The sequence below is a fragment of the Streptomyces sp. NPDC059861 genome (genome assembly GCF_042731435.1).
Classification (GTDB): Bacteria; Actinomycetota; Actinomycetes; order Streptomycetales; family Streptomycetaceae; genus Streptomyces.
This window is the reverse complement of the sequence record NZ_JBHWJQ010000036.1, coordinates 1-84672: the sequence shown is the minus strand read 5'-3', so window position 1 is coordinate 84672 and position 84672 is coordinate 1. Positions and strand designations below refer to the sequence as shown.

Sequence of the window (84672 nt, the reverse complement as noted above, 5' to 3'; positions counted from 1 at the left end):
CTGGGAACGACGCGACGACATCCACGAGGCCTTCCTCGGCCTCGCCACCTGCCTCATCACCCACCGACACGTCCAACGCCTTTGTTAGGACCTCTAAGCCCGGTGCGACCCGATCACGTCATGCCCCTGAATTACGTGACACGGGAATTCGGGACTTGACGCATGGCCGCGGGCCGTTCCACAGCGCGGCCGGAGCCGACCGTCGGGATGCGATCAGGCGCCGGCCGCTGTGCCATGGGACAGAGGCGAGCCGCGCAGCGCCGGCCGCCGGCGCGCGCGACCGGGGGGGCCTCACCGGGGCCCTCGACCGGCGGCATTCCGCCCCGCCGCACCGCCTCCTGAAGGAGAGCCCCGTGCCCGTATGCCTCGGCGAGGACGTGGTGGCGCTGCTCCGCCGCCGCAGTACCTGCTACCTCGCGACGACGATGCCCGACGGCTCGCCGCAGCTCACCCAGACATGGGTCGACACCGACGGCGAGCACGTCTTGATCAACAGCGTCGCGTCGCACCAGAAGACGCGCAACATCGCGCGCGACCCGCGCGTGGCGGTCGCGGTCGCCGATCCCTCGCAACCGACCTCTTACGTCCAGATCCGCGGCCGTGTGGTGCACCTGACCACCGAAGGGGCGGTCGACCACATCGAGGCGCTCGCGCGGAAGTACCTCGGCGGGCCGTACCCCTGGTTCGGCGGCCGTGACCAGGTCCGGGTGATCCTCGTGATCGAACCCATGAGGATCAGCAGCCCTCGTGGCTGAGGGCCACCTCTGCGCCGCCCTCCTCCGCCTTGCAACTGCACGCGCCAGCCCCCCACTCGGGCCGGCCGAAAGGCGCAGTCGCTCCCGGCCGACCTGACGTGAACGACGTCCTAGGCGTTCTTCCGTCCGGAGCACCAGTCGGGGCCGGTGACGCGTTCGCAGACTTCGATGCCTTCGACTTCGTTCCTTTCGTGGACACGTGAACCGCACCCGCTCGCGGATCCGTTGGTGTCGCTGATCTCCTCGTACCCGGAGCTCAACCAGACTCTGACGTAGACGCCGTTGCCGTCCGCCTCGCGGTCGCACACCTCGGCCACCTCGGCGATGAACACGCCTCCGGAGTAGATGTGGTAGGCCTGCGCGAAGTCGTCTCCTTGGTAGACGCGCGGGATGATGCCCGCGTGTGCGGAACCGGAGGCCAGAGTGGAAAGCCCGGCGACGGCGGCAGCCAGTGCCAGCGCCCTTCCCATTCTCCTCGCGACGGTGGCGATCTTACGTCTGTCCGCGTCCATGTCTCTCCTGAGAGTTGGCGACAAGTGCTCTGCTGCGTCGGGAACCACCGACGGCTCGAGCGCTGTGCGTAAGGTACTTGACGATTCCTTGGTTCGCGCCGGTCCGTGTTTTGACGGACCGTCAGATATCTGTCTGTCCGACAACCGCATGCCGCCCGGCGAACCCATGCGGGTTCGCCGGGCGGCTGTCGGCGTGCCGGGATCACCTGGAGAGTCCGGCGGCGCGAACGATCGTCTGAGTGACGGTGTTGCCCCGGCTGTCACCTGCCTGCACGCGCAGGGTCAGGTAACGGGCCGAGGCGGGGGCGCGCAGCGTCACACTCACCCTGCCGTTGCCCTTTCCGCTGAGGCGCGCCGTCGTCCAGTGGGCGCCGTCGTCGTAGGACACCTCCACCTTGTTGGTGTGCACTGCCGCGCTCGGCCCGCCCTCCAGGTGCAGCGGAGTGATGAGCAGTGAGGAGTCGGCGGCCGCCCTGCCGTCGCCGGACGTCGGCAGGCGGTAGTCCAGCTGGAGCAGGGGGAGTCGAGCGGCACGCTCCGTGCTGCTGGGCGCGGAGGTGAATGTCCACTCGGTGCGTGTGGCGGTCGAGTACGGGAATGCCTCCGTCGCCGTACGGTCCGCCGTGTGCACCAGCCGGTAGGTGCCCTTTTTCGCCGGCACGGTTCCCCAGACCCCGCCACCTCCCTGGGCGATCACGGTGTCGCCCTGGTACAGCGTGGTCTCCTGCTGGGTGTCGGCGCTGCCGAAGGGCACGTAGTTGGCGTGATCGCCGCCGGAGTCCCCCCAGGAGGGCACGGCGATGTCGACCTGGTTCCCGGTACGCACCGGGGGCTGGACGCTGCTGTTGATACGGGGACGCACCACGGGTCCGAACCAGTCCACGTCCGTGGTCCTGCCCGCCCGGTACGTGACCGGTCCTGACGCGCTGTAGGCGAGGGACTGGAGTTCGGCCTCTTCGGTCCAGGAGAAGCTGTCGTCGGTGCTGACGTAGTCGGTGCGGTGCGTACCGGCGGTGCTCAGCCTGTTCGAGCCGACCCGGTACGTGGTCCAGGGGTGGACGTCGTAGCGGTTCTCGTACACCTCGCGGCCGGTGGGGTTGCGCAAGGAGGTCTCGACGCGAGCCAACTGGTTCGTCCTCGGGGCGTAGACGAGGTCCGCCGGTATACGGCCGGTCCAGGTGCGGACCAGGTCGTAGAGGTAGGACGTGTCCGGACGCGAGACGGCTCGCAGGGGCACGCCCCCCGTGGCGCCGGCCGTCACGCGTGTGATGAGCTTCTCGCCCTCCGTGCGGGAGAGCCCGGCCACCGCGATGGTCGATTTGATGACGGGCACGCGCAGCCTGCCGTCGAGGTCGTTGACGAACAGCAGAAGCCGCACCCCTGCGGCCTGCGCGGCCCTGATCTGGTCGTCCGAGAGGTCCTCGTCCTCGGAGTTCCAGCGCACCACGGCCGCCTTGCCCGCGGCGTCGACACCCTGGTAGTCCTCGCCGAGACCGGCGCCAGGATGGATGACGTCGAGGTCGTGGTCGCCCTGGGGCAGTTTCGTGGAGCCGGGCATGATCCAGAGATCGTCGAAGTCCTGCCCGCCCGAGGTCACGGACAGCAGTGGCTCCTGGTTGCGCCAGCGGGTGGTGAGGTACTGCTTGCCGTCACCGCCGGGTGCGGTGGGTGCCGTCCAGATGCTGTCGAAGCCGTCGCCGACGAGGGTGCTGTCGGTGACCGAGGAACCGTCCTGGAAGCTGCGGTGATAGTCCAGGCGCTGCGAGAAGGTCTCCGTCCGGCGCGGAGTGACCGGTGTGATCTGACGGAGTCGGGTGCCGTCCAGCACGAGGTCGGTGGGGCCGTTCACCTCGACCTGAGGGATGACCATGCGTGCGTACCCGGCCGATGCCGCCCCGTGCGTGCCCTGCACCCGGAAGTCGGCGTAGACGGTGTAGCGGCCCGGGGGCAGTATCTCGTCGGACTCGCCGCCACCGTAGAGGTAGGTGCCCGCGTACTCGTCGCCCTTGCGGTAGAAGGTCAGCGTTCCGTCCGTGGCCTCGCCGGACCGGCCGGTGATCTTCGTGCGGACGTGGAAGTGCCGCTGGCCCGTGCTGACGCCGAGCAGTGTGCGGGTCAGCGCTGTTCCGTCGTGGGAGGCCGTCAGGTGCCCGGTCCAACGCTGCCCCTTGCCGGCCTTGTCGAGGTCCGTGGTGACCGTGGCGGTGGCGGTGGAGCGAGCGGGGACCTCGACACGGCTCGGAGCGACGGTGAACACGCCGGCGGGAGCGCCGTTCGTGCCGACGGTGAGGTCCACCGTGACGGGCTTGTCACCGGTGTTGGTGAAGGTGGCCGTGGACTCCACCGTGCCCTTGTCGGCTCCCACGGAGTGGATGCCCGCGTCGAGCTTCCCGGTCGCGGTGAGTTCTGCCGTTGCCGCGGCGGCGCTGACCCGGCCGTTGCCGCCGTCGTCCGCGCTGATGGCCGGTGTCGGCTTGACGGTGCTGATCAGCGCGTCCTTGATGCGTGCGCCGGTCCAGCCGGGGTGAGCGGCGGCGACGAGTGCCGCGACACCGGCCACATGCGGGGTGGCCATGGATGTGCCGCTGGCGCTCATGTAGAAGCCCGTACCCGAGCTGCGGTACTGCGATCTCGCCGCCAGGACGGCGACGCCGGGCGCGGTGATCTCGGGCTTGAGGGCGTCGTCGCCGTAGCGAGGGCCGCGGCTGGAGAAATCGGCGATCGCGTCGGCGGAGTCCACCGCGCCGACGGTCAGGGCCGCGTCGGCCGTGCCGGGTGACCTGACGGTCCGGGCGCCGGGACCATCGTTGCCGGCCGCGATGGTGAACAGGGCGCCGGTCTCGGCGCTCAGTTCGTTCACCGCCCGGGCGAGCACCGTCTCGCCGTCGGCGTTCTCGCTGCTGCCCAGGCTCATGCTGATGACTCGGGCGTGTGCGTCCCTGGCGGCCCATTCCATCCCGGCCACTATCCAGGAGTCGTAGCCGAACCCCTGGTCGGACAGCACCTTGCCGACGTGCAGGTCCACGCCGGGTGCGACGCCCTTCTCCTTGCCGTCGGAAGCGGCGCCGCTGCCCGCGATCGTGGACGCGACGTGCGTGCCGTGGCCGTCACGGTCGACGACGTCCTCGCCGGGCACGAAGCTGACGGAGTCCTCGACGGTGTCCCGCAGGTCGGGGTGCCCGGGGTCGTAGCCCGTGTCGAGGACAGCCACGTCGGTTCCGGCACCTGTGTTCCCGCCGGCCCAGATCCCGGGTGCGCCGATCTGTGCGACCGTGTCGCTGAGGGTGGCTTCGGCGCGGCCGTCGAGCCACACCTTGGCGACGCCCCCGCGCAACGAGCCCTCGCCGCCGTCGGCCGTGGACGCCAGGCCCGTTCCGGCACCGGTCAGCGCATTCCACAGGCCATCGGTGTCGTCACGGTCGGCGGCAACGGCCACACCGTTGACGCTGGTGAGGGGACGGACGTCGGTGACGCCACCGGGGAGGGAGTGAGCGCGCCCACGCAGTGTCGAGGCGGACGCCTCCCCGCCCCCATAGGTGATGATCAGAGGCAGGCGTGCGAGTGAGGCGTCGTCATAGCCGTCGGCCATCAGACGTGTGACGTTGAACAGTTGGTCGTCGAGAGCCCCTGACGCCAGGTAGGTGCGCGCGGAGTCGGGATAGACATAGGTGTCACCTCCCACGGTCAGCACCCGTGCGCCGACGGGCTCGCCGTCAGGGCCTTGGACGCTGAGGGTGCCGGGTCCGCCCCCGGCGTCGGGGGTGACGGTGACCTCGTCACCGGTGACCAGGGTGATGGTGGCAACGTTGTCAGAAGGGAGGGTGAGGTCGGCCAGGTGTGTGGCCGGCGGATTGTCTGCGGAGGCGGTCACGAGCGGGGTCGCCGCTGTGGCCAGGAGAACGGCCGCCACGACGAGCAGGCGGCGCTCTCTTCCGGACGAGTGGTGTGCCAACGGAGTCCTTCGACTTGAATGGCTGTACAGGTCGACGGGAATCTATGCCTTGATGCGGGATCTCGGGAAGACCCGGGAGCGTAGGCAGCGTCTCGGTAATGACGGTGCAACACACGGAGTTGAGGCGATCGGGAGAACGGGGCCTGGTCGCGTGGATGGGAACCTGGCGGAGGCGGGTGCTGCATGCAATGGCCTCCGCCCACCTGCTGGGGCGTCGCGGCGTGCACGGACACCGGGGTGGTCGCCGAAGGGGTTCTGCCGGTCGCCGGTCACCCGGGTCGGCGGATCAGATCGCCTGGGCGCAGTGGAACAGCCGGGGCAGGACGGCGCTGCCGACGGCGGCGATCGCGTCGATCTCCTCATCGGAAGGGCGGGAGCGTTCCGGTAGCAGGTGGCCGAAGCCTTCGACGGCTGCCGCGTCCACCTCGATGTGGAACTGCAGGCCCCATGCCCGGGGTCCGAGCCGGAACGCCTGATGCGGGTACCGGTCGCTGGAGGCGAGGAGAAGGGCGCCCTCGGGGAGCGTGAAGGTGTCCTGGTGCCAGTGGAGCACCGGCATCTCTCGGCCGACGCCATGGAGCAGGGGGTCGTTCGCTGCGGCCGGGTCGAGTGTGACGCTTCCCGGGCCGATCTCCGGCTCGGACCCGCGTGTCACGTCCGCGCCGGCCGCCGAGGCCAGCAACTGGGCTCCGAGACACACGCCGAGCACCGGTACCCGCTCCCGCAGAGCCTGCCGCAGCAGGCGGCGTTCGGCGGCAAGGTGCGGGTGGCGGCGGTCGTCCAGAGCGCTCATCGGACCCCCGAGGACGACGAGTCCGCCGGTGTCACGAAGGCCGGGCACGGGATCGCCGTCCCACAGGTGATGCACACGCAACTCCGCACCGGCCTCGGCGGCGGCGCCGGAGAGGAGGCCGGGGCCCTCGAAAGGGACATGCTGCAGGACGTGCCACGGACGGTCGGACATGCGGGTCTCCTCCGGTGTGGGGCAGCGGGGCCCGATCGGGCCGGCGAGGCCGGGGCGCGACACCCGGACGGTTCGCCAAGGGCTCCCTCTCTGGTGCCGCGCGCGAGCAGATCGCGCTGGTCGCCGCCACCGAGAACTCCTGCGCGTACTGCTACGCCGCGCACCACGTGCTCGGTGAGCGGGCGGGCGTGAGCGCCAAGGACCTCGAGACCGCGAGCGGGGCCGAGGCGTCCGACCCGAAGACCGCATCACTGCGCCCTCGTGGACAACGCCTTCAGCGACGCGGAGCTGCGCCTGGACTGCCCCGACCATGCCGAGGTCGCTGGACCGGGGCAATGACGGCTGTCGAAGCTTCACGGACCTGCGCGCCCCTACGGCATCGGCCGTACACGGCGTACGGCATCCTCAAACGTACCTCTGAAGGTGGCCGCGAAGGCTTCGCGCACCCGCGACGACGGGCACACTCCGGGGCACATGGGGTTCGCCGGCACGGGGGTGGCGGGCGCCGGCCGAGGGGGTGTCACGCCATGACGGATACGGGGAGCGTGCGGGAGACGCCGCACGAGATCGCGCTGGTGTCCGGCGGCCCGCGAGCCGCGGTCACGGTGGCTGTTGTCGCCCTGCATCTGCGGGGCGAGGTGGAGGCGGGGGTACCGGGCACGATACGGGCGGCCGAAGGCGAGGCGGGGCGGGGCCTGCCCGCTCTTCCGCCGCCGGGCGTGTCGCTGGATGCGCCGGCGGACTCCGTCGGAGGTCAGGCGACGGCCGTGACGGGAGCGATGCGGGCGTCGTACCTGGAGAGTGCGGTCTACCACTGCCTGGACGAGCCCCGCGAGATGGGGGAGCTGGTCCGGCACGCGGACGTCCGGTGGGCGCTGGCGGAGGTGCGGGTCGGTCTCGCGGAGGCGGGGCTCTTGCGGTATCCGCTGCTCGGACCCACCAGGGCCGCCCGGCGGCGGCTGAAGCTGCTGCGGAGTGCGTACCCCTCACTCACCAGCCGGCGCGGTGTGCCGGACCAGGACAAGCTGATCGCCGTCGCCCTGCACGGTGAGCCGGCCCTGCGCTTACTGGTGCCGCGTTTCGCCTTCCGGGCCGGTCTGACCGACCGGGTCAAGATCACCGACAAGGACTTCTTCCGTGGCTCGCCGCGTGGTGGCACCTACGGCGGCAGCGGAGGTTACCTCTACTGCGGCAGCGGACGGGGCGGAGGCGGAGGCGGCGGGGACTGAGCACGCCTGCGCCGGCCCGGACGCGCCGTGGGAGGGGCGGCGAACCGCCGTCCCTCCCACGGCCACGCTCTGCGAGCGGTGCCGGTCAGGTGCCGGCCTTGGGGTAGAGCTGGTTGAGTACGGCGAAGTCGTTCGCCGACGGGTGCTGCGGGAACTCCGGTACGGACAGACAGCTGTTGGTGGATCCGTTGTGGTCGAGACCGAGGGCGTGACCCATCTCGTGGCAGGCCACGCTGCGCCGTGCCGCGTAGGTGTTCGGGGTGACCTGGTCGTTGAGCTTGACCGTGACGGTGCCGTCGACGAAGTAGCCGCCGGACGTGGACGCTTCGGTCACGCCGTACCAGGCGGTCCCGTAGTTGCCGCTGTACACGTGCACGCAGTGCCGCCCGCCGCCGGGGCAGCCGGCGGTGTGCCACCGGTAGTAGGCGTCGATGCCGGGGGCCTGGTACCAGTCGACCCGGGCGTCGGTCACGGGCCACGAGTCACCGCTGTGGTCGAGGAAGTAGACCTGCGGGTCGTTGAACGGGCCGTAGGCCCACTTGTGGCCGCACCAGGCGGAAGCGGTGCCGACGATGGGCGCGCAGCCGGCGATGCCCACGTCGTCGAAGCTGCTCGCGTCCTGCACGCCGCGGACACCCTGGCGACGCAGGGTGCTGCGCAGTTCCTCGGACGTGACGCCCGGAGCGGGTTCGTAGATCGCGGTGTACGTGGTGCCGTCGGAGCGTGGCTGAAGCACGTAGACGGCGTCGTCCGCCTCGGCGCGGGCGGGCGTCGACCCCGCCGAGGCGGTCGTGTCCGCCTGCACGGCCGGAGCCGAGAGCGCGACCACCAGAGCGGTCACCGCCACCCCGATCGCGGATCTCGTTCTTCGTAGCATGTGGTTCCCCCTGTCGCCCGGGGCCGCCTCCCACCGCTTCAGCGCGGCGGGATGCATGAGCGGCCGTGGACAGGGAGCAGACTGGCATGGCCTCGACAACTCAGGAACGGCGTGAATCCGCCAACCACTGGCGTGCCACAAACGCCGGGACGGCCTGCCTCCCCTGGTCCACCACCGAGCTGGGGGAGTCAGGTACCGCTGATCACGGCCGCCGTCGCACGGACGAGGCGCAGTGGTACGCGCTGTTACCCCTTGGTCCCGCTGGTGACGGCAGAGCGAAGGGCGTCGCCGCGTTGTCGCCGCGTTATCGTCGACTGGGTGAACGAAAGAGCGCTCGACAGGCTCCGGGCCTTCGGCGACGGCCACTGTCCCATGGCCGCGGTGGCGGCTCTCGGTCCGACCACCACCACTTCCGGCGCTCCGCTGCCCTGCAGCCGCCAGCGGTCTCCCACCCCGGCGGAACAAGTCCTGCCGACCGCATGTTCACCCCACTCACCAGGGACGGCACCACGCCGGTAGCCGCACCGCACAGGACCCCCACCGGAGCACCGAAGTGAGCACTGCCACCACCGCGACCTTCCCGGCCGCGCTGCTTCGCGCCGTCCAGCGGCTGATGCCGCACCCCCCGTGGCTGCTCGGGCCCCTGCTGCTGATCGTGGCCATTCCGGTGGCCGACGCCTTCCTGCCCCCCGACATCCATCTGGCACACCTGCTCACCGTCGCCACCGCGGTCACCGCCGTCGGTGCGGGGCCGCGCGCCACTGCGCTGGTGGGCGCAGCCGCGCTCCTGGCGCTGACCGCCGCCGGCCTGGAGCGGCACACCCTGATGAGCGAGAGCGTGGTGGTCGAGTGGTGCGCGCTGGTCGCGGTCTCCGTCGTCCTGGTCGCGTTCGCCCATCTGCGGGAGCGGCACGAGCGGGCGCTGCGACGGGCGCGCTCGGTATCCGACACGGCACAGCGCGTGGTACTGCGGCCGCTCCCGGAGCGGGCCGGACCGGTGCGGCTCGCCTCGGAGTACCGCAGCGCCGACGCCGACACCCATGTCGGCGGCGACCTGTACGCCTCGGCCCGCACCGTCGGCTCCACCCGACTGATCATCGGCGACGTCCGCGGCAAGGGACTCGCCTCGATCAGTGACACGGCGATCGTGCTGGGCGCCTTCCGTGCCGCCGCCCACCGTGAGATGCCGCTGGCGGAGCTGGTCTCCTACGTCGAGGACGCGGTCCGCTGGGGACTGGCCGAGTTCTCCCCGTCCGAGACGGAACTCGCCGAACGGTTCGTGACCGCCGTCCTCGTGGACATCCCCGACGACGAGCCGATCGTGCACCTGGTCAGCTGCGGGCATCCGCCGCCCCTGCTGGTGCGGTCGGGCGGCACCGTGACGACGCTGAACGTGGCGGATCCCGCGCCGCCGCTCGGTCTGGCCGTCGGCGCGGCGTCCGCGCTCTCGTACGTGCCTGCCAGCTTCCCCTTCCGCGACGGCGACCGCCTGGTTCTCTACACCGATGGGGTCACCGAGGCCCGCGACCCGGGCGGCCGGTTCTATCCGCTCGCCGAACGTGTCGCGATGCGGGCGAACCATCAACCGGGACCGCTCGTCGACGCCATCACCGCCGACCTGCGGGACCATGCCGGGGGCCGGCTGGTGGACGACATGGCTCTCGTCGTGGCGCAGAGGGGTCCCGGACCGGCCGGCGGCTGACCGGGGCGGTGACACCGGGCACCGGGCATCGTCCGGCAGAGCATGTCCTCGATGGTGTCCGGCATCTTCCGGAGGTGCCGACCGTCGTGAGGGGATCGGCGTCCGCGCGTCATCGCTCAGCCGTCGGCGGCGCGATCCGCGCGGCCGGAAGCGTCCGTCCTAGGCGAGCCAGCGGGGACAGAGCCATCACCACCGGGGACAGCACCATGCCTGCGGCCGTCGCCAGGAGGCTGGTGCGCAGCCCCCACTCCTCGGCGAGGAATCCGCCGAGCAGAGAGCCGAGCGGGGACATCCCCATGCCGACGAATGTGATCGTCGCGGCCGCGCGGCCTTGCATCCCGTCCGGTGTGACCGTCTGCCGGACGGCCATGACCGCCACGTTCACCAACTGGCCGCCGGCCCCGAATACGAAGTTGACCGCGACGAGCGCGGGAACGGTCACCGCGGAGGAGCCGTGCAGCGCGGGGACACACAAGAACACGCCGTCGCCGAGTGCCGCAGAGGCGAGGAGTACCGGGCCGTACCCGAACCGGTTCGGCAGGCGGGCGGCCAGCACGGATCCCAGGAGCGCGCCCGGTCCCGTCGCCGCGAGTGCCAGCCCGACGGCGGTGCCGGACAGGTGCAGTTCCCGCGGCAGGAAGAGCAGATAGACGGTCATCACGGCCGCGAAGGAGAACTGGAAGGCGGCCGAGGCGAGGCACACGGTCCGCAGCGCGGTGTCGCCGACGATGAAACGGAGACCCTCGTGGATCCGCCGCCAGACCCCACGGGGGCCTTCCAGGCGCTCCGCGGTCGATTCGACCCGGCGGATTCTGCGGATCGACAGGAACGACAGCGCGAAGAACAGAGCGCTCGAGGCGGCAGCGACCGGCGCCGACAGCAGGGACACCAAGGCACCGCCGAGGGCTGGACCGCCGATCTGAGCTGCGGACCGGCTGCCCTCAAGCGCACTGTTGCCCCGCACCAGCTGATCGCGTCGCACCAGCCGTACGAGAGAGGCCTGGTATGCCACGTCGAAGAACACGGAAAAGGATCCGATGGCGAAGGCGGTCATGAACAGCGCGGGCAGTCCGAGCCAGCCGAAGAGGCCGGCCACGGCGGCGGCACCCAGGGCAAGGGTCCGGCCGACGTCCGTCAGCACCATCACGGTGCGAGTGCGCCACCTGTCCACCCATGCGCCGACGAAGAGCGAGAGCAACAGGATCGGCGCCTGGCCCAGGGCCCGCAGGACGCCCAGCTGGGTGGCACTGGCATCGAGCGTCACCACGGCGAAGAGCGGAAGTACGACCAGACCTGTGTGTTCCCCGAGTTGGGAGGCGGTCTGCCCCAGCCAGAGTCTGCGGAAGTCGCGGTCCCGCCACAGGCCTGACGGAACGGGGTTACCGCAATCGGATACAGCGGAGGAAGTGGACGGCACAGGGATCCCTCGGGTTGCCGACAACGAGGCCCGCCACCGGGCACATGACAGGTGCGCCGACGGTTCAGGCAGGAGAAGGCTCGCTGTGCCGCAACACCAAGGGCAGCACGCGATGACAGGCCGATCGGCCTACGACGTCAACGCGCGCTCGGAAGACCGGGCATGTCCGCAACTCCTCGTGGGTCGACTCGATGCACCCGGACATTAGCGCTCGGCGGCTCGACGTGAAAGGGAAATAAGGGCTCGGCACGGGCGGTCATGTGACTCCATATGTCCCGGCGAGTACACCGACCGTTTCGGCTATGCCTTGGCGTAGTTCCGCCGGGGCCACGACCTCGACGTCGACACCGAGCCGCAGTAACTCGCCGCAGGCGTGCGCGGTGCTCTCCGTCGGGATGACCGCCTCGATCCATCCGTCGTCACCGACGGTCGTCGCGGTGGACTCGACCGCCCGCACCACCTCCGGGGGAAGGTTGTCGGGCAGGCGTCGACGGCCTCGTGGCGACAAGCGGACGGTGGCTGTGCCGATGTAGCGGCGCGGCTGGAATTCGTCGAGGTAGGAGGTCCAGTGCGCGCCCAGGTCGAAGTCCTGCGGTCGGTCGAACCGTTCGTCGCTCAGCGTCGCGTCGAGTACCTGGGTGACGCGGTAGGTCGCGATCCTGGGCTCCGCCGCGGCCACGAGGTACCAGACACCGGACTTGAGTACCAGGCCGTAGGGGCGAAGAGGGCGACGCACCTCTTGCGGCGCGCGCCAACGGCGGTGGCGCACGTCCACCGAGCGCCGGGTGAGCAGTGCATCGACGAACAGGGGGAGACAGGGTGCCGGTTCGGGCTCCCGGTACCGGGCCGGAGCATCCAGGTGGAGCACCGCCGCGGTCCTCTCCTGACCTCGCGCATCGGGAGGCCAGGGAGGTGGAAGAGGCCCTGCGGACGAGGGGCGCTCAGACGAGCCGCCACAGGTGGTCCGCGGTGCCGTTGTCCGCGAACTGGACCACCTGGGCGCTGTCGGCGGTGGACATCCGGTCCACTCCAAGGACCTTGCCGCTGTTCTGGTTGCGGAGTCTGAACCAGCCGTCGCCGTCCTCGACGCGGGTCCACAGGTGGTCGGCGGTGCCGTTGTCCTCGAACTGGACGACGATCGCACTGTCGGCGGTGGACATCTGGTCCACCCCCAGCACCTTGCCGCTGTGCCCGTTACGGACGAGGAACCAGCCGTCGCCCCGGTCCACGAACTGCCAGGCGTGGTCGGCGGTTCCGGTGTGGGAGAACTGCACCACCCGGGCGCTGTTGGCGAGCGACATGCCGTCCACGGCGAGCACCTTGCCGCTGTGCTTGTTCTGAATGCGGCGGAACGGCGGCTCCTGGGTCCACGGCCGACCCTGCGCAGTAGCCACGGGGAAGGCGGTGATCCGTAGCCGGGCGGCGCCCATCGGGATGAGGGTGACCCGTTCGACGGCGGCGGTCGAGCGGGCCGGGCCGTCCTGGAGCGGGGTGACGACGTTCTCGCTGTCGGCGATCCATTCCGGGATTCGGCGGGCGTCGGCGGTGATCCGCACGGGTACCGTCTCGTGGGTGAAGGGGTTGTCGGCGACGGGCCCGCCGGTGCGCGTGACGATCGCCCGGATGTCGGAGGCCAGACCGTAGTTCCACGGGGTGGTCGCGTGCACCTCGTACTCGGGGAAGGCCTCGGTGCCGGCGTACCGTACGTACCGCTCGCCGATCAGCAGCGAGTACGTCAGGGGTCCGTGGTCGACGCTGACCGCGCCGTGGTTGCCCGGCCAGGTCCGCAGCGTGGTGCGCTGGGGCAGCTGAAGGGTGACGGTGTCGCCGTCGCGCCAGGTCCGGTCGACCCGGGCGAAGGCCGGTCCGTCCGGGGCGGCGACTCGCTGTCCGTTCACCGTGAGCCGCGGCCCCCGGCACCAGCCGGGCACCCGCAGCCGCAACGGGAAGGCCACGGGTGTCGCGGTGGCGACGGTGATCGTGACGGTTTCGCCGAAGGGGTAGTCCGTCTCCATGGTGAGCGTGACGGTCGTACGGGACGCCCCGGCGCCGGCGCGCACCTGGCTGGGCGCGTACATGGCGGCGACCAGACCGTTGTCGGGGCTGCCCAGCCACAGTTCCTCGGTGAAATAGGGCCAGCCCATCCCGTAGTTGTGCGGGCAGCAGCGGTAGTTGTCGACACCGGGCTGGAACGCCTGCATGGCGAAGCCGTTCTGGAACTGCCCCTCGGTCTTGGCGCGGTTGTCGAGGTCGACGCTGTTGGCGCTGGTGACGTAGTGGATGGCCTTGCCCTGCGGGTCGAGCGCGGCCGGCAACGCGTTGAACGCGAGGTCCTCGCACCGGTCGGCCCATACGGGATCACCGGTGATGCGGGTCAGCAGCTCGTGACTGGCCATGAACTCGACGACGCCGCAGGTCTCGAAGCCCTGCCGGGGGTCACCGAAGTCCGGTCGGCAGTTCTCGTCGCCGGCGAAGCCGCCGCCCGGGAACTGCCCGTAGGTGCGCAGCACGTCCTCGTAGGCCCGGTAGGTGGCCCGGGTGAGGTCGGCGGAACCGTTGAACTGTGCGTACTGGGCCGGTTCACGAAAGCCTTGGGCGATGTTGACGTTGTGCGGACTGGGACTGGCCCCTGTCCAATTCGCGCCCCAGGTATGCATCTTGCCGGCGAGTTCCACCAGGAAGACCTCTCCGGTGCGGCCGTGCAGCCAGTGTGCGATGTCCAGCCCGTCGCCCCAGCGGTAGGAGACCCAGCTGGAGGCGAACGCCGACTTGCCCTGCGCGTTCATGAAGCGCAGGAAACGGGTGATGAAGGGCACGATCCGGCTGTCGCCCGAGTGCTCCTCCCAGGTGCGCAGTGCCATCAGCAGCGGCAGGAAGGGCCAGAAGTCGGGACCGTCGTTGAGTGAGGTGCGCAGGGCGCGCGGGCCGAAGAACCCGTCGCTCGCTTGCGTGGCCACAATGCCGTCGACCCAGCGGCGGGCGTTCGCCAGAGCGACGGGATCCTTGGTGGCCACCGCGAGAGGAACGTAGCCGCGTAACCAGTAGGTGACTTCCTCCCAGCCCTGCTTGTCAGGGTTCACCCAGCCGGTGCCGGCGAAGTCCAGGAAGTGCGAGCGCTGCTCGAATCGGCCGAACAGGCCCGTCAGCAGGAGCCGGAGCTGGCCGGCCAGCCAGCCGCGCGCGGTGACGCTGCCGGCGGGCAGCTTGCGGAAGGCGTCCTCGACGGCGAGCGGCGCGGCGGCCGAAGCAGGCTGGGGGACGCGGACGTTGAGCGTGACGGCACCCAGCGCCAGTGCGCTCGCAGTGAGGAAGGCGCGGCGGTCGACGGTCATGGGGAAGCTCCTGTCCGTGCGGGGAAAAGGGGAGCGTGCCACGGTCGTGTCCAGAGTCGTCCCGGAGGGGACGGGCGTGACCCCCGTGCGGACACGTGCGGTCACCTGGCTCCGTATATCGTTGTAAAGACTCGTTGGTGACATGACAACACCCGGAATGGGGGCGTGTCCAGACGCCGGATCGGCCCTCCGCCGAGCCTGCCGAGGTGGCCGGCGGACGGGCGCGGGCGAGCGGGGTGTCGAAGGGCTGATGATGCCGCGTCAGCGCAGTGCGGCCTCGCCCGCGCGGACGGCGTGCAGGGCGCGCTCGACGGTCTCCTGGTTCTCGCCGACCGGCGCCACGTAGTCGAGGACGCCGCGCGCGGCGTCCTCCCCGAGCGTGCGGGTGATCACCCACGTGGCGAGGTACTGCGAGGCCAGGCAGCCGCCCGCCGTGGCGATGTTGCCCTCGCTGTGGAACGGCGTGTCCAGCACGGTGACGCCACGTGCTTCGACGAAGGGCCGGGTCTTGATGTCCGTGCAGGCGGGCATGTCCTCCAGGAGCCCGAGCCGGGCGAGCACGAGCGCGCCGGAGCACTGGGCGCCGACCAGCTGGCGCGAGGGGTCGAGCCGCAGCCTGGAGATCAGCTGGTCGTCGGCGACGACGTCGCGAGCCTTGACACCGCTGCCGATCAGCACCACGTCGGCCTCGGGCAGGAACTCCATCGGGCGCTGACCCGTCACCTCGACGCCGTTCATCGACGTGACCACCGGTGTGGGGGTCGTGATGAAGGCTTCCAGGCCGTCCTTGCGGCACCGGTTGATCAAGGCGGAAGCGATGAAACTGTCGAGTTCGTTGAACCCGTCGAAGGTGACCACGGCTACCTGCATCACAACTCCTTCGCGTACGACATCAGAGGTGGATCGCACCCGTCGCGCCGTGCCGTCCAGGTGACGGCTACTTGCTTTTTGCAAGTGCTCTGGCCCAGCTTGACTGCGCCGCTTGCAGAAAGCAAGCGGCGCTTGTGCAGCCGGCAAGCGCCGTTCGCCACCCGCGGCGGGCATGGCACCCTCGCCGTGGTCGCTGATCATGGTTGAAGCGATCACCCCGTGAGCACCTCACCCGACAGGCGAGCCCCCTGCCTGGCCGAACGGTCAGGTGCTCAGGTGGGCCGCAGGGTCGGCGTCGACCTCGCGCACCGGTCGGAACTCCACGGCCACCACACCGTCGACGTTGCGGCACAGTTCCTCCAGCGCGGGGATCGTGAGCCGGGAGGAGAGCCGTCCGCTCAGGACGACGTGTCCGTGCGTCACGTCGACCTGGACCTCCGAGGGGGCCTGGCCCAATGCCCTGACCAGGACCTCCTCCACGATCTCCGTACGGATCGCCTGATCCTTGCGGAGGAAGACCCGGAGCAGATCGCTTCGGCTCACCACGCCGATCAGCCGCCGTTCGTCGTCGACCACCAGGAGCCGTTTGATGCCGTGCCGGGCCATCACCCGGGCGGCCTCGACGACGCTCCAGTCCTCACGTGCGCAGACGGCGGGTGACGTCATCAGCCCCGCCGCGTCGGTGGCAAGAGCCTTGTCGGGCCGCCGGCGGACGCTTGGTTCCGCCGCGTCGTCATCCTGCCCACCCCATATCTTGTGCAGGAGGTCCGCCTCCGAGACCACTCCCACCGGACGGTCCTCGTCGTCCACCACCGGCACCGCGGTGATGTCGTACTCCTGCAGCAGATGAGCGATCTCCTTGAACGGCGTACCGCCCTGTACGCGCACGACGGCGCCGCTCATCAGGTCGCGGACCTTCAGGTGGTTCATCCGGACCCGTCCCTTTTCTGATCTCCGAAGGCAGAGTCCAGTGGCGCCTGGGTGACGCGTCCGACTCGCATACCTCCACTGTGCCGGACGCGGGGTCGGCAGGCGATCAGTAATTGTGCCGCCGGGAGGTGCGACGCGAGGAAGGAGCCCACGCGACACCCTGAGGCGGGGATCCCGAGCTGTCGCGCTTCGTGTGTATATGATCACACTGAGTAGTCGAGCCGGGCGTCATGCCTGGATAGGAAAGGGTCACATCATGTTCAAGTTCAAGCGTGCCGCAGTGGTGGCCGTGGCGGTCGCGGGGCTCTCCACCCTCGGTGCCGGGGTCAGCTTCGCCGGTGATGAGGAAGGGCAGCCGCCGGTCATCGCCGAGGCCAACTCGACGGCCGACGCCACGGCCGTCGGTGGCGACTTCGTCATCGAGCCCGAGCAGGAGCGCGAGCACGGCGAGCACCACGAGGGCGAGGGCGAGTAAGGACGTACTGAAGGCTCATCCTCTCGGTACCGATCAGGGCACCTTCTTCGGAAGACAGATGTACTTGCACAGCCGCGACGTCTGATCAGGTACCGACTCGGCCTGGGCGACAGTGCACTGCCCCGGGCGCACACCCCGTGAGGGCGTCTGCGCCCGGGTCCCTGTCGGAGCGGATGCGTGAGAGTCCCCGAGCCGGGGCGGGCAGAGCTCTTGCCGGTGCGTCGCGGTCAGGGTCGCCGGCTGGGTCGGCGCCCCGACCGGCGGGCGACCAGGAGAAGCGCAACCGTGGCCAGCAGCGCGGCGATGCCCGGTGCGGTGAAGCGAGCCCATCGGATGGCCATCCCCCCGAGGGCGGCCCCGACGGGCATACAGACGATGATCAGCGCGACGTTTCTGTCGAACCGCCGGTTCTGCACCAGCTCCGCGATCACGCTGGTCATCGCACCGGTCAGGTAAGAGGTGCTTGCGGCGTCCCTGGTCGCCACGCGGACCCCGCCACCCTGGCAGCCCATGGCCAGCGCGCTGGCGGCGAGCAGGCTTGCCTGCTGGACGCTCCCCGGCTCGCCGTCCACGATCATCCAGGTCACCGACACCGACCAGAGGACAAGGGTCTCGACGGCCAGCGCGCCTTTCAGGCCCATCGCGTCCGGGCGCCGACGGAAAGAACTCACGGCAACCTTGCTGCCGACCGCCGTGCCCGCCCAGTAGGCGAGGATCGCCAGTGCCGCGAGCCGCGCGACGGAAGGGTCACCGACGCCCGACGCAAGCCCCAGCAGGGCCAGATTGGCGGTCATCACACTGGTGAAGACACCACCGAGAGCCAGGTATCCGACGGTGTTCACACATCCGGCCGTCGTGGTGAGGAGCACCTGCCCCGTGAGGTTCAGGACCTGGGTCGGCGCGGCGTCGTGGGAGGTGTTCATCGGCCCGTTCGTGCGTGACTGGTCAAGGCTTGTGCTCCCGCGTGGCAGGCGGGGCGGGCGGTCCGTCGAGGACGGCGCTTTCTGTGGGGAGCGACCAGATTCTCACCGGAGCGGCGGAACGCACGGCAGGCGGAGCCGGGACACGCGGTGGCCGCCTGTCTCCCGACCGACCGGGCCGAGCCGCTCCGAGGATGCGGCTGCCGCCCGCGCCGAGCGCCCGAGTCTCGTCCGGTGGTGCCGGGCGCGGGCTGTGGCTGGGCCTGGTCCTGGGCTGGTGCCGAAGGCCGCGTACTGCGCGCGGATTGCCGGTCCTGGCGCCGGATGTGGTCGCCCGAGCGGCGCGGCGCGAACGGGCCGCCGCCGCTAGGGCTCAACCAATTGCTGTTCGGCCCAGATCGTCTTGCCGCTGTCCCCGTAGCGCGTGCCCCAGCGGCCGGCGAGTGAGGCGACGAGGAACAGGCCCCGTCCCCCTTCGTCCTGCAGTCGCGCATGCCTCAGGTGCGGCGCGGTGTCCGCGTCGTCGGACACCTCGACGGTCAGCGTCCGGTCGAGGATCAGCCGGAGCCGGATGGGTCCCTGGGCGTGGGTGACGACGTTGGTCGTCAGTTCGCTGACGACGAGTTCCATCACGGCGGCCTCCTCCTCCAGCCCCCAGTGCGCCAGCCGCTCCCGTGCCGCGCGCCGCGCCTCGCCGACCGAGGAGGGCTGCGCGGGGAAGGTCCAGTAGGCGACGTGTCCGGGATCCAGGCGCCGGGTCCTGGCCAGGAGGAGCGCCGCTCCGTCCTGCGGGATCGTGCGCAGGACCTTGTACGCGGCCGCGTCGCAGATCTCCGCGGGGCGGGCCGAGACGTCGTTCACCACCTCCCACAGCCTGCGCAGCCGGTCGTCCGCCTCGGCCGGGTGGCGCTCCGCGCTGCCGTCCGAGTAGAGAGAGAGCAGGCTGTCGACCTTGAGGTCCCTTGTGGACGACTCGTAGGGAATCCCGCGGCCGAGCGCCGGACCGACGGGCACGTCGAGCCGGCTCACCACGCCCTCGGGGCTGGTGAGCAGCGGGGCCGGGTGGCCGGCCGATGCCGCCGTGCACTGCTGGGTGACCGGGTCGTAGACCAGGTACGCGCAGGTGGCGCTGAAGGGGGGCCGCACCTCGTGGAGTGTCACCGGGTCGTCGTCCTGTTCGCGTGCCAGGCGCTGGGTGGCGTCGTCGAGGTGCGCCAGCAGTTCCTCCGGCGGCAGGTCCATCTCGGCCAGCGTGGACACCGCGGTGCGCAGGCGGCCCATCGCCACCGAGGCGTGGAGATCCTCGCCGGGAACGTATCCGATGACCAGTCCGACGCGGCAGCTGGGGAGCTCGAGGACGTCGAACCAGTGCGCCCCGTAGCGTCCGGGCACGTAGCAGTGCGAGGGCTCCACGGCCGTCACCTCGGACGGGGTGCGCGGCAGGAGGCTGCGTTGCAGCGCGGTGTTGACCGTGCGCTCGCGGGTGAAGCGACGGGCGTTGTCGACGCACAGCGCGGTGCACGCCGTCAGCTGGGTCGCCAGCGACAGGTCCTCCTCGTCGAAGGTGTCGGAGCGAGAACCCTCCCGGTAGTAGCTGACCAGGCCGAGCAACAGCCCGTGGACGGTGAGCGGTGCCACGATCAGTGAGTGCACTCCCGCGCGGGTGAGGAACTCGGCCCGCAGCGTGTCGTGGTCCAGCCAGCCGTCGGCCGGGCGGACGGAGTCCACCAGTCGTGGACGCAGATCGGCGAGCGCCTGCGTGTAGGGCGTGGGGAAGGTGAAGGAACTGGCCCCGCCCACCGGGTAGGCACCGTACCCGCCGTCCTTGGCCCGGAACGCTGCCCGTCGCATCGGCAGCCGGGTGCTCACCGGCCCGATCGGCGCGTCACCGGAGAGAACGGATTCCAGCAGGTCGACCGAGACGGCGTCCGCGAAGCGGGGGACCGCCATGTCGGCGAGCTCCTGGGCCGTCCGCAGTGCGTCGAGGGAGGTGCCGATCTGGGAACGGGCGACGTTCAGGAGATCGAGTTCGTTCTGCTTGCGGACCTGTTCGGTGATGTCGTGGACCATGGCGGCCGCGCCGATCGCCTGGTCCCCGTCGTGCAGCAGGAAGCCGCTGACGGCGTACACGTGCCGGTGGTGGGGGTCGTCGCTCGGGCGGGCGGGCACCCGCTGGTCGACGACCGGGCTGCCGTCCCGCACGACCTGATCCATGATCGGCCAGAGCGGGATTCCGGAGTCCAGAGTCCTCAACTCCGCCCCGAGCACCTCTTCCTCCGGTTGACCACGCATGGCCAGAGCCGCCGCGTTGGACCGCAGCACGCGCAGGTCCAGGTCGTACACCTCAAGACCCGCCCGGGCCTGACGGAACAGGGCCGTCTCGAAGATCTCGGCTGCGGCGGACCCGTCGGTGGTGCCCGTCATGGTGCCGCCCGCCCATGTCGTTGTGCATGAGGCATGATCCACCTCATTTCTCCTCGACATAGGCCAGTTAACCCGCCGACCACGCCGCCGCGCCACCGGGGCCGCACCCCATGCGTCCGCCGCGGCGGACCGTCGAGGCCGCGCGGGGGCGCCCCAAGGCCAGGAAGGCAGAGACCAGCCCGCCGCGCACGCCACCCCGCATTCGAGCCGGCGGTGTGCCTCGACCGCCTCCTCGGCGGGTATGCCGGGGTACGGCGGGGTACTCCGCCGCGCCCCGCAGAAAGACCTTCCCGCCGGATCGACGACGAGAGTCCGTTCATCTCCGGTGCGGCTCTCGCGATCGACGGTGTGGCGACCGCCGGTCGCTGAGCCGGGTGTCGCCCCGAACCGCCCGAGATGGCCGATCGGTCACATCGCTGACGGCCTCGCTTCTGACACGGCCCGCCACACGGATCTGCTGCTCGTGGCCGCGACTGGGGTGGTTCGCGGGAATGCGGGCCGGTGCGTCGACGGGGGCCGCGACGGGCAGGTTCGGCAGGGCCTGCGAACGAGACGCCCAGCCGCGTCCCTTTCCACCCCCACCGTCACCCTTCGCCGTCTGTGCCGGCCCGGGCAGACGCGGGCGGCGGCTGGAAGCAGGCGGTGACGTCCTTGCCACGAGGACAAGGGTGGGCCTGCCAGTCATCGGCGAGGGCATCGACCAGGAGCAGCCCGCGCCCCCCGAGGGCTCCATCGTCCGAACCGCGTTGTTCGGGGAGCCGACTCGACGCGTCGTGCACGGTCACGTGCAGACATTCCGTGTCCCAGGTGAGGATGAGCTGCGCCGTGCTGCGGGCATGCACGTGCGCGTTGGTCACCAGCTCCGACACGGCCAGCACCACCGAGTCCACCAGATCCGGTGCCGTCCGCTCCCAGTCGAGCGCCGCCAGATGCGTCCGCGTCCAGTCCCTGGCCGCCTTCACTCCGCTGCTGACAGGCAGCGAACGCGCCCATCCCACTGCCCTGAGCGATGAGTCCTGCGCCACTGTCTCTCCTTCGGCCAGTCACCGTGCTCATCTCGTCTTCCCGGCAATCCGCGAACTCAACATGGCGGCGGGGTCGCGGCCCGAAGACCGTCGAGGCCGGCAGCAACGAGGCCCCGGCGTGTGCCGCGTACCGCCCGTGCTGTCGTGCGCTTTGATCTGCGAAGGAGTCGCCGCGCCGCGCAGGGCGCCGGCGCGCAACGGAACGTCGACGGAGCGCTCGGCATGACTGAGGAAGAGTCCGGCACCCCCCCACTGGCTGTTCGGCGATCAGCTCGGCCCCCATTTCGTCGATCCTGCGCGCGGCGGCCCGCATCGCGACGCGCCGGTGCTGATGATCGAGGCCCGCAGCGTCCTGCGACGACGACGGTTCCATCGCGCCAAGGCCCATCTGATCCTCTTGGCGATGCGCCATCGAGCGGCCGAGCTCGGTGACCGCGTGCGGTACGTCAAGGCGGACCCCTACCGCGAGTCACCGATCTCGAAGAGCTGCTGGAGCAGGAGCGCGACCGCCGGTACTGAGGCAACCGCCGGGCGACACCTGACCTGACAACTGGCGGCCTCTCAGGCCGGTTTCCCGCCCGTCCGCCCGACGCCGACCAACCCCCGGGTCGGCGCAGCCCGGACTGAGGCACCCTGTCCCGTGCTGGTCGTCGACCGGCACGGTGGTTTGATGCGGATCAACGAAGCCGCTCGCGCACTCCTGCCCGCAGCCGCCGGTGGAGAGCGGCTGCACGAGGCGGTCGGCCTTGATGACCAGCGAGGCCTCGGCAGCGGTGCGCTGCTCGGCAAGCGACCGCCGCGGTGCCGCGTCACCTGTCGTTCCCGAGTACGCCGTGAGCGCGGCCGGCGCGGCCGTCGTCAGCGCAACGGTCAGCAGCGCGGGGGCGAGGAGCGCGCGATACACCCACGCCCGCACACAATGAACCGCAACACGCCCGCGCGACTCGTTCTCCCACCCACCCCCCGTGTGCAGACCACCGAGACCGGAACGCGTTGATGGTGTTCGGCGCCGTGATGACGCAGGCGAGCATTGGAGAACCGACTTCGGTCGCCTTCGGACCTCAGTGTGCGGGCCACGAGGGCCAGCGCAAGAAAGCTACTTGGCGTCCACGTAGGCCCCGGCGTTGGCCGCCGCGGCGGTGGTCGACGAGCCCCAGAACCGGAAGCGCCAGTAGCCGTCGGCCGTGGCCCTTACGGTGGTCCTGAGGAAGCCCTTGCCGTCCGCCTTGATGACCTTGACCGTTCTGAAGCTGCCCGAGTTCTCGGCGCGGAACTGCACCCGCACAGGCTGACCGCCGAAGGTGACGTACTTCTGTCGCTCCCAGTCCGCCCGGATGAGGGCGCCGCTGAGGACGACGGGGTAGCCCTTCTTCACCGACGTCGGAAAGGCGTGAGTGGTGACCTTGGCAATGCGCAGCACCTGGGCCGTGCCCGCCTGGTCGAGGGTTCGGTAGTCCCCGTCCTGTGCGAACACGGAGACCCGGACACGCCAGGTGCCCGCGTCGGCGTTGACCAGCCCCTCGCGCCTCGGCTCGATCTCGGACCCGGCGACGCACGGGCTCCGGTCGCAGTGCGCACCGGCGCCGCCGGTGAGGGCGGTCCGCCGGTCGAAGCTCGTGCCCCGCCACAGCCACGCCTCGACGCTGCGCAGGCCTGAGTTGTCGGAGGCGGTGATCCTGTAGCCGAAGAACCTGCCGCCGGTGCCGACGGGTATGCCCTTGCCGCCGTTGACGACGACGTTGGTGATCTTCGTGTTGCCGCGCCCCTCGTCGGCGTGGGCGCCGGGTACGGCGAGTGTCGCCAATGCGGCGGTGGTGCCCAGCACGGCGACCACGGGTCTCATACGCATGTGTCCTCGCACGGGGAAACAGGGGGTGTCCTCCAGTGGACTTCCGGGCAACGGGTCAGACCGTCGGCCCCCGCAGGAGGTTGCCCCCGAACGGCAACCGACGGCAGGCGACCACAGACCGTCCTCCGCTGCCGACGGGCCCCGCCGTTTCCCCGTCGCGACCGTCCTCCCTGTCGCCGTCTCCCTCGCCCGGGGGAGACGGATCCCCCACGCACGGGATCCGGCCCGTGCTCGCCCGCGGATGTACTGGGGCAGTTGACGGCACGAGAGGACTGCGATGCGCACCTTGACGAGACGACACCTCCTGATCTCGGCGGCGACGGCGGCTTCGGCCACCGGGTTAGCCGCAACGGCGGCCGGACCGGTGCGGGCGGCGTCCATGACGCGACGCACGTACGACGACGACATCGTCCGGCGGTTGCGCGCCCTGCCAGGACTGCGGGTCGTCGAGGAGCGACCCGGAGCCGAGCCGGGATACCGGTTCTTCGTGCTGGGCCTGCGTCAGCCCGTAGACCACACCGACCACTCCGCCGGCACCTTCGAACAGCGCCTCACCCTCCTGCACACCGGCACGGACTGTCCCATGATTCTGGCCACGACCGGCTACGAGGTCCCGCTCTCGCCCCGCCGCACCGAGCCGGCGATACTGCTGGGCGGCAACCAACTCCTGCTCGAGCACCGCTACTTCGGGACCTCGCGCCGGGCCGCCGCCGACTTCGCCCACCTGACCATCCGCCAGGCCGCCGACGACCATCACCGCATCGTCCGCGTCTTCCGCCGTCTCTACCCGGCTGCGTGGATCTCCACCGGCGGCAGCAAGGGCGGCATGGCCAGCGTCTACCACGGGCGCTTCCACCCCCACGACGTGGACGGCACCCTCGCCTACTCCGCCCCGAACAACGTGGACGACCGCGACGACTCCGCCTACCTGCGCTTCCTGGACACGGTGGGTACGGCAGCCGACCGCGAGGCGCTCCGGGCGGTCCAACGCGGGCTGCTGCTCCACCGTACCGAGCTGGGCGCCCGCTACGAGGCCTGGGCGACCGCGACCGGCAACTCCTTCCGCATCGTCGGCAGCCGGACCAGGCGCTGGAGGTCGCCGTCCTGCGCGCCCCGTTCATGTTCTGGCAGAACGGCGCCGACGCAGCGGACCGCGCGGCGATCCCCCGGCCGGACGCCTCCGTCGACGAGCTGTACACCTGGCTGGACACCACCGCCGGGCTCGCTCTGTACGCCGACACGAACGCGCGGCAGTACATACCGTACTGGTACCAACTAGGTACGCAGATGGGGTATCTCGACGTCCCCACCGCTCACCTGGCCGACCTGCTGCGCCATCCGGACGGCATCGCGCCGCGCGTCTTCGTCCCCCGTGACATCCCGATGTCCTTCGACCCGCGGGCCATGGCGGACATCGACCGCTGGGTCCGCCGCAGCGGCAGTCGGCTGCTGTTCGTCAACGGCGCGCAGGATCCGTCGGTTGCCGAGTCGTTCCCGCCGGCCGCCCGCGACTCCCGGGTGCTGTGGGCGCCGGACGCCGGCCACCACGTGACGCTGGACGCCCTCTCCTCCACGGACCGTGCCGCGGCCGTCGACATGCTGAGCCGCTGGGCGGGCCGGCGATGAGGACGATGCCCTGGTGCTCGTAGCGAGGGCGAGCCGGCAGTGACAGGAGAGCCTTCAGGGGCCGGCGACCTCCTCGAAGCGTTGTGCCAGGAGCACTTCACCGTCCTTTCCGTACACCCTGACCGTGTAGTCGGTGTCCACGGTCGAGGCGTCGGTGAAGGCGTAGTAGGTGCCCCATCCCGTATCCCCGGGCAACGTCAGCGCTGGGGCGGTCCGGCGCAGTCCGGAGTCGAAGACGAGCTCTATCCACGTGGGTGGAGTTCTGGCGCGGAAGGCTCCGAAGTACAGAGGCGGCCCGTCGCCGACCTCGAGGCCTGAGCTGAGGCTGTCGGGGCCGAGGCTGTCGCCGATGGAGTCCCTGGCTTGTTCGATGGCGGCACTGATGTCGCCGTTGCTCACCACGAAGTTCTGCCGCCCCTCCGGGAGCAGCGCCATCCGGTGGCCGTGGCCGATGTCCACCGGCGTGTACGGGGAGACGGTGCGAGGGCCCCGGTGTTCCGGTGACGGAGCGGGGCGGGGTGTGGCCGTGGCCGTGGACGTCGGAGGCGTCGGCCGAGTCCGGGCCAGGTCCGTCAGGCCCACGGCTGTCAGCGCGACCACCGCGGTGACGGCGCCGGTCGCGACGACGGTACGGCGGCGGCGTGCGACGCGGCCCCTGCGCACGACGTGGTCGACCGGGGCCGGGCTGGTGGGGAACGTGTCCGCCTCGTTGCGGAGGAGTTCGCCGAGTCGCTGGTCGTCAGTCACGACCGCCCCCTCTCGTGCCGCGGCCACGGCCGAGGGTGGCCGGTTCGGACATGACGGCGTGTTCGCGAAGCTTCTTCAGCGCTCGGGCCGTATGGCTGCGCACCGTGCCGACGGTGGTGCCGAGCAGTCGAGCGACCTCGCTCTCGCTGCGGTCCTCCAGATACCGCAGCACGGTGACCGCCCGCTGTTTCGGCGGAAGCCGGGAGAGGGCGTCGAGTATCGCGCTGCGTTCGGCGAAGCCGTCGGTGTGGTCCGGGGCCTCCGGCTCCGGGAACCGCGTGGTCAGCCATTCACGGCCCTTCATCCGGCGCAGCCGGTCCACATTGATATTGATCATGATTCGCCAGACGTAGGCATCGGGATCGTCCGTGCGCCGTATGCGTTCCCACTTCACATAGGCCTTGGCGAGGGCTGTCTGGACCAGGTCCTCCGCGTCGTGGTGTTGCCCCGTCAGCAGGTGCGCGGTGCGCAGCATACGGGGCCAGCGGCTGACCATGAACGCCCGGAACTCCGCCTCCGTGCTCGTCTTCAATCGAGTCCTCGGGTCGGCCGCCGCCGGTCCGGGCCACGCCGTCGTGCCGTCGCCCGCAACGCGGGACGGCACGACGGCGTGGCCTCAGCTCCAGGCGTGCGGAAAGGGCGTCAGCGGCTTGCGGGCGAGGCGTCGTACGTCAGGTCGGCGAGGACCGAGCCGTCCGCGCCGTACGCGGTGACCGTGACCGCCCCCTGCGGCCTGCCGGCGCCGGCCGCGTCGTGGTAGTACGTGCCCCAGCCCGGCCTGCCGGGCAGTCTCAGCATGCCGGCCTCCACCTCGGCACCGGTGCCGAGGCACAGGGTGATGCGCGCCGGTACCTCGTCGGTGCGGAAGGCGCCGGTGAACAGTACGTCGTCCCCGTCGACGCCCATCCCGCCGCTGAGGCTGTTGGGGCGGATGTCGTCACCGACGAGGCTCTTGGCCTGCTGAACGGCCTCCTCGAAGTCGTTCCACGCCACCACGTAGTTCTGCTTGCCCTCGGGCAGGAGTCCCATCTTCGCCCCCTGCCCGATCTCCACCGGCTGGTACGGCCGCACGACCCGCGGACCGGTGGTAGAGGCGTCGGCACGCGCTGGCGTCCCCACCCCCGCCTGTTCCTGGCCGCCCGCGGCCGCCTTGCCCGCCGCGATGTTCAGGCCTTCCGCGTCGGCACCGCCGGAGGCCTGGCCGCCCCCGGCGAGAGCCGTCCCCGTCCCGGCCGCCAACGCCGCCGTCACGACCGCCGCCATGACGACCCTGTTCATCCTCATGAATCCTCCGCTGATCCGTCCACTCGGTGAATGGCTACACGTCTCAGACGCCTGACGGCCCCGGGACCTATGTCGCACCGCAGGGACTTTTTTCCACGGAGTCGGAGCCGGTGTCGGAGTCGGAGGGGGAACCGGAGCCAGGTTCGAGTGTGAGGAGTGACCAGAGTGCCTGGACCGCAGGGGCCGCCCCGAGCGAATTCGAGGGCGTCGGTGCGCCAGAAGCCGCCGTGCGGCGGGTTCGGGCGCGTGTTCAGGCGTGGAACTCGGTGAGGTCGATGTGGTGCACGCGCAGGGGGAAGCCGTATGCCGGGTGTGTGGTGTCGCGGTCTGGCGTCATCCCGAGCTTTCGGATCACGTTCTCGGAGGCGTCGTTGCCGATGCGGTTGATGCTGATGACGCGGTCGAGGCCGCGGTCCTGGAGGGCGAACTCCAGTGTGGCGTGGGCCGCTTCGGATGCGTATCCCTGGCCCCAGAACTGTGAGCCGAACTGCCAGCTGATCGCCACGGCGGGCAGTACCTCGGGCAGGAACTCGGGCACGGACAGTCCCGTGAGTCCGGCCAGTTCACCCGAGGCCAGCAGTTCGACGGCGAAGAGGCCGAAGCCTTCCTCGTCCCATTCCTCCTCCCACTGCTCGATGTCCTGCGCCGTCTGCTCCAGGCTGCGCGTCGAGCCGTCGCCGATCCAGCGCATGACTTGCTGATCGGCGTTGATGTCGGCCATGGGCACGAGGTCGTCGTCGTGCCAGCGGCGGAGGATGAGGCGGGGGGTCCGGATCTCGATCATGGCGCCCATCCTGCCGAAGTCGACGGCTTCATAGGTAATCAGTTGTCCTGGCGGTGCCCCGCACAGCCCGGTGTCCGTAGTGACCAGCATCTCCGCTTGCTGGTCCGAGCCCTTCCCACACCTCTCGCCGGCGCGGTCACACCCACTGCCGTACCGGGTTCACCCGATTGCATCGCGTGAGCTGGCCCGGTGCCACGGACGCGTGAAGCGTGTTGCCGTAGAGCCCGACGGAAGGCGAGAACGGCATGAGCACGGTCCATGGCATACGACGCCGCACACGGCGTCTTCACGGCGCGGCGGCTGGATTCGCCGTCGCCCTCCTGTGCGCGGCCCCGGCGGCACCGGCTTCGGCGGATGGTGGCGCGGGCGGCGTGAAGCCCACCATCGTGCTGGTACACGGTGCCTTCGCCGACGCGTCCAGCTGGAACGGAGTGGTCAAGCTCCTCCAGCAGGCGGGGTACCCGGTCGTCGCTCCCGCCAATCCACTGCGCGGGCTGGCCAGTGACGCCGAGTACGTCCACAGTGTGCTGAAGAGCGTGCGGGGACCAGTCGTGCTCGTCGGTCACTCCTACGGCGGCGCCGTGATCAGCGAAGCCGCTGTCGGTGACGCCCAGGTCAAGGCGCTGGTCTACGTCGCCGCCTTCAGCCCGGCGGTGGGAGAAAGTGCTCTGGAACTGTCCGACAAGTTCCCCGGGAGCACTCTCGGCAGCGCCCTCAAGAACGTGCCGTTCCCCCTTCCCGGTGGTGGCACCGGTACCGACCAGTACATCAAGGACGAGAAGTTCCACGACCAGTTCGCCGCCGACGTACCCAGGTCGGTCACCGACCTGATGGCCGCCACTCAGCGTCCCGTGGCCGCCTCGGCCCTGCAGGACAAGGCCGCCGAGGCCGCCTGGAGGACGATCCCCGCCTGGACCCTGGTCACCACCGAGGACCGCAACATCCCGCCGGCCTCGCAACGCTTCATGGCCCGGCGCGCCCACGCGCACACCGTCGAGGTCAAGGCGTCCCACGCCGTCGCGGTGTCCCAGCCGGGCGCGGTCACCCGCCTGATCGAGCAGGCCGCACAGACCGTCGGCCCCTCGATGACCGCCGACGATCCTTCGGGCAGGACCCTCGCCGACACCGGCTCCGGGCGGCAGACCACGCACGCCGTCATTCTCGGCGGCATATCCGCCGCGTCAGTGACCGCAGGTGCGGCCGTCGTCCTCCTCGGCCGACGGTGGCGATCGCAAGCGAGTCGCGGTCGCTGATGCCGCCGGCGGCGCGGCCGGAGCCGAGACCGAAGGCGCACCATGAGTAGGCGGCCAACCGTTCACGACGTGCGTTTCGCCGAGCGGATCACCGCGAGTCGTCGGCCGGCTCTGGTCTTCGGTCCAGGTGTGGACCGGGCCGGTGGCTGGTCGGCGACGCGGCGATGGTCCGCCCTGGTGACGAGTTCCGCGTCGAGTGCCGCCGCTGTCGCCTTGGCGGAGAGGGTGAACGCGGCTGTCCACGGCGCGCCCCTTGCCGACCGCGCCTCGTTCCCCGAGAACCCCCGCTCTACCAGGGGCCCCTCGGCATGTCGCTGAAGGGCGTCAGCGACCGGCTCGCCGGGCACGACCTGGTGGTGGTCATCGGTGCCGAGGTGTTCCGCTGCTACACATACGTCGCAGGTGACGACCTGCCCGAGGGCACCGAACTGCTGCACGTGACGGACGATCCGGCGGTGGCCGGTGCCGCGCGGGTCGGTGACAGGGTCCTCGGCGACCCCAAACTCTCGATCGAGTTCCTCACGCAGAACGTCGGCGAGGGCAGCGAGCGCCCCGGCCATCGCCGATGCCGCGCCCGCGGGGAGCCCGAGAAGACGGAACTGAGCTGAGAGTGCTCAGGTGTCCACAGGCTCCACGGCCGGGGCGGGTGGACGACGCCGCCCGATCCGGCCCTACTTGCTGAGCCAGAGGTCGGGGCCGAAGACCTCGTAGTGGATGGCGGAGGGGTGTATCCCCTTGGCCAGCAGCTCGCCGCGCACGGCGCGCATGAAGGGCAGCGGCCCGCAGAGATAGGCGGTGGTGCCCGAGTCGGGGGTGAGGCGGTCGAGTGAGGCCCGGCCGGCGAAGACGTTGGCGGCGGGGGAGTGGTGGTGGTCGTTCTCGTACCACAGGTGCAAGTCGGCGTTGTTCAGGCGGTCGACGAGATCGGCCTGCTCGTGACGGTGCACGTGGTCGCGCGGCGTGCGGTCGGCGTGGACGACGGTGACGGAGCGCGTGGAAGAGGTGAGAGCGAGGTGGTCGAGCATCGACAGCATCGGGGTGATGCCGATGCCCGCGGACGCGAGGAAGAGCGGGGAGCCGGTGTCGGGCAGGACGAGGTCACCCGCCGGCAGCGAGACCTCCAAGGGGTCACCGACCTCGGCGTGGGCGTGCAGCCATGACGAGACCTCCCCGTCGGGGACCCTGCCGTGGGCGTCGCGCTCACGCTTGACGGTGATGCGCCAGGTCTTCTGGCCGGGGGCGGTGGACAGGCTGTACTGGCGGATCTGATGGGCACCGTCGGGCAGGCCGACACGAACGCTGACGTACTGGCCGGGCCGGAAGGGTGTGGCGGGACGGCCGTCGGTCCGGCGCAGGACCAGGGAGACGGCGTCGTCGGACTCCTGGTGCCGCTCGGTGATCTCCATACGCTGCCATACGTCACCGTTCTCGACGCCGGCCTGGGCGTACAGACGGGCCTCGATGGCGATCAGGGCGTTGGCCATCAGCCAGTAGACCTCGTCCCATGCGGCGGCGACCTCGGTGGTGACGGCCTCACCGAGGACCTCGGCGACCGCTCCGAGCAGGTGGCGTCCGACCAAGGTGTACTGGTCGGCGGTGATGCCCAGCGAGACGTGCTTGTGGGCGATGCGCGACAGGAGGGCGTCCGGGCGCTCGTCCGGCCGCTCCACCAGCATGGTGGCGAAGGCGGCCACCGAACCGGCCAGGGCCTCGCGCTGGGAGCCGGTGACCTGGTTGGTGCGGTTGAAGAGGTTCCGCAGCAGTTCAGGGCGGTCTTCAAACAGGCGCTCGTAGAACCGGGCCGTGATCGACGTCAGTGAGGCTCCGACAACGGGAAGCGTCGCCCGGACGATGGGCTCCGACTGCGCAGAAAGCATCAGGCACTCTCCTCTTTCGGTGTTGGGTTAACTGGTATTTCAGATGCGTATTTTTGGTCGTGCAGGGTCTGTGCGACGGTCGTCGTTGCGGTGGTGCGAGACGGTCGGGGGCTGCGGCGCCGCCGGCGGCTGGGCCGGTCAGTCCGGGGGAGCGCCCAGTGAGAGCAGTACGGGTCCCGTCGGCGCCGTCACCAGATCGGCCACGGTCACGCCGTTCAGTGAGGAGTAGAAAGCCTCCTGCGCCTCCAGCAGTGCCCGTCGCAGTCGGCAGGCACCCGCGAGGGGGCAGGGGGTGTCGCCCTCGCAGACCACGGCTTCCCGGTTCCCCTCCAGGGTCCTGACCAGATCGCCCACGCGCGTACGGCGGCCCGTGTCGGTGAGTGACAGCCCGCCGTTACGTCCGCGACGTGCCTCGATCACCCCCAGCCTCTGCAGCTGCGCGATGGCCTTGGCCATGTGCGTGTAGGGGACGTTCATCGAGGCGGCGATCTGCCGTGTGGTCAGCAACTCCTCGTCGTCCACGACGGCGAGGCGCATCACCGCCCGGAGTGCGAGGTCCGTGTACCTGGTCAGTCTCACGAGCCACACGCTAGCAATGTTGCATCTTGGATGCATATTTTGCGGGGAGTGACACTCGTCTCGCCTGAGCCGCTTCATTACTCCTACCCGCCCGCTCCGGTTGCTGCGAACGGGCGACGCGCGGCATGTGGAGCGTCGCCCGGCAAGGCTTCGGCACCATGCTGAGTGGCATGTCTCAACAGCTGGGCCGGGTGTCGCCGTGCCGCTCTGGTTACCCGTTCCGGTGGCCCGTCCCGGCCGGTGGCCCGTCACGCCGCCGGCCTCGCGCACCCGGCCGGTTCGCCGTCTCCGCACTCCTGGGCCTGCTGGCCTTCCTGGCCCCCGCCCTGACCCCGGTCGGCTTCACCGGCCAGGCGGCGACCGGTACGCCGGCCGCCGCCGTGGTCACCGTCGCTCCTGACTCCAGCAGGGCGCTGGCCGGGTTCATGATCCAGTCGACCGCCTCCGTGAAGGACCCGGCGGCCGAGGTGTCCAGCCCCGGCTATCGGACGAAGGACTGGTACCAGGCCGGCCCTCGCTCCACCGTCCTCGCCGCCCTGCTGGCGGCCGGCGTCCACCCCGACCCGTTCCACTCCACCAACCAGAAGCGGATCCCGGCCGCCGACTTCACGGTCCCGTGGTGGTTCCGGTCCGACTTCTCGGTCGAGGACAGCCGGGCAGGTCGTACGTATCTCGACTTCAGCGGGGTGACCTCCGCCGCCGACGTCTTCGTCAACGGCCGCCGCATCGCGACGGCGAGCACGGTCGCCGGGACCTACACCCGACACGAGCTGGACATCACCGCGCTGATCAGGCCGGGCACCAACACGGTCGCCTTCCGGATCCAGCCCAACGACCCGCGCAAGCACCTCACCGTGGGCTGGCTGGACTGGCTGCAGCCGCCGCCGGACCGGAACATGGGCATCGTGCGCGACGTCGTCGTCCGCCGCAGCGGCCCCGTGGTCCTCCGTGACGCCCACGTCGTCAGCGACCTGGCCGTGCCGTCGCTGGCCTCCGCCGACCTGACCGTCAAGGCCCGCCTGCGCAACGACTCACCCGACACCGTCACGGCGCGCCTCTCCGGCACGGCGGGGCCCGCGGCCCTCGGCCGGCAGGTGACCTTGAAGCCCGGGGAGAGTCGGACCGTGGTCTACTCTCCCGCCGACCAACCCGCACTCCATGTGCCTTCGCCACGCGTATGGTGGCCCGCCGGGATGGGCAAGCAGCCCCTGTACGACCTCGACCTGGCAGTGACGGTGGACGGGGTCACCTCCGACACCGCACACACCACCTTCGGCATCCGCGACGTGCAGGCACCGATCAACGCCGACGGCGCGCGGCAGTACCGGATCAACGGCCGCCCGCTGCTGATCAAGGGCGCCGGCTGGTCCCCCGACGAGTTCCTGCGCTGGGACCCCACCTACGTCGAGGACCGCCTCCAGTACGTCCGTGACCTGGGCCTGAACACACTGCGCCTGGAAGGCCACCTGGAGCCCGACGAGTTCTTCGACCTCGCCGACCGGTACGGAATCCTCACGATCGCCGGCTGGGAGTGCTGCAACAAGTGGGAAGGGGAGGTCAACCCCGCGGAGTCCGGGGAGAAGTGGGACGCCGCCGACCATGCGGTCGCCCAGGCGTCGATGGCCGCCGAGGCGGCCCGGCTGCGCGACCACCCGAGCGTGATCTCGTTCCTGATCGGCAGTGACGCGGCGCCCAACGCCAAGATCGAGTCGGGATACCTCGAAGCGCTGCGGGCGGCCGACTGGAAGGTGCCCGTGATCCCTTCCGCCTCCGGGAAGCCGACACCCGTCACCGGCCGCTCCGGGATGCGGATGACCGGCCCCTACGACTGGGTTCCGCCCGGTTACTGGTACGACAAGCGCGAGGGAGGAGCCACCGGCTTCAACTCCGAGACCAGCGCCGGCCCCAGCATCCCCACGCTCGACACACTGCGGCGGATGCTGACCCCGGCCGAGCTGCAGACCCTCTGGAAGCAGCCCTCGGCTCCCCAGTACCACCGCTCTCCCTCAGCCACGTTCTCGACACTGAAGCTGTACAACGCCGCGCTCGCCGGCCGCTACGGACGCCCGAAGGATCTCGGCGACTACGTACGCAAGGCACAGCTCGCCCAGTACGAGAACGTCCGGGCGCAGTTCGAGGCGTACTCCCGCAACGCCAAGGACGCCTCCGCCCCGGCGACCGGCGTCATCTACTGGATGCTCAACAGCGGCTGGACCTCCCTCCACTGGCAGCTCATCGACCGCTATCTCGACCAGAACGGGTCCTACTTCGGCGCGAAGAAGGCCAACGAACCCCTCCACATCCAGTACGGCTACGACAAGCGCACGGTGAGCATCGTCAACAACCGCGCGACCGTCGCCGCCGGGTTGAACGCCCGGGTCACGCTCTTCAACCCCGACGGGACCGAGAAGTACGACCGCACGGTGACCGGTGTCGACGTCGAGGCCCGCGGCGTGACCACCACCTCGCTGACCCTCCCGAACACGGTCCCCGGTCTGGCGAAGACCTACCTGGCCCGGCTGTTGCTCACCGACTCCGCCGGCCGGGAACTGGGCCGCAACGTCTACTGGCTCTCCACCCGCAAGGATGTCCTCGACTACGCCCGCACCGACTGGTACTACACGCCCACCACCTCCTACGCCGACCTCACGGGACTGAACTCGATGCCGCAGGTCGCCCTGGACGTGACAGCCACGACGACGGAGACCAGAGCCGGCATGTCGACGACCACCGTGACCCTGCGTCACCCGGGCACCACGAAAGCCCCCGCTCTGCTCACCGACGTCGACCTGATGTCGGCGGACGGGAGGACTCCCGCACTGCCCGTCCACTGGAACGACAACCAGATCAGCCTGTGGCCCGGCGAATCGGCAACTCTCGTGGCCTCCCACCGGACAGCCGACCCGGACCGCACCCCACGCGTACGTGTCTCCGGATGGAACGCCCGGGCCGTCACCGTCCCGTCCAGCTGACGACGCGACAGCAGGACCCCGTGCGGCACGGGGTCCTGCGCCGGTCGGCAAGGCACGACGACGTGATGTGCCGAGGCTTCCTACTTGAGGCCGCTGAGCATCACGCCGCGGATGTAGTACTTCTGCAGCAGCAGGAAGAGGATCAGGACCGGCAGGATGCTCAGGACGAGACCGGCCATGACGATCGGCATCGTGCGGGTCGGATCCACGTAGTCCTGCAGGAACTGGATGCCGACGGGCATGGTCATCACGTCCGGGTTGGCGGTCGAGATGAGCAGCGCCCAGATGTACTCGTTCCACGCCTGGACGAAGGTCAGCAGACCGAGCGTCAGCACGACCGGCCTGGTCTGCGGTACGACGATCCGCCACCACACGGCGAACTCGCCGGCACCGTCGATGCGCGCGGCCTCCAGGACCTCGTCCGGGATCGAGACCATGAACTGGCGCATCAGGAAGATGCCGAAGCCGTTGACGAGGAACGGCATGGCGAGCGCCGCGATGCTGACGGTCAGGCCCGCGCCGCCGCGCCCGAACAGGTCGTTGCCGCCCGCGAGCGGCCAGTGCACCAGGATCAGGAAGTGCGGGATGAAGAAGAGGAACGGGGGGAACATCATCGTCGACAGCACGAGTCGGAAGATCAAGTTCCGGCCGGGGAAGCGGAGTTTGGCGAGCGCGTAGCCGGCGAGCGATGACGTGATCAGCACCGACCCGGTGATAACGAGGGTCGCGACGACGCTGTTGCGGAAGAGCACCGGCAGATCGAGCTGGTCGATCGCCGCCCGGTAGTTCGACAGGTCGAACGCCTTGGGCGCGAACCGGTACGGCAGTGTGCCGGCCTCACCGGCCCCCTTGAACGACGTCATCACCATGTCGAGGAACGGCACCACCGTGAGCACGGCGCCCGTCACGACCACCAGGTACGACAACCACGGGATACGGCGGCGGATCATCGGTGCTCTCCTTCATGGATGCCCTGGCCTTCAGGCTGGGGAGGGAGCGGAGCTCCTGCGGAGCAGGGCGGTAACAGGCGGTTCGCCGTCAGGGTGGACCGGTGTCCACCGTTGTCCGGCCGATTCCCGCTGCTCAGAAGGGAGCTGATGGCTTGTGAGGCATGACGCGGCAGGTCAAGCGGGCTTTCACGTACCGCTTTCACCCCACGGGCGAGCAGGCGGCTGAGCTGTCGCGCACGTTCGGCTGTGTCCGGCTCGTGTACAACAAGGCGCTGCAGGAGCGCACACGGGCCTGGTACGGCGAGCAGCGCCGTGTCTCCTACGTGCAGTCGTCCGCCGCGCTGACACAGTGGAAGAAGACCGAGGAACTCGCCTTCCTGACGGAGGTGTCCTCCGTCCCGCTCCAGCAGGCACTCAGGCATCTTCAGACGGCGTTCGGGAACGTCTTTGCCAAGCGGGCCAAGTATCCGCGGTACAAGAGCCGGAAGAAGTCCCGTGCGTCGGCCGAGTACACCCGCAGCGCCTTCAAGTGGCGCGACGGACAGCTCACGCTGGCCAAGACGGCAGAGCCGCTGGACATCCGCTGGTCGCGTCCCCTCCCGCGGAGCGCGGAGCCCACGACGGTCACCGTGTCCCGCGATGCGGCTGGACGCTGGTTCGTCTCGATGCTCGTCGAGGACACCATCTCCCCAGCGCCCGCAACCGACCCTGCTGTCGGCCTTGATGCCGGAATCACCTCCCTTGCGACGCTCTCCACCGGCGAGAAGATCGCCAACCCCCGGCACGAACGGCGGGACCGCGCCCGTCTCGCCCGCGCGCAGCGGGAGCTGTCGCGAAAGGCGAAGGGCTCGGCGAACCGGGAGAAGGCCCGGCGTCGCGTCGCCAGGGTTCACGCGCGGATCGCCGACCGGCGCCGCGACTTTTTGCACAAGTTGTCGACTCGAATTGTCCGTGAGAACCAAACGGTCGTGATCGAGGACCTCACCGTCCGCAATCTCGTCAAGAACCGCTCGCTCGCGCGAGCGATCAGCGACGCGTCGTGGACGGAACTGCGCTCCATGCTCGAGTACAAGTGCGCCTGGTACGGGCGCGAACTCGTCGTGATCGACCGCTGGTTCCCCAGCTCGAAGCTGTGTGGAGCCTGCGGCACGGTCCGCGAGAAGCTGACGCTGAACGTCCGCGAGTGGACGTGTGGCTGCGGCGCCGTGCATGACCGCGACTCGAACGCGGCACGCAACATCCTGGCCGCCGGGCTGGCGGCGTCTGCCTGTGGAGACGGTGTAAGACCTCAACGGGAGTCCTCCCGGACGGGGCGGTGGTCGGCGAAGCAGGAACCCCAGCGGGCGGCCGCTGGAATTCCCCGCCTCTAGGCGGGGGAGGAAGTCAAACGTCCTCCTCCTTGCGTCGGAAGATCCACAACTGCGCCAGCGTGACCACGAGAACCACCACGAAGAGCACGAAGGCGGCGGCGCTCGCAGGGCCCCACTGGCCGTACGAGAAGGCCTGCCGGTACATCTCCAGGGCAGCCACGTTGGTCGCGTCGCCCGGCCCGCCCTTGGTCATCACGGTGATCAGCGCGAACGACTGCAGGCCGCTGATGAACTGGGTGATGCACACGAGCAGCAGGGACGGCCGCAGCAGCGGAAGTGTGATCTTCCAGAACACGGTGATCGGTCCGGCGCCGTCGAGCGCCGCGGCCTCGTAGTACGACTCGGGAATGGACTTCAGCCCGGCGGTCAGGACGAGGATCGCGGAGCCGACCGAGGCCCAGGCATGGACGACCACGACCGAGGGCAGCGCGGTGTCCGGGTCCTGGAGGAAGGCAACGGAGCCGAGCCCGAGGGAGTTGAGCACGCCGTTGACGAGGCCGCCCGGCTCGTACATGTACTTCCACACGTTGCCGACGGCGACGACGGTCGTCACGATCGGCAGGAAGTAGAGCGTGCGCCACAGACCCTGGAACCGCAGGTTGTCGATGCAGGTGGCGACGACCACGGAGCCGGCGAGCGAGAGGACCACGGTGCCCAGGGCGAACAGCAGCGTGTTGGTGAGGATCGGTGCCAGGAACGTCGACCCCTCCGCGAAGAGGCCCGTGAAGTTGTCCATGCCGACCGGTTCGATACCGCCGAGGTCGAACCCGGCCCAGCGGGACATCGACAGCAGCAGCGCGAAACCGAGCGGCAGGAGCAGGAAGACGGCGAAGAACAGCAACGTCGGCGCGAGGAAGAGATAGGCGACGACGGCCTGGCGGCGCCGGGCCCGGGCGTGGCCGTCGACGGCGGGCGAGGCGGAGCGCGTGCTGGGTGCCGCCCGCTCGGTCGTGGCCGGCGTCAGCGCGTTCACCATGAGCGTGACACCTCTCGGTCGACCTGACGGCGGGTGGTGCGCAGGGCCTGGTCGACCGTCTGCTGGCCGGTCCACAGCGCCTCGACGTTCTTGCGCAGCAGCGATTTGGCCTGTTGTGCGCCGGGCACGTTCGGTTCCGGCACCGAGTACGCCAGCGCGTCCAGGAAGGGGCGCAGGTTCGGGTCACTGTGCGTGCCCAGGAGCGTGCGCATGTCGTCGGCGCGGCCGGTGAGGGAACCGGCCGAGACCTGCAGGGAGCTCATCCGGGTCGCCCTCCCGCCCCCCTGGGCGCCTTTGACGTTCACCTTCTCGGTGTTGAGCCAGCGCAGGAACTCCCAGGCCGCGCGCGGGTGCTTGCTGTCGGCGTTGACCCCCAGCATGAAACCGGTGGAGAGCGTGGCGCGCCTGCCGTCCGCCTCGGGGAGGGGCAGTGGCGCGACGCCGACGTCGCGGTAGTCCTTGCCCATCAGGGATTTGAGGCTCCCGGTCCACCAGCCGGCGCTGACCACCATGGCCACCTGCCCGGACCGGAACGCCTTGTAGACGTTGACACCGGGGGCGCTGGCACCTCCGACGACGAGGCGGTGCTCCAGATCGAACACGGCCCGTCCGGCCGGCGAGTCGATGGCGGTGCTCCTGCCGTCCTTGGAGACGAACACGCCGCCGGCGGCGTTGAGCAGGGCGAGTGTCTGGCCGACCGTGGTGGAGTCGTCGACGGTCGACAGCCCGAAGCCCTGGACCAGTGTGTTGCCGTACCGGTCACGCCTGGCGGTGCGGTAGGCGGTTTCCTCCAGTTCCCGCCAGGTGCGTGGTGGGCCGTCGACGCCGGCTTCGCGCAGCAGCCGTTTGTTGTAGTAGAGGGCGTACGTCTGCACCTCGGTGGGATAGCCGTAGACCTGGCCGCCCACCGAGGCGGCGTCGACCGCGGCGGCGCTGTAGCCGCGTGTGATCTCCTCGGCGTGCTCCCGGGGGGCGGGTCGCAGGACGCCGGCCTGGACCAGTTGGCCGTTCCACAAGCAGTACGGGTGGAGGATGTCGGCGCCCTGCCCCGCGGCCTGCCGGACCATGAACGTGGTCAGCAGGTCCGTGAACTCGACGGCCTTGGTCTGCACCTTGACCCGGTCGTGGGCGGTGTTCCACTCGTCGACCGGTCCCTGCAGGGCCTCCTTGAGCACCCCGCTCGCGTAGTGGGTCAGCAGGGTGAGGACGACCGGGTCCCCGGGCCGCCCGGTGCCCTGATGGGGCGCGGCGCATCCGGAGGCGAGCAGCGCCGAGGGGAGCGCAAGCGCGAAGTGACGGCGGCTCAGGCCGCCGGTGCGGCGGGCCGTGGTCATCCGGCGGCCTCGCGGCGCATCACGCGGAACACGCGGGTCGTGGTGAAGCCGGTCTTGCGGTACATGTGGCCTGCCGGGGACTGCGCGCCGGTCCACAGGAACCACGCGGAGTGCGCGCGGCGCGCCCGCATCCTCTCCAGGACCAGGTGCAGGAGGACCTCGCCGAGTCCGGTGCCGCGCATCTCCTCCAGCACGCCGATCGGGCCGAACCGCTCGTCCACCGCGTCGAACGCGCCGTGCATCGCCCAGCCGACCAGGCGGCCCGAAGGGTCCCGGACGACGACGATCCGGTCGAGTGACGTGCCGGCGGCCAGACACGCGCGGATCGTGCACGCCCAGTCCGGACCGAAGTGGCTGCCGGCGAGCGCGAACAGATCCACCAGGTCGTCGTCGGACGGGGTGGCGAACCGGTAGCCCTGCGCCGTCAGTTCCTCGACGCGGCGCGCGACGTGCTCCGGGAAGCGATAGCCCACCAGGCCGCGGTCCATCGCCTCCGCCTCGTACAGCGTGCGAAAGCCCAGGGACTCCAGGAGCAGGGCCGCTTCCGGGTACGTCTCGGCGTCCAGGCCGGGCAGGACGTAGTTGGGGGTGTACGAGGAGAAGTCCACCCGGGTGCGGCCGTGGCCGTGCAGCCAGTCGAGGGCGTCGGCCAGCAGCCGGCGGCCGAGGCCGCGCCTGCGAACGGCCGGGTCGACGAAGAAGAACGGGATCCAGCCCTGCTCCGGCTCCAGGTCGGTGCCCGTCATCGGCGTCAGACGGCGCACCGCGTAGGCCGCACCGACGACACGGTCCCCTTCGAGGGCGACCCGAAGACCCTCCGGATCGAAGTTGGCGTCGAGCAGCACCAGGGAACGGAAGCGGTCCGCAGTGACGGCGTCGGCCGGCGCGCTGCGCCGCCACACCTCCACCACCTGCGGTCCGTCGCCGGCGCGAAAGCCACGGATGTCGGCCCGGGATGTCGTGGTGCGACCGGTCATCGGCGGGGTTGTCCTTCCTGGTGCGCCGCCGGTGTGATCCGGCTCGTCACCGCGAGGCGGTAGTCCGTTGTCATCCGTTGCCCGTCTGTCAGTGACATCTCGAAGTGAAGGCTGAAATCTACTGGGATGTCCAGTAATTGCGCAATTATCCACCAACAGGTCCCGCCCAGGGCGGCGTGGCTGGGCGTGGTCGACAGGAGTGGGGGCTGCGCGCGCCCACCTGGAGGCGACGGCTGTCGCAGTTTCGACATGGCGCATTCGTGCCACGTGGAGGACGGTGACACGCCAGGTCGCGGGGCGCATGATCTCGGACAGGTTGTGAACCCCGGTTGACGAAGGGTTTTTGCGCATGGCACCGAACCGCCTGCTGGCGTGGACAGCGACAGGATGGACGCCGGCCGCCGGCGAGGTGCCGAGCACGGCCCGCACGGCTGCGGCCGGCCCGCACTCCGCGCCGGCCTGACCGGCAGCGCCGCCAGCTGAGGCCGACCGGGGCGGCAACGCCTCGCCCCGAGCCCGGCAGCCCCCGATGTCGTGGCCGGCTGCCGCTCGTCCCACAAGTCCCCTGTGTGACAGGCCAGTGCGTTGCCGCCCTGATTCCGATGCCGGGAAATGACAAGAGAGGCTGTAACCAACCCATGAGACGCATCCGCCTTTGGGCGGTGATATCGATGTCGGCCGTAGTGGCGACGGGCGCGATAACGCCCGTTGCCGCCCAGTCTCCGCCGGGGGCCGACACCCCCACGCCGGCATCCGGCGATCGCACGAGCACCGTGCGGTTGATCACCGGTGACGTGGTCACCGTCAGCGACGCGCCGGACGGCAGGAAGACCGCCTCGGTGCGGCGCGCGCCGGGGCGCGAGAACGTCTTCTTCCAGGTGACCGAAAGCGACGGCGGCCTGACCGTCCTGCCGTCCGACGCGGCGCCGCTGGTCCGTAGCGAGCGGCTGGACGCGGGGCTCTTCGACGTCGGCGCTCTCATCGCCCAGGGGTACGACGAGGCGCACGCCGACGCCCTGCCCCTGATCGTGTCCGCTCCCAAGGGTTCGGCGCGCGCAGCGGCCGAACGGGAGGACGCGCTCGCGGAGTTCCACGAGGGCTCAGGCGAGCCGCGGCAACTGAAGAGCATCGACGCCCAGGCCCTGAGCGTCGCGGACCAGGACCTGGCCGCCTTCTGGAAGCAGCTCGCACCGGCGACGGACGCGTCCGTCGCGAGGGCGGTGGCGGCGACCCCGAAGATCTGGCTGGACCACAAGGTGCGTCCGACACTGGATCGCAGCACCGCGCAGATCAACGCCCCGGCTGCATGGGCCGCCGGTTACCACGGCGAGGGCGTCAAGGTCGCGGTCCTCGACACCGGTGCCGACCAGACGCACCCCGACCTCGCCGGCCGCGTCTCCGAGGCCAAGGACTTCTCCGGCAGCGGCTCGACCAAGGACCACTTCGGGCACGGCACACACGTCGCCGCCACCGCCGCGGGCAGCGGCGCCGCCTCGGACGGCCTGCGCAAGGGCGTCGCGCCCGGCGCCGACCTGCTGGTGGGCAAGGTCCTCGGTGACGACGGCTACGGCACCGAGTCCCAGATCGTCGCGGGCATGGAGTGGGCCGCGGCCCAGGGCGCCAGGGTCATCAACATGAGCCTGGGCGCGGACATGCAGACCGACGGCACCGACCCCATGAGCCTCGCCGTCAACGAGATCTCCCGCAGCAGCGGCGCGCTCTTCGTCGTCGCCGCCGGAAACAGCGGCGGGCAGGGCGAGATGACGGTCGGGTCGCCCGGCGCGGCCGACGCCGCCCTCACCGTCGGCGCCGTCGACCGTGACGACTCGCTGGCCTCGTTCTCCAGCCGTGGGCCGCGTGTCGGCGACAAGGCCGTCAAGCCGGACATCACGGCTCCGGGCGTCGGCATCGTCGCCGCGCGCGCCGCCGGTACGACCATGGGCGCCCCGATCGACGACCATTACGTCGCCGCGGACGGTACGTCCATGGCGACGCCGCACGTGGCCGGTGCCGCGGCGCTGCTCGCCGGGCAACACCCCGACTGGACCGGGCAGCAGCTCAAGGACGCGCTGATCAGCACGTCCCGTACGGTGTCCGGTCAGGTGCCGACCCAGCAGGGCGGCGGCCGCGTCGACGTCAAGGCGGCCTTCTCCGCACCCGTCACCGCCACCGGCACGATCGCGATGGGTCCGTTCGGCAGGGACGGCTCCCCGGTGGAGCGGGCCGGAGTGATCCGCTACACGAACCACTCCGACGCCGAGGTCTCGCTGAACCTGCGTGCCGCGCTGGCCACCAACGGCGGCAGGGAACTGCCCGCCCAGGGACTGACGCTGGGAGCGGGCACCGTCCGGGTCGCCCCGGGCGCGACCACCGAGGTCCCGGTCGGCGTCGACCCGGTCAAGGCGGGCCGCGGCTCCTACTACGGCTACGTCACCGCCACGTCCTCCGACGGGATTTCGGTCCACACCACCGTCAGCCTGATCGTCCGTGGCCCCATGCACAAGGTCACCATCGAGTCCCACGGCCCTGACGGTGAGGCAACCGGCTGGAACATCGTGGACGTCTTCGGAGGAGAAACGGACGTCCAGTTCGTCAGCTGGGACCCCCTGGTCTTCGAGGTCGAGGAGGGCACCTACCAGTTCGGCGGCACGCTGCTGCACCACAGCGGCGGCGACACGCGGCTCATCCACGTCGTGGAGCCCGAGGTGAAGGTCGCCGGGGACACGACCGTGACCCTGGACGCGCGCAAGGCCGAACCGGTGCGTGTGCGCACACCCATGCCCGCCGAGCGGCGCAACAACGCGACGTTCCAGACGTACCGGAAGATCGACGGCGCGGCGGCGGCCCGGACCACCTACTACGAGGACGGCGGCGGGTCGGTCGACCTGTACGTCACTCCCACGTCCAAGGTCACCGAGGGCGAGTTCGAGTTCAACACCCGCTGGGAAATGGCGGCTCCCGACATCAGGACCGAGGTCCGCGGCGCGGACTTCGACCTGGATCCGTACTACCTCGCACGCTCCGCCCCGTTCGACCCGAAGGGCGAGCGGCTCACCGCCGTGTACGCGGGGACCGTCGAGAACCCGGACCTGCGGCCCGGCACCGTGCGAGGCAAGCTCGCCGTGATGCGCGACGACACAGCCTCGGGCGAGTACGAGCTCGCGGAGATGGCCGCGCGGGCCGGCGCCAAGGGCCTCGTGATCGTCCTGCCCGAGGGGCTGGTGGCCTGGACCCGCTGGCAGCCGACGGACACCCGCTCCGCCGTCCCCGTGGTCCGGGTGACGGCGGCCGACGGGGCTGAGCTGCTGCAGTACATGAAGAAGCACAAGGCCCTCGTCGACGTCTCCGGGACGGTCAAGAGCCCGTACCTGTACGACATCAGAGCGATCTGGAAGAACCAGATCCCGCAGGACGCGACGTACACCGTCTCGGACCGCAACACCGCGCAGGTGAAGGCGTCCTACGCGGACAACAGCGCGCTGGACTGGACCGCCGAGCAGCGCTTCAGCTGGCGCCCCTTCGCGAAGGTCACCATGGAGACCACGCGCGCGGTGCCGACCGGTCTGACGCGCTCCGAGTACGTCTCCTCCGGGGACACGGAGTGGATGCACCACGTCGACTTCATCACCAGCCCGTACGCGGACTTCGCCATGCGGTCGGGCCTGCAGGACGCCCCCCGCACCTACGCGCCGGGGGAGAAGGCCACGGAGGAGTGGTACAAGGCCGTTGTCCGGCCCTCCATCCCGCGTGGCTGGAGCAATCCCTCCGTTCGCACCGGCAACGTCCTGAGCCTGGCGATCCCGGAGTACACGGACGCGATGGCCGGCCACTGGGCCCGCAAGCAGGCCCCCGGACTGTCGGGCGGCATCGGCAGGGCCGGATCGCCCGGAACGATGGACGAGCCGACCTACCCCGCCGGCGACACGGTGACGGCCGTCCTCCACCGTGACGGCAAGGTCGTGGGCAGTTCCAACGCCGCCTGGGGGAACTTCCCGGTTCCCGCCGGCCAGGCCGACTACCGGCTGGACCTGACGACGGAGCGTCTCAGCGACTACTGGCGGACCGGCACGCGGACCGCCACGTCGTGGACCTTCCGTTCGGACACCGCGGCCGAGGAGACGCTGCTGCCTCTCCTCCAGGTCGACTACGGGGTCGAGGCGGACCTGTGGAATCGGGTCGACGGCGGGAAGCGCCATGAACTCGACCTCACCGTCAGACATCAGGACGGTCTCGCCGCCCCCACCGGGGTCAAGCTCAAGGTCGAGGCGTCCTTCGACGACGGCAGGACCTGGAAGGGGCAGGTCCGCACCAAGGACCGCGGCCACAACCGGTTCACCGCCACCGTCGAGTCGCCGGGCGATCACCGGCAGGGCGGGTACGTGACCCTGCGGGTCACGGCCTCCGACAAGGCGGGCAACACGGTCCAGCAGACCGTGGAGCGGGCCTACTTGATCGGTAGGTGAGTGAGCGCGCCTCCGCGGGACACCCCGCGGAGGCGCAGCTCGTCCGTTCCGTCCTCGACGCCCTGCCCGGCGAGGCCGACCCCGCGGGCAGGCTGGGCTTCACGGTCGCCGACCTCGCCCGCGACGCCGGGTGGGAGGCGGCCCTCGAAGGCGTCGACCACGTCCTGCACGTCGCCTCTCCTCTCGGCCTCTCCGCCGGCGCCGACCCGGGCGTCATGATCAGCGCGGCCCGCGACGGCGAGTTCGTGTGGATGCGGGAGATGGCCGGCGTCCTGCGTGACGGACTCGGCTACGACGGCCGCCGCGTGCCCACCCGGCGGATCCCCGACGCCGTCGTTCGCTTCATGGCCCGGTTCCGGGAACCCGCGCTGCGAAAGATCACTCCCGCTCCGGGCCGCCGCAATCGGCACAGCACCGAAGAGGCGAGGACCCTGCTCGGCCGGCAGCCCCGGGGCGCGACGCCTGCGCGGTGTTCCGCCGTGCTCTCGGAGCTGCCTTCGTGCCCCTGGGCGCGGAGCGATCCTCGGATTTGCCGGATACGTGGCTAGTGGCGGGGTCGCATGCCGGATCGGACCAGCATGCGTGCCAGGTCGGTGCTCTCCGGGAGGCTGTCGACCGGCAGGGGCTGCAGGGCGAGTGCGCCCTCGTGCAGCACGAGCAGTCGGGTGGCGAGGGTGGCCGGGTGCGAGCAGCCCGCCGTGGCGGCGAGTTCCTCGAACAGGTTCAACAGCCAGAGCTTCTGGGCCGCGGCGACACGGTGTGCGGGATGCGAGGGGTCCGGGAGTTCCGCAAGTGCGTTGATGAACGCGCATCCGCGGGTGTTGGTCTCGCTCCAGGTCCGCAGTGCTTCGAAGGGTGCGGTTACGGCCTCGGCGGGGGTGTCGCTGGCGTCCACGGCGGCTCGGACGAGTGACCGCCAGCGTTGGTCGCGTTCCGTGAGACAGGCCGTCACAAGGTGGTCTTTCGACCCGAACTGGTTGTACAGGGTCCGCTTGGTGACTCCCGAATGCTCGGCGATGAGATCCACGCCGACCGCGGTGATTCCTCGGCTGTAGAACAACTCCTCGGCGGCCGCCACGATGCGGCGGCCGGCGGGCGTCATGGGCCGCGCCTCCTGCACGACGCACCCCTTCACTGATCGGTGTACGGTGGAAGATGTTCACAGATCAGTATACCTGCGGGAAGGTCGAGCGATGACTGTGTCCCAGTCCATGCGAGCGGTGCGCATCACCGGGCACGGAGGACCGGAGGTCCTTGAGCTGACGGAAGTTGCCGTCCCTGCCCCGCGGGCAGGAGAAGTGCTGGTCCAGGTCAGCGCGGTGGCCCTGAACAACACCGACCTGTGGACCCGGGAGGGCGCCTACGGCCGTCCTGGAGACCCGAAGACGCTGTCGGGCTGGCGCGGCCCGATCGACTTCCCGCGGATCCAGGGCGCCGACGTGGCCGGGCGGGTCGTGGCCGTCGGGACCGGCGTGGAGGGGAGCCTCGTCGGACACCGAGTGGTCGTCGACCCCGCGATCTACGACACCGAGGGACCGGACGCCCACCCGGTGGGCCTGATGGGAAGCGAACGCGACGGCGGATACGCCGAGTACGTGACCGCGCCGGTGGAGCGAGTGCATGACGTGACGGAATCCCCGCTCACGGACGACCAGCTCGCGACGTTGCCGACCGCCTACGGCACGGCGCTGGGCATGATCGAGCGAGGCCGGCTACGGAAGGGAGAAACCGTGCTGGTCTCGGGAGCGTCCGGCGGCGTCGGCCTCGCGCTGGTGCAGATCGCCCGGGCGCGCGGCGCGCGGGTCCTCGCCATCAGCAGCGGACCCAAGATCGATGCGGTGCGTGCGGCAGGCGCGCACGAGGTCGTCGACCGCGCGGGAGACGTCGTCCGGCAGGTCCGCGCTGCCGCCCCGGAGGGCATCGACGTCGCACTCGACGTCGTGGCCGGCGAACTGGTGGGTGAGGGGCTGCCGCTGCTGCGGGAGGGGGGCCGGTGGGTCATCGCCGGCGCACTCGGCGGCTACGACGTGTCCTTCGACGTGCGCCGTCTCTACCTGCACAACGCGCAGGTCATCGGGTCCGCGATGCATACGCCCGCGCACTTCGGCCGCCTCATGGACCTGGCTCGCCGGGCCGATGTCCAGCCCGTCGTCGCCGCGACCTTCCCGCTGGACCAGGCCGCTCGCGCGCAGGAAGAACTCTCCCGCAGGGGACACGTGGGAAAGATCGTCATGCACCCCTGACTTCCGTCGGACGGATCACGGGAAAGGCGGACGCTAGTCCTGGAGGACTTCCACGGTTCGCAGGCGTGCTGCGTCCTGGCCCGGGGGTGCGCCGAACATTCGCCGGTACTCACGGCTGAACTGCGAGGGGCTTTCGTACCCCACGGCGTAGCTGATCGCGGCCACGTCGCGCGGTGAGGCCATGAGCTGGATGCGGGCTTTCTGCAGCCGGAGCTGTTTTTGGTATTGCAGTGGACTCATCGCGGTCACGGCCCGGAAGTGCCGATTGAGTGAGGAGACACTCAATCCGACTTCGTCGGCGAGGTCGTCGACGCGCATCACCTGGTCGTAATGCGTCTTGATCCACGCGATGGCGCGGGCGACGAGGGTCGTGCGGCTGTCGGCCAGGCCGATCTGTCTGATCAGCGCCCCCTGGGGGCCGTTCAGCAGTCGCCAGTGGATCTCGCGCCGGAGGCCGGGCGCCAGTACCGGGATGTCACGTGGCTCGTCGAGCAGGCGCAGCAGCCGGACGACGGCGTCCAGCAGTCTGTCGTCGGCGTCGCTGGTCGCGACACCCGGCCCGGCGTGCGGACGGACGGTGGTGGGGCCGGCTTCCAGCAGCAGTTGCGCGATGATCGCGGGCTGCAGGGGAAGCCCGAACGCGAGATACGGCTCGGTGGGTGTGGCGCGGGTGATCTGCGAGGTCAGGGGCAGGTCGACGGTCGCGACGAGGTACTGGCCCGCCTGGTAGTCGAAGATGTGGTCACCGAGAGCGGAGCGCTTAGCTCCCTGAGCCGTCAGGGCGATCATGGGCTCGGTGACCGTGCCCAGCGGCTCGGTCACACGGTCGGTCGAGAAGACCGCCATCTGATGGATCCATACCGGGCGGGGGCTGCCCGCGGCCAGTCGTGTGATCCGGCGCCGGATTTCCTTGAGGTGATGCACCACGCCAGGAAACCACGTGAGCGTGGGCGGGGCCAGCACGATGCGGGCGAGGTTGCGCGGATCGTGCAATGTCCCGCGCGCATCGGTCTAGGGAGCCACTGTGCGGCGGGGTCGAATGGAGAGGTACCCGGGACGGCCGCCACGGCGTCCGTCCTCGCACCATTCCCCTGATGAGGTCGCACCATGTCGCTCGATTCCTACGTGACGCTCGGACGTTCCGGACTGCGTGTCAGTCCGTTCACGTTGGGCACGATGACTTTCGGGGAGGATCACGGTTGGGGCAGCAGCCCGGGGGAGTCCAAGGACATCCTCTCGGCTTATCTCGATCGTGGCGGCAACTCGATCGACACGGCCAACATCTACACCAACGGTCACTCCGAAAAGATCATCGGTGACTACTTCGCCGGCCGGCCCGGACTGCGCGACCGGGTGGTGATCGGCACGAAGTTCTTCGGCAACCTGTACGAGAACGACCCCAACGGCGGGGGACCGGGCCGTAAGGCGGTCGTGCAGCAGCTGGAGAACTCCCTGCGGCGTCTGCAGACCGACTACGTCGACATCTACTGGCTGCACAACTTCGACCCGTCCACACCGGCCGAGGAGACGCTCCGTGCGCTGGACGACCTGGTCGCCGACGGCAAGGTCCGCTACGTCGGGTTCTCCGACGTGCCGGCGTGGGCGACGGCGGAGGCGGCCACCGTCGCGCGGTTCCGCGGATGGTCCCCGATCATCGCCGTGCAGTTGGAGTACTCCCTGCTCGAACGCACCTCGGAGGGGGAGCTGATCCCCATGGCCCAGGCCCTGGGCATGGGAGTGATGCCCTGGGGGCCGCTGAAGAGCGGCTTCTTGTCCGGCAAGTACTCCAGCACCACCACGGGACCGGTCGACACCGCACGGACACAACTGGTCGGCGCCCCCAGCGAGTCCGACTACGTCGTGATCGACGCGCTCAACGCCGTCGCCCGCGAGGTGGGCGCAAGCCCCGCCGCGGTGGCGCTGGCCTGGGTGCAGGGCCGACCTGGGATCACCTCCACCCTGGTGGGCGCGCGCCGTCTGGACCAGTTCGAGGCCAACCTGCGGGCACTCGACGTGACCCTGACCGAAGCCCAGCGCGAGGCCCTGGACGAGGTCTCCACCCCCGCGCTGAACTTCCCCGCCGAGAACAACAGGACGCTGGCACCGATGATCCAGTTCGGCGGGGCCACCGTCGGCGGGCGCCCTTCGATGGTCTCCCCGCTCCTGCGGGTCAGCAGCACCCGCTACTGAACACCCCCTCACCGCAGCGAAATCCACTACAGGCAACAAGGAAAGGGACAAACATGTCACTGCAGTTCGCCGGCAAGACCGCCCTGGTCACCGGGGGCGGATCCGGTATCGGCCGGGCGACGGCACTGGCGCTCGCGGCCGAGGGCGCGCTGGTCACGGTCTCGGGCCGTACGGAGGAGACTCTGAAGGAGACGGTGCGTCTGGTCGAGGCCGCCGGCGGCTCCGCCCGCCACTTCGTGGCCGACGTGTCCGACGAGTCCATGGTGGAAGCAACGGTCCGAGCAGCCGTCGGGGACACCGGCCGGCTCGACTTCGCCGTGAACAACGCGGGCTACGACGGCGAGTTCCAGCTCACCACGGACTACTCGACCGAGATGCTGGACCGGATGATCGCCGTCAACATACGCGGTGTGTTCCTGTCGATGAAGTACGAACTCAGGCAGATGATGGCGCAGGGCCACGGGTCAGTGGTGAACATGTCCTCGGGCGCGGGGCTGGTGGGTGTGCCCGGGTTCTCCGGTTACACGGCCACGAAGGCGGCCGAGATCGGGATGACCAAGAGTTCGGCCCTTGAGGTCGCACCGCACGGTATCCGCGTCAACGCGCTGTGCCCCGGTCTGGTGGACACACCGATGATCGCGACGATGGACCCGAACGAGGAACCCATGAAGTCGATCATCGCTGCCCATCCCCTGGGGCGGATAGCCGACGCGAAGGAGATCGCTGACGCCGTTGTCTGGTTCTGCTCGGACAAGGCCGGTTTCATCACGGGCGCGGCGCTGCCGATCGACGGCGGGTACTCGGTGCCGTAGCACGCGGCGGCGGACGTCGCAGCCGTGGCCGCGGTGGTCGAGGAGCTCGGCCGCACCGCGACGGGACACACGGCCTTCACGAGCCGTCTTCCTGGGGAGGCCGTCGTCTCGTGGACTGCCGGCCGTGGGGGTGGGCCTCCGGCGTGAGTGCGGCCCGAAGGGCGTGCAGTAGCTCGGAGTTGGAGGTCGAGCGGTCACGGTCGCGGGCGGCGACTCCGAGAAGCAGACAATCCGTCATGAGGAGTGAGCTGAAGGCCTCCGCCGTGTAGCCGGTGGCCGAGTGGACGGCAGGCAGCGAGACGTCGACGCGTCCCGCCAGAGCCGGTCCGAGCGAGTCCGTGACGAGGACCGTCTTGGCTCCCACAGACTGGGCGTGGTCGATGACCACGCCCAGTTCCCTTGTCAGGCGGGCCGGTGCGTAGATCACGACGGCATCGTGTTCGCGGAGCCCGAGCAGGCCGTCAGCGAGAAGGAATCCGGCGGCACCGACGAACCGCGTGGGGTGACCCAGGCGGTTCATCTTCATGCAGAGGAACCGGGCAGGGATCTCGGACAGGCCGACACCGAACGCGAGTACCTCGCGCGCCTCCGCCAAGAGTTCCACGGCCTGGTCGAACTCCGCCGGAGGGATCAGCCGGAAGGTTTCCGTGAGCCGTTCACTGGCCTCGGAGAAGACATGATCGAGCAAGGTGGCCGTCTCCCGCCCCGCGCCGTCGATGCGCTGGCTGAGCCTCACGGAGGGCCGGGTGCCGTCGATGATCTGCAGCCCGATACTGCGTTTCAGGTCGGGCAGCCCCGAGTAGCCGAGATTCTTGGACGTGCGAACCACTGTCGCGTCGCTGGTTCCTGTGGCGTTACCGATCTCCTCCGCCGTGGAGAAGATGACCGACTGCGCGTGGTCGCGCAGATACTCGGCGACGCGGCGCTCAGCCGGAGGCATGGCCGGCAGCCTGTTCGCCACGCGCTCGCGCAGCGTGTCCTCGGCGTCCGTCCCCGGGCCTGCGGTCATGGCGTCATCCCCTGCGTCCTCATGCAGCGCTTTCTGCTCTGCTGTAGCACAAACTACCGAATCGACGCGGAGTGTAGTAGTGACTAGAGCATGAAGCCGGCCGGTCGCTCGATCCGGGTCAAGCCGAGCGTCGACTTCTCCCGTGATCTCCGTGGGCCCAGACCCTTCCTTGTAGTAGGCACTACGGAAGAAGCCGCCTGTCAACTCCCGGGCCGGAGATGGATTTCGGGTCGCCTCCCGTCCATGAGCAGGCATAACGCGGCCTCCCGCGAGGCGAGTCGGGACCGTTACCCAACCATTGTTCTTGAAGCGTTGACTTCTTCGTAGCACTCACTACGCTCTTGTTCACCGCGTAATGGTCACTACGAAACCGACTTCCGGCTGCCGCGTCGGCGCGCCCCGGCATCCGTCAGCGCACCCTTCCAGACCCACCCATGCCTGGAACAGGCCCCTGTGCAGTACCGACCCACCGTGCCCTGACCTCGGTCCCGGTCCAGGGCCCATTTCGTTTCCGTACGTCTCACAGGAGAACCCCTATGAACACCCACCTGTCCGCAGTCTCGACGAGACGCATGCCGACCGCCGCGGTACTCGCCACGGCAGTGGCGCTCGTGGCCGGCTGCAGCGGTGCGGCCCAGAACGCCGCGGACGACACCACCGGCGCCGGGGGCGCCCGGCTCGACCTCGTGCAGACCACGCCGAAGGCCGCAGGTGGCGTGGAGCGCGTCAACTGGCTGCTGGAGAAGGAGCCCGACTCGTTCGACCTCGATCTCCAGGCCAGCAACCAGGCGCGCACGGTGATGGCGAACGTGTGCGAGCGCCTGTTCCAGATCGGCCCCGACCTCACCAGCGTCCCGCGTCTCGCGGAGAAGGCCGACTGGCCGGACGACAAGACCCTGGTCCTGACGCTGCGCGAGGGCGTGACCTTCCACGACGGTTCGCCCATGACCGCGGACGACGTCCTCTACAGCCTGCGACGGCACAGCGCCGAAGGGGCGGAGGAATCGGACAAGTTCGCCAACGTCAAGAGCATGGCCAGGACCGGCGAACTCGAAGTCACGATCACCTTCACGGCACCTGACGCGCTGTTCGTGCAGTCGATGGCGGGAGACGCGGGCATCGTGCTGAACCGCGCCGTCATCGACAAGCAGGGCGAGGACTACGGCACACCTGGCAACACCGATGCCTGCTCCGGCCCCTTCACCCTCCAGAGCTGGCAGTCCGGTACGTCCGTCACCATCGAACGCGACGCCGACTACTGGGACGAGAAGAACCGGGCGCTGTCCGAGTCGGTCGTCTTCCGCTGGGCGACGGACAGCACGCTCGTCAACAGCTTCACCACCGGCGAGGCGGACGGATCCTACGTCACCTCGTCCACCGGGCCGGTGGTGGCGCTGAGGAAACAGAAGGGCGTGAACGTCTACTTCGGCCCGAGTACCCGGGCATGGTCACTCATCCCGACCGACCGCGGGCCGATGAAGAACGTGAACATCCGCAAGGCCCTCTCGCTCGCCCTCGACCGGCAGGGAGTCGCCAAGTCCGGCTTCAGCGGAGTCGTGGAGCCGTGGTCCTCGCCTGTCGGGCCCGGTGCGTGGAGCTACGAGAAGGCGACGTTCGAGGCCGCTCAGAAGGACCTGGAGCCGGCGGCGCCGGCTAGTCCGTCGTCCGACGACCTCGCACAGGCCAAGGAACTCGTGAAGAAGGCCGGCGGTGCGGCCGAGCAGACCATCCTGATGGTCAGCGACGGCACCCAGGGGCGGTCCGTGATCGCCAACGCCGTTCGGGCGGCGGGGCAGAGCATTGGGCTCAAGGTGCAGATCACGACCGTTCCACCGGCCCGCTTCCAGGAGTACTACAGCGACGAGAAGGTCCGCTCCACCATCGACATCATCGCGGACGACTGGTACATCTCCACGGCTGATCCCCTGGGCTTCTACGACAACGCGCTCAGCGGCAGCAGCGACAACTGGGTCAAGTTCTCCGACCCCCAGTACGACGCCCAGGTGAAGAAGGCCCTCGGGACCGGGGACGACGCCGCCCGCGCGGAGCTGGCCGTCGACGTGCAGAAGCGCTTCATCGACAACATGGTGTGGATCCCCATCGTCCAGGTGCCCTCGACGCTCATCCTCAGCGACCGGCTGACCGGTGCCCCCGCGTCCGGAATCAGCCCGTACAGCCCATGGGCCGTGGGTCTCGGCCGGAAGGGTTAGACAGCGGTGGGAGCACATATCGCCCGACGTGTCGCCGGCCTGCTGGCGACACTGCTGGCCACCTCGTTCGTGATCTTCGTGGCCGTGTACGCCGCCCCCGGCGACCCGGCCGTGTTCCTGGCCGGGGGCAAGGAAGGGCTCACGCCGGAGAAGCTGGCGGCGGTGCGTGAGCAGTACCACCTGGACGAGCCGCTGCTGGCCCAGTACGGCAGGTGGCTGTGGGGATGCCTCCAGGGCGACCTCGGCCGCTCCTTCCAGTACCACGACCAGGTCGTCGACCTGGTGTCCTCCCGCCTGCCCACCACGCTGACGCTGGTCGCCTTCTCCTCGGTGTTCCTCGTCGTCATGGGTGTAGGTGCGGGCGTCCTGGCGGCCGTGCGCCGCGGCTGGGTGGACTCCGTGGTGGTCGGAGGGACGACGCTCGCGGCATCCGTGCCGTCCTTCGTCGCGGCGATCGCCATGATCGCGGTGCTCGGCGTGAAACTCGGCTGGTTCCCGGTGACGGGAAGCGGTGAGGGCTTTGCGGGGACCGTCCACCACCTGACCCTGCCGGCACTGGCCATGGCAGTCGGCTCGGTGGCTCTGATCAGCAGGGTCACCAGGCAGGCGATGCTGGACGCCTTCTCCTCCGAACATGTGGAAGTGGCACGCGCGACCGGTCTGCCGGAGCGGCAGATCGTCGTGCGACACGTACTGCGCAACTCCCTCGGACCCATCATGACCATGTGCGGCCTGGTCATGGCGGGCATGCTGGCGGGGACCGTCGTCGTGGAGACCGTCTTCGGTCTGGCCGGCATCGGCTCGCTGCTCGTCGGTGCCATCAACGTGCACGACTTCCCCGTGGCTCAGGCGGTGCTTCTCCTGATGGTCGTCGGCTACATCGTCGTCACCACCATGGTCGATCTCGTACATCCACTGATCGACCCGCGGGTCCGGTTGAACAGGAGCGGAACATGAATCCCGGTCAGCAGGTCGTGCCATCAGGGCTTCTCCCGACGCGCACATGGCGCCGGCGCCGCGGGGCCGGTCGGCGGGCGACCACCGTGCCGCTGTCCGTCCTCGCCTGCTCCGTCTTCCTGGGCGCTGTGGTGCTGGCGGCCTTCTTCGCACCGCTCCTCGCCCCGCACGCGCCCGACGCGGTCGACCTGGGCAACTCGTTGGCGGGAACGAGCTCGCAGTACTTGCTGGGCACGGACGTGTCCGGTCAGGACCTGCTCTCCCGCGTCCTGCACGGAACGCGCTCCAGTCTCGTCGCCCCGCTGATCCTGTTGATCCTGGCCACGGTCATAGGCGTGACCCTGGGCACCGTCGCCGCGTGGCGCGGGGGTTGGGTCGACGGCCTGCTCTCCAAGGTGACCGACGTGATGTACGCCTTCCCGGGTCTGCTCTTCGTCGTCATGATCGTGGCGGTGTTCGGCCAGGGCATCACGACAGCGGTGCTGGGCCTGTCCCTCGCCTACGCCCCCACGATCGCGAAGTACACCCGCAGTCTGGCCCTTTCGGAGCGGTCGATGCCCTACATCGACGCCTACCGGGTGCAGGGAATGGGAGGTGCCCGCATCTGTGTGCAGAAGCTGGTGCCGAACCTCGGACGCTCGCTCGTCGGGTATCTCGTGGTTCTGTTCGGGGAGGCGCTGATGAGTCTGGCGACACTCAACTTCCTGGGCTTCGGCGCGCAACCGCCCAGCTCCGACTGGGGGCTGATGGTCCAGGAGGGTCAGGCGGCGATCGTTCAGGGCGCACTGCTGCCCTCCCTCGTACCGGGTGTTGCCATCGCGGCCGTGGTGGTGGCGTTCAACATCGTCGGAGTCTGGATCTCCGACCGACTCGGCAGCGGAAAGTAGACGCCCATGCTCCTCGACATCGAAGATCTGAACCTCTCGCTCGCCGACCGCGCCGCACGTCCGCTCCTGTCCGACGTGTCCTTGCGGGTGGCGGCCGGTGAGGTGGTGGGCCTGGTGGGTGAGTCGGGCTCCGGAAAGTCCACCACGGCACGAGCGGTGCTGCGCATGCTGCCGACCGGCGCCGACGTCACGGGTTCGGTGCGCATGGCGGGGGAGGACGTTCTCACCATGGACGCCGCCCGGCTGCGTGCCCACCGAGCCCGGAGCGTCTCCATGATCTACCAGGACCCGCGCGCGTCACTCAATCCCGTCCGCAGAATCGGCGACTTCCTCACGGAGCGATTGGTCCGTGTGCTGGGGCAGTCCAGACGGCAGGCGGTGGACAACGCCGTGCGGCTCCTCGGAGATGTCGGACTCGGCGAGCCCGACCGCAGGCTGCGGCAGTACCCGCACGAGTTGTCGGGCGGCATGCTCCAGCGCGTGGTCATCGCCGCGGCACTGGCGACCAACCCCGCGCTCCTGCTCGCCGACGAGGCGACCAGTGCCCTGGACGTCACCACCCAGGCCGAGGTCCTGGCGCTGCTGAAGAGGCTGCAGGCGGAACGGGATCTGGGCCTCCTCTTCATCACGCACGACCTGAATCTCGCCGCCGCGTACTGCGACCGGGTCTATGTCATGTACGCCGGCCATGTCGTGGAGCACCAGCCCGCGCGGGAGCTGTTCGTCCACCCCCGGCACCCGTACACCCGCGGACTGCTCGACTGCTCACCCGCGCTGGGGGAGCGGCGCGAGCTGCGGCCCATCGCAGGTAGGCCACCGTCTCTGTCCGACGTGCGGCCGGGGTGCCCCTTCGCGCCGCGGTGCGCGTTCGCCGAGGAGGCGTGCGACAACTGGCGGCCGGAGCTGAGTCCGGCCGGCGACGACGTGGACGTGTCATGCCGCCGTGCGGCGGCGCTGGAGGGGAGCCTCACATGACCGGTTCGGACGTGCTGCTGTCGGTGGGTTCGCTGAGCAAGACGTACACCCTGCCGGGCGGGGAACGGCTCAAGGCGGTCGACGACGTCTCCTTCGAGATACGCAGGGGTGGTTCCCTCGGCATCGTGGGTGAATCCGGCTCGGGCAAGACCACCGTGGCCAGGATGCTCGTGGGTCTGGTGACTCCGGACTCCGGCTTCATCGGCGTGGCGGGCGCCCCGCGGTATCCGGAGCCCCCCCGTCCCCGGCGCGGCCTGCGGGGCAAGAGCGCCGCCCGGCTGCGGAGGGCGCGTGAGATCCAGATCGTGTTCCAGGACCCGTACGTCTCGCTCGACCCACGGCTGACGGCGGCACAGTGCCTGAACAGCGTTCTGAGACTGCACGGTTGGCGCGACAGGGCTGCCGCCGCGCGGCGTGTCACCGAGTTGCTCACCCAGGTCGGTCTCGGCGCCGGCGAGGCGGATGCCCGGCCGCACACCATGTCCGGCGGGCAGCGCCAGCGACTCGCCATCGCCCGGGCGCTGGCCGTCGATCCGGCGGTGCTGGTGCTCGACGAGGCCGTGGCCGCGCTGGACGTCTCCATCCAGGCGCAGATCCTCACGCTGCTGGAGGAGATCCGCCGGGAAACGGGAGTGGCGCTGGTGTTCGTCAGCCATGACCTGGCCGTCGTGCAGCACGTCACCGACGACGCGGTCGTCATGCGCAACGGGCGGGTCGTCGAGCAGGGACCGACCCGACGGGTGCTCGACAGCCCGGTGGATCCCTACACACAGCGGCTGCTGGCCTCCGTACCCCGCCTCGGCTGGGATCCGAGTACGGCGGCATCCTCCCGCTAGAGAGGTGGTCGCCTCCTGGCGTGCGGCCTGCCGATCGTGACATCCGAACCGGTCCTGCCCGACGCCCGGGCCGGGCCGACTCAGAGACGAGGAAAGCGGTATGAGACCGACAGCGGACATCTACGACGAGTACGGCGAGGCCGCCGAGTCGTGCTCGACGCAGTTCCGACACTTCGGCGCCAGGACGGAGTTCGAGGGCGTGGTCACGACGGTGCGCTGCCGTGACGACAACGTGCTCCTCCGTGCCGTCCTCGGGGAAGCGGGGGGTGGCAGGGTCCTGGTCGTCGACGGCGGCGGTTCGCTCGACACAGCTCTGATCGGCGACGTCATCGCGGGTCTCGCGGCGGCCAACGGCTGGGAAGGCCTCGTCGTCTTCGGCGCCGTCCGCGACGTCGACGCGCTGGGCCGCATTCCCCTCGGCGTCAAGGCCCTGGGGTCCAACCCACGGAAGAGCCGCAAGCAGGGACTTGGAGACGTCGACGTGGACGTGTCGTTCGGAGGTGTGACCTTCCGCCCCGGGTGCCGTGTGTTCAGTGACACCGACGGCATTCTGGTCCTGCGGGCGACAGAGGGGATCCGTGCGGTCTCCGGCTGAGCGGACCTCACCCGGGCGTCTTTGCGACCTCTGATGCTATAGCCTATAACCTATGAAGAGATGGGACGTGAAAGCCTCGGGGACGGCGTCACAGGACAGCTATCGGAGCCTTGCCCGCCTCGACCTGGCAGGCAGCAGCTACGAGGTGCACCGGTTGGACGCCGTACCCGGCTCGGACCGCCTGCCCATGAGCCTCAAGATCCTGCTGGAGAACCTCCTGCGGAGCGAGGACGGGCGCACGGTGACGGCCGACCACATAGCCATGCTGGTCAAGGAGCGCACCGACGGGCGGCAGGACGCCGTCCCCTTCTTCCCCACGCGGGTCTTCCTGCACGACACCAACGGCGTCCCGGTGCTGACCGACCTGGCCGCCCTGCGCGACGCGGTGGCCGCGGCGGGCGGGGACCCGCGGGAGGTGAGTCCCCGCATTCCCAGTGACCTGACCGTCGACCACTCCATCTCCACGGAAGTCTCCGGACGCCCGGACTCGCTCGTCGCCAACGTCGATGTGGAGTACGCCCGTCACGCGGAGCGGTTCCGCTTCCTCAAATGGGGCGAGCGGCTCCGGGGGCTGCGCGTCGTGCCACCGGGTACGGGGATCATGCACCAGATCAATCTGGAACTCCTCGCCGGCGTGGTGGAACGGCGTGACGGACGGGCGTTCCCCGACACCTGTGTGGGGACGGACTCGCACACGACGATGGTGAACGCGCTGGGTGTGCTCGCCTGGGGGGTGGGGGGTGTCGAGGCCGAGGTCGCACTCCTCGGTCAGCCGCTGAGTGTCGTGGTACCCCGCGTGATGGGCGTCGAACTGGTCGGCGAGCTGTCCGCCGGCGTCACCGCGACCGACCTGGTGCTCACCGTTGTCGAGCGCCTCCGGGCGCACGGCGTGGTCGGCATGGTCATCGAGTTCACGGGCGCCGCCCTCGCGAACCTCCCGCTCGCCCACAGGGCGACCATCGCCAACATGTGCCCGGAGTTCGGTGCCACCGCCGCGATGTTCCCGATCGACCCTCTGACCCTGGACTACCTGCGATTGACCGGTCGTGCACCCGACCACGTCGTGACGGTGGAGACGTACGCGAAGGAGCAGGGGCTGTGGCATGAACCCCAGCACCGTCCGCGCTACGACGAGTTGCTGACCATCGACCTCTCGTCCGTCACCGCCTCCCTCGCCGGTCCACGTCGCCCGCAGGACCGGGTGGCGCTGCCGGACGTGCCGAGCAGCGCGAGGGCGGCGATCGCAGGCCTCAGAGGGAGCCGGGACGCCGGGTCCCCGAAGACCGCCGTCGGGGGACCGCCCCGACGGCGCGGACCGGACAGGGGGACGAGCGTCGCGGACGCGATCGGCGACGGTGCGGTGGCGATCGCCGCGATCACCTCGTGCACCAACACGTCCAACCCGCATGCCATGGTCGCGGCGGGGCTGCTCGCCCGCAACGCCCGGGCACGCGGACTGACCTCCAAGCCGTGGGTGAAGACCAGTCTGGCGCCGGGGTCGAAGACCGTCACGGAATATCTGCGCGCCGCGGGACTGTCCGAGCCGCTGGACGAGCTCGGCTTCCACCTGGTCGGCTACGGCTGTATGACCTGCATCGGCAACTCCGGCCCCCTCCTGCCGAGTGCCGCGACGGCGGCCGGGGAGCGCGATGTCGTCCTTGCGTCGGTGCTGTCGGGCAACAGGAACTTCGACGGGCGCATCAACAACGACGTCTCGCTCAACTACCTGGCCTCACCGCCGCTGGTGGTGGCCTACGCACTGGCCGGCTCGCTCACGCACGATCTGACGGCCGACCCGCTGGGCCTGGACGCGGACGGCGCGCCGGTGACGCTGGCCGACCTGTGGCCGGCCGACTCCGAGATCGAGGCGGTGGTCAGCGCTCATCTGACGCCCGAGTTGTTCGGCGAGGCCTACGCCGACGTCTTCGAGGGGGACGAACGCTGGGCCGCCGTACCCGCGGCGGACGGCGCGCTGTTCGACTGGCCTGACGGTTCGACCTACCTGCGCCGTCCACCGTTCCTCGACGGTGTCGCCGAGAGTCCCTCCCGGCGGGGTGACATCACGGGGGCCCGGGCACTCCTGCTTCTCGGTGACTCGGTCACCACCGATCACATCAGCCCGGCGGGCCGCATACCCGCCGGGAGCACCGCCGGCCGGTATCTGTCCGCGCTCGGCGAGACCGAACTCAACACCTACGCCTCGCGCCGCGGGAACTTCGAGGTCATGGTGCGCGGCGCGTTCGCCAACCCGCGGCTGCGCAACCTCATGGCGCCGGAGCACCGTGGCGGATACACCCCCGACTTCACGGCCGAGGGCGCCGTCGTCCCCGTCTTCGAAGCCGCACAGTCCTACGCCGCCGCCGGCACACCCCTGCTGGTCGTCGCCGGCAAGGAGTACGGGACGGGCTCGTCGCGGGACTGGGCGGCGAAGGCGACGGCGCTGCTGAAGGTGGTCGCGGTCCTGGCGCAGTCGTTCGAGCGGATCCACCGCACCAACCTGGTGCAGCTCGGCGTGCTGCCACTGCAGTTCGTCGACGGGCAGAGCGCCGAGTCACTGGGGCTGGACGGCACGGAGACGTTCGACGTCCTCGGGATCGGGCAAGCGGTGCGCGTGCCCGCGTCCAGGGTGACGGTGCGGGTCCGGTCGCAGCGGGGACGCGCTGCCTTCGAGTTCGCGGCCGTGGTCCGGCTCGACACCCATCAGGAGGTCGTCTACCACGCGAACGGCGGTGTGCTGCCGTACGTCTACCGCCGGCTGCTGCGAGGACACGGTGGCTGACGTGTCGCGCTCCGGAGAGCCGGCCGTCGTCGAGACCCTGCTGCTGGGCGGTGCGCTCACCTCGGAGCAGGGGAGTGCGGGATTCTGCGGCGTCTACCTCGTCGCCTGCCGGTCGCGGCGGATCCTCTTCGACTGCGGTCACGCCGGCCGCAGACGAGCCCTGCACCGGGCCCTCGCCCGGCGGGAGCTGACCACCCGTGACATCGACACCGTGGTGCTCTCCCACGCACACTGGGACCACATCCAGAATGCCGACCTCTTCCGGGACGCCGACGTCCTGCTCCATCCTGCGGAGCTCGACCGGCTGCGCGCCGCACCGTCCGACGACCTGGTGACCCCTCCCTGGTCGAGGGCTGTTCTGGAGGGCCTCACCGTGCGGCAGGTGACCGACGGCCACCGGATCGCTCCAGGCGTCGAGGTCACCGGCCTCGCCGGCCATACGGCCGGCTCGATCGGACTCACCGTCGAGACGCCTTCGGGTACCGCGCTGCTGACCGGCGACGCCGTCTCGTCGGCGGGCGCCCTGCGCTCGGGACGCTGCACGGTGGTCACGGCGGGTGAGGCCGCCGCGGCCGCGTCGACGGAACGTGTGCGGTCGGCCGCGGCGTTGGTGTACCCCGGACACGACCGGCCTTTCACGGTCGTCGACGGGGCGCCGGCCGTCTACCTTCTCCCGGCTGCCGAGTCCGTGACGCGGCCGCCGGATCCACTGACCGCGGAGCCGTCATAGGATGTAGCCTGCAACCGGCGCACGGTGCCGGGCTGCCACAGCTTCCTGCTCCGCGGCAGGCCCACCGGAAAGAGATTGCCAGGTCCGATGAACGCCTTCCCCCGACCGGCCCCCACGAAGAGCGTGTACGTCTACGAGGAACTGCGACGCCGGATCCTCGCCGGGACACTGGAACAGGGACAGCGGATCTCCCAGGAACAGCTGGCTGTCGAACTCGGCGTGAGTACGACGCCGCTGCGCGAGGCACTGCGCCGGCTCGAGGCCGAGGGGCTCGTGATGCTCGACGCGCATCGTGACGCGCGCGTCACCAGGCTCAACGCCGAGGAGGCACGCAGTCTCTTCGAGGTGCGGGAGCGGCTGGACCCGCTGGCTGCCCAACTGGCGGCGGATCGCCGCACCGACGCGGACTGCGAGGTGATCGAGGCGGCTCTCGCCGATCTGGAGCCGCTGAGTGCCTCGGCGGGCCTGGAGCCGCTGCTCGCGCACCGGGCCTTCCACCGGAGCATCTACACCGCGTCGCACAACCCCCTGTTGATGTCCCTGCTCGAAGGGCTGTGGGACAAGGCCGACCGGTACCGGCAGCTGATCCTGGAGTCGAGGCCGGACTCCCCGGAGGACCGGGAGAGGGTCCGCCAGGAGCACGCCGCCATCGCGGAGGCGATCTTCGCAGGGGACTCCCGCACGGCGGAGCGGGTCATGAAGAAGCACGTGCGCGGTAGCCTCGGCCACCATGTGATCGACATCCTGGAGGCCTGACTGCCGCGCACCCTGCCTGGTCGCTCGGCCGCGACCCGTCAGAAGGCGGTCAGCACGTGATGGAAGTGCGCCACCTCGGGCTGCCCCGCGACGGAGTCCGCGATGAGCCGACGCCACTGCAGGAACTCGGGCGAACCCCGGAAGCCTTCGAGGTGGTCCCGCACCGATTCCCAGGTGACGACGAGGCGATACTCCAAGGGGTCCTCGTGCGACCGTTCCAGGACGAGTGTGCGGGCCCCCCGCGCTCCCTGGAAGAGCGGGGCCGCCGCCGCGACCGCGGCCTCGAACGCGGCCTCCCGTCCCGGGCGTACGGTGATCCGCGCGACCTCACGCACCACCGTGCCCGCCTCCCCCGTGCCGTGCCGGTCCTCGGCGTCGATGCGGGTGTGCTCGCCGGAGGCCGGAATCGTCCTGGTGGCCTCGGCGGACGCATAGGTCCAGAAGATCTTCATCGGCGCGGTCGGGGAGGCGTTCTCGAAGTGATGCGGGATGTTCGCCGGCACGAAGGTGGTGTCGAACCTGCGCAGGGGTGTCCGTACGCCGTCGATGTCGACGACGGCGTCACCCTCGAGTACCACGACCGACTCGGCGACGTTGTGGATGTGATGGGCGATCGCCGCTCCCGGCTCGAAGCTCGTGATGCCGTTGAGGAAGGCGGTGGCACCCCGGGCGCTCGTGACCAAGGGGACCGTCCGAGCCCCCGCGCCACGGTCTCGGGCCGGAAGCTCGTCGGGACGCAGGACGACCGGTCCGTGCCGGATATCGGCGCTCATGCCGTCACCGCCGGGCCGAACCAGACGGTCTTCACGTTGACGAACTCCTTGATCCCATAGCTGCCGAGTTCACGTCCGTAGCCCGATTTCTTGATCCCGCCGAACGGCAACCGGGGGTCCGAGGCCACCTGTCCGTTGACGAAGACGGCCCCGGCGTCGATCAGCGGCACGAGCCGCCGGGCTTCGTCGAGATCGGACGTCCAGAGCGCGGCGCCCAGGCCGTACTCGGTCCGGTTGGCGAGATCGATCGCTTCCTGGGCCCCCTCGACCCGTGTCACGCTCGCCACCGGCCCGAACGTCTCCTCGCGGAACGCGGCCATCTCCGGCGACACGTGATCGAGAACAGTGGGGGGATAGAAGAAGCCGGGCCCTTCGACCAGTTCTCCGCCGAGCCGCAGGGTGGCTCCCGCGGCCAGGGTACGCAGGACCTGGCCGTGGAGGGTGTCGCGCAGGTCGCCTCGCGCCAGGGGACCGATGTCGGTGGCCTCGGCCATGGGATCTCCGACGACCAGGGTGCCGGCCCGGGCCACGACGCGCTCCACGAACTCGTCCGCCACGGCGTGGTCGACGATGAAGCGCTTGGCGTTGACACAGCTCTGCCCGACGTTCGTGAACCGGGAGCGGACCGCCGTCTCGGCGGCTTCGGCGAGGTCGGCGTCCGCGAGCACGATGAACGGGTCGGAGCCGCCCAGTTCCAGGACATGCTTCTTCAGGTGGGCGCCGGACTGCGCCGCCACCACGGCGCCCACCTGGGTCGAACCGGTGAGGGTCACCGCCGCTGTGCGTGGGTCGGCGATCAGATCGGCCACCGCCCGGGGCTCCACCAGGAGCGTGGCGCACAGGCCTTCCGGTGCCCCGGCGCGTCGCACGATCTGCTCCAGCAGCAGGGCGCAGGCCGGCACGTTGCTCGCGTGCTTGAGGACTGCTCCGTTGCCGGCGGCCAGCGCCGGAGCCAGGAAGCGGAAGTACTGCCAGAAAGGGTAGTTCCAGGGCATGATCGCCAGCAGCACCCCGAGCGGCTCGAGGACCACCGTGCTCTCGCTCGCGTGGGAGGAGACGCTCTCGGGCGCCAGGTAGCGCTCGCCGTGTTCCGCGTAGTGGTCGAGTGTCCACGCGGACTTCTCGATCTCGGCGCGTGACTCCGTGATCGGCTTGCCCATCTCGCGGCTGATCAGCCGGGCACAGGGCTCGGCTTGGGAACGCAGCTCACGCGCGATCGCACGCAACAGACGCAGCCGGTGGTTGAGCGGAGTCGCTCGCCACTCGCGCTGGGCGGCGGCGGCAGCCGTGAGGGCGGCGTCGACCTGCTCGGGCGTGTGGGTGTCGTACTCGGCTTCAGGGGCTTCGGTGGCCGGGTTGACGGACAGGGGCATGGATGCTCCGTTCGACGGGAAACGACGCTGTCTCAGCGCTGCTTCGAAGGCTCATGGCCGCGCAGCCGGGCGATCACCCGGTCGGCGAACTCGCCGGTGCCGCACAGGCCGCCCAGGTCCCGCGTACGGGAGCCGGGGTCGTCCAGGACCAGCTCCACCGCGGACTCGATGTGCCGGGCCGCCGCGATCATGGCGTCGTCCCCGTCGCGTCGGCCTCGCCAGTCGAGCAGCATCGCGGCGGACAGGATGAGGGACGTGGGATTGGCGGTTCCGCGGCCCGCGATGTCGGGGGCGGAACCGTGCTGTGCCTGGGCGACCGCCACCTCGTGGCCGACGTTGAGGGAACCGCCGAGGCCGAGGCTGCCGGAGAGTTCGGCTGCCTCGTCGGAGAGGATGTCACCGAACATGTTGGTCGTCACGAGGACGTCGAAGTCGTCGGGGCGACGGATCAGCGCCGCCGCGGCGGCGTCGACGATCAGTTCGTCGAGCACGACATCGGGGTAACCTGCCGCCACTTCGCGGACCTCCCGGAGGAAGAGTCCGTCGGAGAGCTTCAGCACGTTCGCCTTGTGGACCGCCGTCACCTTGCGGCGGCGGCGCCCGGCCAGTTCGAAAGCGGCGTGGGCGACGCGCCGGCAGCCTCGCGCGCTGATCTTGCGGATACTGAACGCGTTGTCGGCGTCGGGCATGAACTCGCCGCTTCCGGCGTACATGTTGCGATCCGCGTAGAAGCCCTCGGTGTTCTCCCGGACGAGCACCAGGTCCATGGGCGCGCGCAGGTGGTGCAGGCCGGCCCTGGACTTGGAGGGCCGGATGTTCGCGAACAACTCGAAACGGACACGGAGTTCGGCAGACGGGTTGAATCCGCCCTGGTCCTTCGGCGGGTACTCGTAGTGCGAGACGGGTCCGAGGATCACCCCTCCGGCCTCCGGTATCCGGTCGATCACCGACTGGGGGAGCGTCGTGCCCTGCTCGGCGAGGCTCTCCAGGCCGATGGCCGCGGTGGTGAACGTCAGCCCGAGCCCGTATGCGCTGTCAACTGCCCGCAGTACCTCCAGAGTGGGAGGAACGATCTCCGGGCCGATCCCGTCTCCGGGCAGAACGAGTATGTCCATGGCGGTGATTCAGCTTCTTTCGGCTTCGAGCCTGAAGTGTGAGTGCGAGACGAACGACCGGGCCGGTGGGCCTCACGGTCGGTTTCTGTTTGGTATTTTGCACGCAGCTAGTACCATCGTGTCAACAGTGCGAGTGGTCGCACCGGCCGTTCGGTCATCGAGCCGCGGTCCGCCGGCGCTCGGCGACACGGCGGCTTTCCGGTCAAGGAGGCTCAGATTGCGGCTCGTCGTCCTGTTCGGGGACAGCATGCTCGCCCGGTTCACCAAGACCCGGATCGATCGGCTGGAGGAAGGGGCCGGTGCGGACGTGCTCGTCCTGAACTGCGCGGCCGGCGGCTGGACGAGCCGGGACGGGGTGCGCCGGATGCGTGAGGTCGCCAGGCTCGCCCCTGACGTCGTCGTGCTGTCGTTCGGCATGAACGACTGCTCGCCGGAGAGGCTGGTCGGCCTCGACGTCTTCGCCGAGGACCTCCGATGCCTCGTCGGCGCCTTTCCCCTTGCCTCCGTGGTGGGCTTCCTGCCGCCTTCGGTCGCCGAGGAGGAGGGGCTCGGGCCCAGGGGCCGGACGAACGCCTCGCTCGCCCGGTACCGGGACGTGCTGCGGGACTCCGTGCCCTCGGGCCGGGTGGTGGAGACCGACGCGGTGCTCGCTCCGCTCGTCGCGTCGGGGGTGCCCGTCCACGTGGACGGGCTGCACCTCACGGACGAGGCGTACGGCCTGGCGATCGAGGCACTGGCCGAGCTCGTCAAGACCTGAGTCCGTGTGGTCGAGGTCGGCCGTCGCCCCAGATCGTTGACCGCCCCAACGCCTATAGCCTATATTCTCGGCGAACGGCTGAGGTCCCCGAGCGCCTTGAGGATCCGGCCCTCGCCCCACGTCACGCCCCAGCCGCGGCCGAGTCGGCGCCGCCCTCGATGCGTTGGCAGATCAGGTCTCCGCGACCACCAGGGACAGCTGCTTGCCGATTCCCCAGGAACCCCGCATGGGGGAAGGCGTCCCCCTCGCACCGGTGTCCCACCTGAAGCCTTCATCCCGACCGATCGGAGACCTTGTGCCCGCCAGAGAGCGCGCGAGTTCCTTCTCGGAGGAGCACAGCGCGCGCAACTACCACCCGCTGCCCGTGATCGTCACCTCGGCGCAGGGCGCGTGGATGACCGACGTGGAGGGACGCCGCTATCTCGACCTGCTCGCCGGGTACTCGGCGCTCAACTTCGGCCATGGCCACGCCCGCCTCATCGGCGCGGCCAAGCGCCAGTTGGACCGCGTGACGCTCACCTCGCGGGCCTTCCACCACGACCGGTTCGCCGACTTCTGCACCCAACTCGCCGAGCTCTGCGGCATGGAGATGGTGTTGCCGATGAACACCGGCGCGGAGGCGGTGGAAACCGCGGTGAAGACCGTCCGCAAGTGGGGTTACCGCGTCAAGGGTGTCGCTCCCGGCAAGGCCAGGATCATCGTCGCGGCCGACAACTTCCACGGCCGTACGACCACGATCGTCGGCTTCTCCACGGACCGAACCGCACGCGCGGACCACGGCCCTTACACACCGGGGTTCGACATCGTCCCGTACGGGGACCTCACGGCGCTCGAAGCGGCGATCACCGAGGACACCGTCGCCGTACTCCTGGAACCGATCCAGGGAGAGGCCGGAGTCCTGGTACCGCCGACCGGCTACCTCGCCGGAGTGCGTGAGGTGACCCGTGCCCGGGGTGTGCTGTTCGTCTGCGACGAGATCCAGTCGGGTCTGGGCCGGACCGGCAGGACGTTCGCCTGCGAGCACGAGGACGTCGTGCCCGACATGTATCTGCTCGGCAAGGCACTCGGCGGGGGAGTGGTGCCCGTCTCCGCGGTCGTGTCCTCGGCCGAGGTGCTGGGGGTGCAGGGTCCCGGCGAACACGGCTCGACGTTCGGCGGCAACCCCCTGGCATGTGCGGTGGCCCTGGAGGTGCTGGCGATGCTGCGCAGCGGTGAGCACCAGGAGCGGGCCGCGGAACTGGGCGATCACCTGCACCGTGAACTGGCGCAGCTGACGGCGGGCGGGGCGGTGCGAGCGGTGCGCGGCCGTGGGTTGTGGGCCGGCGTGGACATCGATCCCTCCCACGGCACGGGCCGTGAGATCAGCGAGAGGCTGATGGACCGCCGAGTGCTCGTGAAGGACACCCACGGCTCCACCATCCGGCTCGCCCCACCACTCGTCATCTCCAAGGACGACCTGGACTGGGGCTTGCAACAGCTGCGAGACGTACTCGTCGGTTGACCGCCGTCCGGCGCCGGGCGCCGGCCTCTGCGCGGCGCGGCGGGCGCCCCCTCGTGCGCCGACGTCCAGTCCTGTGAGCATCGCTCACCTGCCCTTGGAGGTTCCCGCCGTTGATGTCTCAACTGACCTTGGACACCCTGCTGGCCAACGTGGCCAACCCCCATCCGGCCCCCTGGCGGATCATCACCAAGATGACCTACTTCGCAGGGCTGATCGGGACCTTCGGGGTGGGCGTGCTGTACCTCACGGTCGTGCGGCCGGTACTGAGCCGCTCGGCCCTTCGACCCCGCGACCGGCAGTTGCTCGAACACCGGTCCGCACTTCTGCTCGCTTCCATCGGCGCCTGGTTCCTGGTGGCGCTCTACTTCCAGATCGCCGGCAAGGCGGCCCGGGTGAAGGGCGAGGAGATACCCTACGGCGACGCTCTGCGGCCCGGAACCATCTGGGACTACGTCCGGGCGCCGGCCGAGCCCGGGCAGTGGGTCTCATCGGGCACGCTCACCTTGGTGCAGTACTTGATGTGGGGCGTCTCCGCCGTGCTGCTCATGCTGCTGTGGTCGCCGCGGTTCCGTGCCCGGCCGGGAGGCGTCGTCCTGGCCGCTCTGCTGGTCGCCTTCACGGCCCATCAGGTCACGCTGCTGCCGACGGACTTCGGTGCGGCGACCGGGCACGAGTTCCTCGACCTCGTCATGAACCACGTCCATGTCTTCGCCGTCTCCACTTGGGTGGGCGGCATCGCCGGCCTGGTGGTCCTGGCGGCGACGGGACGGCGGATCGGCACGGACGCGGGGCCTGTGTGGGCGCGTGTGTGGACCCGGTTCGGCACGGTGGCCCTGGTGGCCGTGGGATGCACGGTGATCACCGGCCTGTTCATGGCCTGGATGAACGTCGGCAGCCTGGGCGAACTGTTCACCACCAGCTTCGGGCGGTTCCTGCTGCTCAAGGTGGCTCTGGTGGCCGTGATGATCTGTCTGGGCGGCGTGAACGAATTCGTGATGTTCCCCCGCATGGCACAGGCGCGCGCCGCCGGTTCGCAGGCGTCGCTGTTCACGCTGGCGCTGCGGACGGTCCCTGCCCTGGTCGGGATCGAGGTGGCGCTCTCGGTGACGGTGCTCTTCGTGCTCACCTTCCTCACCGGCTCGGCCCGCGCGGAGGCCGGCGACCCGGAGCCGGTACTCGGCACGGGAGTCGTCCTCGTCGGTGTGCTGTTGGTGGCGACGCTGGTGGTGTCCTTCGTGGCCACCGCCCGGCTGTCCCAACGGCTAGGCCGGTACATACCGCCGCCGGCGCGTCCGAACGACCCGCGTGTCCGGGCCGAGCGCTGACGGGAGGCCGCGGATGGGTGCCCTGAGGGCCGATCGGTCAGTCGGCTCCCGTCTCTTTCCCCGCCTTCTCGTGTCCTACGGTCGCGAGGTGACGGTGGAGGAACGTGCTCGCCTCCGGGAGCTCACCGGCCAACAGCAGGTCCGCGAGCTCCACGTGTTCCCGGCAGCGGATGAGGGCGCGCTCGGGATCCAGGGCCTGCCGGTACTCGATGAGACGCCGCAGCCGGTTCACCCGTGCGAGGCTCTCCACGATGAAGTCGTTGCCGGTGCACTCCGCGATGGTTTCGTGGAACCGTGTGTTGAGGTCGAACAACTGCGCGCTGGAGACCGAACCGAGGCCGCTCTCGACCAACGTCCGCTGCTCGGTCCGCCGTCGCTGGATGGCTTCCCGGTCGACGCGGAACGTGGGCTCCAGGATGCCCGGAGGCTCGATCAGCAGCCGGAACCGATAGCTGCTGCGGTACGACTCCAGCGAGTCCAGCACGGGCAGGAACTCCCAGCCGTAGCCGGGCAGCGGGGCGATCCACCCCTCGTTGGAGATACGCAGCAGCAGTTGGTCCAGCTGGCTCCGGGTCACTCCGTACCGCTTCAGCAGGGCTGTCTTGGTGACCCGGTTCGGCAGCGCGCCGTCCAGCCGGTCGTCGACGACGCGCAGATAGACCGGGTCCTCGGGCTCTTCGGAGCGTTCGTGGGTGATGTCGGCCGCGGAGCGTGCGACCAGATAGCGCCCGGACTCCGTGCGGTCGATGAAACCGTCCCGGTGCAGTTGCCGCAGGGCCTTGCGCACCGGCGAGCGCGAGACCCGTAGCAACTCGGCGAGGGCCCGCTCCGTGAGCCGGTGGCCGATCGGGGGGTTCTCCTCGCGCAGGTACGCGAGGATCTCGGCGCTCAGCCGCGCCGACAGCTCGGTCTCGTCGGGAGCCGCGCTGTCGTGCTCGGCAGCGGTGTCGGACACCTCGAATGCCTCCTCGCCTCGTGTGCTTGTCGTCCCATCCTCTCCCAGCCCGAAACGCGGGAGCCCCTCCGCCGCCGAAGGGCCGGCCATCTGTTCCGACCAACGGCTATAGCCTATAATTCCCGCTTGTTGAATCTTTGAGGAGCGCTCCACATGACCAACCCGAGAAACCTCGATTCGCAGGGCGCACATTTCGTCGGCGGTACGCCGTTCTTCGCCTCCCGCCACGACCAGCGGCTGTCCTACACGCTGTATGTGCCGAAGGACCATACGGCGCAGGCCGATCCGCTCCCCCTGGTAGTGATCCAGCACGGCACCGGACGGTCCGCCGAGGCCTATCGGGACCAGTGGGCACAGTTCGCGATCGACCACCGCTGCGTCATCCTCGCGCCCCTCTTCCCGGCCGGATTGGTCGAACCGGGGGAACTGCACAGCTTCAAGTTCCTGGAGTATCGAGGGACCCGGTTCGACGAGGAACTGCTGCACATCGTCGACGAGGTGGGGGAGCGATTCAACACGGAGACCGAGCGATTCCTGTTGCACGGCTTCTCCGGAGGCGGACAGTTCGCCCACCGCTTCGCCTACGCCCACCCCGAGCGGCTGGCCGGCGTCTCGATCGGCGCGCCCGGCCGCATCACGCAGCTCGACGACTCGCTTCCCTGGTGGCTCGGTACCGGAGGCTTCGAGGAGCGTTTCGGGATCAAGATCGACCTGGCGGCGCTGCGTGAGGTGCCGGTGCAGATGGTCATCGGCAGCGAGGACACCGAGACCTGGGAAATCAACAACGTGGGCGGGCCCAACTGGATGGACGGTGTGGAGCACACCGGGCGTACCCGAATAGAGCGCCTGGAGGCGTTGCGAGCGAGCTTCGAGGCCCAGGGGGTGCCCGTCCGATTCGACATCGTGCCAGGCGTCGCGCACCGGGGCAGTCAAGTGGCGCCTGCGGTGCAGGAGTTCATGGCCGGACTGCTCGGTCGGCGGGTCTGATGCCGCCTTTCCTCGCGGCCTGCACGGCCACGCGCACCCCTCACCATCACACACGACGACAAGAGCGGTGACTATGACGAACGAGTTGCCGGCCCTTGGTATGCGTCCGGTCCACCTGCTGCTCGAAGAGCTGGCGGCCCGCGGCATGCGCGTGCACTCGCTGCTCGTGCACTGGAACGGGCGGACCGTGTTCGACATGTGGCAGTGGCCGCACGAGCCCACGCTGAAACACAAGATACATTCGGCCACCAAGTCCTTCACCGGGACAGCCGTCGGCTTCGCCGAGGCCGAAGGGCTGCTCCAACTGGACGACCTGGTCGTGGAATTCTTCGGCGGTCGGCTGCCGGCGGACCCGGGTGAGAATTTCAGCCGCATGCGGGTGCGCGATCTGCTGACCATGCAGACGGGACAGCGCCGGGGGCTTTCCGGGGCGACCACGCGATTGCGCGGGGCGGGCTGGGTGGGGGAGTTCCTGGAGGAGCCCGTGGTCGAACCGCCGGGCCGGGCCTTCCTGTACAGCAGCACGACCAGTCATGTGCTGTCCGCGATCGTTCAGGAGGTCTCCGGCGAGGCGGTCGACGACTATCTGCGACCCCGGCTCTTCGAACCTCTCGGGATCACCGACTTCCACTGGGACCATGACCCGGAGGGCGTGGCCAGCGGCGGCAACGGGCTGTCGATGCGGCCGGGGGACCTGTTGTCCTTCGGGATCCTGCACCTTCAGGACGGCATCTGGGACGGGCGCCGCGTGCTGCCCGCGGGCTGGGTGCAGAAGGCGTCGGCGCTGCACGTGCGACGGGCGGTCAGCGGTGAGTGGACCGGGCAGGAGATGCTGCCGCCGGCGCCGGACGCCGTGGCCGACTCCGGCTACGGCTACCAGTTCTGGACGACCGAGGACCGCATCTACAGCGCCTCGGGCATCTTCGGCCAGGAGTGCATGGTCTTCCCCGATCAGGGCGGCGTCGTGGTGGTCACCGGCGCCATGGGTGACGGTACTTACCACGACCTGCCGGGCATGCTCCGGCGGGCATTCCGGCAGGCGTTCGGCCCGGCCGGCGGGGACCGGGCAGTCGAACGGACAGAGGGCGAGGCGGTACGGCGCCTGGTCGACGCCGCCCGCATGCCGCAGACGCTGGACGCGACGCCGCGCCGGGTGGGCATGGCGGCGACGTACGACTTCGGACCCAACGAGCAGGGACTGAGATCCCTCGCCCTTCGCACAGGAACCGATGCGGTCCGAGTGGTGCTGGAGGACGAGCGCGGCCGGCACACCATCGAGCACGGGCTCGGACACTGGGTGAGGCAGGAGACGGATGTCAGCGTGTGGCGGCTGCATCACTCGTACCAGGATCCCTCCGCGCTGATTCTGGCGGGCGCGCAATGGGACCCGGACGTCGACGACGTACTCCACTTGACCTGGCACTTTCTGGAATCGCCGTTCGTCGACCGGCTCACTCTGGCCTTGAGCCCGCAAGGCATCTCAGTGAAGCGCCAGGTCAACGTCAACTCGGGGCCGACCGCCCAGCCGGCGGTGAGCGGGAAGCTGCGCGAGCAGACACGGGGCGATGCCGTCGCGGCAAGGGGCGACGTCGCCTGAGTCCGACCGGCCGGCGTGCTCCCGTACGAAACAGTGCACGGTCGTGACTGCAGGCCTGTTGGCTACCGATCCGCGACCGGTAGCCACGGCGAGGGCGGCGGTCAGAGCATGAGACTCACGGGTTCGTCGACGCCCAGCAGTGTCTTGCCGTAGGCCTCCAGTCCGACGGCCGGCACCAAGCCCGCATGACGGGCTGCGACATTGGCGTCACGCCATACCCGCTGCAGGGGGTTGGCATCGGCGAAGGCACCCGCCCCATGCACGTTCAACAAGGTCGTGATGGCTGCGAGCACCTGCTGAGCGGCGTAGCCGGCCTGTGCCCTGATCCGCGTGCGCCCGGAGTGGTCCAGCGCGCCGGAGCGCCGGTCCACCAGGTCCACCGCGTCATAGGCGAGCAGTCGTGCCGTCCGAAGCTTCAGTGCTGCTTCCGCCACCTGGATCTGCACGCCAACCGAGTCGGCCTGCCTGGCGTGCACCGTGAACGACAACGGCTTCTTCGCCGCCGCGTCCTCTACCGCGAGCAGGGCCGCCTTGCCGAGGCCGAGCAGCGGCCCCACCAGACAGAGCAGCAGCATCGAGCCGAACACCGAGGAGTAGAGCGGTTCGTCCTGCCGGAAGGAGCGAGGGTAGGTGCCCTGCGCGGCGGCAGGGACGGAGAGCACCCGATGGCCGGGCACGAAGATGTCGCGGCCGACCAGCGTGTGGCTGGCGGTCGCCTTCATGCCTGCCGCTTGCCACGTGTCCTCGATCTTGAGGTCCGAGGCCGGGATCAGTACCAGGGACTGGTCCACGACCGCGCCGGCCTCGTCCTGCAACAGCGTGCCCACAACGGCCCACGTGGCGTACGGCGCGCCCGAGTTGTAGGACCACTCCCCGCTGACGCTCCATCCGCCGGGCACCGGACGGCCGACGCCGGTAGGAGCCGCCACCCCCGTCACCCGAGCATTCGGGTCGGCTCCGAAGACCTCTTCCTGGGCCTTGTCCGGGAAGAGACTCGCCAGCCAGTTGGTCACGGAGACGATCATGGCGGTCCAGGCCGTCGAGCCGTCCGCTTCGCCCAGGACTTCGGAGACTTCCGTGAGGGTGCGCAGGTCCGTCTCGTGGCCCCCGAATCGCCTCGGTGTCAACAGCCGGAAGATGCCTGCCGCGGCGAGCTGGTCAATGACTTCCGCCGGCACGACCCGGTCCGATTCACCGCGCGCTGCATGAGCGCGCAGCAGCGGCTGGAGGGCGCGGGCACGCGCGACGAACTCCGTCCTGGTCTCGTCCTCGGACAAGACGTTCACCACGTCCGTGCGCCCGCTGTTGATCGTCACCAATTTCTCCTTCACTCAAAGGTTGATCCCGGACGCGACCGGACCGTGCCGCCTTGGTCGCAAGGGGGGACACGTCGGAGTCGCGTCGACGCGATGTCCCAGGCATTCCGGGAACCTCATGGGTGGAGAAGTGCGGGACACCGCGGGGGCCGTTTCCGAAGCTTCCCCATTCGACCCCGCCGGGTGGTGATCTCATAGACCGATAGGCGCGCGTCATTGCACGATGCGCTCAAGCTTGGCCGGTTCGTGGTGACCCACTCCGGGGGCACACCGGCGCGGATCAGGTGACGAGGCCGGGCGCCTGCCTCGACTGCCAGGCGGCGACCAGGTCCAGCAGCCCGGGGAAGCGCTCGTCGAGGTCGTCGATGCGGACATGACTGCGCCGCTCCAGCCCGTACTGCCGCTGCCGGATCAGCCCTGCGTCCCGCAGTGCCCGGAAGTGATGTGTCAGCGAGGACTTCGGGCGGTCCAGCCCGAACCAGCCGCAGGTGTGGTCGAAGCCCTCGGCGCGCAGCAGCAGTGTCTGCACGATCCTCATCCGCAGCGGATCGCTGAGTGCCCCCATGACCACCTCCAGCCGCAGCTCTTCACGGCTCGGCTCCGGCAGCGGATCCGGGAGGTCGGTGGGGGCGGGGAAGGGGCCGGCGAAGCGAGTCACCTCGGCGGGCGGAGTCATCGGCCATCACCTCACAGGAATCCGCAGCCATCAGTACGGGTTGAATCGTACAGGCTTTTATGTTCGACTTCACTCGTACTGATGGTTCGAGTTTTCTCGTACAGTGTTCTGGAGCAGCCATGGGATGCCAGCAACCCGCCCCGACGCGCGCGCCGGTCCTCCGACAGCCGCCCGGCCCCGCCGACGCCGCGCCCGACGCGCCACCTCGTCGAGCGGTCTGGCTGTCGGCCTGGCCGGTGACGGCCGTTTTCATCCTGTCCAACACCGCCACCCCGCTGTACGTGCTCTGGCAGGACAGGCTCGGGTTCTCCTCAGGGCTGCTGACCGTCGTCTTCGCCTTCTACATCGTCGGCCTGCTGGGCGCCCTGCTCGTGGCGGGCGTCGCCTCCGACCGTCTGGGGCGCAAGCCGATCCTGCTGCCCGCCCTGGCCCTCGGAGTCGTGGCCAGCCTGCTGTTCGCGACCGCCGGATCCGTCGTCGCACTGGCCGCGGCGCGACTGCTCAGCGGCATAGCCGTGGGCGCGATCGTGTCCGCCGGCATGGCCGCCGTCACCGACGTCGCCGGGCCCGCACGCAAGCGGCTCGCCGCCCTGCTCGCCTCGGCCGCCATGGTCCTGGGCGCCGGCCTCGGTCCGCTCCTGGCCGGAGTCCTGTCCCAGACTCTGCCCGCGCCGACCGTCACCGTGTTCCTCGTGGAGATCGTGCTGCTGGGCCTGGCCGTGCTCGTCGTGTGGCGCATGCCGCTGAGGCGGCCGGACGGCCCGCACACCGGATCGTGGATCCGGGTGCCCGCGGTTCCCCGCCCCCAGCGCACTCAGCTGATGATGGGAATCGCCGTCTTCGCACCCGGTATCACCTCCACGTCCTTCGTGCTGTCCCTCGGCCCCTCACTCCTGGCCGACGTCCTGGGCACCTCCAGCCGCGTCGTCGCGGGCGCCGTCGCCTTCGTGATGTTCGGCGCCGCCACCGCCGTCCAGTTCGCCGTCCAGCGTCTGCGAGTGCGCACCATCCTGCTCGTCGGGGCCGGCCTCATCGTGGCGGGCATGGCCCTCCTCGCGGCGGCCGTCCTCCTCTCCTCCGCACCCCTGCTGGCCGTCGCCGCCGTCTCGGCCGGCGCGGGGCAAGGCCTGGGACAACTGGGGGGCCTCACACTCATCAGCGCGAGCGTCCCGGTAGGACGCCTGGCCGAGGCGAACGCCGCGCTGAGCGTCGGCGGCTACGTCCCCGCCGGGCTGCTGCCGGTCAGCACCGGTTACCTCAGCGACGCCATCGGCCTTTCCACCGCCACCGCGGCCTTCACCGTCGTGGTCGCCGCAGCGGCCGCCGCGGGGGCCGTGTACGTGGCGACCCGCCGCCAGACCACCCCCTGACCGGCACGTTTCCTGGGAGCAGGGAGGTCAGTCAGGCGCGATCGGCACCCAGTCAACGAGGTGGGCCGCGCGGAGGACCTGGCCAGGGTGGGGCAAGTGATCGCGGCCGCGTGCGAGGATGCTGCCGTGCTGCAGGAGATCGAGGCCGTGGACTGGGGCGCGATACCGGGTCATCCCGACTGGTACGAACCGGATCGTGTCGCCCGTGGTCTACGGGCACTTTCCGATGCGGCGAACCTGGTACAGGCGGCGGAAGCCGGATCACAGCTCGCCGGTGGAGGAATTGTCCATGGCCACAGCGCCGCGGTGTTCCCAGCGGCCGTGCTCGCCACCCCGCTGCTTCTCGACATCGCCCGGCAGGGTCACCCCGCGGCGCGGGACACCGCCTTGGGTCTGATCGACGAGGCTCTGTCGTGCTACCCACATGCCGGATACACGCGGCTGAAGGCTGCTGACGGCACCGAAATTCCCCTCTGCTGTGCCATCGCCCTCCACCTCCGAGCTCGCACCGAGTTCCTCGCGGGGTGGGGTAAGAGGGGCAGGTCCTTGCTGGCCGACGCCGCGGCGCACTGGCGCTTCGAGATCCGCGAGTGCGTCCCCGAAGGCGACGACACTGCAGCCTTCGGCATCTTGTCGGGCCACTTCCCCGACGATGTGCACGCGGCGGAAATGCATCACGGCGGTGTGATCACTTCGCTGAGCGAAGTCACTCACGAATACCGGCCCGCGAAGGGCTCTCTCGAAGCGTGCCTACGGGTGATCGCCCGGCATCCCCGCGAGCTGCCCCCAGGCGCTGTGCTGTTCCCGGCGGAGTGCGGTGACCGCGTGCATTGACTGATCATCTGGCGCTTCAAGGACCTTCCGATGCCGTGTGGACAATGACAAGCGGACAGAGCGGTGGACAAGAAGGAACGGCTGTTTCGCGCCTCGTCGTTCGGAGCGGCGGCGGACGCATACGCCGAGCACCGTCCGGACCACGCGCAGACCGCGGTGCGCTGGGCGCTCGATCCCGCGCCCGGCCCGCGCGTGCTCGACCTCGGCGCGGGAACCGACGACCGCGGCCACTCCGGCCGGACTGCATGTGGTGGCCACGCTCACCGAGGCACAGCAGAAGATCGACCACGTCGCCGCGCTGCGCCCGAGTCTGCCCTTCGGCATAGACGGCGTCGTCGTCAAGGTCAACGACGCGGGCGAGCAGGCGACCGCGGGGTTCGGCAGCCGGTCCCCGCACTGGGCGATAGCCTTCAAGCTCCCGGCCGTCGAGCGGCATACCGTCCTCGAGGACGTGGTGTGGGAGGTGGGCAGAACCGGAGTCCTCGCCCCGACCGCCGTGCTCGCGCCGGTCGAGATCGACGGGACGACCGTCACCCGGGCCACCCTGCACAACCCCGCCGACATCCGCCGCCGCGACCTCCACCTGGGTGACACGGTCGCGGTCTACAAGGCGGGCGACATCATTCCGCGCGTCCAGGTCGCCGTCGTTCAGCTCCGCCCCGCCGGCGCCCAAGAGGTGCCGCTGCCCACGGTGTGCCCCAACTGCGGCGGTGAGATCGACAAGAGACAGGAGCGGTGGCGGTGCGCGAAGGGCACGGCCTGTGCGCTGCCCGCGCTGATCGAGTACGCCGCCGGACGCGAGATGCTCGACATCGACGGCCTGGGCAAGACGTACGTCAAGGCACTGGTGGACTCCGGCGCCGTGAAGGACGTCGCCGATCTGTTCACCCTGTCCCCGGATCAGCTCACGGCCGCCGCAGGCAGCGCCAAGCGGGCCGCCAAGCTCGTCGAGCAGATCGAGGCGGCCAGCACTCGCCCGCTGAGCCGTGTCTTCTGCGCCCTCGGCGTCCTGGGCACGGGGCGCAGCATGTCCCGCCGGATCGCCAGACACTTCGGCACGATGGACGCCATCCGTCAGGCCGACGCCACAGCCATGCAGGCCGTCGACGGCATCGGTCCCGAGAAGGCCCCGGTCATCGTGGAGCAGGTCGCCGCCCTCGCCCTGGTCATCGACAAGCTGGCAGCGGCGGGCGTGAACATGAGCGAGCCCGAGGAGCAGACGTCGGCGACCCACCACGGGCCGCTCGCCGACAAGGTCGTGGTGGTGACCGGCAAGATGACGGGGCCGCTGGAGGGCCTGGGACGCGAGACGATGAACGGGCTGATCGAGAAAGCGGGCGGGCGCGCCGGAAGCAGCGTGAGTGCCAAGACGTCGATTCTGGTCGCTGCGCCCTCCGCGAGTGGCAAGCCCAGTTCGAAGGCGGTCAAGGCCCAGGAGCTCGGGGTCGAGGTCCTCTCACCTGAGGAGTTCGCCGAATTGATGGCTGACTTCCTCAGCTGAGCGCCGCGGCGGCCGAGCGGCCGCAGCCGCTTCACCTGGGGCTGTGAGCGGGCGTCGGCGAAGGCGCCCGCGGCCATGTGACGTCGTGGGCGACCCGGCCGTCTACTTCACCTCGGTGAACGCGCCGGGCCGACGGCAGTACAGGCACACACAGCCGGAGTGCAGACGCTGTCAGGGCGTTCCAGGCCGCCGGGTGGCGGGCAGCGCACAAGCCGGCGTGCCGCCAGGAAGTCGGTGACGGTTGTCGGCGACGGCACGGTAGATGCCGTGTGCGAGCCAGCGCACCGGCGCCAGCTGCAACAGCGCTCCCACAACGCCCCAGGCGCCACGCGCGCTCGACAGGAGTTTGGCCACCGCTTGTGCGCCCCCGTGCACTGTCCCGTCCGGAGTGACCCACAGTGCCTCGTACTCGGCGCGCCGGCGGGTGACGCCCAGCGCATCCAGTCGCGCCCACTGCCAGGCTGTGATCTCGCAGCGAGGTCTGATCCACTTTTGCGCGAAGGCCACGGAGGTCGTAGAGAATCCGCAGTCGCCGTCGTAGACGAGGAGAGGTTGCGTCCGCATGACTTCCATGGTGCCGCGTCTTTGTGCGCGATGCCGAAGTCCACGTCACTGTCACTCAGCCCGTCGGCCTGCTCGCGGCGGCAGCTCTGGCCCGGCTCCCGAGGACCTGGCATGCGAGCTCCTGCCGACAGTCTCAGCCGCGCCCTGACCACCCGCGACTGAGATGATCTGCGAGCTTAAATCCCGTCTAGTGGCTATTGTCCTTTTTATGGAGCGGGCGCAGGCGACAGACCGACGTTCCGTTGTCGGCGGGAGGTGACTGCTGCATGGCGGTGGCGCGACAGGCCGCTGACCGATCGGTCTCCGCGCCGGCCGGACGGGGACGCATGAGGGCAGCCCCTCGCCGCCCAGGCCCAGTCCCCGGCCCGGACCCCTTGGTCTCGGAAGGTCGGTGAAGAGGCGTGCAGCCTTTCGCCGCGGGCTCAGGGTCGGAGTGGGAGGAACTCACCACCCTGTTCCGCGGCCTCGTGCAGGAAGCCGCGCCCTCCGGCGGCATGCTGTTCCTCCTGCCGTCGCGGGAGCCGGTGCTGCAGTTGTCCATGTTGTACGGGATGTCCTGGCACATTGCCGCTCCGTGGGCCCGGATCAGGGCGGAGGAGGCGATCCCCGCCGCGGAAGCCTTGCGGGACCGGCGCCTGGTCTGGGTCGGGACCGGGGATCAGCTGGCCATGCACTACCCGAGGCTCGCCCTCGTGGTGCCGGAGCACGCCGTGGCGGCCGGGCCGATCCTCGCCGGTGACGCCGTACGGGGTGTGGTCTGTCTGCTGTGGCCCCCTTCGCATCCCGCCCGCCTCGCACGAGGCGAGCGCGAGGCGATAGACACCTTCTGTCACCGGGCGGGACTGCTGCTGCGGTCCGCGGCCGAGAGGGGTCACCCGGTGATGCCAGGCTCCCGCCCGCAGGTGCTGGAACCGGTCCGCCCGCCCCCGCCTGGCACGGCCGAAGCCATGGCCGCGTACGACTTCGCCGCCCGCCTGCCGGGTGCCATGTCACTGGACCTGGAAGGCCGGACCACCTTCGTCAGCCATGCGGCGGCCGACCTGCTCGGAGTCGACGCAGCCGACTTGCTGGGCGTCCGTCCGTGGGAGCATCTGAAATGGCCCGGTGAGCCCACCTTCGAGGACCGGTTCCGCGCCTCGGTCATCAGTCACCGGCCCGCGCACTTCACCGTCGTGCGCCCGCCGGATCGCCGGCTCTCCTTGCGGCTCTATCCCGATGCCTCCGGGGTCAGCGTGCACCTCACGCCACTCCCGTCCGAACCGTCCCGCGAGCCGGAGCGCCCTGTCCGAGCGTCCGCCGCGCCGGGCGGGGCCACGACGCTGTACCACCTGATGCATCTGGCAGCGACCCTGACCGAGACGGTGGGGGTGGACGACGTTACCGAAAGGGTCGCCGACCAGCTCGTTCCCGCATTCGGCGCTTCGGGCCTGGTCCTCATGACAGTGGAGGAGGGGAGGCTCAGGGTCGTCGGCCACCGAGGATACGATCCGGCTTTCCTGGCCCCTTTCGACGGCGAGTCACTGACCTCCGACGCGCCGCCCGCGCGAGCGCTGACCCGGCAGCAGCCCGCCTTCTTCGCCGATTTCGGGGAGTTCCGGGCCGCTCACCCGGACGCCGTCCGCTACCGGGACAGGGACGCATGGGCCTTCCTCCCACTGGCCATCCGCGGCCGCCCCGTAGGCCTCCTGGTCCTGTCCTACAACCGGGCCCAACGCTTCTTGCCGCCTGAACGGAACGTGCTCGTCTCGGTGGCCGGCCTGGTCGCCCAGGCCCTGGACAGGGCCCGGCTGTACGACGCGAAGCAGCGTCTCGCACATGCGCTGCAAAGGGACCTGCTGCCGCGGGACCTGCCCGAGGTCCCTGGGCTGCGCGTCACCGCCCGTTATCTGTCCGCCGGGCACGGCATGGACATCGGAGGCGACTTCTACGACCTGATCCGCTGCGACGCCACCAGTGCCGCGGCGGTCATCGGCGACGTCCAGGGCCACAACGTCCAGGCGGCGGCCCTCATGGGCCAGCTGCGCACCGCCGTCCACGCCCACGCCGCCGCGGGCACCAGTCCTGGTGAACTCATGGCCCGTACCAATCGGCTCATGTGCGACCTGAATCCAGGACTGTTCGCCAGCTGCCTGTACGTCCACCTTGACCTGGCGCAGCACCGGGCCGCACTCGCCACAGCCGGACACCCGCCGCCCCTGCTGCGCCGCCCGGACGGCGGCACCGAGATCCTCCCGGTGCCCACGGGTCTGCTGCTCGGCATCACCCGGGACGCCGACTACGCCACCATGGACATTCCGCTGCCCCCGGGCACGACCCTCGCCCTCTACACCGACGGCCTCGTAGAAGCCCCCGGCACCGACATCGACGACGCCATTGCCGAGCTCGCCCGTCAACTCGCCCGGTCCTGCACCGACGACATCGACGCCCTCACCGACGCCCTCCTGCGGCACGCTCTGCGGGGCATTCCCCGCACCGACGACATCGCCATGCTGCTGATGCGCACCACGAGGTGACCGGCGGACGCAGACCTCAAGATCCACCATGTCGAGTGTCCAGGATCAGGCGCGAGGGCCCACTTCGGCCCAGACGACCTTGCCGCCGGGTATCGGGCGGCATCCCCATCGGCGGGACAGCTGGGAGACAAGGAGGAGCCCGCGGCCGTTCTCGTCCGTGGTGCCGGCGCTACGCGAACGGGGGAGGCTCGGTTCCACGGACTCGAACGGCACCCCGACCCCGATGCCAAGTGGCGTTCCGGTGGGCAGGTCGGGAAAGGTCACCTGGCCCCGCGGGTCGACGATGGCGGGCGGGGGATGCCCGGCCGTAACCATCGTGCACTTCCGGGTCACCGGGTCGTAGACCGCGTACAGGCATGTGGCATCCACCGCCTTGAGAGCCCCCTCCGGGGCCTCGGCGTCCTGTTCCGCCAACCGCTGGACCGTGTCGTCGAGACGCACCCGTGGCCAGAAGCTGTCCAACAAGGCACTGGCCGCAGTGCGTGCCCCGGTCGAGCACGGCTTCGCACACCTGAAGAACTGGCGTGTCCTGGGCAAGGTCCGCACGGATCCGAGGTGGGCGACCGCGCTGGTGCGGGCCCTGCTGGTGCTCACGCTGAACCCACCCACACCCCCGGACCCGGGCGCACCCGATATGCGCCCGGCTTACCCCCAGGGGAGGAACAACCCGCCAAGAGTGCACCCGCTCTGGCCGGAGTCGCGGTTGCGGCTGCTTCTCGCCAATCCGCCGTCCGAGACCGGAAAGGGCATTTGGTAACCGGACCTGGCTGGGCGAAGGGAGAATCGGGGCATAGCTGGCACTGCTGCCCTCGCCGTTGGAATGCTTGCTTCTGCCTCTTCGGTGCATGCGGCACCTTCTGAGCCGCAGGAGTGGGGGATGGCCGTCATCAAGGTCGACCCCAACTCGAGGGCGGCTTCTTCGACAACCGAAGATGTGGGTGGTGGTACGTGGACCTACGGAACCGAGATAACCGCCGACGGGAAGCGCTGCTTCTCGTACTACTTCCATGGTACGAAGTTGCACAAGGCAACCGCCAAAATCGGCAATGGTGAAAGCAATAGCGCTCAACCAGGCGGGATCACGGCCAGAGCCAGCCTCGTGCGGGGTGCTTCGTACACGTGCTACACGTTCTGGAGCAACCTCGAATAGGGGCGTCTGAGGTCAGGGAGGTGATCCGCGAGATCGTGTCCTCTCGCGGCTGGCGAGGCGGCTTCGCGGACACCTTCCGGCGTTTCCTGACCGGTCCATGGGCCATGCGTGCGTGGCGTGAGTGGCGTCGGAGCACGCCAGGCTGACGGCTGCAGCCCGCCGTCAGCATGAGCAACTCAGTCAGAGCCCTGCGTCGCCCGGTGCAATCGCGCCAGTCGGGCTGATGGCGGCCCCGACTCGTTGCTGCGGGGCGGCATAGACTCAGCCGCATGTTGGGTCTCAGCCGTGTGGATACTGGAAAGGGAATTTCTTGAACGCCGTGTTCCCTTCACGCTCGTTCCTAATAGCGCTCGTGGTTGCGGTGGCAGCCGGCGCAGCTCTCGGATTCCTTGCTCCGTCACTCGAGGTGCTCGATTCCCCGGCGGCGCACGTGGCACACCTTGTTCTGGCTGCCGGGTGGTCCTGGGGTGCTTTGGCCTTCTGTGCCGGGCTCGCGCGTCAATCCAGGATTGAGTCCGCCGCTTTGGGTGCGATCTCACTCATCGTAGGAGTGATCGTCTATTACCTTACAAAGTTGGCGCGAAGCCAGTTTCTGACGGCGGACATCATAGAGGTTGATTGGTCCGGATCGAAGACGTTCTTCTGGTGTTTGGCTGCCTCCTTTCTGGGTGTGATTGTGGGGTTGGCCGGAAACCTGGCACGCGATGGGGGATTTCGTGGCCTTCCTTTTCGCTTGATGATTCCACTCCTAGTGATCGTAGAGACAACGCAAAGGCTCCGCTTCGAAGCCCCACTGCAGGGACCGGTCGTCGGGATGACGTGGAGCCTGGAGCGTCTGGCGGCGGTGGCTGCCGTCATCGTTCTGATCGCGGGTGCGGCCATCAACTCGCGGCGTCGGCGGTCCGTCGGGCAGTATGAAGAGTCGCCGCTAAGGAGTGGGCGGCAGGCTATGTGAGCGGCCGATCGGTTCCGGCGAAGTCGGATCCCACTCCCCGGTTCCTGCACCCGAGGTCCTCGCCAACGGTCCGTTCCCCTTCAGGTGTACGTCCGGTACGTGGGCGACATCTCCGCATTGTCCCCGGCCACATCAAAGGCCCCGCCGACGCGTCCTTGCGCACGCGCGAGACGGTCCGCCTGTGGGACACCAACCCCACTAAATGACCGGCTCGCCGGACGCGTCGACCAACCGCACCTGGGGCTGGCCAGTTGCCGCATCGGGCACCTCACCACTCGCACGTCCGGAACCCTACGCACGCGGCTCCGTGCACACAGTCACCTACAAGGGGGAACTGTCCAGATAACTTCGTGTACTGGCACACGAGCCTCGGCCGGAACCCGAACTTCGAGAAGTGGCTCGCCCCCTCGGCGTTCTGCACCGGCTGCGACCAGATGGTCAAGGCGCGGCAGTTGTTCCGGCGGCCCGGCGTCGACATGGGCCGATATAAGAGCCAGTGCGACTACCGGTGCCCGAACACGAAGTGCGGCCACCAGATCGTGGAGCCCGAGACGCTCCCCGCGGCGGCGGTCAGCAGTTCGTCGGGGGCAGTTCCATGTCGGCAAGCGTATGGACCGCGGTGCGTAGCCTGCCCATGGTGGCGGCAGCCTCGATCGCCATGCCACCCCTCACATTGCGTGGGAGCAGGTTGGAAGTTTCCGCAGGTGAGGGGCTCTCCTTGGAGGGCCCCTCACGTCTCACAGCGGTTCAACCCAGGGTGGCGAGCCATGCCCCCACCCGTGGAGTGAGCTGGTCAGCGGACCGTCCGCGCCGCCTTCTCGATGATGCGGGTGACGGCGTCCGGATGGGACACGCTCACAGCGTGGGAGGACCGGATCTCCTTGATGTGGGCATTGGCGCGCTTGGCCATGTAGAGCTGGAGCTTCCGCGGGATGATCTGGTCATTGGTGCCGACCAGGGCCCAGGAAGGGATGGTCTTCCATGCGGGCTCACCGGAAGGTTCGTTCAGGGCAGTGCCGGTCCCGGGACGCTGGGTGACCGCCATCAGGGCGGCGGTACTCGCAGGGACGTCCGCGCCGAAGGCCTTGTGGAACTTGGACTGGTCGATGTAGAAGTCGAAGTCCTTGGAGCCGTCGGGGTTGGTGATCGGGACGGGCCGCAGAACCTTGCCGATGACGCTGCCTTCGAACTTGCTCACCAGTTCGTTTGCGCTCTCGCCCTTGTCGGGGAGGAAGGCGTCGGCGTAGACGAGTGCCTTGACGTTGTCGGAGCCCTGGGCCGCGTTGCTGATCACTGCTCCGCCGTAGGAGTGGCCGACCAGGACGACCGGCCCGTCGACGCCGGCCAGAAGGTCCTTGACCGAGGCAGCGTCGATGCTCACGCCCCGCAGCGGATTGGCCGCGGCCACCACCGGGTAGCCGTGCTCTTTCAGCTTCTTGATGACGCCGTTCCAGCTGGAGGAGTCGGCGAACGCGCCGTGGACGAGGACGACGGTCGGCTTGTCGCCCTTTGAGGGGGAGGTCTTGGCCGCGCTCGCCGGACCGACCGTCGTGGCGAGAAGGCCGGTGGCGACAGCCGCCGTGGCTGCGACGGTGAGAGGGGTGCGGGCGCGCCGAAGGCGCGAATGACGGTACATGAAATGCCCTTTCGAGGCAGAGGTTGTCGGCCAGGTCCGGACAGTGGGCATGGCCGCATGCGGCAGGCGTGCTGCCGCAAGTCATGGGGAGGCACACCGGGAGCGTGACAAGCGGGAACCTGTCCGAGGCTTGCCAGGAGCGGGCTACGTCCGAGGATCGGCTCGGTGAACCGATCGGGCTCGAAACGGTCCCGTGCGGTTGGCGGGGTGCCGGGTGGCGGTGCTGGTGGGCTCGCGCGTGGTGTGCTGTTGGTTGTTCAGGTGCTGCTGGGTGCGGCGGGGTCTCAGTGGCTGTGCAGGATGGTGTGCAGGGTGTGAATGGCCTGTTGTGTCGCTGCGGTTGTGGCCTGGGTGGGCCGCAGGGGGTTGA

The 84672-nt window shown here is 69.8% G+C and carries 68 protein-coding genes and 4 pseudogenes; 37 read left to right on the top strand and 35 right to left on the bottom strand.

All coding sequences use genetic code 11. The features are described from left to right. The first annotated feature begins 353 nt into the window (after positions 1–353). Complete coding sequence (locus tag ACFV6X_RS27585) at positions 354–755, top strand: PPOX class F420-dependent oxidoreductase (protein WP_385387725.1); 402 nt, start codon at positions 354–356, stop codon at positions 753–755. Positions 756–865: 110 nt separating this feature from the next. Here ACFV6X_RS27585 and ACFV6X_RS27580 read toward each other — a convergent pair whose 3' ends face one another. From ACFV6X_RS27580 to ACFV6X_RS27570, 3 genes are all read right to left on the bottom strand, one after another. Then, the gene (locus tag ACFV6X_RS27580; RefSeq protein ID WP_385387723.1) at positions 866–1267 is read right to left on the bottom strand and encodes a hypothetical protein; all 402 of its coding nucleotides are present in this window, start codon (positions 1265–1267) and stop codon (positions 866–868) included. A 202-nt stretch (positions 1268–1469) separates the two neighbouring features. Continuing rightward, entirely contained in the window at positions 1470–5219 is a 3750-nt protein-coding gene (locus tag ACFV6X_RS27575) for a S8 family serine peptidase (RefSeq protein WP_385387721.1), read from the bottom strand. A 286-nt stretch (positions 5220–5505) separates the two neighbouring features. Continuing rightward, positions 5506–6183, bottom strand: a complete 678-nt coding sequence (locus ACFV6X_RS27570) for a type 1 glutamine amidotransferase (protein ID WP_385387720.1) — start codon at positions 6181–6183, stop codon at positions 5506–5508. 14 nt (positions 6184–6197) lie between these two features. Between ACFV6X_RS27570 and ACFV6X_RS27565 the strand changes: the two are divergent. Together ACFV6X_RS27565 and ACFV6X_RS27560 are read left to right on the top strand one after the other, a co-directional pair. After that, positions 6198–6404, top strand: a pseudogene (locus tag ACFV6X_RS27565) (carboxymuconolactone decarboxylase family protein); the annotation flags it as partial. Positions 6405–6710: 306 nt separating this feature from the next. Further along, positions 6711–7412: a TIGR04222 domain-containing membrane protein gene (locus ACFV6X_RS27560; protein ID WP_385387731.1), complete on the top strand. Its 702-nt coding sequence runs from the start codon at positions 6711–6713 to the stop codon at positions 7410–7412. Between the two features lie 85 nt (positions 7413–7497). Here the strand turns inward: ACFV6X_RS27560 and ACFV6X_RS27555 are convergent, their stop codons facing one another. Beyond that, positions 7498–8289 carry a hypothetical protein gene (locus tag ACFV6X_RS27555; RefSeq protein ID WP_385387718.1) on the bottom strand — a complete coding sequence of 264 codons (792 nt, stop codon included), beginning with the start codon at positions 8287–8289 and terminating at the stop codon, positions 7498–7500. Between the two features lie 553 nt (positions 8290–8842). Between ACFV6X_RS27555 and ACFV6X_RS27550 the strand changes: the two genes are divergently transcribed. Further along, positions 8843–9991 carry a PP2C family protein-serine/threonine phosphatase gene (locus ACFV6X_RS27550; RefSeq protein ID WP_385387717.1) on the top strand — a complete coding sequence of 383 codons (1149 nt, stop codon included), beginning with the start codon at positions 8843–8845 and terminating at the stop codon, positions 9989–9991. 109 nt (positions 9992–10100) lie between these two features. Here ACFV6X_RS27550 and ACFV6X_RS27545 read toward each other — a convergent pair whose 3' ends face one another. The 5 genes from ACFV6X_RS27545 to ACFV6X_RS27525 all read right to left on the bottom strand — a co-directional run bounded on the left by ACFV6X_RS27545 (position 10101) and on the right by ACFV6X_RS27525 (position 16540). Then, entirely contained in the window at positions 10101–11408 is a 1308-nt protein-coding gene (locus ACFV6X_RS27545; RefSeq protein ID WP_385387715.1) for an MFS transporter, read from the bottom strand. Between the two features lie 256 nt (positions 11409–11664). Beyond that, positions 11665–12276 carry a WYL domain-containing protein gene (locus tag ACFV6X_RS27540; RefSeq protein ID WP_385387714.1) on the bottom strand — a complete coding sequence of 204 codons (612 nt, stop codon included), beginning with the start codon at positions 12274–12276 and terminating at the stop codon, positions 11665–11667. 73 nt (positions 12277–12349) lie between these two features. Continuing rightward, entirely contained in the window at positions 12350–14740 is a 2391-nt protein-coding gene (locus tag ACFV6X_RS27535; RefSeq protein ID WP_385387712.1) for an RICIN domain-containing protein, read from the bottom strand. A 261-nt stretch (positions 14741–15001) separates the two neighbouring features. Beyond that, positions 15002–15610: a DJ-1/PfpI family protein gene (locus ACFV6X_RS27530; protein ID WP_385387710.1), complete on the bottom strand. Its 609-nt coding sequence runs from the start codon at positions 15608–15610 to the stop codon at positions 15002–15004. Positions 15611–15874: 264 nt separating this feature from the next. Next, positions 15875–16540, bottom strand: coding sequence for a CBS domain-containing protein (locus ACFV6X_RS27525; protein ID WP_385387708.1), 666 nt, complete (start codon positions 16538–16540; stop codon positions 15875–15877). Positions 16541–16796: 256 nt separating this feature from the next. Between ACFV6X_RS27525 and ACFV6X_RS27520 the strand changes: the two genes are divergently transcribed. Next, positions 16797–17015 carry a hypothetical protein gene (locus ACFV6X_RS27520; RefSeq protein WP_385387706.1) on the top strand — a complete coding sequence of 73 codons (219 nt, stop codon included), beginning with the start codon at positions 16797–16799 and terminating at the stop codon, positions 17013–17015. Positions 17016–17242: 227 nt separating this feature from the next. On the opposite strand, the gene ACFV6X_RS27515 is transcribed toward ACFV6X_RS27520, so the two are convergent. The 3 genes from ACFV6X_RS27515 to ACFV6X_RS27505 form a co-directional block, all read right to left on the bottom strand. After that, on the bottom strand, positions 17243–17938 hold the full coding sequence (locus ACFV6X_RS27515) for a DUF1275 family protein (RefSeq protein WP_385387705.1): 696 nt from the start codon (positions 17936–17938) through the stop codon (positions 17243–17245). 363 nt (positions 17939–18301) lie between these two features. Then, entirely contained in the window at positions 18302–20359 is a 2058-nt protein-coding gene (locus ACFV6X_RS27510; protein ID WP_385387703.1) for a SpoIIE family protein phosphatase, read from the bottom strand. A 584-nt stretch (positions 20360–20943) separates the two neighbouring features. Continuing rightward, positions 20944–21384 carry an ATP-binding protein gene (locus ACFV6X_RS27505; protein ID WP_385387701.1) on the bottom strand — a complete coding sequence of 147 codons (441 nt, stop codon included), beginning with the start codon at positions 21382–21384 and terminating at the stop codon, positions 20944–20946. A 222-nt stretch (positions 21385–21606) separates the two neighbouring features. Between ACFV6X_RS27505 and ACFV6X_RS27500 the strand changes: the two are divergent. Continuing rightward, positions 21607–21853, top strand: a pseudogene (locus tag ACFV6X_RS27500) (cryptochrome/photolyase family protein); the annotation flags it as partial. A 627-nt stretch (positions 21854–22480) separates the two neighbouring features. On the opposite strand, the gene ACFV6X_RS27495 reads toward ACFV6X_RS27500, so the two are convergent. Further along, complete coding sequence (locus ACFV6X_RS27495; RefSeq protein WP_385387699.1) at positions 22481–23227, bottom strand: calcium-binding protein; 747 nt, start codon at positions 23225–23227, stop codon at positions 22481–22483. Between the two features lie 283 nt (positions 23228–23510). On the opposite strand from ACFV6X_RS27495, the pseudogene ACFV6X_RS27490 reads away from it, so the two are divergent. Next, positions 23511–24859 (top strand): annotated as a pseudogene (locus ACFV6X_RS27490) (S28 family serine protease). A gap of 54 nt (positions 24860–24913) precedes the next feature. Here the strand turns inward: ACFV6X_RS27490 and ACFV6X_RS27485 are convergent. From ACFV6X_RS27485 to ACFV6X_RS27470, 4 genes are all read right to left on the bottom strand, one after another. Further along, positions 24914–25606, bottom strand: a complete 693-nt coding sequence (locus ACFV6X_RS27485) for a hypothetical protein (protein WP_385387697.1) — start codon at positions 25604–25606, stop codon at positions 24914–24916. Then, the gene (locus tag ACFV6X_RS27480; protein WP_385387695.1) at positions 25599–26138 is read right to left on the bottom strand and encodes a SigE family RNA polymerase sigma factor; all 540 of its coding nucleotides are present in this window, start codon (positions 26136–26138) and stop codon (positions 25599–25601) included. Before ACFV6X_RS27480 ends, ACFV6X_RS27485 begins: the two co-directional genes overlap by 8 nt. A gap of 110 nt (positions 26139–26248) precedes the next feature. Continuing rightward, positions 26249–26884, bottom strand: a complete 636-nt coding sequence (locus tag ACFV6X_RS27475; RefSeq protein WP_385387693.1) for a hypothetical protein — start codon at positions 26882–26884, stop codon at positions 26249–26251. A gap of 256 nt (positions 26885–27140) precedes the next feature. Beyond that, positions 27141–27674: a GNAT family N-acetyltransferase gene (locus ACFV6X_RS27470; RefSeq protein WP_385387691.1), complete on the bottom strand. Its 534-nt coding sequence runs from the start codon at positions 27672–27674 to the stop codon at positions 27141–27143. Positions 27675–28045: 371 nt separating this feature from the next. On the opposite strand from ACFV6X_RS27470, the gene ACFV6X_RS27465 reads away from it, so the two are divergent. Both ACFV6X_RS27465 and ACFV6X_RS27460 read left to right on the top strand, forming a co-directional pair. Continuing rightward, a complete protein-coding gene (locus ACFV6X_RS27465) occupies positions 28046–28927 on the top strand; it encodes an alpha/beta fold hydrolase (protein ID WP_385387689.1) in 882 nt (293 codons plus the stop codon). Positions 28928–29235: 308 nt separating this feature from the next. Beyond that, positions 29236–29535: a hypothetical protein gene (locus ACFV6X_RS27460; RefSeq protein WP_385387687.1), complete on the top strand. Its 300-nt coding sequence runs from the start codon at positions 29236–29238 to the stop codon at positions 29533–29535. Between the two features lie 63 nt (positions 29536–29598). Here the strand turns inward: ACFV6X_RS27460 and ACFV6X_RS27455 are convergent, their stop codons facing one another. Both ACFV6X_RS27455 and ACFV6X_RS27450 read right to left on the bottom strand, forming a co-directional pair. After that, positions 29599–30804 (bottom strand): globin domain-containing protein, encoded by a 1206-nt coding sequence (locus ACFV6X_RS27455; RefSeq protein WP_385387685.1) that lies wholly within the window; start codon positions 30802–30804, stop codon positions 29599–29601. A gap of 138 nt (positions 30805–30942) precedes the next feature. After that, complete coding sequence (locus ACFV6X_RS27450) at positions 30943–31383, bottom strand: RrF2 family transcriptional regulator (protein WP_385387683.1); 441 nt, start codon at positions 31381–31383, stop codon at positions 30943–30945. A gap of 170 nt (positions 31384–31553) precedes the next feature. Between ACFV6X_RS27450 and ACFV6X_RS27445 the strand changes: the two genes are divergently transcribed. Then, positions 31554–34355, top strand: coding sequence for an exo-beta-D-glucosaminidase (locus ACFV6X_RS27445; protein WP_385387681.1), 2802 nt, complete (start codon positions 31554–31556; stop codon positions 34353–34355). Positions 34356–34435: 80 nt separating this feature from the next. Here ACFV6X_RS27445 and ACFV6X_RS27440 read toward each other — a convergent pair whose 3' ends face one another. Then, positions 34436–35305 (bottom strand): carbohydrate ABC transporter permease, encoded by an 870-nt coding sequence (locus tag ACFV6X_RS27440; RefSeq protein WP_385387679.1) that lies wholly within the window; start codon positions 35303–35305, stop codon positions 34436–34438. A gap of 161 nt (positions 35306–35466) precedes the next feature. Here ACFV6X_RS27440 and ACFV6X_RS27435 point away from each other — a divergent pair, with 161 nt between their 5' ends. Next, the gene (locus ACFV6X_RS27435) at positions 35467–36675 is read left to right on the top strand and encodes an RNA-guided endonuclease InsQ/TnpB family protein (RefSeq protein ID WP_385387677.1); all 1209 of its coding nucleotides are present in this window, start codon (positions 35467–35469) and stop codon (positions 36673–36675) included. A 13-nt stretch (positions 36676–36688) separates the two neighbouring features. Here ACFV6X_RS27435 and ACFV6X_RS27430 read toward each other — a convergent pair whose 3' ends face one another. The 3 genes from ACFV6X_RS27430 to ACFV6X_RS27420 are packed head-to-tail and all read right to left on the bottom strand — an operon-like array spanning position 36689 to position 39962. Beyond that, on the bottom strand, positions 36689–37651 hold the full coding sequence (locus ACFV6X_RS27430) for a carbohydrate ABC transporter permease (protein WP_385387675.1): 963 nt from the start codon (positions 37649–37651) through the stop codon (positions 36689–36691). Continuing rightward, positions 37645–38985: an ABC transporter substrate-binding protein gene (locus ACFV6X_RS27425; RefSeq protein ID WP_385387673.1), complete on the bottom strand. Its 1341-nt coding sequence runs from the start codon at positions 38983–38985 to the stop codon at positions 37645–37647. The genes ACFV6X_RS27430 and ACFV6X_RS27425 overlap by 7 nt, the downstream gene beginning before the upstream one ends. Next, positions 38982–39962 (bottom strand): GNAT family N-acetyltransferase, encoded by a 981-nt coding sequence (locus ACFV6X_RS27420; protein WP_385387671.1) that lies wholly within the window; start codon positions 39960–39962, stop codon positions 38982–38984. The genes ACFV6X_RS27425 and ACFV6X_RS27420 overlap by 4 nt, the downstream gene beginning before the upstream one ends. Before the next feature lie 773 nt (positions 39963–40735). On the opposite strand from ACFV6X_RS27420, the gene ACFV6X_RS27415 reads away from it, so the two are divergent. Both ACFV6X_RS27415 and ACFV6X_RS27410 read left to right on the top strand, forming a co-directional pair. Then, positions 40736–44425 (top strand): S8 family serine peptidase, encoded by a 3690-nt coding sequence (locus ACFV6X_RS27415; RefSeq protein ID WP_385387669.1) that lies wholly within the window; start codon positions 40736–40738, stop codon positions 44423–44425. Further along, positions 44422–44973: a hypothetical protein gene (locus ACFV6X_RS27410; protein WP_385387668.1), complete on the top strand. Its 552-nt coding sequence runs from the start codon at positions 44422–44424 to the stop codon at positions 44971–44973. Before ACFV6X_RS27415 ends, ACFV6X_RS27410 begins: the two co-directional genes overlap by 4 nt. Here ACFV6X_RS27410 and ACFV6X_RS27405 read toward each other — a convergent pair. Continuing rightward, positions 44970–45527 carry a TetR/AcrR family transcriptional regulator gene (locus tag ACFV6X_RS27405; protein WP_385387666.1) on the bottom strand — a complete coding sequence of 186 codons (558 nt, stop codon included), beginning with the start codon at positions 45525–45527 and terminating at the stop codon, positions 44970–44972. The two genes, ACFV6X_RS27410 and ACFV6X_RS27405, sit on opposite strands and share 4 nt — an antisense overlap. A gap of 91 nt (positions 45528–45618) precedes the next feature. Here ACFV6X_RS27405 and ACFV6X_RS27400 point away from each other — a divergent pair, with 91 nt between their 5' ends. Further along, entirely contained in the window at positions 45619–46668 is a 1050-nt protein-coding gene (locus ACFV6X_RS27400) for a zinc-binding dehydrogenase (RefSeq protein WP_385387664.1), read from the top strand. 33 nt (positions 46669–46701) lie between these two features. Here ACFV6X_RS27400 and ACFV6X_RS27395 read toward each other — a convergent pair whose 3' ends face one another. Then, complete coding sequence (locus ACFV6X_RS27395) at positions 46702–47514, bottom strand: AraC family transcriptional regulator N-terminal domain-containing protein (RefSeq protein ID WP_385387662.1); 813 nt, start codon at positions 47512–47514, stop codon at positions 46702–46704. Between the two features lie 261 nt (positions 47515–47775). Between ACFV6X_RS27395 and ACFV6X_RS27390 the strand changes: the two genes are divergently transcribed. Next, positions 47776–48858, top strand: coding sequence for an aldo/keto reductase (locus ACFV6X_RS27390; protein ID WP_385387660.1), 1083 nt, complete (start codon positions 47776–47778; stop codon positions 48856–48858). 53 nt (positions 48859–48911) lie between these two features. Continuing rightward, on the top strand, positions 48912–49670 hold the full coding sequence (locus tag ACFV6X_RS27385) for an SDR family NAD(P)-dependent oxidoreductase (protein ID WP_385387658.1): 759 nt from the start codon (positions 48912–48914) through the stop codon (positions 49668–49670). A gap of 76 nt (positions 49671–49746) precedes the next feature. Here the strand turns inward: ACFV6X_RS27385 and ACFV6X_RS27380 are convergent, their stop codons facing one another. Continuing rightward, on the bottom strand, positions 49747–50679 hold the full coding sequence (locus ACFV6X_RS27380) for a MurR/RpiR family transcriptional regulator (RefSeq protein WP_385387656.1): 933 nt from the start codon (positions 50677–50679) through the stop codon (positions 49747–49749). A gap of 536 nt (positions 50680–51215) precedes the next feature. Between ACFV6X_RS27380 and ACFV6X_RS27375 the strand changes: the two genes are divergently transcribed. The 9 genes from ACFV6X_RS27375 (at position 51216) to ACFV6X_RS27335 (ending at position 61404) form a co-directional block, all read left to right on the top strand. Then, positions 51216–52889, top strand: a complete 1674-nt coding sequence (locus ACFV6X_RS27375; RefSeq protein WP_385387654.1) for an ABC transporter substrate-binding protein — start codon at positions 51216–51218, stop codon at positions 52887–52889. Positions 52890–52895: 6 nt separating this feature from the next. Beyond that, complete coding sequence (locus ACFV6X_RS27370) at positions 52896–53846, top strand: ABC transporter permease (protein WP_385387652.1); 951 nt, start codon at positions 52896–52898, stop codon at positions 53844–53846. Then, positions 53843–54733: an ABC transporter permease gene (locus ACFV6X_RS27365; protein ID WP_385387650.1), complete on the top strand. Its 891-nt coding sequence runs from the start codon at positions 53843–53845 to the stop codon at positions 54731–54733. The genes ACFV6X_RS27370 and ACFV6X_RS27365 overlap by 4 nt, the downstream gene beginning before the upstream one ends. 6 nt (positions 54734–54739) lie before the next feature. Continuing rightward, positions 54740–55708 carry an ABC transporter ATP-binding protein gene (locus tag ACFV6X_RS27360; RefSeq protein ID WP_385387648.1) on the top strand — a complete coding sequence of 323 codons (969 nt, stop codon included), beginning with the start codon at positions 54740–54742 and terminating at the stop codon, positions 55706–55708. After that, positions 55705–56544, top strand: coding sequence for an ABC transporter ATP-binding protein (locus ACFV6X_RS27355; RefSeq protein WP_385387646.1), 840 nt, complete (start codon positions 55705–55707; stop codon positions 56542–56544). Before ACFV6X_RS27360 ends, ACFV6X_RS27355 begins: the two co-directional genes overlap by 4 nt. Before the next feature lie 100 nt (positions 56545–56644). Next, on the top strand, positions 56645–57139 hold the full coding sequence (gene rraA / locus ACFV6X_RS27350) for a ribonuclease E activity regulator RraA (protein ID WP_385387644.1): 495 nt from the start codon (positions 56645–56647) through the stop codon (positions 57137–57139). Between the two features lie 52 nt (positions 57140–57191). Further along, entirely contained in the window at positions 57192–59918 is a 2727-nt protein-coding gene (acnA, locus tag ACFV6X_RS27345) for an aconitate hydratase AcnA (protein WP_385387642.1), read from the top strand. A gap of 1 nt (position 59919) precedes the next feature. Next, complete coding sequence (locus ACFV6X_RS27340) at positions 59920–60648, top strand: MBL fold metallo-hydrolase (RefSeq protein WP_385387640.1); 729 nt, start codon at positions 59920–59922, stop codon at positions 60646–60648. Between the two features lie 87 nt (positions 60649–60735). Continuing rightward, positions 60736–61404, top strand: a complete 669-nt coding sequence (locus tag ACFV6X_RS27335) for a GntR family transcriptional regulator (protein WP_385387638.1) — start codon at positions 60736–60738, stop codon at positions 61402–61404. A 38-nt stretch (positions 61405–61442) separates the two neighbouring features. Here ACFV6X_RS27335 and ACFV6X_RS27330 read toward each other — a convergent pair whose 3' ends face one another. From ACFV6X_RS27330 to ACFV6X_RS27320, 3 genes are read right to left on the bottom strand one after another with little or no spacing between them, the layout of a single operon-like run. Further along, entirely contained in the window at positions 61443–62177 is a 735-nt protein-coding gene (locus tag ACFV6X_RS27330) for a cupin domain-containing protein (protein WP_385387636.1), read from the bottom strand. Next, positions 62174–63550 carry an NAD-dependent succinate-semialdehyde dehydrogenase gene (locus ACFV6X_RS27325; protein WP_385387634.1) on the bottom strand — a complete coding sequence of 459 codons (1377 nt, stop codon included), beginning with the start codon at positions 63548–63550 and terminating at the stop codon, positions 62174–62176. The genes ACFV6X_RS27330 and ACFV6X_RS27325 overlap by 4 nt, the downstream gene beginning before the upstream one ends. Before the next feature lie 32 nt (positions 63551–63582). Then, positions 63583–64665, bottom strand: a complete 1083-nt coding sequence (locus tag ACFV6X_RS27320; RefSeq protein ID WP_385387632.1) for an isocitrate/isopropylmalate dehydrogenase family protein — start codon at positions 64663–64665, stop codon at positions 63583–63585. Between the two features lie 217 nt (positions 64666–64882). On the opposite strand from ACFV6X_RS27320, the gene ACFV6X_RS27315 reads away from it, so the two are divergent. The 3 genes from ACFV6X_RS27315 to ACFV6X_RS27305 all read left to right on the top strand — a co-directional run bounded on the left by ACFV6X_RS27315 (position 64883) and on the right by ACFV6X_RS27305 (position 68248). Next, positions 64883–65422 (top strand): SGNH/GDSL hydrolase family protein, encoded by a 540-nt coding sequence (locus tag ACFV6X_RS27315; protein ID WP_385387630.1) that lies wholly within the window; start codon positions 64883–64885, stop codon positions 65420–65422. 295 nt (positions 65423–65717) lie between these two features. Next, a complete protein-coding gene (rocD, locus tag ACFV6X_RS27310) occupies positions 65718–66923 on the top strand; it encodes an ornithine--oxo-acid transaminase (RefSeq protein ID WP_385387628.1) in 1206 nt (401 codons plus the stop codon). Between the two features lie 113 nt (positions 66924–67036). Beyond that, on the top strand, positions 67037–68248 hold the full coding sequence (locus ACFV6X_RS27305) for a copper resistance D family protein (RefSeq protein WP_385387627.1): 1212 nt from the start codon (positions 67037–67039) through the stop codon (positions 68246–68248). Positions 68249–68285: 37 nt separating this feature from the next. On the opposite strand, the gene ACFV6X_RS27300 is transcribed toward ACFV6X_RS27305, so the two are convergent. Continuing rightward, positions 68286–69203: an FCD domain-containing protein gene (locus ACFV6X_RS27300; protein ID WP_385387626.1), complete on the bottom strand. Its 918-nt coding sequence runs from the start codon at positions 69201–69203 to the stop codon at positions 68286–68288. Positions 69204–69356: 153 nt separating this feature from the next. On the opposite strand from ACFV6X_RS27300, the gene ACFV6X_RS27295 reads away from it, so the two are divergent. Both ACFV6X_RS27295 and ACFV6X_RS27290 read left to right on the top strand, forming a co-directional pair. Beyond that, a complete protein-coding gene (locus ACFV6X_RS27295) occupies positions 69357–70190 on the top strand; it encodes an alpha/beta hydrolase (RefSeq protein WP_385387624.1) in 834 nt (277 codons plus the stop codon). A 73-nt stretch (positions 70191–70263) separates the two neighbouring features. Next, positions 70264–71787 carry a serine hydrolase domain-containing protein gene (locus ACFV6X_RS27290; RefSeq protein ID WP_385387622.1) on the top strand — a complete coding sequence of 508 codons (1524 nt, stop codon included), beginning with the start codon at positions 70264–70266 and terminating at the stop codon, positions 71785–71787. A gap of 101 nt (positions 71788–71888) precedes the next feature. Here the strand turns inward: ACFV6X_RS27290 and ACFV6X_RS27285 are convergent, their stop codons facing one another. Next, positions 71889–73103 carry an acyl-CoA dehydrogenase family protein gene (locus ACFV6X_RS27285; RefSeq protein WP_385387729.1) on the bottom strand — a complete coding sequence of 405 codons (1215 nt, stop codon included), beginning with the start codon at positions 73101–73103 and terminating at the stop codon, positions 71889–71891. 280 nt (positions 73104–73383) lie between these two features. Beyond that, positions 73384–73779, bottom strand: coding sequence for an ArsR/SmtB family transcription factor (locus ACFV6X_RS27280; protein ID WP_385387620.1), 396 nt, complete (start codon positions 73777–73779; stop codon positions 73384–73386). 236 nt (positions 73780–74015) lie between these two features. On the opposite strand from ACFV6X_RS27280, the gene ACFV6X_RS27275 reads away from it, so the two are divergent. From ACFV6X_RS27275 to ligA, 3 genes are all read left to right on the top strand, one after another. Beyond that, complete coding sequence (locus ACFV6X_RS27275) at positions 74016–75149, top strand: MFS transporter (protein WP_385387618.1); 1134 nt, start codon at positions 74016–74018, stop codon at positions 75147–75149. Between the two features lie 126 nt (positions 75150–75275). Then, on the top strand, positions 75276–75983 hold the full coding sequence (locus tag ACFV6X_RS27270) for a hypothetical protein (RefSeq protein ID WP_385387617.1): 708 nt from the start codon (positions 75276–75278) through the stop codon (positions 75981–75983). Between the two features lie 250 nt (positions 75984–76233). Further along, the gene (ligA, locus tag ACFV6X_RS27265; protein WP_385387615.1) at positions 76234–77484 is read left to right on the top strand and encodes an NAD-dependent DNA ligase LigA; all 1251 of its coding nucleotides are present in this window, start codon (positions 76234–76236) and stop codon (positions 77482–77484) included. Positions 77485–77655: 171 nt separating this feature from the next. On the opposite strand, the gene ACFV6X_RS27260 is transcribed toward ligA, so the two are convergent. Continuing rightward, complete coding sequence (locus tag ACFV6X_RS27260) at positions 77656–78048, bottom strand: thiol-disulfide oxidoreductase DCC family protein (RefSeq protein WP_385387613.1); 393 nt, start codon at positions 78046–78048, stop codon at positions 77656–77658. A 401-nt stretch (positions 78049–78449) separates the two neighbouring features. Between ACFV6X_RS27260 and ACFV6X_RS27255 the strand changes: the two genes are divergently transcribed. Then, positions 78450–80561 (top strand): SpoIIE family protein phosphatase, encoded by a 2112-nt coding sequence (locus ACFV6X_RS27255; protein WP_385387612.1) that lies wholly within the window; start codon positions 78450–78452, stop codon positions 80559–80561. A gap of 45 nt (positions 80562–80606) precedes the next feature. Here the strand turns inward: ACFV6X_RS27255 and ACFV6X_RS27250 are convergent, their stop codons facing one another. Beyond that, on the bottom strand, positions 80607–81002 hold the full coding sequence (locus tag ACFV6X_RS27250; RefSeq protein WP_385387610.1) for an ATP-binding SpoIIE family protein phosphatase: 396 nt from the start codon (positions 81000–81002) through the stop codon (positions 80607–80609). Between ACFV6X_RS27250 and ACFV6X_RS27245 the strand changes: the two are divergent. The 3 genes and pseudogenes from ACFV6X_RS27245 to ACFV6X_RS27235 form a co-directional block, all read left to right on the top strand. Further along, positions 81001–81156, top strand: a pseudogene (locus ACFV6X_RS27245) (transposase family protein); the annotation flags it as partial. The gene ACFV6X_RS27250 and the pseudogene ACFV6X_RS27245 overlap by 2 nt on opposite strands. Before the next feature lie 282 nt (positions 81157–81438). Further along, complete coding sequence (locus ACFV6X_RS27240; RefSeq protein WP_385387608.1) at positions 81439–81711, top strand: lactococcin 972 family bacteriocin; 273 nt, start codon at positions 81439–81441, stop codon at positions 81709–81711. Positions 81712–82030: 319 nt separating this feature from the next. Further along, entirely contained in the window at positions 82031–82666 is a 636-nt protein-coding gene (locus tag ACFV6X_RS27235; RefSeq protein WP_385387727.1) for a DUF6518 family protein, read from the top strand. Between the two features lie 793 nt (positions 82667–83459). Here the strand turns inward: ACFV6X_RS27235 and ACFV6X_RS27230 are convergent. Beyond that, positions 83460–84302: an alpha/beta fold hydrolase gene (locus ACFV6X_RS27230; RefSeq protein ID WP_385387607.1), complete on the bottom strand. Its 843-nt coding sequence runs from the start codon at positions 84300–84302 to the stop codon at positions 83460–83462. Positions 84303–84672: the final 370 nt, after the last annotated feature.

Bases quoted from the DNA above. Each gene is read 5' to 3' on its own strand.
- ACFV6X_RS27580 (WP_385387723.1), bottom strand. From the start codon at position 1,267: ATGGACGCGGACAGACGTAAGATCGCCACCGTCGCGAGGAGAATGGGA.
- ACFV6X_RS27570 (WP_385387720.1), bottom strand. From the start codon at position 6,183: ATGTCCGACCGTCCGTGGCACGTCCTGCAGCATGTCCCTTTCGAGGGC.
- ACFV6X_RS27560 (WP_385387731.1), top strand. From the start codon at position 6,711: ATGACGGATACGGGGAGCGTGCGGGAGACGCCGCACGAGATCGCGCTG.
- ACFV6X_RS27555 (WP_385387718.1), bottom strand. From the start codon at position 8,289: ATGCTACGAAGAACGAGATCCGCGATCGGGGTGGCGGTGACCGCTCTG.
- ACFV6X_RS27535 (WP_385387712.1), bottom strand. From the start codon at position 14,740: ATGACCGTCGACCGCCGCGCCTTCCTCACTGCGAGCGCACTGGCGCTG.
- ACFV6X_RS27530 (WP_385387710.1), bottom strand. From the start codon at position 15,610: ATGCAGGTAGCCGTGGTCACCTTCGACGGGTTCAACGAACTCGACAGT.
- ACFV6X_RS27525 (WP_385387708.1), bottom strand. From the start codon at position 16,540: ATGAACCACCTGAAGGTCCGCGACCTGATGAGCGGCGCCGTCGTGCGC.
- ACFV6X_RS27520 (WP_385387706.1), top strand. From the start codon at position 16,797: ATGTTCAAGTTCAAGCGTGCCGCAGTGGTGGCCGTGGCGGTCGCGGGG.
- ACFV6X_RS27515 (WP_385387705.1), bottom strand. From the start codon at position 17,938: ATGAACACCTCCCACGACGCCGCGCCGACCCAGGTCCTGAACCTCACG.
- ACFV6X_RS27510 (WP_385387703.1), bottom strand. From the start codon at position 20,359: ATGACGGGCACCACCGACGGGTCCGCCGCAGCCGAGATCTTCGAGACG.
- ACFV6X_RS27495 (WP_385387699.1), bottom strand. From the start codon at position 23,227: ATGAGACCCGTGGTCGCCGTGCTGGGCACCACCGCCGCATTGGCGACA.
- ACFV6X_RS27475 (WP_385387693.1), bottom strand. From the start codon at position 26,884: ATGAACAGGGTCGTCATGGCGGCGGTCGTGACGGCGGCGTTGGCGGCC.
- ACFV6X_RS27470 (WP_385387691.1), bottom strand. From the start codon at position 27,674: ATGATCGAGATCCGGACCCCCCGCCTCATCCTCCGCCGCTGGCACGAC.
- ACFV6X_RS27460 (WP_385387687.1), top strand. From the start codon at position 29,236: ATGTCGCTGAAGGGCGTCAGCGACCGGCTCGCCGGGCACGACCTGGTG.
- ACFV6X_RS27455 (WP_385387685.1), bottom strand. From the start codon at position 30,804: ATGCTTTCTGCGCAGTCGGAGCCCATCGTCCGGGCGACGCTTCCCGTT.
- ACFV6X_RS27445 (WP_385387681.1), top strand. From the start codon at position 31,554: ATGTCTCAACAGCTGGGCCGGGTGTCGCCGTGCCGCTCTGGTTACCCG.
- ACFV6X_RS27440 (WP_385387679.1), bottom strand. From the start codon at position 35,305: ATGATCCGCCGCCGTATCCCGTGGTTGTCGTACCTGGTGGTCGTGACG.
- ACFV6X_RS27435 (WP_385387677.1), top strand. From the start codon at position 35,467: ATGACGCGGCAGGTCAAGCGGGCTTTCACGTACCGCTTTCACCCCACG.
- ACFV6X_RS27430 (WP_385387675.1), bottom strand. From the start codon at position 37,651: ATGGTGAACGCGCTGACGCCGGCCACGACCGAGCGGGCGGCACCCAGC.
- ACFV6X_RS27425 (WP_385387673.1), bottom strand. From the start codon at position 38,985: ATGACCACGGCCCGCCGCACCGGCGGCCTGAGCCGCCGTCACTTCGCG.
- ACFV6X_RS27420 (WP_385387671.1), bottom strand. From the start codon at position 39,962: ATGACCGGTCGCACCACGACATCCCGGGCCGACATCCGTGGCTTTCGC.
- ACFV6X_RS27405 (WP_385387666.1), bottom strand. From the start codon at position 45,527: ATGACGCCCGCCGGCCGCCGCATCGTGGCGGCCGCCGAGGAGTTGTTC.
- ACFV6X_RS27400 (WP_385387664.1), top strand. From the start codon at position 45,619: ATGACTGTGTCCCAGTCCATGCGAGCGGTGCGCATCACCGGGCACGGA.
- ACFV6X_RS27395 (WP_385387662.1), bottom strand. From the start codon at position 47,514: ATGGCGGTCTTCTCGACCGACCGTGTGACCGAGCCGCTGGGCACGGTC.
- ACFV6X_RS27390 (WP_385387660.1), top strand. From the start codon at position 47,776: ATGTCGCTCGATTCCTACGTGACGCTCGGACGTTCCGGACTGCGTGTC.
- ACFV6X_RS27385 (WP_385387658.1), top strand. From the start codon at position 48,912: ATGTCACTGCAGTTCGCCGGCAAGACCGCCCTGGTCACCGGGGGCGGA.
- ACFV6X_RS27380 (WP_385387656.1), bottom strand. From the start codon at position 50,679: ATGACCGCAGGCCCGGGGACGGACGCCGAGGACACGCTGCGCGAGCGC.
- ACFV6X_RS27375 (WP_385387654.1), top strand. From the start codon at position 51,216: ATGAACACCCACCTGTCCGCAGTCTCGACGAGACGCATGCCGACCGCC.
- ACFV6X_RS27365 (WP_385387650.1), top strand. From the start codon at position 53,843: ATGAATCCCGGTCAGCAGGTCGTGCCATCAGGGCTTCTCCCGACGCGC.
- ACFV6X_RS27360 (WP_385387648.1), top strand. From the start codon at position 54,740: ATGCTCCTCGACATCGAAGATCTGAACCTCTCGCTCGCCGACCGCGCC.
- ACFV6X_RS27355 (WP_385387646.1), top strand. From the start codon at position 55,705: ATGACCGGTTCGGACGTGCTGCTGTCGGTGGGTTCGCTGAGCAAGACG.
- rraA (WP_385387644.1), top strand. From the start codon at position 56,645: ATGAGACCGACAGCGGACATCTACGACGAGTACGGCGAGGCCGCCGAG.
- acnA (WP_385387642.1), top strand. From the start codon at position 57,192: ATGAAGAGATGGGACGTGAAAGCCTCGGGGACGGCGTCACAGGACAGC.
- ACFV6X_RS27335 (WP_385387638.1), top strand. From the start codon at position 60,736: ATGAACGCCTTCCCCCGACCGGCCCCCACGAAGAGCGTGTACGTCTAC.
- ACFV6X_RS27330 (WP_385387636.1), bottom strand. From the start codon at position 62,177: ATGAGCGCCGATATCCGGCACGGACCGGTCGTCCTGCGTCCCGACGAG.
- ACFV6X_RS27325 (WP_385387634.1), bottom strand. From the start codon at position 63,550: ATGCCCCTGTCCGTCAACCCGGCCACCGAAGCCCCTGAAGCCGAGTAC.
- ACFV6X_RS27320 (WP_385387632.1), bottom strand. From the start codon at position 64,665: ATGGACATACTCGTTCTGCCCGGAGACGGGATCGGCCCGGAGATCGTT.
- ACFV6X_RS27305 (WP_385387627.1), top strand. From the start codon at position 67,037: ATGTCTCAACTGACCTTGGACACCCTGCTGGCCAACGTGGCCAACCCC.
- ACFV6X_RS27295 (WP_385387624.1), top strand. From the start codon at position 69,357: ATGACCAACCCGAGAAACCTCGATTCGCAGGGCGCACATTTCGTCGGC.
- ACFV6X_RS27290 (WP_385387622.1), top strand. From the start codon at position 70,264: ATGACGAACGAGTTGCCGGCCCTTGGTATGCGTCCGGTCCACCTGCTG.
- ACFV6X_RS27280 (WP_385387620.1), bottom strand. From the start codon at position 73,779: ATGACTCCGCCCGCCGAGGTGACTCGCTTCGCCGGCCCCTTCCCCGCC.
- ACFV6X_RS27260 (WP_385387613.1), bottom strand. From the start codon at position 78,048: ATGCGGACGCAACCTCTCCTCGTCTACGACGGCGACTGCGGATTCTCT.
- ACFV6X_RS27240 (WP_385387608.1), top strand. From the start codon at position 81,439: ATGGCCGTCATCAAGGTCGACCCCAACTCGAGGGCGGCTTCTTCGACA.
- ACFV6X_RS27230 (WP_385387607.1), bottom strand. From the start codon at position 84,302: ATGTACCGTCATTCGCGCCTTCGGCGCGCCCGCACCCCTCTCACCGTC.